The following is a 115,343-nucleotide window of genomic DNA, read 5'->3' on the forward strand; positions in this document are numbered from 1 at the left end:
TTGGGTCAGCATTCGCTGGGATTTCGATTACAACATAGATGTCGTCTGGTAATTCTTTACCTGCTGGTACATTTAATAGTCCCATTTTTGTGTCCTCTATCTTTTATTTGTTAATTGTGTTTAATGATAAATATAAAGCGAACATTATAAAAATTTACTCTGTTTCGCTCAAATCTTTTAGATATTGAAAAATTTGTCTGGCTGTTTTTGGGGTTTTGTTTGCAGAGAGTTCTTTTTTGGCTAAACGCGCTAGTGTGCGTAGTTGCTGTCTATCTGCGGAAGGGTAAAGCCCCATTATTGATTCTGCATCACCCGTTTCTATAAGTTCGTCACGCAATTTTTCTAATCGATGAAATAGGGCGACTTGTTGGTTATGGCGATTTTTAAGTTTATCCAAAGCTAATGTTATAGGTTCAATATCACGACTTCGAAGCAGTTTACCAATGTATTGGATTTGCCTTCGATAGCCTTCTTTTTTTATTTTTTGCGCTAATTCAATCGCATAAAGTAGATCTTCATCAAGGGGAATTTTAGCAATTTCATTTTTGCTTAAGTTGACAAGTTCGACACCTAACTTTTTAAGTGCTTCAGCATCACGTTTGATTTCACTTTTACTGACGTAAATAATGTCATCGTCTTGAGGATCAATGTTGAAGTCAGGTTCTAAATTTGGCTCTTGATTGTTATTCATGCTATTTCTTTTGTTAACTAAAATTGAATTCTGGCATATTATAACGTATCACTAGCAGAATTGTAGAAAATAATAAAATGAGTATTGAACAAATTAAAAAAGACGCGTTAAGCCAAAAGCAACATTTGTCAGCAATTGTTGCCGATGCTATTAACCAGGCAAAAGCTCGAGTTGATGCGGTTGAGGTATCGATTAATCAATCAACAGGTATTAGTGTTAGTACACGAGATGGTGAGGCTGAGAATGTTGAGTTTAATAGTGATGGTGCGTTAGGTATTACTGTTTATCAAAATCAGCGTAAGGGTAGTGCGTCAACCAGTGATTTGTCGCCACAGGCAATCAGTCAAACTGTGGATATGGCTATTAATATTATGCAATATACGTCAGCAGATCCTTGTTCTGGTCTTGGCGATCCCGATTTAATGGCTTTTGATGCGCCAGATTTAGATCTGTTTTATCCAAGTGGTTTGAATGTTGATAATGCAATTGAACAGGCAAAACAGGCTGAACTAAGTGCGTTGGCAAGGTCTTCTTTAATAAGCTGTGACGGTGGTTATTTTAATAGTCGTTATGGTGTTTATGTTTATGGTAATAGTTTAGGGATGTTACAAGGTTACTGTGCAAGTTCGCATTCACTTTCTTGCTCTGTTATTGCTGAACAAAATGGGCAAATGGAGCGTAATTATGAATATACGTCCTCCCGTGTTGCTAACCAATTAAAATCACCTGATTGGGTTGGTAATCATGCTGCTGAAAAGGCGGTTGCTCATTTAGGTGCTAAACAAATAAAGACTATGCAAGTTCCAGTTCTTTTTTGTGCAGAAGTTGCTGTTGGGTTGATTCGCCATTTAGTTGGAGCCATTAGTGGTGGTGCTATTTACCGAAAATCCTCTTTTTTATTAGATAGTGTGGGTAATGCGATTTTTCCTTCTTGGCTGACAATTTTAGAAGATCCTTATATTTTAAAAGGAGTTGGGTCATCACCTTTTGATAGTGAAGGAACCAAAACAGTTAAGCGCAATATCATTGAAGACGGTATTTTACAAACTTATTTGTTAAGTAACTATTCAGCCAGAAAATTAGGGCTAAAATCGACAGGACATGCTGGTGGTATACATAATTGGTTAGTTTCACCAAGTCAAACTGATGCTGATTTTGATACAATGTTAAGAAAATTAGATAAAGGTGTTGTTATTACGTCATTAATGGGACAAGGTGTTAATAATGTTACGGGTGATTATTCGCGTGGCGCCTCTGGTTTTTGGGTGGAAAATGGTAAAATACAGTATCCAATCAATGAAATTACCGTCGCGGGTAACCTTAAGGATATTTACCAAAATATTGTGGCAATAGGCAGTGATATTGAGACAAGAAGTAATATTCAAACTGGATCAATATTAGTAGAAAATATGAGTGTAGCAGGGAAATAATCAAACATGGGAAAGTTTACCAGTAGCGCATTATTCCAAAAAATTATTTTTTGGATGCCAGGCCTGATGAGTTTATTGCGATATAAGCGCGAATATCTTAGTTTTGATATTAAAGCGGGATTATCAGTGGCAGCAGTTTCTTTGCCTGTTTCTATCGCTTATGCAGAGCTTACAGGTGTCGGTGCGATTGCGGGATTATATTCAACTATCTTGCCGCTTATTGTCTATGCGCTTTTTGGTTCATCCAGGCAATTGATTGTCGGTCCCGATACAGCTACCTGTGCTGTGGTTGCTGCTGTGGTATTTCCTTTAGCAGCTAATGATCCTGTTTTACGTTGGCAATTGGTGGTGCTGTTGACCATTATGATCGGTATTTGGTGCTTGATTGCCGGTAAACTCCATTTAGGTGCTTTGGCGGATTTATTAAGTCAGCCAATTTTGATTGGCCTACTTAATGGGATTTCAATTACTATTATGGTCGATCAGTTAGCTAAGATGTTTGGCTTTAAGTATGATTATTCTTATTTGATTGAACGCATTGCTTATCTACCTTTTAAAATATCTGAAATTCATGTGTTAACGGCATTTATATCTTTTTGTACACTTGCGATTCTGGTTGTATTGAAAAAATTCAAGCCACGTTATCCAGCCCCTTTGTTTGCTGTAATTATTATGACGTTTCTCTCTTGGCTGTTTAATTTTGAACATTATAATGTTCGAATCATTGGTGGAGTAACGAGTGATTTTATTCCTGCTGAGTCATGGATTGATTTTGATAAGGGCTTGATGCGTAATTTAGTCGTTCCTTCGCTCAATATCGCCGTTATTTGTTTTGTAAGTATGATGATTACGGTACGAAGCTTTGCCTCTAAAAATAATTATGAGACTAATGCCGATGTTGAATTTAAAGCATTAGGTATGGCTAATATTGTTGCAGGTTTATCGCAAGGCTTTGTAGTCAGCGGTACCTCATCACGTACCGCGGTTAATGATGCCAATGGTGGTAAAACGCAATTAGTATCAATTATTGCGGCTGTTTTGATTGGCTTTGTCGTATTGTTCTTTTTGTCACCACTACAATATATTCCAACTTGTGTGTTGGCGGTGATTTTAATATATTCTTCTTTATCTCTTATCAATTTTCAAACTATTATCCGATTTTTTAAATTCGATCGTGATGCGTTTTATTTAAGCTTAACTACGTTAATTTCGGTATTAGTTATTGGTATTATTCCCGGTATGGCGTTGGCCGTTTTATTAGGGCTGTTTTTATTTTTGCGTCGTGTGTTTAGGCCGAATGATCAATTATTAGGTGTTGATGAAAGTGGACGAATTCATTCAATTGGTTCGGATGTTAGTCCATTAAGTAACACTATGATTTATCGCTTTAATTCTCCATTAACTTATTTCAATATTGCATACTTTAAACGTAGGATTATTAATTATATAGATGAATCTCCTGAGGCAATTAATTATGTGATTGTTGATGCTATTCCTTGCTTTACCTATAAAGATGTTAGTGTTTTGACCGGTATTGACGAGTTGGTTAAATCGTTGAAGGTTAGAAATGTGGTACTGATTTTATCTGGCCGACGTAAAACATTGAAGAATTGGTTTAAGCAGATGAATATTAAATTAGATACTGATTATATTGAGTTTGCTTATGATCTTTATTTTGCTGTTAGGTCAGTTCAGAGTAAAGAACATATGGAAAGCAAAAACGACGAGGATATAAATAATTAAATTTTTAATCATTTTTTAATTAGCTAGGGATAATTATGAATCAGATAAAAGATCCACTCAAAATTGAGATGCTTAGTACTGGTGATGAGGTTTTATATGGTCAAATTGTTGATACTAATGCAGCTTGGTTATCTGATTTTTTATTTGAAGAAGGCATTTCTATCACTTCGCGCCATACAGTAGGGGATGATTTGTTGACATTGGTTGATACTCTGCAAGAGCGTAGCTTGCACAATGATATTTTAATTGTGAATGGAGGGTTAGGACCAACAAGTGATGATCTAAGTGCACAAGCAGCTGCACAGGCTAATAATGAGTCTTTGGTTTTACACGATGAGTGGCTTAAAGTGCTTGAACGCTACTTCCTGAATCGCGGTAGAAAAATGCCATCAAGCAATATCAAACAAGCAATGTTACCTCAAAGTGCAACGTTAATTGATAATCCAATCGGAACGGCATGTGGCTTTAAGATGGTGATAAATAATTGTCTATTATTCTTTACGCCAGGCGTTCCTTCTGAATTTAAAGAAATGATTAGAACTTCAGTTTTTCCTGACATTAAGATGATCTATCCTATAACCGAACGTAAACTCTGTTATCGATTAACCACCATGGGGCGGACAGAAAGTGATTTAGGAATGGAGATCGAGACTTCATTATATATTCCTGATTTTATTACAGTTGGTTATCGTGCAGCAATGCCTATTATTGAATTGAAATTAACTGGGCCAGAAAGTAAAAAAAGTGAAATGGATAGCGCATGGCACAAAATAAAGTCTATTGTTGCAGATAATTTACTTTGTGAAGGTGTTAATCAAGGTGTATCAGGTTTAGCTCAGGTTGTATCAAGATTGTTAAATGAAACGAATCAATCTATTGTGGTCATTGAACAACAATCAGCTGGAGTAATTGGTTATCACCTATTAGAAGCCAATTCCCCCGTGGTGAAATCAGAAGTGGTACCTTTTGTGATGGAAGAACCACTTAATTACTTTTCACAAGTATTGCAAAATCAAAAAGCTGATATTGCGCTAGGGGTAGTCAATTTTCAAGAAAAGAATACGGAATTTACTTTAGTTATTGTCACTAAAAATCAAGAATTGCATTTTAAATTGAAGTATACTGGTAGAGTTCAAAATAATAAGATCCAACAACAAATTTTATCTGCGATTGCTTTAGATGGTTTGCGTCGTTATCTTTTAAATCTGCCTATCATTGGGCCTAACGTCTGGTTAGAGTTATTGGTATAGTTTTATCGTATAGTTTTAACAAATAGTTTTATAATATTGCTTCCGCTTTTAGAACGATTTTACAGGGGTTTTTCATTTGTTAGTAATATTAGTTATGGACAATTCCCTACAAAATTAAGTAGAATAGCGGATCTTTCAATTGAAGCATATAAGTTAATATATTAGAGGTAAAAATGGCTCGTGTAACTGTCCAAGATGCAGTAGAAAAAATTGGTAATCGCTTTGATCTCGTTTTAGTTGCAGCAAGACGTGCTCGTCAATTACAAGTTGAAAACAAAACGCCACTAATTCCAGAAGAAAACGATAAAGAAACTGTAGTTGCTTTACGCGAAATTGAAGATGGGCTTGTAAATAAACAAATTCTTGATACTGCTGAATTCCAAGCTCGTCAAGATGAAGAATCAGAAGTGCGTAATGCTCTTCATGAAACGGTACTTTTAGAAAATACTCCCTCATACGAATAAACATTGCTGAGAATTGTCCATGCAATATTTTGAAAGCTTAAAAGAGGTTGTTGCATTTTATCTTCCAGCTAAACAAGTTGAATTAATTCAAAATGCCTACTTTTTTGCTAAACAAGCGCATGAAGGACAATTCCGTTGTAGCGGTGAGCCCTATATTACTCATCCGGTTGCTGTAGCAACCATTTTAGCCGATATGCGGCTGGATTATGAGACCATCATCGCTGCACTTTTGCATGACACCATCGAAGATACCCAAGTCACCTTTCAAGATATAACACAAAAATTTGGCAAACATGTTGCAGTGTTAGTTGAAGGTGTTTCGAAACTTGATAAGTTAAAATTTAGAAACCGACAAGAAGCTCAAGCTGAAAATTTTCGCAAAATGGTTTTAGCCATGACCGAAGATGTCCGAGTGATTCTAATTAAGTTAGCTGATAGAACGCATAATATGCGTACTCTTGGGGCATTAAGACCGGATAAACGTCGACGTATTGCTAAAGAAACATTAGAGATTTATGCTCCTTTGGCTCATCGTTTAGGTATTCATCATATTAAAACTGAGCTTGAAATACTTGGTTTTACGGCGATGCATCCTAATCGGGCTAAAGTTCTTGAAAAAGTCGTTAAAATTGCTCGTGGCACCAGAAAAGAGCTTATTCAGCAAATTCTATCAGAAATTAAAGGGCGTTTAGCTGAAGCGAATATCAATGCCCAAGTGGAAGCGCTTGAAAAGAACATTTATGCTATTTATCAAAAGATGCAACTTCGTGAACAGCATTTCCACTCAATTATGGATATTTATGTTTTCCGAATTGTAGTTGATGATGTTGATACTTGTTATCGTGCACTTGGTTTAGTCCATAACTTATATAAACCTCGACTTAATCGTTTTAAAGATTATATTGCTATTCCTAAAGCGAATGGTTATCAATCGTTGCATTCATCATTGATTGGCCCACATGGTACGCCTGTGGAAGTGCAAATTCGAACCGAAGATATGGATCAAATGGCAGAAATGGGTGTTGCTGCACATTGGATTTATAATGAAAATGATGAGTTAAATAACACTACTACTCAGATTAAAGCCCAGCGTTGGATGCAGAGCTTGTTGGAACTTCAACAAAGTGTTGGTAATTCATTTGAGTTTATTGAAAATGTTAAATCTGACCTTTTTCCAAAAGAAATTTATGTTTTTACACCCAAAGGTCGAATTGTTCAATTACCTGAAGGTTCAACAGCAGTTGATTTAGCATATGCTGTGCATTCTGATATCGGTTTCCAGTGTATTGGGGCTTTAGTTGATCGTAAACCTTACCCGCTTTCTCAACCTTTAAGCAATGGTCAAACTGTTGAAATTATTACGTCTCCAGAAAGTCGTCCTAATGCAAGCTGGCTTAATTTTGTCGTTAGTGCTAAAGCAAGATCTCGCATTCGACAAGCATTGAAAACCTTGAAGCGCGAAGATGCTATTTTATTAGGTCGTAAATTGCTTAATTTAGCGCTTATTAAATCGGGTGGAATCGACTCGCTAACTGATAAGCAGAAAGATCGTATTGTTAGTTTGACTAAGTTGACTTCGTTTGAGGATGTATTAGCTGAAATAGGGCTAGGCAATATTATGAGCCATTTTATTGTCAAAGGTCTTGAACATAAAGCGCTTTTATTTAATCAATCTGAAGAAAATAAAACATTAGTTATAACAGGAAGTGAAGGGGTATTAGTTACTTTTTCAAAATGTTGTCATCCTATTCCTAATGATCCTATTGTCGGTCATGTTAGCCCTGAAAAAGGTTTAACTGTGCATCATGAATCTTGTCGCAATGTTAGTGGTTATCAGAATAATCCCGATAAATATATTTCGCTTAAATGGGCACCAGATATTGAGCAGTTTTTTGTAGCTGAAATTTGGGTAGATATTATTAATAATCAGGGTTCTTTAGGCCATGTTCTTTCTATCATTAATGATGAGAAAGCACATATTCAATGGTTAAACACGGAAGAAAAAGATAGGCAAATCTATACAATTATTTTGCAAATTGAAGTTAAGAATACTCAACAACTTAATGATTTAATCCGAAAATTATCACTACAACAAGATGTAGTGAGTGTGACACGTAATATTAATTAGTTATTATGGTTGATCGTTTGCTAAACAGAATACCGCTTGCAAAATTAGCTGGTATTGGGCCTAGTTTAGAAAAAAAATTCTTTGCACTTGGTATTAAATCTGTTCAAGATCTCTTATTACATTTTCCTTTACGTTATGAAGATCGTTCGACATCTTCAGCAATTAGTGATGTTGCTATTGGTGAAACGACCACAATTTTAGGTCAAATTATCAAAAGTGAAATAATTACAACTAAACGTAAAATGTTGCTCTGCTATATTCAGGATGACTCTGGTATCGCTATTTTACGTTTTCTCAATTTCAACATGGGTATGAAGACTGCCATGGCATCCGGTAAATGGGTGAGGGCTTACGGAGAAATAAAGAGGGGGAGCCATTATCCAGAAATGATTCACCCACAATTTAATATTCAATCAAAAAAAGAGGAGTCGCCTAGTTTTTCTGAACCAAACGAAGAGCGATTTACGCCGATTTATTCAACCACCTATGGGTTAACTCAGAATGTCATCCGTAAAGCAATACAATCGGCATTAATATTGTTAAAACGAAACCAACCAGCTGAAATCTTACCGGTTTCAATAAGCAATGGTTATTTATCTGTTGTTGAATCATTAGATATTATTCATAATCCATCATTAACAACGAATGTAGATCAGCTTATTGATGGAGAACATCCAGCAATAAAGCGTTTTGTTTTTGAAGAGTTGCTTGCTTATCATTTAAGTATGTTGTTTATTAAGGTTGATAATCAAAAACAACATTCTTATCCAATGCATAGTAATAAGCGTTATTCTCAGCCTTTCCTTGCTTCTTTGCCATTTGAACCGACAAATGCGCAAAAAAGAGTCGTACAGGATATTTATCAAGATATGGCTAAGTCAGTTCCAATGATGCGATTAGTTCAGGGAGATGTGGGCTCAGGTAAAACGTTAGTGGCAGCTTTAGCCGCTCTAAATGCTATTGAAAATAATAAGCAAGTTGTTTTAATGGCGCCGACCGAAATATTAGCCGAACAACATTTTCATAATTTTTGTCGATGGTTTGAGCCACTAGGAATAAAGGTTGAGTTGTTAACTGGGCGATTAACCGCAAAAAATAAAAAACGACGATATGATGATATTGAATTAGGCGAAATTTCAATGTTAATTGGTACACATGCCGTATTTGTTGAGAAAGTTAAGTTTTTTCAATTAGGATTGGTGATTATTGATGAACAACATCGCTTTGGTGTAAACCAGCGATTAAGTCTTTGGGAAAAAGGTATTAAAGATGAGTGTCATCCTCATCAATTAATAATGACAGCAACGCCAATTCCAAGAACCCTAGCGATGACAGTTTATGCAGATTTAGATGTATCAATCATAGATGAATTACCTCCAGGACGAACACCAATATCGACGATAGTGATACCAAATTCTCGTCGTGATGAAATTATTGAACGAGTCAATCAAGCTTGTATTGATAATCGCCAAGTCTATTGGGTTTGTACTTTAGTTGAAGAATCTGAAACGCTTGATGCTCAAGCTGCAGAAATGTTAGTTGCAGAATTACAAGAACGCTTACCGCATCTTATTATTGCTTTAGTGCATGGCAAAATGAAATCAGATCAAAAACAATCTGTCATGCAAGATTTTAAAGACGGTAAAATTCAATTATTAGTTGCCACAACGGTTATTGAAGTCGGTGTCGATGTGCCTAATGCCAGCTTGATGATTATTGAAAATGCTGAACGTTTAGGCTTAGCACAACTGCACCAATTACGTGGGCGAGTAGGTAGAGGTACTGCAATATCTCATTGTGTTCTTATGTATCAAGCACCTTTAAGTAAAATAGCTCAAGCACGTATGAAGGTGATGCGAGAAAGTAATGACGGTTTTGTTATTGCCCAAAAAGATCTAGAGATTCGTGGTAGTGGCGAAATTCTAGGTACAAGGCAAATAGGGGTAGCTAACTTCAAAGTAGTTGATTTAATCCGTGATCAACATCTAATTAATGAAGTGCAAAAAGCCTCTTATTATTTACAGAAGAATTATCCCGAAAGTGCTAATCAGCTAATTGAATGTTGGTTACCTGATCGAGAAAAGTACATTAATGCTTAAATTATGATAGTAGTTGAGAACTATAATAGTTTTTTTTATATAATATTCAATAAAAGCAGATGGTTATTCCTAAAAAGGGACTTATAGCCATATCTATAAGTCCATAAATATTAGCGTTAATTTTATTTATAAGAATGAACGATATGGTAATTCCGGCTCATCGGTAAAGATATCCCTGAATCCTCGATAGTGCTGATAATGCATTTTATTTTTATCAGTAGGATAAGTATATTTACCACCAACTTGCCAAAAAAATGGTCTAAATTGATATTCTAGGCGGTCTTTTTTCATATCCCATAATACTTCTATTTCGCGAGGATCACTTTGGAAATTAGACCAAATATCATGGTGGAATGGAATGACCACTTTAGTGTTGAGAGATTCTGCTGCGCGTAAAATATCTGACGAAGTCATTTTATCGGTTACACCACGTGGATTTTCGCCATAAGATAAAAGAGCAACATCAATTTTATAATCATTACCGTGTTTTGCATAATAGTTTGAATAGTGAGAATCCCCTGAATGGTAGAGTGAACCACCGGTTGTTTCGAATAAATAATTGACTGCACGATCATTCATCCCATCTAAAATGGATTTATCTGTTGATGAAACACCTTTAGGTAAAGTTACAAGTGATGTTCTATCAAATGAATCTAAAACATGAATCGTAATATCACCAACATGTAAGGTTTCACCTACTTTTGCAACAATACAGCGTTCTTCCGGTACACCCCAACTTTTCCATAATTCGACACAAGCTTTAGGACCAATAAATTTTACTTCTGGTGAGCAATTTTGAATAACTGCAGCTGCAACATTGACATCAATATGGTCCGCATGATCATGTGTCGCCATGACGGCATCAATTTGTTTAATAGCAAATGGATCTAAAACAAATGGGCTGGTTCTTAAATTAGGTTGTAATTCACGTACACCTCCCATGCGCATCATCTGGTGTTGTTTGTTCATTAAGGGATTGGCGTGGGTTTTTTTACCTGTACCACACCAGAAATCGACAGAAATATTGGTGTTACCAGCTGATTTCAACCAAATTCCCGTACAAGCAAGCCACCACATGGTAAACGTATTAGGTTTAACATCCGTATTTTCTATCTCTTCATTAAGCCAAGTTCCCCACTCAGGAAAAGTGTTTAAAATCCAAGAGTCACGGGTAATTTCATTCACTTTACTCATACTATGTTCCTTTTCTTCATTTAATAGTTAAACTAATATTACTTCTACGCCTTGCTCTTTTATGCAATCGATTACTTCTTTATTCGCTTGTTTACCTGTAATTAAAATATCGATTTTATTTACAGGACAAAAAAGCATACCGGAGTTGGCTTTAGTATCGATTTTTGAGCTATCTACCACCACAACTAATTTTTCAGCTTTTTCTAAAATTTGTTGTTCTGCAACTGCACCTAAGATCTCATTTTTATAAAGACCAGTTGGTGTTAATGTTTTGCCACTAGTAAACATCCATTTTGCTGCATAAGAATCAGTAAAGCTGGCAATAGGGTTGAGTATGATATTTTGTGTTTTGTTATATAACCCTCCCATAATGATGACGTTTTCATGATCGTGTTCAATTAAATAACAGGCTAATGGAAAATAATTGGTAATAATTGAGACATTTTTACCACACAATTCACGCCCTAATAAAAATGCTGTTGAACCGCAATTAATCACAACGTTTTCATCACTTTCGCATAGTTTAGCTGCACGTATCGCGATGCGTGCTTTTTCATGATAGTGATCGGTATTATTGATATCTATTGGTGCCCATATAGGTTTTTGTTCTTCTAACCGTAAAATACCATTACGTACTTTTCGCACTCGCCCATCTAAAGCAAGTTTAGTTATATCTCTTCTAGCTGTAGCCGGAGAAATGGAGAAAATTTCAATTAATTCTGTGACTTTTAACTCACCTTTTTCATTGACTAAAGCAACAATTTCGTTGTGTCGCACAATTTCATTCATTGATAACCTCTTATAATATTATGAGCTAATTTGATTATTTGTGATAATAATTATCATTGGGTTTATTGTCAATCGTTGATCATGTCTCATTAAAGATAAAATAATTTAATCTATTGATTAATATAACAATAATTTGATTTGCATGGTGTTTTTTTTAGCGATAATGTGATATCCATCACAGTTTTACAGTTGATTGTTATAGAAAAGTGATCTACGTCAAAATAATCATAAATAATCATTGAATGATTAATTGTGATTATGGAAGATAAATATCAGTTAATGAATCACGATTGATTAACTGAGTTAAGTTTTAAGAAAAAAACTAACCTCACACTAAACAACCATATAAGTGGCATCTGGATAGCGTTAATTATCCTGCTTTGAAAAGTTGATAAGGATTTGTAATGCAAACAGTGTCCAATAACCAATGAGAGGGGCATATGGAAGTAATCTATAACATTTTCTACATTTTTTATAGTCAAGTCATGACGAAAGCACCTTTGTTACTAGGCTTGGTGACAATGCTTGGTTATTGTCTTTTACGCAAAGACATAACCACAATTTTAAAAGGAACAATTAAAACCATTGTTGGTTTTATGTTGTTACAAGTGGGTTCAAATGTGTTGGTTTCGACCTTTAAGCCGGTTATTGCCAAATTAGCTGAATATCATGGTATTAAAGGATCTATCATTGACACTTATGCATCAATGGTTGCTGTTGAAAACGGTATGGGTGATCAGTATTCGTGGGTAGGATATGCGGTTTTATTAGCACTAGCAATTAATATTGTTTTAGTCATTTTTCGCCGTATTACCGGTATTCGTACCATAATGTTAACAGGCCATATCATGTTCCAACAAGTAGGGTTGATTACTTTATTCTATTTCCTTTTCGGTTATGGCATGTGGGAAACAATAATCTATTCAGCAATCATTACAGCGTTATATTGGGGAATATTTTCCAATATGATGTTTAAGCCTACCGAAGCGGTGACTGGTGGTGCTGGTTTTTCAATTGGACACCAGCAACAACTTGGTTCTTGGATTGCTGTTAAATTGGCACCAAAATTAGGCGATAAAGCCAATTCTGTTGATAACCTTAAATTACCTAAATGGTTACATATCTTTCATGACAGTATCGCTGCTACAGCAATTGTTATGACATTCTTTTTTGGCATTATTTTGCTTTCTTTTGGTTTGGATAATTTGCAATCTATGGCTGGCTCTACTCATTGGACTATTTATATTCTTGAAACAGGATTGAAATTTGCTGTTGCCATACAAGTTATCGTTGGTGGGGTAAGAATGTTTGTAGCTGAATTATCTGAGGCATTTAAAGGTATTTCGGAAAAATTGATCCCTAATGCAGTATTAGCAATAGATTGTGCTGCGATTTATGCATTCTCACCTAATGCTATGGTATTTGGTTTTATTTGGGGTGCATTAGGACAATTTTTAGCGATTGCTTTATTACTTATTTTCAAATCACCGATTATGATTATTCCTGGTTTTATTCCAATGTTCTTCTCTAATGCGACAATTGGGGTTTTTGCAAACCATTTTGGTGGTTGGAAGGCGGTGATGAAACTCTGTTTTGTTATGGGCATGATTGAAGTATTTGGTTCAGCTTGGGTCATTCACATTTTTGCTCAAAATGGTACTCCTATTGACGCTTGGATGGGTATGGCTGATTGGGCAATTTTATTCCCACCAATTTTACAAGGCTTATCATTCTCTCATTTATTCATCTATTTATTAATTGCATTAGCTTTAGTTTATATGTTTTTTGCTGCAAAACAGCTTAAACAAGAAGAAGCAATGCAAAAAGATCATCCAGAATATAACGATAATCAACAAGATGTTAATGAAGCCGTGGTAGATAAAATGGATGAAGTAGCCGTGGCTGAAGGTCGACCGATACGTATCCTTGCGGTATGTGGAAGTGGGCAAGGTTCTTCAATGATGATGAAAATGAAAATAGCTAATTATCTAGATAAGAAAGGTATTGCAAATGTGATGGATTCATGCGCGGTAACTGATTACAAATCGCGTTTACCCAATGTTGACATTATTGTTGCTTCAAAACATTTGATTCACGAAATCGAAGTTAATGAAGGACAACATGCTTTAGGTGTACAAAATATGCTTAATCCAAACACATTCGGTGATGAGCTTATTGAGATTATTAAAAAAGTACTTGCTCAATAATCGATTAAATATAAAGAGAAGAAAGGAGTACAACGATGGCTTTGAAAGAATCATTAATTGAAAATAATTCAATATTATTAAAAGCAAATGCTGCTAATTGGCAAGAAGCTGTCAAATTAGGTACCGATATGTTAGTCGCTTCAAATGCAATTAAACCGTCTTATTATGACGCAATTATCCACTGCGTTAAAACAATGGGGCCTTATATTATTATTGCACCTAATTTTGCCATGCCTCATGCTAGACCAGAAGATGGAGTCAATCGTACTGCTTTTGCTTTAGTAACCCTTAATCAACCAGTTTATTTCGATGACGAAGAAGAACCTGTTGATGTGCTTGTTACTTTAGCAGGAAGTACATCAGATCAACACATGGAAGGATTAATGGAGGTTACCCAAGTGTTAGATGATGAAACCAGTGAAACCGGAGTCAATCTTGATAAGTTAAGAGCGTGCAAAAACAAAGAAGATGTTTATGCGGTCATCGATAAGGCATTAAATGGAGGCTAATTTATGTATCAAGCATTAAAAGAAAGAGTATTAGCAGCTAATTTAACATTGCCTCAATATCATTTGGTGACATTTACATGGGGCAATGTGTCCGAGATTGATCGTGATAAAGGTGTTATTGCTATTAAGCCATCAGGTGTCGAGTATCACAATATGAAAGTTGATGATATTGTAGTGGTTGCACTAAATGGTGACATTATCGAAGGTCATCTCAATCCATCAAGTGATACCGCTACTCATCTTGAGCTTTATAAAGCATTTAAAGATATTGGTGGTATTGTTCATACGCATTCTCGTTATGCGACTATTTGGGCGCAAGCAGAACTCGATGTACCTGCCTTAGGAACAACCCATGCTGACTATTTTTATGGTGATGTGCCATGTACGCGTCGATTAACCGATAGCGAAATAGCAAATGATTATGAAAAAAATACTGGACTGGTGATTATTGAAGAGTTTAAACGACGCGGGCTCGATCCTAAAGCGATGCCGGGCGCAGTTATTTCTGGTCATGCTCCATTTTGCTGGGGTAAAAATGCTTTAGATGCTGTGCATAATGCAGTCGTATTGGAAGAAGTCGCAATGATGGCTATTTCTACACGTCAACTTAATCAAACAATAAAAATTCAACAAGCTTTATCGGACAAGCACTATTTTCGTAAACATGGTGCGAATGCTTATTATGGTCAAAAATAGAATGCAAGAGGGCAAATAAAATGACAAAACCTAAACTACAAATCGCATTAGATCAAACAGAATTACAACCAGCTTTAGAAGTTGCAAAAAATGTTGCTGGTTTTGTGGATATTATCGAAGTGGGAACAATTCTTGCTTTTGGAGCAGGTATTGGTGGCGTTAAAACGTTAAGAGAAAAATACCCTAACCATATCTTGGTTTGTGATTTAAAAACTACCGACGGTGGCGCGATTTTAGCCAAAATGGCTTTTTCAGCAGGTGCTAATTGGTTAACTGTTTCAGCGGCTGCACATATTGCAACTATTGAAGCCTGCAAAAAAGTTGCTGATGAATTTAATGGCGAAATTCAAATAGAGTTATATGGTCATTGGACTCTAGATGATGCCAAAGCTTGGCGAAAGTTAGGTATAAAGCAGGCCATTTATCATCGTTCTCGTGATGCAGAATTAGCTGGATTAGGATGGGGTGAAGAAGACTTAGTTAAAATGCGTCAACTTTCCGACTTAGGCCTTGAGCTCTCTATCACGGGCGGTATTGTACCTGAAGATATTCATCTTTTTGCAGGAATCAAAACGAAAGCCTTTATTGCTGGTCGTGCTCTTGCTAATCAAAATGGTCAACAAACTGCACAAACTTTAAGAGAGCAGATAGCTAAATATTGGTAATTGGTATATTGCAGTTGTCAATTCAACTGCAATGCATATTGTTCCATTTTTATTAGGTTTAGATTATGACAAAAAGAGCAATAAATATCAAAAAAAACACGCCTCGTATTGGTATTTATGAAAAAGCATTACCAAATGATTTAACGTGGCAACAAAAATTTAATGAAGCAAAAGCATTAGGATTCGATTTTATTGAATTATCCATTGATGAGTCAGACGAACGTCGAGCAAGGCTGGATTGGTCTGATGATCAAATTTATTCATTACGTCATTTGTCAGAACAAATGGGCATAGCTTTGCACTCTATTTGTTTAAGTGCTCATCGAAAATATCCATTCGGTTCCAATGATGAACATATTCGCGCACAAGCAAAAAACATAATGAACAAGGCAATAGTACTTGCTTATAAATTAGGTGTCAGAGTCATTCAGCTTGCAGGATATGATGTCTATTATGAACCAGCAAGTAATCAAACCCATCAACGCTTTATTGAAGGTATGCAGTGGAGTGCCAAACAAGCAGAAAAAGCAGGTATTATGCTTGCGGTAGAAATAATGGATACTGACTATCTTAATTCACTAAGTAAATTCGAGATTCTGAAAAGGGAAATACCGTCTTCATACTTTATGGCTTATCCGGATGTTGGTAATATTTCTGGTTGGAATTATGATGTGTGCACCGAACTATTATTAAGTCGTGATCATATTGTGCAAATTCATCTTAAAGATACCAAAAAAGTTAAATCTAATTATTCTGGGCAATTTCGAGATTTAGTTATTGGTGAAGGCGAAGTTGATTTTCCGGCCATTTTTAATACATTAAAATTAATGGATTATTGTGCTCCTTTTGTGATTGAAATGTGGGCTAAAGATGATAATTGGAAGCAAAATATTATTATTGCTCAACAAAGCCTAAATGCTATGGCATCCCAAGCAGGATATGCACTATTCTCCTAATTTATTTGTAATAAAAATGATATAAAGCTCAATTAATGTCTTATTTGGGCTTTATCTATTCAGTCGAATTAAAAAATAGTCATCAGAACGCATCAGAATGACATGTTATTTTTAAGCTTAAGATCATTATTAAACTCTTTTATAGCAACATATTAATATTAAGAGATTTTTATTTATTCTTTCCACCAATTGGCCTATCGTGTAATATAATGACCATTATAACAAAATGAAAGAATTGCGAATATTATATGAAATCAATGATCAAATTATTCTCCATATTATTAGCCATCTTGACATTAGTTGGTTGTGGTTTAAAAGGCCCATTATATTATCCCAATGAGCAGTCAAGCACATTTGTTCAATCTAATGATGTGAGTAACATAGCTTAAAGGAATAATTCAATGAAATTTTTACATTATTGTAATGGTCAGTTATTGGCAGATGAAGTCGCTATCGCTGATCTAGCAAAGCAATATGGAACTCCGTTATATGTCTATTCTGCTGCTCATATGACAAAACAATTTCTTGCCTATCAGCAAATTCTTCAAGATAAGAAACATCTAATTTGTTACGCAGTTAAGGCTAACAGTAATTTATCGGTTTTAAATTTGTTGGCTAAACTTGGTGCCGGTTTTGATATTGTCTCGCAGGGTGAATTAGAAAGGGTGCTAAAAGCAGGTGCCGAACCTAGAAAGATAGTTTTTTCTGGTGTCGCAAAATCTATTGAAGAAATCAAACGTGCGCTTGAAGTTGGTATTAAATGTTTCAACGTTGAGTCGGAGGCGGAATTATATCGTATCAACGAAATTGCTCAACAATTAGGTAAAATTGCAACAATTTCATTAAGAATTAATCCTGATGTGGATGCCAAAACCCATCCCTATATCTCAACAGGATTGCGTGAAAATAAGTTCGGCATAAGTTATCAATTAGCCCTTGATGTATACCGCAAAGCGGCTAGCTTAAATCATATTAAGATAGTTGGTATTGATTGTCATATTGGTTCTCAATTAACAGAATTATCGCCATTTTTAGATGCTGCTGATAGGATTTTAATATTGGTTGATAAACTCAAAGCAGAAAATATTCACCTTGAACATATTGATTTAGGTGGTGGATTAGGGGTCTGTTATGATAATGAAACACCTATTTCTGCATCTACACTTGTTTCAGAGTTACTTGCGAAATTAACCAATTATGCTGATCTTGAAATTATTTTTGAACCAGGCCGCTCAATTGTGGCTAATGCTGGTTTATTAATTACTAAAGTTGAATACACTAAACATCAAGATGGTAACTATTTTGCTATTGTTGATGCGGGAATGAATGATTTAATTCGACCAGCTCTTTATAAAGCTTGGATGCGAGTTTTACCAGTCAGAGAACCAAAAAGTTCTGATAAAAAAGAATGTTACAATATCGTTGGACCAATCTGCGAATCTAGCGATGTGTTAGCTTATCAACGAGAGTTGTCCGTTGAACAAAGTGATCTATTGGTTATTTGTAGTGCTGGTGCCTATGGTTTTAGTATGGCGTCAAATTATAATAGTCACCCACGTCCAGCTGAAGTTTTGCTTGAAGGAGGAAAACAACATAAGTTAATTCGAAAACGTGAGACGTTTGATGATTTATGGCGTGGTGAATTAGTATTATAATCTTTTAAGAGTGTGTGATGCGATGGACTCATTCGCTTGGCAAATAAAGCGCTTTATTAATTAAACTTAATTAGAGTAATAGGTAATTAAAAAAAGGTAAGCAAAGATGAACTTTTCTAAAATGCATGGATTAGGTAATGATTTTATGGTTATTGATGCACTAACGCAAAATGTTCATCTTTCGAGCGAATTGATTAAACGCATGTCAGATCGCTATACCGGTATTGGCTTTGATCAGTTACTTGTTGTTGAACCACCTTATTCGCCAGAAAGCGATTTCCACTATCGCATATTTAATGCAGATGGTTCAGAGGTGGAACAATGTGGTAATGGTGCACGTTGTTTTGCTCGTTTTGTTCGTTTGAAAGGGTTGACGAAAAAACGTGTTTTAAAAGTAAGTACTATGAAAGGTAATATTGTATTGACGGTTAATGATGATGAAACCGTACGTGTTAATATGGGAACCCCTATTTTTGAGCCGAGTAAAATTCCTTTCAAAGCCATTAAAGAAGAAAAAACTTATATTATTCGTGCACAAGAACAAACAGTTCTGTGTGGCGTTGCTTCAATGGGTAATCCGCATTGTGTTATTCAGGTTGATGATATATTAACAGCTCAAGTATCAACGCTTGGTCCACTGTTAGAGCAACATGAACGTTTTCCTGAAAAAGCAAATATTGGTTTTATGCATATTATCGATCGAAATAATATTAATTTGCGCGTATTTGAACGAGGTGTTGGTGAAACACAGGCTTGTGGTACTGGTGCTTGTGCGGCTGTCGCAGTTGGTATTAATCAAGGACTCTTAAATCCACGAGTAAATGTTAATTTACCTGGTGGCAAATTAATTATCGAATGGAAAGGCAATCAGCAACCCCTTTATATGACTGGACCAGCAACACATGTATATGATGGTTATATTTCAATTTAATAACTGATGTAATTTAGGATTTGATACTGAGTACGATAGAAATAAATTATGGTCATTAAAAAAACACAGACAGTTAAATATAAGCCTCATCGTCGACAAAAAAACTTTGTCAAATTGAATGATGAAATGGTCAGTCAGTATATCATTGATAATCCTGATTTCTTCATTCGTAATGCTGCTCAGATTGAACGAATGCGTGTACCACATCCAGTTCGCGGAATTATTTCGTTACCTGAATGGCACATGGCTAGACAGCGTAATAAAATTAATCAGTTAGAGTCTGAAATTACCATGCTAATGGAGCATGCTAGTGCTAATGAACTGCTTTTTAATCAGTTAATGAAATTGCAATTCGACTTAATTAAAGCAAAAGATGTAGATGAATTAATTGTATCTTTAAAAAATTGGGCTAAAGATTTAGGGCTAAATGGTGCTTATTTATATCTTTTCGATGATAAATGGTTACTTAGTGCGCCATCTAGCTATCATCATTTAGCCTTAAATTCATTACAATTTGATTTTATTCGTGTTCGTCATCTACAGTATAGTCAATTTTATTTGGGTCAATTAAACACAACTGAATTAGATTTTTTATTACCGCAGCATGGTTATGTCGGATCAGTTGCATTATCATTATTTGGTCAATTTGGGGACCTCGGTCTTTTGATGTTTACTAGCCCAGATCCACAACATTATCAAGTTGGGCAAGGAACTTTGTTATTAGAGAAAGTTAGTGAGATATTACCTATTTTGATTGAAAAATGGATAATGCGAAAAAAGTAAGGAACGATGATGGCTAAAACTAATCCAAATTATTCCACTTTATTAGCTGAGCCGGTTGAGCATTTCTTAAACTATCTAAAATCAGAAAAACAACTTAGCCTAAACACACAAGTTAATTATCGCCGTCAACTTTATGCCATTATCGATTTAACCAAGGATCTGGATATTGAAAAATGGCAAACTATTGATTCGTCAGCTGTACGATTATTAATTAGCAGAAGTCGGCAAACCGGTTTACAAGCAAGAAGTCTCTCCTTACGACTGTCTGCTCTGCGAAGTTTTTTCGATTGGATGGTGAAGAATGAAATGATTTCCGTCAATCCTGCTCGAGGTGTAGTTAATCCTAAATTAGGTCAGCATCTTCCTAAAAATATCGATATTGATGAGGTTAATCAATTACTAGATATTGAATATAACGATCCATTATCTGTGCGCGATAGAGCTATGCTAGAAGTTATGTATGGTTCTGGATTACGTCTTTCTGAATTAGTTAACATTAACTGTCGAGAGCTAAATTTAAGGGAAGGGGAAGTCCGGGTAATGGGAAAAGGTAATAAGGAACGGAAATTACCTTTAGGGCGAGAATCTGTAAAATGGATTGAATATTGGTTAACCATGCGAAATGAATTAAAACCGCAGGATGATGCACTATTTATTTCTAAATTGGGGAAACGAATTTCTCCTCGTAATGTGGAGAAACGATTTGCTCAATGGGGTATCAAACAAGGATTAAGTTCACATGTTCACCCACATAAACTACGCCATTCATTTGCAACGCATATGCTTGAATCGAGTGGCGATTTGCGAGCAGTACAAGAATTACTAGGTCATGCTGATTTATCCACTACACAAGTTTATACTCATTTGGATTTTTCACATTTATCGGAAGTTTATGATTCTGCTCATCCACGAGCTAAAAGAGGGAAAAAGTAATGCATTTTTATCGTTCAATTGACTGCATTAAAGCGATCACTTTCGATCTAGATGATACTCTATATGATAATAGTATGATTGTAGATAAAGCTGAAGAGGAAATGATAAAAAAATTACAGAAATATGAACAGTTTCAAAATTTAACATTAGATTTATATTTCCAAGAAAAAAGTTTGGTGCTCTCAATCAATCCGGAAGTTTATCATGATGTGATAGTTTGGCGGATAGACACTATAAAATCTTTATTGAGTAGAACTAATATACCCGTATCTCAACATTCTCAGATAATTGATGATGCGGTAGATTGTTTCAATGTTTGGCGCCATAAGATGGTTGTTCCTCAATCAACACATACTTTATTAACTAAACTAGCAAAAAAATATCCATTAGCTGTAATTACTAATGGTAATGTCGATGTAAATAAAATCGGATTGGGAGACTATTTCCAATTTTCTTTACGCGGTGGACCGGATGGACGTTCAAAACCATTTCCAGAAATTTTTGATTTGGCTGCAAAAAAATTATCCATACCCAATAAATATATATTACATGTCGGTGATAATTTAGAGACTGATGTTAATGGCGCCATTAATAACGGTTATTTATCGTGTTGGATAAATATCTTTGAGCAAGATATTTATCATCTTACTGATGCAAGGTGCTTACCTCATATTGAGATAAGCCGATTGATAGAATTAGATAATCTGTTATAATTATCGCATATGTGTATAAAAAGACAGTACAGTTAGATGTAAATAAGTTTGCATTTACTACCTGTCTTTATTTTTTTAATAGACTCACCAATAAATATTATAAAGAAAATGGCAATTTTAAAAAGATTCAATATATCAATAATTAATAGTGGTTTATGTAATCGGAATGGATTAATACATAATGAACATTAAGCAATCATTATTAGAAGATCTTAACACAGAACAACAAACCGCAGTAGTTACAGATAATCAATATACTATTGTACTTGCTGGTGCCGGAAGTGGTAAGACTCGTGTACTTGTCCATCGAATTGCTTGGCTCTGTGTTGAGAAGAATTATTCGTCCGGTTCGATTTTTGCGGTTACTTTCACCAATAAAGCTGCTGCTGAAATGCAAGAACGAATTGAATCGTTAGTTGGTGAAAGATATTTAAATGGAATGTGGGTAGGTACCTTCCACGGTTTGACTCATCGCTTATTACGCATGTTTCCTCAACAAGCTAACCTTCCAGACAATTTTCAGCTTATTGATTCAGAAGATCAGATTCGACTTATCAAGAGAATTTTCCGAGAACTTCAAGTAGATGAAAAGCAATGGTCAGCAAAAGAGTGTGCTAATTATATTTCTGCGCAAAAAGAGAAAGGATTACGTGCTAAAGACCTGCTGCCAGAAGATCCAAAACAAGTAATGTGGCAAGCGATCTATCGTGATTATCAAGCAATATGCGATAAAGTTGGTTATGTTGATTTTTCTGAGTTAATTCTGAGAGCTTATGAATTACTTTGTAGAGATGAAAATGTTTTAGATTATTGCCGTAATCGTTTCTCAAATATTCTCATTGATGAGTTTCAAGATACTAATAAAATTCAATATCGATTCGTACAAAAATTAGCGGGTAATACAGCTAATATCATGATTGTTGGTGATGATGATCAGTCAATTTATAGTTGGCGTGGTGCTAATGCCGATAATCTTCAATTATTTATTAATGATTACCCCGATACTGAAATTGTTCGCTTAGAGCAAAATTATCGATCCACAGGGTTTATTTTAGATTCTGCAAATAAATTGATTGCTAACAATAAGAATCGGTTAGGTAAAAATTTATGGACCGATAGTGGCGATGGTGAAAAAATCTTGCTTTACAGAAGTTTTAATGATGCTGATGAGGCAAGATTTGTTGTTGGCCAAATAAAAAAATTTCATGAGCAAGGTCAAAATTACTCTAGTTGCGCGATTTTGTATCGTAATAATGTTCAATCTCGGATTTTTGAAGATACATTAATGCAAAATGGCATACCTTTCCAAATTTATGGCTCGATTAGATTCTATGAAAGGCAAGAGGTTAAATTGGCTCTTGCTTATTTACGTCTATTACATGACCATAACAATGATATGGCATTTGAAGCAACTATAAATACTCCAACACGTGGTATAGGCCAAGTTACTTTAGATAAAATTAGACATTTTGCTAAGCATAAAAATATGTCGTTATGGGATGCTTGCTTAACTTTAATTGAAAAGAAGGGACTTTCTGATAGACAACTTACAGACATAAATCGATTTATCCATTTAATGCAATCGATTCACGCTGAAGTTAATGACTTACCTTTTTATAAACAGTTAGAGAAGATTATTACATTATCAGGTGTCTTGCGAATGTATGAACAAGAGCCGGGTATTAAAGGTCAGGCAAGGTTAGAAAATCTTGACGAGCTTGTTTCTGCAGCAGAGCAATTTTACCGTGTTAATCAAAATACCGTGATTGAGGATGCTGAAACAGGTAAACCATTAACAATTTTAGAATCATTCTTATCGGTTACATCGCTTGAAAGCCGTGATGTGGGTACTGACCAAGATTCTGTCCAACTGATGACGCTACATTCAGCAAAGGGATTAGAATTTGACAATGTCTTTATTGTAGGCTGGGAAGAGGGTATCTTCCCTACACAGCGTTCTATTCAAGAAGTCGATAAAATGGAAGAAGAAAGGCGTTTAGCTTATGTTGGTATAACGCGAGCAAGAAAAAACTTAACACTTTCATTGACAGAACAAAGACGACTCTATGGTCGAGAAGAACGAAATTTACCTTCGCGTTTTTTAGATGAGTTGCCAGTTGAAAACTTAAATGAAACTTATTACCAAGGTAGTTTCTCTTCATTTGGAGGGCGATCTGGTTACCAAAATAAAGATGATGAGTTTTATCAAGAACGTAAAAAATCTTATTCTAAAAAGAAAAAGGAAGATGATGGTTATACATTAGGTAGAAAGGTTAAACATAACCGTTTTGGTGAGGGCTCAATTATCAATCTTGATGGTGAAGGTGATCATAAGCGAGTTCAAATCGCTTTCGTTGATGTTGGTATTAAATGGTTAGTAATAAAATTAGCAAATCTGAGATTATTATAAATGCCATCTACCTAAATAAAATAGGCGCTAGATATTAATTTGCCGCCTATTTTTTTATGAAAATTATTCAGATTGTTCTTGTACTGCTTGGGTAAAAATATCTTCAAATGTTTGATCTGAACGATTACAGATCCATTTGTTATTAATAAAGTCAAAATGATAGCCTTGTTTTCTTGTTGCTAACCAAACTTGAAATAAAGGTTCTTGAGTATTGATGATAATTTTACTGTTATTTGGAAAGCTGATATTAATAACATTACCATTAGTTTCGTAATCTAAATCAATATCATGCTCATCAGTATAATCATCAAGGTATGATTCAATTTGATTAAAAAGTTGATCAGTTAGAGTATGAAATTGAGTGACGTTCATATTGGTGTGATTATATTGAGCAATTAATATAGGAATAGTAGCATAAATAGAGAGACTCCGCCACAGCTAGGTGGCGAGAGCAAATTAAGTGTTACTGATTGAGAGGTAATGAACAAACCATTATTAATAATTTATAATTTTCGTCATTTTTTTCGGCTCTCATCCAGCGATTTGGAATATTAATATTATTAATTAATTTACCCTCTGCGAAGTTCTTTTCAACTAGATCAAGTTGTCCTTTAGCAATTTCTTTTTTGTCACAATTAGCATAATAGTTAACGACAATAGTGCGATAGGGGGTTTTCACATTATCAATGTTTTGTACTAATGCAGGAGTATAATTGATCACTTCTTTAAAGACACGAATTCGAGGATTAAACGGGTGTAACTTTATCGATTTTTTATCAAGGAATGAGTAACCAACCTTATTATCTTCATCATTTTTAGAAATAGGCGTAAATTGCTCACCGATTTTAGGATTGCTCAACATTTCCTTAATTTCTTTTGCTTGAGTAGCTTTCTCTTCTTCAGTAAGTGGTAGCTTTTCATCTGTTGCATAGCTTATAGTTGCAAAAGAAAAAAGAATTAAGACTAAGCATAATTTTTTCATTTAAATGTTATCTCCCTCTTTTGAGCTCTTGCCTTCACTTGATTCTTGTGTTGCATTATTTTTTTCTTGTTCTTTTTTTAATTTATAAGCTTCGATCTTTTCTTGCTGTTCTTTTTTTATCTGTTCATCAAATAGCTTTATATCTGGACGATCTTTATAAAGAATATCTTTCTTTAAATCCCCCTGAATAGAGCAAAGAACGCGATTATAGTTGTTGTCTATGTTCTCTAAATATAGAGATTTTTCAATTGTCCCAAGTCTTGGTACTACGCCATCAATTGCATAAAGGTTATCTTCCCATTCAGGGGATTTAGCATTGCGATCATAAATTTTAGCATTAGCAATATAAACATTTGTATTATAATTTGACCATTTTACATTTTTTAATGCATTGATAATTTCTTCTTGGCTATTATCAAAAATAAAACCCCAATAATAATATTTTCCAGATAAATTTGTTGGAATATATATGTCTTGGTATCCAGTAATAGTTAAACCACGATATTTAATTGGTTTTTTAAAAATAACTTTATTTTTATCTTGTTGATAAATGGATTCTACAGGAATAAATGTCACATTATCTTTTGTGGTTAAATCAACATACTCGCTAAATGTTTTTTTATTTTCAGCTAGATTTTGGAAAAATTGATTATCACATGCAAGAAAAGTATCAACTATCTTATCTGTTACACTTGCTTTATTGTCTTGAGCAAAAGCTATGCAAGACATGAGCGAAGAACAAGCAATCACAGTAAGTTTTTTGAATAGCATGGGCTGTTCCTTTAAAAAAAGCGCTAATAAAACGTCACAATATTGTAAAGCAATGTAAGTTGATGTCAATCTAAACAGTTTTAATTTTGAACAAAAATCAATAAATCACCAGCATTAAAAGAAATTTCGATAGTGTCATTAATAGCTTTATTACGTAGACTAGTAAAACTACCTAAAGATAAAGTTTGATTATGTAATGGGTATTCAAAACCGGTTATAGTTAACCCTGTAACTTTGGATAGAGGCATTAATGAAATAATATGGTATTTAACATGACGGATAATTTGATGATTAGTTGCGAAGAAAAAGTGACAATAATCATCATAAAACAGCATTTTTAATTGTTGATGATATTGCATAGCAACCGATAAGTTACCTAGAAAGTGGTCACTGGCTCGTCCTGATGCACCATATATGGTAAATGATGTGACTCCTTTACTATTTAAAAACAACAACGCTTTTTCAAAGTCAGTTTTAGATTGATCTGGTGTATGAATGATTTGGGTTTTATCGGGAATCGTCATATTGGAGTTAATGCTATCTAAATCACCGATTATAAAATCTGGTTTAATTGAAGATTTAGATAGATAACTATGATATGCACCGTCAGTACATGCGATATAATTATAATTACCTAAATGGGAAGGTAGATTTTTAGGTGGTTCGCCATTTACAAATAACAGTGCTGTGAACATTATTACTCCCATTAAAACATTTTATAACGCTAAAGTATAAGCCATAATAATTGCATCTTCTTTATTACCATCGGTGGTTGGGTAATAATTTTTTCTAATAGTTATTTGATTGAACCCTATTGAGTGATATAACTCAAGTGCTGGCGAATTTGATTTTCTTACTTCTAACCAGATTGTCGAAATTTTACTTGGCATTGCCATTAAATCATTAATCAACTGGTTTAATAATGTTTTTGCTAACCCTTGATTCCGGTATTTAGGATGTATGGCAATATTAAATAAACTTGCTTCATCAGCTACTTGTTGGCAAATACAAAAGCCTACAATTTTATTATCAATGGTTATTTTAAGGTTTAAATAACGTTCTCCTTGATTTGAAAAGAAAGTCTCTTTAGACCAAGGAATAGGGTAGCATAATCGCTCTAACTCATAGGCTTCTGCTAGATCATTTTCATTTAGGATGGAAATCGTTTTCATATTCACATAATTGTAGCCAAAGCTGTCGCTTTTGTTGTGGATCTTTGGCTAGCGAAACTAAATCGCTGGTTTTAATCGTTAATTTATTTTGCCATTGTTCATGGCTTTTTATGTCAATAAACCAAGTTATAACTTTTACTTCATCTGCCGGTATTATTAATTGCGAAGGCGTAAGAAATAAAACTTGCTCTTCAGTTAACTCAATGGCTTTTAAAATATCATAATAAATTTTTTGTGTTGGTTGCTTTTTAGCAACGACGATTAAACGAATTTTATCGTCGATATGTGTAGCAACTTCACCTTGAAAAACGGCAGAATTGCGTAAAACATATTGGGTAATATCACATTGCTTTAGATACCAATCAGTTGCTGTCATTGTCGGATTACTGTTTTTATTAGGGATTAAAGAAAGTTAATTGTATAATCTTCGCTTCAATTTATAAAGGTTTTTCATTGAGGCATTATGGCAATATCCACACTTACTCCTGCTAGCCAAGTACTTGAACGTCATCAATCCTTTTTTGATGATAAAAATATTCTTATTGCAGGTGATATCCAAGATAATTACCCAGCTGTTATATCAGCTAATTTGGTTAAGATTCACTGCTCGCAGTATCACACATTTTTAAATTTTAAACACTCGAAACGAGCTGAAAGTACCAATTTTTCGCTCTATCCTGACGAGTCTTTTTATAACAATGTTAACACACTCATATATTATTGGCCTAAAACTAAGAGTGAAGCACAATTTCAGTTATCATTTTTATTAAATAATATGCCTAAAGAGAGTGATATTTTTATTATTGGTGAAAATCGGACTGGTGTAAAAAGTGTTGAAGGATTATTAGCTGATTTTGGCTCTATACAAAAAATAGATAGTGCAAGGCGATGTGGTCTGTATCATTATCGTGCTGATAGCCGTTTAGCTTTTGAATTAAAAGAGTGGTGGCTTAGTTATCATTTAACCATTGAAAACCAAGATATCGAAATTAAAAGCTTACCAGGTGTATTTAGCCAAAAAGGATTAGATGCGGGTAGTGAGCTTCTGTTAAATGCCTTGATGGAACAGAGTGATATTATTAAAGGTAATATCCTAGATGTTGGCTGTGGCTCAGGCATATTATCAACAGTTTTAGGTAAGTTATATCAAGATATAAGTTTAACATTAACCGATGTCAGCAGTATGGCGTTAGAATCAAGCAAAGCTACGTTAGCTTGTAATAATCTTTCTGCAAATGTTATTGCTAGTGATGTATTTTCAGATATCAACGATAAATTTCACTTAATCATCTCTAATCCACCTTTTCATGATGGTAAAGAGACAAGTTATACTGCAGTAAACAAAATGATTAAAGAGGCTAAAAAACACTTAAAATTAAATGGTTATCTTTGTATTGTGGCAAATTCATTTTTGCCTTATCAATCGATTTTGGATGAAACCTTTAAAAGTGTTGAAATTATTGCCCAAACAACAAAATTTAAAGTCTATTTAGCCAGTCATTAATAAGTAATGATAATCAAATATTCATGCGTGAGTAGAGTGAACTAGATCACGCGTGAAAATTGATGTTGTCGAACCAATCGTCGCATATAAATATCAAAACACATACAAATATTTCGAATAAGCAAATGCCCTTTAGGTTGGACTACGATGCTATCTTTACCAATTAAGACTAAACCATCTTGTTCCAATGGTGCTAATAGTTTTAAATCTTCAGTAAAATAGTCATCAAATTTAATCGCATAAAGTTGTTCAATTTGTTTTTTATCAAGGTAAAAATGGCAAATAAGTTGCTTAATGATGTCTCTTCTTATTTTGTCATCTTGATTTAAGGTAAATCCTTTCCATAAACCATTACCTTGTTGTTTAACTAAAGTTTGATAATTTTTTAGATCTTTATGGTTCTGTGCATAACTATCACCCAACATACTAATAGCTGACACACCAAGACCCAATAAATCTGAATCTCCTTTAGTTGTGTATCCTTGAAAGTTACGATGCAATTTATTTTCTTGTTGAGCAATAGCCAACTCATCGGTTGGTTTGGCAAAATGATCCATACCGATAAATTGATAACCGGCTTGAGTTAATTTTTCTATACTAGTTTGTAAGATCTTTAATTTTTGATTAGCGTTAGGTAAATCATAATCTTTGATTTTACGTTGCGCAGCAAAACGACTAGGCAAATGGGCATAATTAAAAACGCTTAATCTATCGGGTGAAATATCAATAACTTTATTTAAAGTTTCGGTAAAACTTTCAACGGTCTGTTTAGGTAATCCATAAATTAAATCGAGGCTAATTGATCGAAAATTATTTTTTCGTGCTTGAGCAATCAACGAGCGGATTAAATTTTCATCTTGTTCTCGGTTAATTAGATTCTGAATTTCATGATTGAAATCTTGAATTCCCATACTTAACCGATTAAAGCCTAGTTCAGAAAGATGATCGATTGTTTGTGTACTGATTTCTCTGGGGTCTATTTCAATTGATAATTCAGCATCTTGAGTAAAGTTAAAGTGTTGTCTGATTGATGTGATTAATCGTGTCATTTCATCATCAGTCAAAAAAGTAGGAGTGCCTCCGCCCCAATGCATTTGGCTTACAATACGATTTTTGAATAATTCTGACCGTTTAGCAATTTCAATATCTAGTATATCGAGATACTGGGTAACTTTATGGGTTTGCCGGGTAATAAGTTTATTACAACCGCAAAAGTAACAAAGTTTATGGCAAAACGGAATGTGGACATATAGTGATAATGAACGTTCAGGATAACGTGTGGCAGCTGAAAGAAAGTTTTGTTCAGTGAACTGCTCATTAAATTCAAGCGCAGTTGGATATGAAGTATATCTTGGGCCGGAATAGTTATACTTTTCTATTAACGCTTGGTCCCATAGCTGAGATTGAATCATATTGTTTTTATTTAATCCTGCTTTTGACATTGTTGTTTCCATCACATTTTGCTTTACTACGCTTTTTAATTTGCGTTTTAATTTTAATACGATTGATTTTTTTCAAATACAATAATGTGCAGATAAATAATCCCAAATATAAACCGAGCATAATAAATATTGGCATTGTTAATGACTCTTTATTGACATTATTTGGAAAATGAAATTATAAATTTCTAGTTCATATTAAATAAATCTAACTTAATTACGTTTAAGTAAGCTGACAATATCTTCTTTAGGCTCTTCTAACTCGTCATCAAAATCATTATCTTCATAACCTAATTGTTTCATCAGTTGATCAATGCGATCTAGTTTATTATCAAGATAAGATTGTTGTTCATTAGTCAATGTTTTGCCTTGCTCAACTAAATCAAGTAAATGGTCAAGTTTAGTATCATTTTCAAGCTGGTCTAATTCTTGTTCTGGTGTTAATTTGACCTTTTTAGGTTGATTAACTTTTATAATTGGATCATCCGTTTGCACTAATGAAATTGGTTTTTTACTACCAATTCGCGGATCTTTAATGATATTTGACGTTTTTTTATTGTTTTGTTTGCCGTTAAAACGAGAACCACTAGGTAAACCTTTATGTTTACGTTTGCGCTTAAGTTCTCGAGACTCTTCATTAATCTCTTGACGGTTTTTTTTCGATTTATTTTTTAACATACAATCTCAATTTAATATCTGGTTATAAATTTACTTAAACATATTTTACCAGCAAGTCATTAATATAGCTATGAGCAGAAGTTAATGCGAATTTATGATTGTAAAAAAATAGATTTAGTATAATCTGAGCCAAATAATTTTTAAATATTGAGCAAATAAAACATGAAAAATCATTTGAGCCCTTATATGCAATTTACCCGACAAGAGTGGGCTGGCTTGCGTAATGCGGTACCGATGACTTTAACTGCTGAAGAATTAACCTCGTTACAAGGAATTAATGAAGATTTGTCTATGGATGAAGTAAGTGAAATTTACTTGCCTTTATCTCGATTACTCAATTACTATATAAGCAATAGTTTTAGCCGTCAGGCAGTCTTATCAAAGTTTCTAGGTAAAAGTCAGAAAATACCTTATGTTATCGGTATTGCTGGTAGTGTTGCTGTTGGTAAAAGCACCACAGCTCGTGTCTTACAAGCATTATTAACTCGTTGGCCGGAACATCGTAAAGTTGCGTTAGTAACGACCGATGGCTTTTTATATCCCAATCGTTATCTTGAAGAACGTGGTATCATGAATAAGAAAGGATTTCCTCAATCTTATGATATCAAAAAGTTAATTAATTTTGTTGCTGATGTAAAGTCAGGTCAGTCAGAAGTTAAAGCACCCGTTTATTCTCATTTGGTTTACGATATTGTTAAAGACGAACAGATTACTATCGACAGTCCAGATATTTTAATTCTTGAAGGATTAAATGTTTTACAAGGCACCATAAATTATACACAGGCTAACAATCGGGTGTTTGTTTCCGATTATGTAGACTTTTCAATATATGTCGATGCACAATTACCCTTATTACACGATTGGTATGTGAATCGATTTTTAAAATTTAGAGCTGGGGCATTTAGTGATCCTAACTCTTACTTTAACCACTATTCTAAGCTTCCCGAGGAAGAGGCTGTGAATATTGCTAACCGCCTTTGGCGAGAAATTAATGAATTGAACTTGATCGAAAATATCCTGCCAACACGGGAACGAGCAAGTTTGATTTTAACCAAAGGTAAAGATCATAAAGTAGATTGTGTTCAATTAAGAAAATAAACTTAGGGGAATCAATATGAAATCAGCAATTAGGTTATTAAGTAAGTTAAGCATTATCACTTTAGTTACTGCATTTTCTGTAAACAGTTATGCAACAAATAATGATGAATACCAAGGGTTAAATTGTGACGGTAAAAAACAAGCAATCCAAACTAAAATAGATCAAGCTAAGAATGCCAATAATGCTAATGAAGTTGCAGGTCTTGAAAAAGCACTTCAAGAAGTTAATACCAATTGTAAAGATGAAACATTAGAAGAAAAATATAAAAGATTAGTGGTTGAAAAAACTAAAGATGTTACTGATAAAACTAAAGAATTAGCAGAAAAGACTAAAGAATATGCAAAAGACAAACTCAATGCAAATCAAGATAAAATTGATGCATTAAAAGCTAAATTAAATGATGCTGAAAAAGAGTTATCTGATGCTAAAGATAAACTTGCTGATTATTACAAACAAATGACTAGCAAATAGAGTAAAGTTAAACGCAAAAAAGTGCCTTCCTCAACTTTTTTGTTAGATAAGCACCATTAATCGAGCGTTAATGGTGCTTTTTTATTGATAAAAGATAATGTGCTTAAACTAGACTTTTCTGCCTAAAAAGAGTAAGGTGTGCGCCTTATTACGTGGTTCGTGAACCTCCCACGCTAAAAAACTAAGGAAAATTTAATGAGCAACATTACACTACTTGGCGACCAATCTGTTCGCTATCCAACTGACTATTGTCCTAATATTTTAGAAACCTTTGATAATAAACACCCCGGTAATGATTATTTTGTTAAATTTAATTGCCCGGAATTTACCAGCCTTTGTCCTATCACTGGTCAACCTGATTTTGCAACGATTTATATTTCGTATGTCCCCAATATAAAGATGGTGGAAAGTAAATCGCTCAAACTCTATTTATTTAGCTTTCGTAATCATGGTGATTATCATGAAGATTGCATTAATATCATTATGAAAGATCTGATTAAATTAATGGATCCTAAATATATTGAGGTTTGGGGGAAATTTACACCACGTGGTGGTATCTCTATCGACCCTTATGCTAATTACGGTAAACCTGGTACTAACTGGGAACAAATTGCGCTAAATCGTTTAGCTAATCACGATCTTTATCCTGAAAAAGTCGATAATCGTTAATTCTTTTCGTACACAAATTAAATCGGAACAGTTAAAAATGCAAAATCGTAAAGCACTAGTGATATTTTCTGGTGGGCAAGATTCTACTACCTGTTTACTGCAAGCCATTGCTGATTATGGGCGTGAAAACGTTGAAACAATCAGCTTTCAATATGGTCAACGACATGCCATTGAGCTTGAAAAAGCCAAATGGATTGCTGACGATCTTGGTGTAAAGCAAACCGTCATTGACACTTCAGTGATCAAACAAACAACTAATAATGCCTTGGTTGATGACTCGCAAGAAATTAAATCAGCTCAAGAAGGGAATTATCCGAATACCTTTGTTGACGGGCGTAATATGCTATTTTTATTGTTAGCCGGGTGTTATGCCAAACAGCACAGTATTAAAGATATCATTATTGGCGTATGTGAAACCGATTTTAGTGGTTATCCGGATTGTCGAGATATCTTTATTAAATCCATGAATGTTTCGATGAATTTAGCATTGGATTACACGTTTAACATCATTACCCCATTAATGTATCTGACTAAAGCGCAAACATGGGAAATGGCTGATAAACTTGGTTATCTTGATTATATTCGGCTACACACTCACACTTGTTATTATGGGGTAGAGGGGGGATGTGGTAAATGTCCTAGTTGCGACTTACGTGAAAAAGGGTTAAATCAGTATCTAACCCATAGCTCTAAATAGTATTATTTAAAGGGGAAATGCATGTCTGACAATCATCAACGATTAGTCTCATTGGATGTATTGAGAGGAATGACCATTGCAGGAATGATTTTAGTGAATAATCCAGGGTCGCCAAATGCTATTTATCCTTTACTTAGGCATGCTAAATGGAACGGGCTGACTTTTGCCGATCTCATCTTTCCTTTATTTATGTTTATTATGGGAGTGTCGACTTATATTTCCCTAAATAAATTAGATTTTAAGCTTAATAAAATTCTGCTAATTAAAATCTTAAAAAGAACACTGATTATTTTTGCTATTGGATTATTGATTGCTTGGTTTTCGGGTTTTCTTGCTTTGTATAAGTATTTTAATTGGCTGCCGTTTCATGAGCGGATGGTTGAATCTTTGTCTTGTATAGATCAAATCCGAATTATGGGCATTTTACAACGTTTAGCGATCTGTTATTTGTTTTCTTCTCTTATTATTTTATGTTTTGATAGAAAATATTTGCCTGTTCTGATCGTTCAAATATTACTGTTTTATTTTTTCATCTTATATTTGGGCGACGGGTTTGAGCAAAAAAATAACAACATTATTGCTAAAGTCGATAGAATGATTTTGGGTGAAGAGCGTATGTATCTGGATAATGGTATGTATTTTGAACCGGAAGGGATATTAAGTACCTTTCCGGCCATTGCTCAAGTCCTTATCGGTTTTTGTATCGCCAAACAATTATTTGCGACTAATGTTAATGTCGACAAAATAAAAATCTTGATTAAATACGGGATAATTTTTTCAATAATAGGGTTTATTTTGAGTTTTATCTGCCCAATTAATAAAAAAATCTGGTCACCGTCATTTGTATTGGTGACTTGTGCTATAGGTTGTGTCTTATTTGCCTTATTAATTTGGTTGATTGATATCAAAAAATACAAAAACGCCGTTCATTGTTTTATCCCCTTTGGCATGAATTCTTTATTCATTTTTGTTATCGCCGGTATTATTTCGATTATAACGCGTAGAATGACGCTGGTTTATCATTCTGATTCATTGAGTTTGCGACAATTTCTGTATTCAAAGGTTTTAGGGCAATATTTTGGAAACTATCCCAGTTCTTTTATCTATGCCTTATTCATTGTCGTGATTTGTTGGTTGATTGCTTTTATTTTATATAAAAAGCATTTTTTTATAACAATTTAAAAATATTAGATATCGATGTAATTAAATTCGGGTTATCCGACATTTTTAACCTTAATTACATCATTTTTACGTTAAAGATTATGGGTTCTCTCACCCCATTTAAAAAAGGAAACGAATATGTATTTGAATATTCACTCTGAAACACTTCAGAACAAATTCAATTCAGCTCAGCAGCGCAAAGCGCTTTGCTGGCTCTCTTTTTTTCATATTTTAGTTATTGCTTCGAGCAATTATCTGGTACAAATCCCATTTGATATATTCGGTTTTCATACCACATGGGGAGCATTTACTTTTCCATTTATCTTTTTAACCACCGATTTAACCATTCGGGTATTTGGTGCTAGTCTTGCCAGAAAAATTATCTTTGTCGTTATGATACCGGCATTACTGTTCTCTTATTCCATTTCGGTTGTGTTTTTTGAAGGGCATTGGCTGGGATTTTCAGCTTTATCTGATTTTAACAGTTTTGTTTTCCGTATTGCTTTAGCCAGTTTTGCCGCTTATTTAGTTGGGCAATTGATGGATATCACTGTGTTTAATTATTTACGTAAGAATAAAGCATGGTGGGTTGCGCCTTCGGCGTCAGCGGTGTTAGGTAATAGTATTGATACTATTGTCTTTTTTGCCATTGCCTTTTATCAAAGTAGCGACGAATTTATGGCCAATCATTGGATCGAGATTGCCGCAATTGACTATAGTTTTAAAATTTTGATTTGTGGATTATTCTTCTTACCGCTTTATGGCATTATTTTGAATTTCATTTTAAAAAAACTGCTTATAAAATCACTATAACAACCTGATTAATTACTTAATTATTCGGAATAATTGTTAATATTTAGAGCTTATCAGCGTTATGATAAGTTCTAAATGCTAAAACCCCTCTCAAAAACCCCGTTCCTCAACTTTTTTTACCAATTTAAAATATTTAATTATCTCAAAAAAAATTAAAAATCTTGATAAAGATTCTTTGCTAAAGTTTTTGTGAAAGTGCATAATATGAACAAAAAAATAAGTAGTATTTTTATCAGGAATAGAAAGGATTAGGTGAAACAATGAGATTGATAAAACACTTAGCTGTGTTGGGTTTGTTTTTGACGTTATGCGCTTGTGATAATCAAAAAGATAAATCGACAGATTCAGTAAGTAATAATAAAACTGAATTAACTACAAATAATACCAGTAATACCAGTAATACAACGCATGATTCGAGTACAAATTCGCAATCTCATAACCCATTTAATCCAACACCTGAACTAATCGAAAAATATAAAGGTAAAAATCTAAAAGTTCTCGATAGTTCAGAATTAATCATTGATGGTTCAAGCACATTAGTCGTGACGTTTTCTGTCCCTCTCAATCCGAAATTGAATTTTTCAAATTTATTAAGATTGGTTGACAAAGAGAGTGGTGTGGTTGATGGCGCTTGGGAGTTGTCTGATAATGGCCTTGAATTAAAACTTCGCTACCTTCAGCCAAATCGTAAATTGGTTTTAACTATCGATAAGATGTTATCAGCGATTAATGATAGCCATTTGTCATCTGTTTATGAAGCTCAAATAACCACCCAAGATCGCCAACCTATGGTTGGTTTTGCTAGTACTGGATTTTTATTACCAAGTAAATCCATGAGTGGATTGCCGATTAATACGCTCAATGTTGATAAAGTTGATATAAACTTTTTCAAAATTAAGCCAGAAAAATTACCTATTTTACTTGATAATTATGGTTTTATTGATATGTTGTCAATTTGGCGTTCGCAAAGTATGAGTGAATATACTGATTTAGTTTATTCTTCAAGATTTGATCTTAATCCTAGACCGAATGCTCAAGAAACCATTATCGTTAACCTTTCTACAGTTTCTGAACTTAATCAAGAAGGTGTTTATATTGCGGTAATGAATGAAGCGGGTACTTATAATGAATCAAATCCTGCAACAATATTTTCAATAAGTAATATCGGGGTTTCATATCATCGTTATGATAATGGTAAATTAGCGGTAACGACTCATGCGTTAGATAACGGTAAGCCACTAGCTAATATTAATTTAACATTATTATGCGAATCTAATAATAAGCAGTGTAAGAATATTAAGGCAACGACAGATAAAGATGGCTATGTTGAAATCGATGGCAACAACAAGGCATATAGCGTATTGACTGCAACCGATGGCGAGCAAACTTCATTTTTGATGGTTAATCGTGTTGCGCTTAATTTAACTGATTTCAATTTATCGGGCAAACCTTTCTACCAAAAACAATTATTTGTTTTTGGCCCTCGTGACCTTTATCGTCCGAACGAAACCGTCTATTTTAATGCACTATTACGTGATGCAGATGGACAGCCATTACCTGATCAACCAATCGTCGCTGAAGTGTTTTCTTCTAATGGTCGAGTTGTCAAAACTTATCAACTAAAAAGCAGTGTGAATACCAATGGTTTATATCAACAACAATTTGTTATCCCCGCTGATGCAGCAACAGGTAATTGGTTAATTCGTTTCAATTTAGGTGATGATAACTATCGCCAGTGGAATTTCAAAGTTGAAGAATTTTTGCCAGAACGTATGGCGATGGAAATACACAGTTCATCTGATGGTCCAATTCTTAAGAGTGAAGATGTTTCTTTTGATATAAAAGGTTGGTATTTATATGGTGCGCCAGCATCTGGTAATCGCTTAGATGCTAATCTTTATTTAAAGAAAGTTGATACCATTGCAGGATTAGATGACTTCAAAATTGGATCAGCTACTGAAGAAAATCCATATCGCGAACTTGATTCTTTAGAGTTAAAGTTAGATAGCGATGGTTTAACTGAAATTAATATTGAGAATAATTATTGGTCAGGAAGCTCATCACCTCTAAAAGTCGTTTTACAAGCTAGTTTGCTAGATTCTGGTGGTAGACCAGTTACGCGTTATGCAACACAAACTATTTGGCCTGCACCTAAATTGCCGGCAATCCGAGCATTATTTGAAAACTCAGAATATTATGATTGGAATAGCGATAATTATTTTGAGCGTCCAACTGTAGACATAAATAGTAATGCTGAATTCGAAATCGCTTATGTTGATTTGGATGGGGAAAAATTAGGTACAAAATCATTAAAAGCTAGACTAGTTCGTGAGCGTAATGATTACTATTGGGTTTGGTCTGAGGAAGATGGTTGGCGTCAAAGTTCCAACTCGAAGGAATTTGTGGTTTCTGAAGATCAGTTATCTATTGAGGCAGGCAGTACCACAAAAATAACCTATCAACCTACTGATTATGGTGCTTACCGAATTGAAGTGGTAGATACAAACAGTAAAGTCGTATCAAGTCTCAGATTCTGGGTTGGTTATGATTGGGAAGATAATACTCATGGTACTAAATCAGTACGTCCAGACCAAGTTAAGTTAAGTATTGATAAACCATCTTATAATCCTGGCGATGTCGCTAAAGTTAATGTTCAAGCACCGGTAGCGGGTTCTGGTTATATTTCTCTCGAAACCAATGATGGGACGATTTGGAAAAAAGCAATTACGGTGGGTGAAGAAGGTTTAGATGTCGAAATTCCTATTGAAAAATGGGGGCGACATGATGTCTATATTAGTGCTATGATTATTCGCCCTTCGACTGATGCTTCCGTGCAAACAGTTAAACGAGCAATTGGTTTACTTTATTTACCAATTGATACGTCTAATCGTCAATTAAATGTGACAATTGATACACCGGTACAAGTAGAACCTGAAACTGTTGTGCCAATTAAAATTAAAATGGATAAGCCATCTGTCCAAAAAGATAAAAAAGTGACTGTATTGGTTTCAGCTGTTGATTCAGGTGTTTTAAATATCACTGATTATGTCACACCAGATCCTTATGCTTGGTTTTTAGGACGTAAACGTTTTAATGTAGATATTAACGATGTCTATGGCAGCTTAATTGAAGCTACTGGTCGTAATGTAAATATGAGCTTTGGTGGTGATGCGATGGGTGCTGGCGGTAAAAAACCGTCAAATGAAGTTCTAATTGTTGCACAACAACTCAAAACCATTCAATTAGATGACAATGGCGAAGGTGTTATTAATTTACCTTTACCTAATTTTAATGGTGAGCTACGTATAATGGCTCAAGCATGGGATGATAATCGTTTTGGTAAAGCTGATAAAAAAATGAAAGTTTCAGCTCCGGTTATAGCTGAATTATCAACTCCTCGATTCTTATCTGGTGGTGATCGCGCTGTATTAGCGTTAGATCTTCATAATTTGACAGATAAAACACAAAATATGAAAGTTGAAGTATCGACTAATGGTTTGATTCATCAAAATGAAGCCAAAACGATATCAGTCAAACTTGATAGTAAACAAAAAGATATCATTCAAATCCCTGTTATTGCAGATTATGGTTATGGTACTGGTTCGGTAACAATAGCGGTCAAAGGTATTTTACTTGAAGATAATTCTGACACTAAAATTGAAAGATCATGGTCAATTGGCGTAAGGCCTGCATATGCCGGAACAACGAGATCTTATGTGTTAGCACTAGATGCCAATGATAATTGGGAATTACCAAACGATGCATTAACAGGATTAATTGATAACACTGTTGAAGGGCAATTGGTCATTTCTAATCAGCCGCCGTTAAATATTGCTCAATATATCAAAGATTTATTTGCATATCCTTACGGTTGCTTGGAACAAACAACGAGTGGTTTATTCCCATCATTATATGCCAATAGTAAACAACTCGCAGAACTAGGTATTAAAACTGATTCAGATGAGATGCGTCGTAAAAAAGTGCAATTAGGTATTTCACGTATCTTATCAATGCAACGAAATAATGGTAGCTTTGGGCTATGGAATAGTCATAGTGAAGAAGAGCATTGGTTGACAGTTTATGCAACAGATTTCTTGTTGCAAGCTAAAGAACGAGGTTATCAAGTTAGTGATAAAGCGCTTGATTCAGCAATGACACGCCTAGGTCAATATATCTATGATACGTCTGCATATAATAATCTTGATTATTATGGAGATTCACGTAGTTTTGAGTTTTCTAAGTTGTCAATTAAAGCCTATGCATTAATGGTTTTAACTAAACAAAATAAAGTTACCTCAGCAATGCGTAACGAGATAAATTATTTATCAGACAAGATAAGTAATGATAAGTCATTTATCTATTCGCCATTACCTATAGCTCAACTAGCGGTTGCTGCTAAATTAAATGGTAATCAAAATGTTTATGAAAAATTATTACCTTTAGTTTTTAGCACTTCGTATCAATACAATAATCACTGGTTTGGTAATTACGGTAGTGAAATACGTGATGAAGCATTAATTCTATCTTTATTAATAGAAAACAAAATAGCTCAGAATAAACAAGGTACTTATCTGTATAATTTATCAGATTTATTAAACAGTAAACGATATTTCTCAACACAAGAATTAAATTCATTGTTTATTGCTGGTTGGTCATTAGAACAGCATAAAAGTGGTAATAAATTTAAGGTATCAGTGAATGGAAAAGTTAATGAAGTTGATTCAGTATTTTCACATTCATATGATTTTGATAAATTAACCCAAGGGTTATCGATTGATAATTCAGAATCAGATGAGCCACTATATGTTAAGTTCTCTGTAACAGGTTATTCTAAAACACCTCCAGCGCCAACCTCAGCTGATGGTTTCTTTAACATCAGTCGTACGTATTATGATTTGCAGGGTAATAAAATATCACCAGCAGATTTAGATGTAGGTTCTATGATGGTTGTGGTTTTAGATGTAATAGCTAAAGAACAAGTTCATGATGCGTTGGTTGTTGATTTCTTACCAGCTGGTCTAGAGCTTGAAAATCAAAACCTTTCTAATAGTAGTGTGAATTTATCATCAATTCCTAGTATAGCTAAATTAATGGGAGATGATGATGCTAGTAATATTAAATATCAAGAATATAGAGATGATAGATATGTTGCCGCTGTTAATATTAATAATTATGTGGGGCGCAATAATAAATATCGAAAACGTTTAGTGTATTTAGTTAGAGCAGTAACTACTGGCGATTACATGATTCCTTATCCTTATGTAGAATCTATGTATCGTCCAGACCGTTTTGCTATAGGACAATCACCTGATTTCATGACTATTTCAAATCCTAAGCAGGAAGAAAATTAATTAGATATTAATATACGTTACTAATTATTCCGCCAATATATTTGGCGGAATTTTTATTTATAAATACATTTGGCTGGGTCACATAATAAAGATAATGAAAAAATGCTTTTATAAAATATTTAAATTTTTTTTGATATTATTAGTTTTATTGAGCAGTAGTTTTTTTATTGCTGACTCTCTTTTTCCTTTATCTATCTCACAAAATAAAACTACCCAAACCGTTGTTGCAGCAGATGAAACTCCATTATGGCGATTTGCTGATCAAAATGGTGTTTGGCGTTATTCGGTCAGTCTTGATGAAGTGCCAGACTATTATCTTGAAGTTTTATTAAATTATGAAGATCGCTATTTTTATGAACATATTGGTATTAATCCGATTTCTTTATTTCGTGCAGCTTGGCAAAATATATCAAATGATAAAATCGTTTCCGGTGGTAGTACTATATCTATGCAAGTGGCAAGATTATTATATCCACACGATCGAACGCTAACGGGTAAGCTAAAACAGATCTTTCGAACCCTCCAGCTTGAATTACATTATAGTAAAGATGAGATCTTAACTTTATATATTAACCACGCACCCTATGGCGGCACAATAGAAGGTATTGGGGCGGCAAGTTGGTCTTATTTTGGTAAACAGCCTAAAGAGTTAACAAGAAGTGAGGCAGTATTATTAGCTGTGTTACCTCAAGCTCCAAGCCGGTTACGACCCGACCGATTTCCTGAAAGAGCCAAACAAGCTCGTGATAAAGTATTAGACCGATTGGCAGAATATAAAGTATGGTCAAATGATTTAATCGAAACCGTTCGACGCGATGAGGTTTGGGTATATCCACGAAAAGCACCACAAGTGGCTCCCTTACTGGCTTATCGTTTAAAAAATAAATACCCTAATGAGGATATTATTCATTCCACTATTGATGTTTCAATTCAATATAATTTAGAAGATTTAGCCATCAATCGTGTGAAACAACTACCGCCTAAAACATCATTGGCTATTTTAGTAGTCGATCATACTGATATGACAGTAAAAGGCTATGTCGGTTCAGCTGATTTTAATGACAATGAACGCTTTGGCCAAGTTGATATGATTAGTGCGTTACGTTCTCCTGGCTCTACACTAAAACCTTTTATTTATGCTCTTGCTCTTGATGAAGGTATGATTCATTCTGAATCGCTATTGCAAGATGTTCCTCGTATTACTACCGATTATCGTCCAACCAATTTCGATGATGGTTTCTATGGGCCGGTTAGTGTATCTGACGCATTAAGTAAATCATTAAATTTACCTGCGGTTCAATTAATTGAGTTATATGGCCCCAAACGATTTGCAGGTAAATTGGCTGGTATTGGGTTACCTTTATCTTCGATAGGCAACGAGCCTAATATCTCCTATATATTAGGTGGCGCTTCATTAAGGATGGATAATCTTGTTAGTGCATATAGTGCATTTGCTAGGCATGGCGAAGTGAGTCCATTGCGCTTTACTCAAAAAGAGCCATTGATTAATAAACCCTTTATTTCAGATGGTAGTGCTTGGATAACAAGACAAATGTTAATTAATAGTAATCTATTAGCTTATAAAACAGGAACCAGTTATGGCTATCGGGATGCTTGGGCAGTTGGTATCAATCCAAGATATTTAATTGGTGTTTGGGTAGGGCGTCCTGATGGCACTCCCGTTGTTGGGCAATATGGTTCAATGTCTGCCATGCCAATTTTACAACATGTTAATTCAATTTTATTAAATAGAGAAAATCGTTTAAATCGTCCACTCACTACTTATGAAAAACCAGCATCAGTATCTTCTATGAAAATTTGTTGGCCATTAGGGCAACCTCTTCCGGAATCTGATGTAAATTGTCACCGTCAAAAGACCGCATGGGTTTTAAATAATATGACACCGCCAACACTAAGTACCTATGGTGAACTAAAAAATAATATCTATCGTTCTGGGTGGATAACGATTTGGGTAAATGAACGAGGTGAACGTGTTGCTGCTGATTGTCCCGGAGCACAAAAAAAACAACTTGCCCTATGGCCAGTATCATTAGAAAACTTTCTGTTAACAAAAGAGAAAAGGCGGACTCTATTACCACCAATTGATAAAAGTTGCCCTGTAATGGGACAAGATGTTTTTGCTTCACTCAATATCGTAGGTTTACGTGATAAACAATTGATTAGAGCATTACCAGGAAGTCATCAAGTCACAGTTGATTTAACTCCAGAGGGTGGATATGGGGAAAAATGGTGGTTTTTAGATGGAAACTTAGTTGCTAATTCTAAAGATAATGAAAAAGTGGCCTTAACTATTGCTAAAAAAGGTGTTCATCGTTTGCTATTATTAGATGAAAGCGGACAAATATTTCGATTAAAGTTTATGTCAGATTAATTAAGTAACAAACTCAGTGGTTGATTTATTGCCCATTAAATTTGTAATGGATCTTTATCTGAGGTTTATTTTAATCGGAATTAACAGAAATATCTAATGTGGCAGAAACAGTTAGCATTTACACTATATGTCAGCGTCAATGTGATTGAAAGATAGGTTTAACAAAAGTATATAATCGTTTCACCGTTTGTTAACTATAATAGTAGAATATTATGCATCTTCTAAATGTATTTTCTGGTATTAATTCAAGTAGATAATTGTTTTTTTCAGTATGCTAGAATAACTAAATAGATAAAAAGCGGGGTTTTACCCCACTTTTTTCAAATCTAGGAAGGATGTTTTAAATACTTAGTTTAAATATAGCCATGGTCAATAATATTAATTTACTTCTAACGGTTTTCCATCGGTTTCAATATTAATAAATTCCATACCTGTAGGGTTTACCGCCATGATAGCTTTGGCTAATGTTTCATGAAAAACGATATGAAGCGATTCTCTTAATAGAAAAACTAATCTTTGTTCCAAAGGAATTTCACTTAAAATTTTTCTGTCCAAAATGAGTTTTTTTATAAAATATGTCATTCTAGGCTTTTCATAATCGGATTTATCTTTATCTAAAGCCTCGATTATATTGTCAGAAAGTAGACAAAAATAGTCTTTAATGATTTTACCTTGTGGGGTTGTTAATTCAGTGTCAATAATTTTAATCCCTTTGGGCTTAAAGCTTTTAATCACATTTGCTATTTTATCGGTAATAAAAATCTCAGGACCAGACAAAAAATCAGACATAACGGGCTGAGAGGGTATAGTTCCATTAAATTCTAAATTTATTAAAGTGGGGTTTAAGCGATCATCACGATCCGTTATACGAATCAATGGATAGGCTTGGTCTGATTTTCTCTGTATAAAATAATAATTTTCCATGTTTTATTTCTCTTCAATAGGTTGTAAGTTTGTTTGGAGATAAAATAGTTTTGCTGATTTTTGGTTAAAATAGTAGCATGATGCATGTTGTGTGAAGAGTTTATTTTTGTAAAAATTTTATATATCTATTATCTTCTTTAATGCGTTAAATAACTAAATAGATAGAAGATTGGACTTACTTTCCTTCTGTATGCTCCCTGTTGCCATATTCATGAACGCTGTTTTTTTCATATAGATATCATTTAAACATATGTCTAATCTTTATTGCTGAAAGAAAATTGCATTAGGAATTATTAATCTGATCAAAACCACCATTTTTCAACTTTGGTAAATGAAACGCCTTGAGGTTTAACTGACATAATGGCATTGACAATTGATTTATGATATAAGTGTATAGTACAAAACTCAAATAATTTAAAAATTAATCTTTTTTCTAAAGGTATTTCAGATAAAATTTCTTTATCTAATTCAAACCGATCGATCCAGCTTAACAAATTAGGATCTGTACGATCTACTTTACATTTAGAATTTTCTCTATCGACAGCTTTTAGATAATTATAGATATGTATATAAAAATAATCTTTTAAAATGTCTCCAGTATTGGTCTCGATTTCGGCAGGTATAAGCTGAATTCCCTCAATATGCATAGCATCTAAGACATTGGCTATCTTTTTTGAAACAATGCTACTTGGTTCTGCAAAATAATCGCCAATTACAGGTTTCCTAGGAATAGGGGCACAAAACCTAAATTGAGTTAATTCGGGATTTTCAATTCTTTCTCTTGTTCTCGGATACATCATGGTATGCCTGGAATCATCTTGTGGACCAATTAAAGGATAGGCTTTATCACCTGCTCGATCAATAATATAATATTCAAACTCGTCATTTGTACTATTCATGTTTCTTATTCATTTTATTTAATGTTATTGGATTTTATTGATTATTGTTGAATTTATTCTAATTTTCAATCAATATCATATTTTTTATAGTTTTAAATTAACTCAATAGTTTCTTTTAAATCTTTTAGTTGGCAGAGAATTTGGATCTCAATAACCCTATTAATTTTTTTGAATATCAAATCCATTAGTGGTGAGTGTAAAGAGAGAGCTTTTATCAATTCAGATGATTTTTAGCTTACTATCTATTTTACACGTATATCCCTTTTATTATTCTTCGACTGGTACCTTTCTACAATCCAGCTGGCACAAAAGTGCAAAGACACTCAGCTTAATTTTATGATGTGTAAAGGTATTAAATGCTAAAACACGTGTTATTTTATTGCTAATATTACAATTCTATACTCTTTATAAATTATAGATTATTTTAAATATAACTTTAAGTTATAAGCACCTAAATAATTGTTATTTATTACTCCGAATATTTTATTGATAGACTTAACCCCTATACAAAGTCCAATGGAGGATAATAACAATGAAATTTTTAACTAAATCACTGACGGTGGTTGCCTTAATCAGCTCAATATTCGTTGCGAGTTCAGCCTACGCCGATCGATTAGATGATATTGAAAAACGCGGACAGATCAAAATAGCGGTATTTGACAGTAATCCTCCGTTTGGATTTATTGATGAAAAAACTAATAAAATTGCTGGGCTTGATGTTGATTATGCTAATGAAATTGCTAAAGCATTGAATGTAAAAGTCGAACTTGTTCCAACTAATCCAGCCAACCGTATTCCTTTGCTAACCTCACAAAAAGCAGATCTGATTGTAGCAAACTTTACGGTGACTGATGAACGAGCTAAAACAGTCGATTTTAGTTTGCCTTATTTTGCTACTGGCCAGAAGTTTGTAGCTAAAAAAGGATTCCTAAAAACAGCAGATGATCTCAAAAATCTTCGTATAGGTGCCGATAAAGGTACAGTGATGGAAATTACTCTACGTGAGAAGTACCCAAATGCTAAAGTAATCTCATATGATGATACACCTTTTGCTTTTGCAGCATTACGCAATGGTGTTGTACAAGCTATTACTCAAGATGACGCAAAGTTAATTGGTTTACTTGCTAATGTTCCAGAAGAACAACGAGCTGTTTTTGAAATATCTCCATTTAGTATAACTCAAGAATATCAAGCTGTAGGTATTCCAAAAGGGGAAACCCGCTTGAAAGAAAAAGTTGACCAAATATTATTAAAGCTTGAAAATGATGGTGAAGCGTTAACTATCTATAACCGTTGGTTTGGACCTGATACAAATTCAGCTATGCCTCGTGGTGATTTCAAAATAGGTAAAGGTCAATAAATAATGTATGAGCAATTACTGGAACCCCGTTATTTATGGTGGTTGTGGGATGGTTTTTTAGTCACTATCGCTATTTCAGTTTTAACAATCATTCTCTCTACAATATTTGGTTTTTTGCTAGTTATTGCTCAACAAAGTCATATCAAAATTATTAAAGGCGTTGTAATTAGTTATAACGCTATTTTTCGTTATTCTCCATTGTTACCTCAGCTTTTTTTCTGGTATTTTGGTATAGGTAATTTGTTACCAGTAGAATTTAAAATGTGGCTATTTGATGAACCGCAAATCCAGCTGTTTTTTTTCTCTTTAAAAATGCCTTCTTTTGAATTTATTATTGGTTTAATTGGATTAACATGTTACTCCAGCGCTTTTATTGCTGAAGAATTTCGAGCAGGAATTTTGGGAATAAGCAATGGTCAAGAACAAGCATCATTAGCTTTAGGTCTTACACGTTGGCAAAGTATGCGGTTTATTATTTTACCTCAAAGCATTCGTATCGCATTTCCTCCGTTAATTGGTCAATATATGAATATCATCAAGAATTCCTCTCTAACGATGGCTATTGGCGTGTTGGAACTATCTTATGTTTCACGTCAAGTTGAAACCGAATCGCTGAAAACATTTCAGGATTTTGCGATAGCAACATTTTTATATATTTTAGCCATTGTCATTGTTGGGACACTAGGCAATATTTATCAATCAAAGCGATTAAACAGGGTCTAATTTTTTATGGATTTTAAAAGTTTTGAAGTAATTTGGAATAATTTAGATTACCTAATGTGGGGTAATTTCCCAGGCGGTATTGTGTTGACTCTTTTGATGAGCTTAGCTGCTATTATCTTTTCGTCTATTTTAGGTATTTTCGCTGGTATTGGTCTAACTGTTTGCAAAGGATTTTTACGTCAACTTTTAGTTGTCGTATTAGGATTTTTAAGAGCGATTCCCGTTATTATGCTGATATTTTGGACTTATTTTTTGTTGCCAGTGCTATTGAATGTTGATGTGCCAGCTATTACAACAGTTATTTTTGCTTTATCTTTAATTGGTGGCGCATATATTGGTCATTCCGTATATGCGGGAATGGTAGCTATTGCTAAAGAACAGTGGCAAGCGGCTTTTTCGTTAGGTTTAAATAAAAGACAAGTCATCATTTTTGTTATTCTTCCTCAAGCATTAAAAATGATGCTGCCTTCATTTGTTAATCAATGGGTATCATTAATTAAAGATACGTCTTTAGCTTATATAGTGGGTGTTGCAGAATTTACATTCATTGCTACCCAAATTAATAATCGTAGTATGATTTATCCTACTGAAATATTTTTATTTGTGATTGTTGTTTATTTTATTATTTGTGCTGCACTTGATTTTACTGTCTCTTTATTGCCGAAATACCATTTGATTACTCGAAAAAATAAACGATAAATATCATTTATTAAATGTTCAAAATCCTTTTTAAGGTTCTTTTAAGCTTTATTGATTAAATTACAACTAAATATTGTTTTTATAGGTCGTTGTATGTTGCTTGATATGAACACTCATCTTTTTTTATTAATTAATGCTCAAGAACAAGCCTCCAAATTATTTATTCTTTTTGCCATATTTTGTGCAAATTATTTAATCTTTGTTCCTATAGTCATATTGGGAATATGTTTTTTATTCAAACCTGTTTATAGACAATTAATCATAAAAATTGCTTTAGGTTTGGCTGTAGCCTTGTTTGTAACCTTTGTTATTCGACATCTATTTTATTCTCCACGTCCATTTGTTCTTAATATTGGTACGAACTATTTGAATCACGATAAAACGAGTTCTCTTCCTAGTCAGCACGCTGTTTTTATTTGGACTATTTGCTTCTCACTTTATCTAAATTATAAAAAACAATTTAAAGCATTAACTTATCTATGTACGATTGTTGCATTACTTGTTTGTTGGAGTCGAATCTACTTAGGTGTTCATTGGCCACTGGATATTCTGGTGGGTATGTTGTTAAGTTTTATCTCTGTTTATTTAGTCAAAAAGATATGGTTTATACGCTCAAAAAGTTTTAAATAATTATTCGCTAAATTATAACTATCAAAATGAACTTAAATTTTTAAAGCATTGGGAAATAAATAGTAAAGCGTATAATAGTTGTAAATGTTACATTTCTTAAATCAAAATTAGGTAACACTATAATGAAAATTCTTATAGTAGAAGATGATAGTTTATTACAAAAAGGTTTATATGACGCGATAACGTCTAATGGCTATGTTTGTGAAGTCGCATCTAATGGCAAGCAAGCTGAGGATCTTATTGAGTTTGCACAGTTTAGTTTAATTATTCTTGATTTAGGTTTGCCTGATTGTGATGGCTTAGAGTTACTCACCCGATGGCGTAAAAAAAATATCGATATTCCTGTACTAATTTTAACCGCTCGCGATACTATCGAAGATAGAGTTGAAGGTTTAGATCTTGGTGCAGATGATTATTTAATAAAACCCTTCGCCTTAACCGAATTGCTAGCCAGAATAAGAGCGTTAATTCGTCGAAATCAAGGAACTGCCGATAATATTGTTAACTATGGTCCAATTTCAATAGATATTAAACTTCAAAAAGCTACTTTAAATAATCAAGAAGTGATATTGACGCCAAAAGAATTTATTTTACTATCTAGATTGATGTTGAAAGCCGGTGAAAAAGTGCATCGAAGTTTATTACAAAATGATCTATATGATTGGCAGAGTGATCCAAGTTCAAATGTGCTTGAAGTTTATATTCACGCCTTAAGGAATAAATTAGGAAAAGATTTAATTAAGACTGTGCGTGGGTATGGCTATCAACTCAATATTAATAATTAGTTATTATTTTAAAATTAATTGAATGGCAAATTTATGATTGAACAGTCTTTGAATAATATTCGACATAGTATCCGTTGGAATCTATTTTTTACTTTGGGTGCAATAATGCTAATTTGCCAAATTATTACAGTATTTTGGTTATGGCATGAGAGTAAAGAGCAAATTGATGTTTTAGTTAACTTAACGTTAAGTCAAAATAAAATAGATGAAGTGGTTGAACATGAAGAATTAGAAGCAATTTTTGCATTATTTTGCTCAGCATTTTCCATGATGGTTGTAACTTTATTTTTGGCCTATAAGGCGATTAAATGGATTACTAAACCCCTTGAGATACTCGAAAAAGATTTAAATAAAAGAACTGAAGATAATCTTAAGCCAATAAAACCAATCAGTAATATGCGTGAAATTAAGTCAATTACTACGGTATTAAATAATTTATTTGAAAGGCTTAATAATACACTATCTCAAGAACGTTTATTTACAGCAGATGTAGCTCACGAGATGAGAACACCTTTAGCAGGTATTCGATTACATCTAGAACTATTAGAAAGTAAAGATAAAATAGATTGCCATGAGCTAATTGAACGAATAGATCGTTTAGTAAATACCGTAGAACAACTATTAATGCTTGCTCGAGCAAGTCAAAAATTTACTCTAGGCCAGTATCAAAAAATTAATTTTCTAGATGATATTCAAATTCCCCTTTTTGATGAATTGACAGAGTTAACAGTACAGAAACAACAAAGTATTGATTGGGAAATTACGGGGAATAATATAATTTTTAATGGTGATGCGACTTTGATTCGTTTACTGATTCGTAATTTGGTTGAAAACAGTTATCGGTATAGTCCAAATGAAAGTAAAATTACTATTAGTTTTTATAAAGATGCTGAAGAAATTGTGATAGCCGTTAAAGATGAAGGGAGCGGTATTGACGAGTCAAAAACAGAAAAGTTAACCCAAGCCTTTTTCAGAATGGATCGTAAACATGATGGAATAGGTCTCGGTTTGAGTATTGTTAATCGTATTACTAAATTACATCATGGCCAATTTACATTAAGAAATCGGCAAGACCAAAAGGGTACGATTGCCGAAGTCAGACTTAATGATTCACATCATCAATTAACTTCGTGATTAATGAATTATGCTTATTTTCTCGAATCAGTGATGATAAAAATCGTTGCCATGTGCGTTCAATTTTGGCTTTTGCAAAAAAGCCTACATAGTTAGCGATAGGAATAAATGTCGAATTACCAATGTTATCAATAATAATTAAGCGATTTTCCTCTGGTGACAAATGCTGAAATAAAATATTTTTACTCTTGATTGTCATAGTAATGATTCTATCTTTCAGCAAGGCTGTTTTTAATGCTTTGAGTGATACAACTAACGCATCATAATTTTGATTAGTTGCTTGTTCGTCGAACAGATATTTTTCTAATGGAATAGAAATTTTTCCATCATAGTCACGAATAAGTTCAAAAACATGACCTTGACCAAAATTAGTCATTACAGGACCATAATATTTTGCTAGCACATCCCATGAGATATTGCGATTTATAAGGTGCTTATAATAGGCAATTTCACGGTTTGTTTCCTCTTCTGCTCCTTCATTATAATTGACTTTGATACATTTATTAGGATCATCGGGATGATGATAGCATTTGCGGTGTAAACCTTTACTTATATAATCTTTTTCAGCAAGTTGAATTAAGTTTTCCATCAATTTTTATCGTGTTATTTAATATTAGTTAAAAGTGTAGCAGTTACTGTTTTTTCTCGCTACGCTTTTTTTATCATAAATCCTAGCGCTTTTTTAATATTTCTGTATAATATTGCCACCCACGTTACAACAGTGTTTTTCCCAACGCTGTTTTCGGTTGTCAGTATTAGTATAACGACTCGAAGGGGTTAGTTAGTTAATAGTTGCAATCAAAAAGTGTAAATAAATCAAATGATTTATTAACGTGAGATTAATTAAAATTTGGATAAATACAAATGAGTACTTTTTCAGCTAAACCAGAAACAGTTAAACGCGACTGGTATGTTGTAGATGCAGCAGGTAAAACGTTAGGTCGTTTAGCTACTGAAATCGCAAGCCGTTTGCGTGGTAAACACAAAGCAGAATATACACCACATGTTGATACAGGTGACTATATTATCGTTATCAATGCAGAAAAAGTTGCTGTAACAGGCAAAAAACGCACTGATAAAATCTATTATCGTCATACTGGTTACATCGGTGGACTTAAAGAAGCGACTTTTAAAGAAATGATTGAACGTCATCCTGAACAAGTCATCGAAATTGCTGTAAAAGGCATGTTACCGAAAGGTCCTCTTGGTCGTGCAATGTACCGTAAACTAAAAGTTTATGCTGGTAGTGAGCACAATCATGCGGCACAACAACCGCAAGTATTAGATATTTAAGGGGATAGAAGATGGCTGATAATCAATATTACGGTACAGGTCGCCGCAAAAGTTCTGCTGCTCGCGTGTTTATTAAACCAGGTAGTGGAAATATCATTATTAACAAACGTTCATTAGAGCAATACTTTGGTCGTGATACTGCTCGTATGGTTGTTATGCAACCTTTAGAGTTAGTTGAAATGACTGACAAACTTGATCTTTACATTACAGTTAAAGGTGGTGGTATTTCAGGTCAAGCGGGTGCGATTCGTCACGGTATTACTCGTGCATTAATGGAATATGATGAAACTTTACGCTCTTCATTACGTCAAGCGGGCTTTGTTACTCGTGATGCACGTCAAGTTGAACGTAAAAAAGTGGGTCTACGCAAAGCACGTCGTCGTCCACAATTCAGCAAACGTTAATTGCAACGTTACAAATTTGTTTCGAAACCCAGCCTATGCTGGGTTTTTTTTATCGCTATATAATTTTAAACAAACTGTAATAATATTTATTCTATTTTTATTAAATTATAATTTATAATTTATTCAAATAGATAATAATAATCTTTGTTATCTTTCTCTTACTTTATTGAAATTAATTTACGTTCAAAAATGATTATTCGCCGAAAAAACAAAAAGAAAATATATTTTTTTAACAAATTTGTTATCCAATTTGCTAGAATAGTAACCATATTTAAACTTAATTAAAATTTCGCATATTTGGAGTGAACATGGTTGTTGCTGTTAATAAACGTTCTGTGATGACATTATTTTGTGATACAACTGACATTTACGGCCATCAGATTCGTTTTGTGCTGGCAGAAAAAGGGGTAACAGCTGAGATCGAGTTTGTTACATCAAATACTTTACCTCAAGAATTATTGGATCTTAATCCGTATGGTTCAATCCCTACCTTAATCGATCGTGATCTAACTCTTTATGAAACACATATTGCATTAGAGTATTTAGATGAACGTTTTCCTCACCCGCCATTAATGCCGGTATACCCAATTGTTAGAGCTAATTCCCGCTTAACAATGTATCGCATTAAAAAAGAATGGTATAGCGCCTACGAAACGATCTTAAAAGATCCTGATAGTAGTAAAGCTAAAGAGGCACGTAAAAACTTACTTGATGACTTAGTTTCTATTTCTGTCATGTTCAAAGAAAAAGATTACTTTATGAGTGATGATTTTACTTTGTGTGATTGCTATTTTGCTCCTTTGCTATGGCGTTTACCATTGATTGGTATTGAATTGCCAAAAGTTGCAGAGAAAAACTATCTTTCTTATATGGCACGTGTATTTGAACGACCTGCTTTTATAAATTCTTTAACTGAAGATGAAAGAAAGATTAGAGCTTAAAATTTATTTTATCTAATGACAGATTAGCAATTAAACAAGGTAGCCGTTATGGAACTTGATGACATGACTCCTCGACGCCCTTATATATTTAGGGCATTTTATGACTGGATTTTAGATAATGATTTAACTCCTTATGTTGTGGTGAATACGTCTATTGATGGTGTATTAGTTCCACAAGAGTTTGTGAAGGATAATCAGATAGTACTCAATATTGCACCCCAATCAGTAGGACAGTATTTGGCCAATAATGATCAAATCGAATTCAATGCTAGATTTTCTGGTGTTCCTCAACATATTGTTGTGCCAATGGCTGCTATTGAAGCTATTTATGCTCGTGAAAACGGAGTAGGGATGGGGTTTGAAGATGAACCACACTACAAAGCCTTAAGACAAAGTGCAACTAAGCAATCCGAAAATGTTAAACCTGCAAATCCTTTTAGGGTTGTTAAATAGCTATCCTTAATTATTTTTTTATTATCCTATTTAAAATTTAACTAATAAATAGGATATTTTCCTACCTATTGGAATACCCATGCTAAAACTAGCTAACCTAAATCACACAATTTAAACAAGATTGTTATCTTGTGATGTTTAAAATTAAGAATAAGTTTTATAAAAAAGTGTTTAGTTAATTAATTTATATAATTCCACTTTTCTACTGCTTTTTCTATACACTTTTACCTATAAAGTATTAATTATTTTATCTTGTTTATTTATCATCCTGAATGTCGCTATAGCTTTAATCATATTATAGTTGATGATAGCCTATATTTGTTAGCCTAATCGGTATATCATATGGCAAAATAAATAATGAAAACAGACAAATGAGTAACGAAATTGAATTAAAGTTTCAAATCAATCAAAGTGATATAGAACACTTACAAAGTTATTTAAATCAATGGGTTTATTGTGATGAAGCAGAATTTTCATCACAAAAAAATTTAACCAATCAACTAAAATTAACTAATACTTATTATGATACCGAAGATCATTTATTGAGACAAAATGGTTGTGGTTTGCGTATTCGAAGTACTGAAGATGGTCAAAATAAGTGTTATGAAATTACCGTGAAATCAAAGGGTAATTCTGTGAGTGGCTTACACGAACGAATTGAAATTAATCGGCCTTTACCTAATGACAAATTAGATTTAAGTGTGCTGCCCAAAGAGGCATTACCTGATGGTTTAATCCAGTTAAATCCACTTTTTACGACTAATTTTAAACGTCAAACTTGGTTGATATCATTTGCCAATAGTGAAATAGAAGTTGCTTTAGATATAGGCAGCATTACCTCAAACGGACAATCTAAACCAATACAAGAAGTTGAGCTCGAGATAAAACAGGGTAATAAACAAGATTTGATCAACTTTGCGATTGAATTAAGTCGCTTTAGCTTACATCTGTTTTCTCAGAGTAAGGCTTCACGAGGATATCGCTTATTTCTCAATGTGCCTATTACTCCTAGCGTTTATTCTCCACAAATTGAACAGGATTTGCCAAGCCTACTAAACTTTTGGCAACAAAATGAAGAATATGCTTTAGAAAATAATGATTTAACTTATTATAAACAGCTACTTATTCAAATAAATGAAATATTAATAAATAAGAATTTTGAAATTAAGCTAGAATTTGAGCAGTGGCAAATGGCAATGCAACGTATTAACTCGATTAAAAATTTTGCTTATAGCGAGGTAAACACAAAATTCAAACTTAGGCTAATTTCAGAAATAAATAAAATATAGGTATAAAAATGAAATTGGAAAGAACTTTTTTTAAATTACCACTATTATTAGTTTTATTTTATTGGTTATTTAATATTTTATATATTGTTGTCTATTTTACTGGATTTGATGATTATTTTTTACTGTCAAATATGACAAGTAATCAACTTATTAAAAATTTAACTAAGCAAGTATTAATCAACTTCTATTACCAAATACCAAACTCAATTATTGTATTTGTATTTTCCATAGTATTATTTTATAAATATTCAATTAATCAGGTCAATTCGAGAAATATTACTAATACGTTACTTGTTGCTATATTAATTACATCAATGGATATTGCAGGGCGATGGTTTCTTTACAACAGTATTAATCCATGGGTTCAATCTAAAATTAGTTACCTTTTCTTTGATAGCAATTATTCTCTATTCAATGAGATTATTAATTTTATTGTGATAATAACTATTTATATTTTTGTAGCATTATGGACTTATTTTAGTATTAAATTGTTAAATAAAAAATTTATTCATGACTGTGACGTACCAACTCAATCAGAGAGTCAACGGTTACACCTTGGTGTATTTATTTTGCTTTATAATTGTTATTTTAGCACCCTATATTTTTCCATTAATTCATTTTATGGTGTACATTTCAGTTTCATAGGTATTATTCTAAATATAATATGTTTAACTATATTTTTATTAATTACTAATTTGATCGGCTATTTTTTGTTAAGAAAATGCTTTACCGGTGTAACAGAAGTTTTAAACTTAAAAAAGCTTATATTATGTTCGATAAGTATATTCATCTTCAACTGTATATTGGTTATAATAATTTTTTGGGTATCAATTTCTCTGTATGAATATTTAAAAGTATATTATAGATTATCCAAAAATTTTTCATTGTGTTATACATGGGCCATAATAGGAATCGTGTTTATTCTAAGCTCTATAATGGTTAAAATCATGACCAAACTGTTATTTGGTTCAAAAAATAATAAAATTAATATCACACAATAATACAAGTTGGTATATATGTATTGGTAAAGTAACTAATAAATAAATTAGCTTCCAATACATAATCATCTTAAAACTTACTTCATATGTATGTTTTTTAAACTCAAATAAAAAAACTTCCCATCTCATGTTAAAAAACAGCTAAATCTTATAGAAATTTATTTTAGGCTCACAATTTTTTATTTTCAGATTATAAAAAAACATTTAGTTAAATCATTAAATAATCAATATAGACATTAACTATTTTTTTTGATACTTTGTCATTTTTGGTGAATTTTATAAATTACAACAATAGGTTAACTTTTGTTTGATTTGTTAAGATTTGAATTAACTAATATAATGGTTGGTAAATGTCAAATAAATGGAGTTTATGTGTTTAAAAGTAATTTAAATAAAATTGATCTCTTGGTCAAATTAATATTAGGTACTTGCTTGGTTACACCTAATCTTGCAAGTGCTTTAACTATTATAGATGCATCTAATATTGGGACTCATACTAATAGTGGTATAGCTGTTTCTTCAACTGAAGATATTATTATTCAAAATATAACAGGTGTTGCTGCGCCTCATATCAACATTACAGGCAATCAAGATTACGGTATTAAATCAGGATATAATGGTAAAACTTTAACCATTGATACCGGAATGGATGAATTTGTAATTCAAACTAATGCAACAGGTAATTATAATAAAATAAGTAATATCCATGTTCTTTCAAATGGGAAAGTCAATGCTTTAAGTGACATTCGCCTAAATGTTAAAGATGGTACCGGTATTTATTTTGCTAATACGGGGAAAGCTGATTTTGATAAAAAGGTAACTATAATAGGGACTGGTACATCAAATGGCAGTTTCATTGGAATTCGAGCTTATAACGGTTCAAATTCATCAAAAACTGAAGGCAACTTCAATGGTGAAGTTAACATACAGTCAGTAGGAAATGGTAGTTATGGTATTTTATCCTTACTGAATAACGCACCAGATTCACTTGGTATAAATCTAAACTTTAACGAAAAAGTAACGATTAATATGAGTGGCAATAATTCGACTGGTGTTGCGTTCCAGGAATATGCTGGTGCTAACCCAAATGCAGACAGTGTTATTAAATTTAATAATGGATTAGATGTAACAACGGCTAATGGAACCTCTGTCTACATGGACCAAAAAGCAGGAAAATTATTCATTAATAGTGGCTCAAATGTTAATAACATTGTTTCAACTAGTTATAACAATTATAACGCAATACAGTCGACTGCTGGTGAAATAACTGTTAATGGTAAATCGAATATTAAGGGTGATATTTATGCAGCCAGTTCAGGACAGATTAATCTTGATTTAACTGATGGCTCGACATTATTAACTTCAATTGATAATACATCTTCATCTGCGAATAAAGGTACTATCAATGTCAAGATAGATGGTAGTCAAAGCCAATGGAATATGACCAATAGCTCATCTGTTGATTCCCTTATGTTAACTAATTATGCCAAAGTAAGTTTTGGTCATGATTATGCAACATCAAATACGATTCTTGATGGTTCAAATAACATGACTTTAACGACAAATTCATTATCTGGAAATGGGCTATTTGAATTGCGCACTTCCATCGGTAGTGGTTTTGCTAATGATTTACTTAAAATTACTGGCTCTTCACAAGCAACTGGTAATCACAATATCTCAATTAGAGATGACAATAATGGTTCAGCAACAGTTACAGGTAATGAAAAATTTACTTTAGTTGAAACTGAAGGTGGTGGTGCTAATTTTAATTTGACTTCACCATCAGTTGATATTGGTGCATACCAATTTAATACTCTAACTAAAGTCACTGATGAACGTAATAGTGGTTCAGAAGATTGGGTATTATCAGCTCAAAAGAAAACAGTAAATCCAACTAAGCCTAATTTAACCAATACAGCTCAAAATGCGGCAAATATTCTAAACTCCAGTTACTTGATTAGTTACATTGAAACACAAACTTTAATGCAAAGAATGGGTAAACTTCGTCAAGGCGAAACATCTGATGGTGATGCTTGGGGTCGTATTTATGGTGGTAAATTAAGTTCATTCAACGATAAACGTTTATCGAATTTTGATATGGATTATTATGGCTTACAACTTGGTGTGGATCGAAAAGTTGAAAATACAAATGGTGATATCTATTATGGTATCATGGGTGGTTTAAGCCGAGGAAATATAGATCATCATGTAGGTGATGGTAACACTAAAGGCTACTATGCAGCACTTTACGGCACATACCTAAACCAATCAGGGTTTTATATCGACGGTTTAATTAAATATATGAGAATGTCGAATAAATTTAATACTCGTACCGGTGGGGGTTATTTCGTAAAAGGTGATGGTAATACTAATGGTTTTTCAATAGGGACTGAACTAGGACAACGATTCTATTTCAATTCATTACCAAATCAAGGTTGGTATTTTGAACCTCAAGCTCAATTAACTTATTCTCATCAAGGAAGTGCAGTCATCAATGCGACCAATGGACTAAGAACTAAATTGGACAGTTATAATTCATTACTTGGTAGAGCAAGTATTGTCCTAGGCAACAGCTTTACCCAAGATGATAATATAGTTGATGTATACCTAAAAACTGGTTATGTGAAAGAGTTTGATGGTGAAACATCTTATGTCTTTAACCATGTTGCAAAAGAAAAATATGATTTCGGTGGCAATTGGTGGGATAACGGTATTGGTGTAGATGTACAGTTTAACAAACAACACCATATCTATACAGATATTGTTTATTCATTCGGTAATAAATTTGACCAAAAACAAGTTAACTTAGGTTACCGTTATAGTTTCTAATAATTAGAGACTATCTATTAATTTAAAAAATAGACATTAACTTAAAGTGACTACCCTGCGTAGTCACTTTATTCAATAAACAAGTCTCAACTCGTCTTTCAAATCGTTTTCATTAATTATCAGCTAATCTACTATTGAAATGATATCAATATTCTTTTTTACAATTTGTTTAATAAAAAGATATGTGAAGTTAAAAAGTCATTTATAATAGTTAATTAGGTGATTTTATCAACAAGTTTAAGTGAGTGCTTATTATGTCTCAGCCTATATCGCTAGTTTCACCATTAATTGCAGAGCAAAAACAGAAAATTACATCGCAATTATCACAATGTGATTCAATTGCGGTACAAAATAATCTTGATATTTTGGTACAAAGTGATTTTATTGTTGATGCTTTTTATCGGTTTCCAGATTGGTTGACAGACATTATTAATAATCCTCCTCAAGCTGATGAAAGAAGTTACTATCAACAATGGTTAAATGAAAAGTTAGCATCGACATTTGATGAATTGGCATTAATGAAAGTTTTGAGATTATTTAGGCGCTACATTTTAGTAAGGCTTGAATGGTCACAATTAACGCAAACAAGTAGCGATGAACAAATTTTATTACAACTTACTGAGCTAGCTGAGGTGATTATTGTCACTGCACGAGATTGGCTTTATGATCTTAGTTGTAAAGAGTGGGGAACCCCTTTTAATATGCAAGGAGAGGCGCAACCTTTACTTATCCTAGGCATGGGGAAACTAGGTGGAGGAGAACTTAACTTTTCATCTGATATTGACCTTATTTTTACTTATCCTGAACATGGGCAAACACAAGGTGGTCGTCGCGAATTAGATAACGCGGTCTTTTTCACACGTTTAGGGCAGCGTTTAATAAAAGCTTTAGATCAAATTACTGAAGATGGTTTTGTCTACCGAGTTGACATGCGTTTACGTCCTCTAGGTGATGGCGGTCCACTTGTTTTAAGTTTTTCAGCGATGGAAGACTACTACCAAGAGCAAGGAAGAGACTGGGAACGTTACGCCATGGTAAAAGCGAAAATACTCGGTGATCAACAAGATCCATACACTAAAGAGCTTTACCAAATGTTAAAACCATTTGTATACCGCCGTTATATTGATTTTAGTGTCTTACAATCTTTGCGAAACATGAAAGGCATGATTGAACGTGAAGTTCGTCGTCGAGGTCTAACCAACAATATTAAACTTGGTGCAGGTGGTATTCGAGAAATAGAATTCATCGTACAAGTATTTCAACTTATACGTGGTGGACGTGTGATTGGCCTACAAACACGTTCCTTATTGACTGCTTTACAAGTGATAGAACAAGAATCCCTACTTAATGCTAATGAAGTAGATGCTCTACGTGAAAATTACTTCTTCCTACGTCGTTGTGAGAACTTATTACAGGCTATACATGATGAACAAACACAAACACTACCAGAAGATGAATTAGACCAAATACGTATAGCAATAGGCATGAATTTTAGAAGCTGGAATGAATTTGTATCTGAACTTACTAAAAGAATGCAATTTACTCGGCAAATATTTAATCAACTTATTGGTGATGAATCAACTGAATCAACACAAAATACGAACAACGATCACTATAATGACCTTTGGGTGCCTGATTTACAATTAAATGATGTTACTTCAGTACTATTGAACTATTCACCTGATGATGCCAAACAGCTTTATCAAATGCTTTGTCAATTTCGTGATGATATCAGTAAACGGACCATTGGTGTTAGAGGGCGTGAAATACTTGATCAGCTAATGCCAAAATTATTAGAATTAATTTGTAATGATAAGCATGCATTAATAATACTATCACGAATTTTACCGTTACTAGTCAATATTGTTAGCCGAACAACTTATTTAGAGTTACTGCTTGAATACCCAACGGCATTAAAACAACTAATTCGATTATGTAGTGCTTCACCAATGATTAGTGAGCAACTTGCACATTATCCAATCTTATTAGATGAGCTTATTGATATTCACTCACTTTATCAAACTGTTGCCCCTAATGAATATAAAAGTGAACTTTATCAATACTTACTTCGAATTCAGGTTGATGATGAAGAACAACAACTTGAGGCATTAAGACAATTTAAACAAATGCAACTCCTACATATAGCCGCTGCTGATGTTGAACATGTATTAAATACTATGAAAGTAAGTGATCATTTAACATATGTTGCAGAATCCCTTCTCGATTTTGTTGTTCAAATGGCGTGGAATCAGATGATTGCTCGTTATGGAAAGCCAGCACATTTAACTGATAATCAAAAAGGGTTAGTTATTATTGCTTATGGAAAATTAGGTGGTTGGGAATTAGGATATGGTTCAGATTTAGATCTCGTATTTCTTCATGACTGCCCTGTTGATAGTATAACGGATGGTGATAAACAAATTGATAGCCGCCAGTTTTATTTACGACTGGTACAACGAATAATTCATTTATTCAATGTACGTACTAGCTTTGGTATTCTTTATGAAGTTGATGTTCGCTTACGTCCGCAAGGGGATGCAGGACTATTAGCTTGTAGTTTAAGTGCATTTTATGACTACCAAATGAATGAGGCATGGACTTGGGAACATCAAGCATTAGTTAGAGCAAGAGCCGTTTATGGTGAGATTGAACTTATTAAACGCTTTAACGAAATTAGGCATACTGTTTTATGTAAAAACCGTGAAGAAAGAGAATTAAAAACCGAAGTTCGAGAGATGCGTGAAAAGATGCGGGCACATTTAGGTACAACAGCGCCACATCAATTTAATTTAAAAATAGATGCAGGTGGTATTGGTGACATTGAATTCTTATCTCAATATCTAGTGCTAAACTATGCACATCAATATCCTAAAATGACCACATGGAGTGACAACGTACGGATCTTAGAGCTTGCAGCTAACTATCAAATTATGGACAACCTGGAAGCCCAGCAACTCACTAAAGCTTATATTGATATGCGAAATGAAATCCATCAATTATCCTTGCAACTCTTACCGAGCATTGTTGATGACTCATGTTTCAAATCAGAAAAAGAGATCGTGAATCAAAGCTGGCTAAAATGGCTTAAAGACTAATTAGTTCAAATATACTTGTGATTGTTTAATAAAGTTGATTTGATTGAAGTAAAAATTTATGGAGTGTAATACCTAATGGCGACGATCAAAGACATAGCAAAACTTGCTGGTGTATCTCATGGTACTGTCTCAAATGTACTCAATGATCGTGGTAATGTCAGTTTAAAAAAAATCAAATTAGTTGAACAAGCGATTCAACAATTAGGTTATCAAATCAATTTATCTGCCAAAATTTTAAAAGAAGGTTCAAATAAGTCTATTTCGGTTATACTACCAAATATCACTTCCGAACAATATACTAATTTATATGATGGCCTGTTTAGTCAAGCCAACCGACTTGGTTATGAGCTTTCGCTTTATTTAACTTATGACTCTAAAGAACTGGAATTACAATTAATCCAAAAGGTAGCTGTAAAACGGGATCATGCAGTTATCGTTGTTAGTTCATTATCAGATGCTAACTCCTATTATCAAAAAATTAAATTACCAAAAGAAAAAATTATCTTTGTCTATCGAAAGCCTATCTCAGCATTGCAATTCATATCTCTTGATTATGAGAAAGCTGGACGGGATATTGCTAATGAATTAATCAAAAAAACGTATCGAAGGATTGGCTTATTTTGTAATTCAGATCATCACACTCATACTAAAAACTTCAAAAAAGGTTTACTAAACACGTTCAAAAAGCATCATTATGATGTGACATTGAATAGTATTGCGTCTAAACCTTCTAATGGTACCTACAATTTAGCTTTTAGTTTTTTTGAAGATGAACAGGTTAATTATGATGCGCTAATTACCATGGATATGGAGCGAGCACATTTTATTCGTAATGCTAATTATTTTGGAAGTTTAAAATCTTGCCCACCCATTTATACATTAACCAATAACAGTTTTTTTTATGAAGATAACATTTATCAATACCATATGAACTATGGCATATTAAGTGAACAAATTATCAAACTTGTAGAAGGCAAAAACACAACCAATCTTGATAATAAAGGTTTTTCATTATTGCCTGATTTGAATTCAGAAAATATAACTAAATCTTCAAAAACTATTAACTTTTTAATCTTACCCAGCCCATCAACGCAGGCGGTAAAAAAACTATTACCACATTTCAAAAAGACGAGCGGCATTGATGTAAATTTAATTATAAAACCTTTCGACGAAATATATTATATTCTTAATCAATTTGAACAACATCAGCAAATTGATATTATACGAATTGATATGGCTGGATTACCTTGGTTTGCACCATCGATATTCAAACCTTTATCAGAATTAGATATTAACTTGAATCAACTGTTTGCGAAATATCCACAAGAAATTGTAGAACGCTTTAGCTATGTAGATAATTCTGCTTATGCTATTCCTTTTGATCCTAGTGTTCAAATGCTTTTTTATCGCAAAGACTTATTTAATGATCCATTAATTAAGCGTGCTTATTTTGAAGCATATCGACAACATCTTAATGTTCCTAAAAACTTCAAAGAGTTCGATCAAATTGCGACCTTTTTTAATCAACAGCAAAATACGGAATCCCCAGTAGAGTTCGGTAGTTGTATTACGCTCGGTAATTATGAACTTATCGCATCTGAATTTTTAGTTCGCTATTATTCTCAAGGAGGAAAACTAATTAATGGCAATAAATTTGGTTTAAATACCACAATTGCTATAACTACTTTAAATCATTTGCAATCATACATTAGCGTTGCCAAAAATATACAATCAGCTTGGTGGCAAGAATCAGTAAATTTATTTGAACAAGGCAAGCTAGCTATGTTAATTGTTTATATGAATTTATTTGGCTATATTAATCATCGTAATATATTGCCTTTGGTTGGATACGCTAAAGTACCGGGAAAAAAATCACTATTTGGTGGAGGTTCCCTTGGTATGTCAAAATATAGTCAAAAAAATGAACAAGTAAAAACCTTTTTTAATTGGCTTTACTCCAACGAAATCAGCGAACAAATAGCATTACTTGGTGGAGCAACCGCACAAAACACTATTTTCCAAAATCATCGAATTATAAATAGTTATCCATGGTTACCAGTGGCGCAACAACAATATGCCAATGGCATTCGAGAAAATAGCATGACAGGTAGTGCTATTAATTTAAGACTGATTGAAAATATTATTGGAAAGTATTTAACACAGTGGATAACTAACCAATATAGTTCAAAACAAGTCATAGAGATGATTAATAGTGAGATAGAAAAAAGTATGGCTAATAAATAATTATTAGCCATACTAAAGTAAGAGGAAGAAATTAATCTGATTCTACTTTTTTAGGTGTCATGATGACATCTTTATCTTTAAAGAAATACCAGAAACCTACAGCAACAATTGCAGCAACTACCGCAGGATAGATCCAGAACTCTTGCCATTGTGGACCAGCATTAGGTAATGTCTTCTCTGTAACAACGCGGTTATTGATAAAGCCACATACTGATGCAGCCATAAATACACCAAAACCATTAGAAACAATAAAACGTAACCCTTGAGCTTGCGCTTTAATTTCTGGACCTGCTTTCTTATCAACATAGATATCACCAGCAGTAAAGAAGAAGTCCCAACAAATACCTTGTAACAATAGCGTACCAATAATATAGAAGAACATATTACCTTCTGATGTTGCGGCCAGTGATAACATCATGCTACGAATTACCCAACAAATTGCGCCGAATAAAATGATTTTTTTGAAACCAAAACGACCTAATAAGAAAGATAGAAGGAACATAAATAACACTTCTGTAGCGATAGCAATTTGCATCATTGAAGCAGGCTCTAAACCTAATACAGGTAAATATACTGGTAAATAAGCACTATATGCAGTTTTAGTTATCATTAGTACAAAAGTAGACAGCATAAAAATAGTGAAATACTTATCTTTGAAAAGTGATAATGCATCTAAACACATTGCATCACGGATTGAGAATTTCTTATTTCGACTTGTAGGTGGTGTGTTAGGTAAAGTAAAACAATAAATCCCATAAACCACAGATGCACCAGAAGCAAGTAAAAATGAGTTAATGGAGCTTGAAAAACCAGTATAACCAAGAATTAATCCTACAATCATAAAACCAATGGTGCCAAATACACGAATAATTGGGAACCAGCGCACACCATCTATATGCCTAAAACTAACGCTATTAGCTAATGCTGTTGTTGGATAAAATAATAAACCAACGATAAAAATCATGATTAAAAAGCCAGCAATATTGCCACTTTCAACATAATTAGGAATGATAAATAAAACAACTGCATTGAGAATATGTAATATGCCCATCACTTTTTGTGATGCAATGAACCTATCAGCGATCATTCCAATGAAAAGTGGAGAGATAATAGTTGCGATTCCTAAAACTGAATAAGTCGAACCAACAATTTCTTTCAATCCATAAGCAGCAAGTACTGCCCCAATAACCATATTCCATGCACCTTGCACAAAATATTGTAAAAACATCATTACCAATAAACGTGGTATTTTAAACATATAAAACTCCGTATTAAATCGTCTTCGTCAAGCCATCATAGGCTACTTCAATATTGTAAGGTTTAAATATTTCAACTAACTCATTATGCATAAAACCACTGCTATGAGAGTGGTGAGACGTGATAAGTTGAGTGTTTGAACTAAAAATACCATCATCCAACATGCGTTTTTGAGTAGCGATAACAGTTTCAATACTCATATGATTATTGGTCTTATCATTTTGTTTATATCCGTAAGTACACTCAAAAATAGCCATATCAATTTTTTTGCCACTATCTTTTAACCATTGCCAAGTGAGTTCAGGAAAATAGCCAGAGTCATGTCCGTGTAGAAACGTTTTTCCATCTTTCTCAATCAAGTAAATAAAGCAAAATTCCCATTTAGCATGATTAGCTAACAAAGCCGTAACGGTATAACCAGCTGAGGTTACAACAGTTTGAAATGGAATTAATAAATTAAATACAAAACGTTCAGGACTATAGCCAGGTACCACATTCAAACAGCCATTTATGGCAATATCGTTTCCATAAACGTAAAGAGGGTGGTCAATATTAAAACAATAATCCACCATACGACTAAATAGATCGCCCACATTGAAATGGTCAGGATGAGTATGAGTAAATAATAAGTCCTTTATTTTAGTAACATCAATGTTTTCTCTCATTGCTTGATAGCTAAATTCTGGAGCAAAATCGATTTGCACAATATCATCAATAAGAATCGAACTTCGAGTTCTTATATTTTTACCTTTTTGAATACGAGATTTTTCACAAATCTGACATTTACAAAAAGGATTTGGGATACCTTCTGATGCAGCAGTACCCAAAAAATGTATTTTCACATTGTTCTCCTGTGTTTATTTATTTTTCATACATCATTATTTTATGAAAATTGGAACGTTTCAATTTTATTTTAATGTCATCGTAACCACAATAAAAATGGAATTTTTTTTGTTAATTCGTGAGCTAGATCAAAGTTTATATACAATCGATTATTGTTTTAATATCAGAAAGGATTACCGACGATATAGATTATCGCCGATAAAAAAAAGAAATTAAATTGAAGGTTTTTTTAGTTGGCTTCTTTCCAAAGAATCAGATTTTTATCATCTAGTTCCGATGTATCAAATCCGACCATAGCTGGTAACTCTTCATGATCAAATGCCAAATCACCACCATTAACATCAATATCACCTTTCTTAATACCTTTGAAATCATATAAATTGGTATCACATAAATGAGAAAGGGTAATATTCTGCGTGGCTCTGAACATGGTTTCTATACGGCCAGGAAATTTCTTATCCCAATCATTTAACATCTCTTTGATCACTTGACGTTGTAAATTAGGTTGTGAACCACAAAGATTACATGGAATGATAGGGAATTGCTTAATTTCAGCATATTTTGCAATATCCTTTTCTTTGCAGTACGCAAGTGGTCGAATAATAATATGTTCACCTGAATCATTCATTAATTTTGGAGGCATCGCTTTAAGTTTTCCGCCATAAAACATATTTAAAAATAATGTTTCTAAAATATCATCACGATGATGGCCAAGCGCAATTTTTGTCGCACCGAGCTCAGTTGCTGTGCGATATAAAATACCTCGTCGAAGCCTAGAACAGAGTGAACACGTGGTCTTGCCTTCAGGGATCTTTTCTTTAACAATACCATAAGTATTTTCTTGAACAATTTTATACTCAATACCTAAAGATTCGAGGTACTCAGGTAAAACATGTTTAGGAAATCCTGGCTGCTTTTGATCTAAATTGACTGCAACTAATTCAAATTGCACTGGTGCACTGATTTTTAAATTAATTAAAATGTCTAGCAATGTATAACTATCTTTACCGCCAGATAGACAGACCATTATACGATCGCCTTCTTCAATCATATTGAAATCAGCGATTGCTTCGCCTGTTAGGCGACGCAATCGTTTATGTAATTTATTTTGATTGTATGTATTCATCACGATTTAATAGATTATTCCGCTCGGCTCATATATCGGCGTTCAGCAATATGAATTTTAACTTTTTCGTGGTTATCAATATATTCAGGTACTTGAATAACAAGGCCAGTAGACAATGTTGCAGGTTTAGTACGTGCGCTTGCCGAAGCACCTTTTATACTTGGCGAGGTTTCAATAATTTCAAGTTCAACTGTTTGTGGTAATTCTAGAGCGACAACTTCATTTTCAGCCATCAAAACTTGAATTCCATCCATACCGCCTTCTGGGATGAAAAGAAGTTCTTCTTCAATTTGATCTTTCTTAAAAATAAACGGAGTATAGTCTTCATTATCCATGAATACATATTCATCCCCATCAATATAAGAAAAGCTTACAGGACGTCGAAATAGTTCGATAGTGTCTAAAACATCATCACCCTTAAAACGTTCTTCAACTTTACCTCCAGATTTAACATCGGTAAAACGCATTTTATAAAGTGTACTTGCGCCACGAGCACTAGGGCTTTGTACATCAATTTCTTTTACAAGTAACAACTTTCCGTTATAGGTGACAGCATCACCACGTTTAATTTCATTAGCTTTAGCCATAATAGATTCTTCATATTAAATAGAGTTAAAAATTAGCTCGCTATTTTACCCTTAACTTGCTATTGTCACCAATAAAATTTATAAAACAATCTCATCTAATCTCATGACTGAATCATTCCAATGTCGAAGAAACTGTGGGGCATGTTGTATTGCACCGTCGATCTCATCTGCTATGCCTGGTATGCCTAAGGGAAAACCAGCAGGTGTTGCATGTATCCATTTGGATGAAAATTTATTATGCAAATTATTTGGCAAATCGACTAGACCAAAAGTTTGTAGTCACCTAAGGCCATGTTATGAAATGTGTGGAATAAATCGTAGCCAGGCATTAGATTATTTAACGCAATTAGAACAGCTTACAAGCAACTAAGTATTGCTAATATTTAACATATCGGCTGTATTATTAGAATTATTTATCTCGCACATAAATTTTTTTGATACACTTCACGCACTTTAATTAGCTAATGATAAATATTTAAATAAATTAGCTTAAATCAGTTACTAAGCTACATCATATTAGGTGTAGTTAAAATAATTAGTAAATTTAATTAACAAGAAGAAAATTGATATGACGAAAAAATTAAAGCGTGATTTGAAAGCTCGCCATTTAGCAATGATTGCTATTGGTGGCTCAATTGGTACAGGGCTATTTGTCGCTTCTGGTGCAACAGTTGCACAAGCAGGTCCAGGAGGCGCATTACTATCTTATGCTATTATCGGCATAATGGTTTATTTTTTAATGACTAGTCTTGGAGAGCTAGCTGCTTATCTTCCCGTTTCGGGAACCTTTGCAACTTATGGAGCACGTTATGTAGATGAAGCATTTGGTTTTGCCATTGGTTGGAACTATTGGTATAACTGGGCAATTACTGTTGCTGTTGACTTAGTTGCAGCACAATTAGTTATTTCCTATTGGTTCGATGCTGGTGCCTATAGTTGGTTATGGAGCTTATTGTTCCTAAGCATTATTTTTTGCTTAAACTATATTTCTGTAAAAGGATTTGGTGAAGCAGAATTTTGGTTTTCATTAATCAAAGTGGTCACCGTTATTTTATTTATTGTTGTTGGCTTATTAATGATAATTGGCATTTTAAAAGGTGCTGAAAATGCTGGTTGGCAAAATTGGGAAATAGAGGGGGCTCCATTTGTCGGTGGATTCTCATCAATGATCGGTGTGGCAATGGTTGTTGGATTCTCATTCCAAGGTACTGAGCTAATTGGTATTGCGGCGGGAGAATCTAAAGATCCAGAAAAAAATATACCAAAAGCAATGAAACAAGTTTTTTGGCGAATACTGCTATTTTATATCTTTGCCATCTTAGTAATTAGTTTAATTATTCCATACACTGATCCTAACTTACTTCGTAATGATGAAACAGATATCAGCGTTAGTCCATTTACCTTAGTTTTCCAACATGCAGGACTTTTATCCGCAGCGGCTATCATGAATGCGGTAATTTTAACATCGGTTCTTTCTGCAGGTAACTCTGGCTTATATGCTTCAACACGTATGTTATATGCATTAGCAAAAGAAGGTAAAGCGCCTAAGATTTTCAGTCGATTATCTTCAACAGGCGTGCCTGATATGGCTTTATTTGCAACTACATTAGTGGCTATGCTCTGTTTCTTAACGTCGTTATACAAAGATCAAGTGGTCTATTTATGGCTACTAAATATGTCAGGTATGACAGGATTTATTGCATGGCTTGGTATTGCAATTAGCCACTATCGTTTTAGAAAAGGCTACGTCTCACAAGGACGAGATCTCAATAAATTACCTTACCGATCAAGTTGTTTCCCATTTGGTCCTATTTTTGCTTTTGTGCTTTGTTTGATTATTACACTCGGTCAAAATTATGAAGCATTTTTACAAGATACCATTGATTGGAATGGCGTTATTGCAACTTATATAGGTATCCCATTATTTCTTTCAATTTATTTTGGTTATAAGATTGTTAAAAAGACAAAATGGATAAAATACGATCAGATGGATTTTTCTCAAATGGACTAAACAAGTCACATCTAGATTAGATTGCACTTCCGTCGACATCTGTCGACGGAATTGTATTAAGAAAGAGAAAATAACCAATAAACTGGTTAATAATACAAAAACAACAAGTGCGATAACGATATTAGCGACTACGGAATATGATACGTGCTTTTGAAAGATCGTAAGGTGTCATTTCAACAGTTACTTTATCGCCAGTAAGAATACGAATATAGTTCTTTCTCATCTTTCCAGAAATATGTGCAGTAACAACATGACCGTTTTCAAGTTCAACTCGGAACATCGTATTCGGAAGAGTATCAAGAATAGTACCTTGCATTTCAATGTTATCTTCTTTTGCCATTGGGGCCTCTTAAAATTAAATACAAATTAAATATACTCAAATCAATATTCCGATTTTCTTTATGTTTAATTAGAAAAGCGAATTTATCAACTGAATCACCAATTTTTGGTGTGTGCAAATTCATTGAATATGAGTATAGACACAGAACAGCTATAATCAGATTATCTAAATATAGCGGCAAAATAATGCCGAAAAAACTCACAGATGTAAAGTCATTTCTAACATTTCTTTGAATTATAAATTCCATGTTCATGTATGTAGTGCCAAACTTTGCTCGGTAACAACTTTTCACAGCATTGTTGATTATCGATATTTAGCCTTATTTCTGTCGCTGAAATCGATTCAAGTGGTGTATTAGCAAAATAGATATAACCATTTGGATAATGATGTAACGCTTGGCTATCTTTTGTTTGATGTTGATTAATCCATGCTTGCAAATCATCGGTAGTTTGGGGATAACCTGGCCTTTTACAAATAAGCAAATGACAATAATCGAGCAACTTTTGCCACTCTTTCCAAGTGGGTAAATTAAGCAAAGAGTCTTGCCCTATAATAAAAGCCAAGCTTGATAGGGTACCATTTTGTTCACGCCATGCCCTAAGCGTATCAACAGTAAAAGAGGGTTGATTGATTAGCTGTGGTTCTAATTCTCGTGTATCGATGGAAAAAAGCGAATAATCAGATATAGCTAATTTTAACATAGCTAAACGTTGTTCTGTTGTGGCTTCTGGCTGTGGTTTATGAGCAGGGATTCGATTTGGCAATAAATTAATATTATTCAATCCAACCTCTTTGGCTAAGGCTAGAGCAGGGCGCAAATGCCCATAATGGATTGGATCAAAGGTGCCACCAAAGAGTGCTGTTAACAATTATCTAATCCCATAAACTGCATAGTTAAATTCAACAGAGCATCCCAAATAGGTAAATCATTATTATGTTTTAAGCTAATCTCGATTTCAGTTAAAGTGGCCAATAGAGCAAATAGATGCCTGATATCGAATCGACTTAAATAATCACTATACATCTTTCTTTTATTTTGCCAAATTCGATATTCGTCAAAAACTTGGCGCGGGGATTTTTCTGCTAAAGCCAATTTTAAATTGATCAACAAAATCAACTCACGTTGAATAATACGCAATAATATCAATGGCTCGAAATCATTCATTTTAAGCTGGTGTAACACATGCATTGCCCGCTTAGATTTATTGTAAACCATTGCATCAACCCAATGATAAGGCGAGAATATTGCTGAATCATTAATATTTGATTCTACTTGCTCATAATTAATAGTCTGATTAGGGTAAAGTAACTTTAATTGCTCAATAATTTGCGTTAAAGCCAACAAATTACCTTCATAATAATAACTAAGCAATTCAATTCCAGGTTGCTCAATTGTCATTTGCATTTGTTGCAAATAGGTTTTTATCCATGATGGTAATTGTGCTACTTCTGGCGTTGAACAATTCACAACTACTAAATTATCAGACAAGGCCTTATACCATGCTGAATTTTCTTGAGTCTTGGTAATCTTAACTAAGCTGATTATCAACCCGATATCAGGGGTTAACATTTCACATAACGTATTTAATTTTGTAGCAACTGAAACATTAAGCACACCTTCACCAATTTCTAAACAGAGCAAGGTTTTATTAGAAAACAAATTCATTGCCTGACAACTATCATACATTGCCGGCCAATCAGTTTGAGCGTTTATCGTGAAAGAAAGTTGCTCGTCATATCCAGCTTGTTTAAAAGCTTTACGTAACTCAGTTTGCGCATAATGTTGCAAGTAAGGATCACTACCTAAAATTAAATAATAGGGTGATCCTAACTGATGGATGATTTTTTCTGCACTAATTTTTTTCATCGTTAATTAGGTGTATCAACCGATTTTAATTTACGGATGATCTGTTTTGCAGCCTGCTTATACATTTCGTCTTCAATTAGATTTTGCTCGACTGTTTTCGCAAGAGCTGCGGCTGGATTATCAAAGAACGTACGGAAAACACGAATATTAATTGGATGAATTTGTTCACCCGCAATTACTACTTGAGCTTGAATCGTTAGTACTAATTGATATTCTGCTGCTTTACCATCTTGATAAATGGATATGGTGCTTTTACTCAATGAATCACCCACTATTCTGAGTGATGGGTAATTGGCCGGATCATTAATATTAGCCAAAGTTACTTTATTATCGCGTAGCAACTCTTTAATATTTCTCGATAAACGACCATAAGGATCACCACTAACATATGAAAGCGTTTTAAATCGAGCAGGGACTTCAGTTTCATACTGCAAATGAAATCCACATCCCGTTAGCGATATCGCCAATAACATCAGTAAAGCTAAATATTTTTTCATTGGTATTACCACCTATATCCAAGTTATCCAACAATATTAACTTACAACCAGATTCAATAATTTACCTGGTACATAAATCACTTTGCGAATTGTGGCATCAGCTAAGTATTTTTCAATATTTGGCTCTTGTTTAGCTTGCTCTACAACATAATCTTGCTGAGCATCAGCAGGTACAGTAAATTTACCACGCACTTTACCATTGATTTGCACAACAATTAATTTTTCGTCTTCAACCATAGCTGACTCATCAGCAACTGGCCATGAAGCATTATCAATTGTTTCACTATGACCTAATGCTTGCCACATAACAAAACAAGCATGTGGCATCATAGGATAAAGTAATCGAACAACTGCATTTAAAGACTCATCCATCAATGCGCGATCTTGATCAGTGTCTTGTGGTGCTTTTTGTAAGCGATTCATAAACTCCATCACCGCAGCAATAGCTGTATTGAAAGTTTGACGACGACCAATATCATCACTCACTTTAGCAATTGTTTTATGTAATTCACGACGTAAAGCTTTCTGATCAGCATTCAATTTAGCGATATCGAGCGCAGCAGTTTTACCAAGTTGAGAATGCTCAAAAACTAAACGCCAAACACGTTTAATAAATCGATTAGCCCCCTCAACACCGGATTCTTGCCATTCAAGCGTCATATCAGCTGGGGATGCAAACATCATAAATAAACGGACAGTATCAGCACCGTATTTTTCTACCATCTCTTGCGGATCGATACCGTTGTTTTTCGATTTTGACATCTTAGTCATACCAGCATGAACAAGTTCATTGCCTTTACTATCTATTGCTTTAGCAATACGGCCTTTATCATCACGTTCAATGGTCACCTCGGTTGGTGAAACCCAAATACGCTCGTTAGTTGGGCTGGTATAATAAAAAGCATCAGCTAAAACCATACCTTGGCAAAGTAAACGTTTAGCAGGCTCATCTGATTTAACTAAACCGAAATCACGCATTAATTTATGGAAGAATCGGAAATAAAGTAAATGCATAATCGCATGTTCGATACCACCAACATACTGATCAACAGGTAACCAATAATTAGCTGCTTTTTCATCTAACATACCTTTGTCATAATGCGGGCAAGTATAGCGAGCATAATACCAAGATGACTCCATAAAGGTATCGAAAGTATCTGTTTCTCGAAGGGCTGGTTGACCATTAACAGTTGTTTTTGCCCACTCGGGATCGGCTTTAATAGGACTGGTTATCCCATTCATTTCAACATTTTCAGGTAAAATGACGGGAAGTTGATCTTCAGGTGTTGGGATCGTTGTACCATCTTCGAGCGTCACCATTGGAATCGGCGCCCCCCAATAACGTTGGCGAGAAACACCCCAATCGCGTAAACGGTAATTCACTTTACGGTTACCAATACCTAAAGCAATAAGTTTATCGGCGATAGCATTGAAAGCTTGATCAAAATCAAGACCATCAAACTCACCTGAATTAAATAATTTACCGTGCTCAGTATAAGCTTGCTCAGAAAGGTCAGGAGCCTCGCCATCTTGATTTAAGATAACGGGTTTAATTGGTAAATTATATTTTGATGCAAATTCATAATCGCGTTCATCGTGACCCGGTACAGCCATCACAGCACCAGTACCATATTCAATTAATACAAAATTAGCGATCCAAACTGGAACCTTATTACCGGTTAATGGATGGATGGCAAAAAATCCAGTCGCCATACCTTTCTTTTCCATTGTAGCCATATCAGCTTCAGCGGTTTTCGTGGTTTTACATTCAGCAATAAACTCAGCAATTTTAGGATTGTTTTGCGCAGCTAATTGAGCAAGAGGATGCTCAGCCGCCACAGATACAAAACTCACACCCATTAACGTATCAGGGCGAGTAGTATAAACGCGTAACTTATCGCTATAATTTTCAACAGCAAAGTCAAATTCCACCCCTTCAGAACGACCAATCCAGTTACGTTGCATGGTCTTAACTTGTTCTGGCCAACTCTCAAGAGTATCTAAATCATTCAATAACTCATCAGCATAATCAGTGATTTTAATAAACCATTGTGGAATCTCTTTACGCTCAACAGGAGTATTACAACGCCAACAACAACCTTCAACTACTTGCTCATTAGCTAGAACAGTTTGATCGTTAGGGCACCAGTTAACAGCTGAAGTCTTTTTATAAACTAAACCTTTCTCAAATAATTTAGTAAAAAACCATTGCTCCCATTTGTAATACTCAGGACGACAAGTCGTAACTTCGCGGTCCCAATCATAACCAAAACCCAGTAATTGCAACTGCTTTTTCATATAAGCAATATTTTCATAAGTCCATTTAGCTGGTGCTGTATTATTTTTAACGGCTGCGCCTTCTGCTGGCAATCCAAATGCATCCCAACCGATTGGCTGTAAAACATTCTTGCCGTTTAAGCGTTGATAACGTGAGATCGTATCACCGATTGTATAATTACGGACATGACCAAGATGCAAACGACCTGAAGGATAAGGAAGCATCGACAAACAGTAATACTTCTCTTTAGATGGATCTTCAGTAACGTGGAAAGTTTTCTCTTCTTGCCAATGTTTTTGTACTTTGGCTTCAATTTCATCTGGGCGATATTGTTCTTGCATGACGAATTAATGTCCTATCTATTATTGCTAATAAAAAATAATCTGCTAATTGTATTGGTTATTGGCACGTTTTACAAACGATATATGAAACAAGGAGGATGATTTGATACCAATATTGATATGAATTAAAATCAATAAAGTTAACAATAAAAATAAAAAAAGAAATAAATCTTTGCTTCCCAGTATATATTAAAAAAACTTAAGATATATTTCTAAAAAATATCAGGAATAGTTTATGGAAAATCGTACATTTGAATTTCGCTGTTTCACTCGGCGCTCATTTATAAGTTTAATGATACTCATTTGTTGCTTTGGTGTTTTAGTCCTTGGTTGTCTCATGTATTTATTTTTCTCTGATGCGATCATGCCGATGATTCCCAACCAATACTTTGAGGTTATTTTTATTGTTGGACTCCTTGTTCCGGAATTATTTTCTGTCTTTCTATTTGCTATATGTATTGCTCGCTTGTTCCGTAAAAAAATGACGATCAATGTCAATTCATATTCGATTAGTATTGATGACCATAAAAAATTGAATCAAACGTTTCAATGGTCAGCATTACAAACAGTAATAATGCTTAAAAGTACCGTAGTGCTATATCACACGATTATTTTGGAGTTTGATAATAAGCTTATTAATATGATGGTGGCAAAAAGTATATATTTATCCAAAAAAGATATTGATCAATTTCTTCAATTTATACAATATGTCGATGAACAAATTATAAAACCAGATTTTACATTATCCTCATCGGATACAACGTTATCAACTAAACTTACCCAAGAACTAACAAAAGCATTAACAAATACAAATTATGATCATGGAGAATACCGTTATTTATATGTTAGAAAGTAACTCATGGGCATATATTGTTTATAAATTACTGATAAAAAAATGGCTATTTAAATATTTAAATAGCCATTATTTTTTAGATCTGAACTAAATTAACCACCATTAAATACACTTAAGAAGCGAGAAAAGTAAGATTTCTTCTCTTCAACAGGCATATTTTCAAGATTAGCTTGTATCAGTTTATCGACTTTTTGGCTTTCGTCAGTCAAACCTAATTCATTATAAGCATTACTCAATAACGATAATGCTGTTTTTGTTGAATCAGTATCAGGAAATAACGCTAACATTTGAATGACTCGATTTACCACGGCAACATAAGCGCCACGGTTAGTATAATATTGAGCCACTTTTAACTCATAGCGAGCGATACGGTTCTTTAAATATACTAAACGTTTTTTTGCATCAGCGGCATAACTACTAGTTGGAAAACTAGAAACCAAATAAGTAAAATCTTTAAATGCTGCCATCGCAAATTCAGGATCACGATCTGAACGATCAACATTAAACCAACCCTGAATAGTATTATCATTTTGCGCCATATTGTTAATACCGCGCATATAAATCACCCAATCGATATTCGGATGGGTTGGATTTAATTTTAAAAAGCGGTCAATTGACGCAATGGCCATAGGATAATCCGCATTTTTATAATAAGCGTAAATCAAATCGAGTTGGACTTGTTGTGAATAAGGTCCAAAAGGATAATTTTTATCAATCGTTTCTAAAACAGTAATACTCGATTTTAAATTCCCACCTTCAAGCTCAGTTTTGGCTTTATTGTGTAACTCAATTTCTGATACATTTTCAACATCAGGCTTTGTACTCGTACAACCAATTAGCGCGCTACTTAAAGCGATGGCTAACAAAGTATTTAAACGAAGTTTCATTCAGTTTTAATCCAAAATATAATTAAACATTAAAGGCAATGATTAGTATATAATACTCTAAATCATAACAGCTTAAAATAGATAAATTACACATGCACAAGTTAAAACTTTCATCAGAAATAGAGCCAACACAACTTGGAATGCGTCTGGATCAAGCTTTATCGGAGCTTTTCCCTGATTACTCAAGATCTAGAATTAAAGAATGGATCGTCAATAATCACGTGTTAGTTAATAATAATATTGTAAATAAACCCAAAGAAAAAGTTCTCGGTGGAGAAAAAATTACTATAGACGTTGAAATCGAAGAAGAAACATATCACCAACCTGAAAATATCGAACTCAATATTGTTTATGAAGATGATGATATTTTGGTTATCAACAAACCTCGAGATCTTGTTGTTCACCCCGGCGCAGGTAATCCAAATGGTACAGTGCTAAACGCATTGCTTTATCACTACCCAGATATTTCAAGAGTACCAAGAGCGGGTATTGTTCATCGCTTAGATAAAGACACAACTGGGCTAATGGTCGTTGCTAAAACCATTGAAGCACAAACCCACCTAGTTGAATCCCTACAACGTCGTGAAATTACTCGTGAATATGAAGCAGTAGCGATGGGAATAATTACAGCAGGTGGCACAATCGACCAGCCAATCACTCGCCATCCTACTAAACGAACGCATATGGCCGTATTTCCTACAGGAAAGCCAGCGGTAACCCATTATCGAGTCATGGAAAAATATCGACTTCATACTCGACTACGGCTAAGGCTAGAAACTGGCCGAACTCACCAAATTCGTGTACATATGGCTCATATCGCGCACCCACTCGTTGGTGATCCACTTTATGGCGGACGACCAAGACCACCAAAAGGCGCGAGTGAATCCTTTATCCAAACGCTACGCGATTTTGATCGTCAAGCTTTACATGCAACAATGCTACGTTTATATCATCCAATTACAGGTGAACTTATGGAATGGCATGCGCCAATACCGGATGATATGTTAACATTAATTCATGCGTTACAAGAAGATACAGAACTTCATAAAGATGAACTTGATTGGTAAATAAAAATGATTAAATCAATATATCCTTATTGGCCTGCACCGAGTAATGTTCGCGCTTTCACCTCCACTCGCATTGGAGGGGTAAGCCTTGCCCCTTTTGACAGCTTAAATTTAGGCAGTCGAACAGGGGATGACTTAAATAATATCGTAGAAAATAGAAATCGCTTAATACAAGCAGAAAAAGTGCCAAGTGAACCTTACTGGTTAAATCAAACGCATAGTACAACTGTCCTGGATATCACAAAAGTAAAACCAGCAATCAATACGGCACGATTTGAAGCTGATGGCTCCTACACTAAGCAAGCTAATCAGGTCAGTGTAGTCTTAACTGCTGATTGTATGCCGGTACTATTTTGCTCAGTTAAAGGCGATCAAGTAGCTGCTGCTCATGCGGGTTGGCGAGGACTATGCCATGGTATATTAGAAGAAACCGCAAAAAAATTTCAATGCAACACCAATGAAATTCTCGTCTGGCTAGGACCAGCAATCAGTGCACAAAAATTTGAAGTAGGTATTGAAGTTAAAGAACAATTTGAAGAGTATGACAAAAATGCTCACCATGCATTCAAATTTATCGAAGGCAAAAAATATCTGGCCGACCTTTACATGATAGCTAAACAGCGATTAAACGCGATCGGAATTACTCAAATTTATGGTGGTAATTATTGCACGTATACCGAGCGTGATCTGTTTTACTCCTATCGAAGAGAAAACAAAACGGGAAGAATGGCGACAATGATATGGTTTGAAGAAAAGTGATAAACCACTAGTTTAATGGCAGTTAATAAAAAACTACTCAATATTAGCAAACTTATGAGTCTGTAAACTTAACAGCCATTTATTATCGATACGATTATGGTTAATCTGACCTAACAACTCAATGGTATCAAACATATTCATCTCACCATTTATCTCGCAAGGAGACAAATAATAACGCTTAGCTTCAATATGCTGTTCAATGAAGTGACAAAAATCGATAAAGCCAGCTTGTTTTTCAGCGACGATTCGAACTTCATTGGCAGTTGATTGCAGAATGTTTTGGTAACGACTTTGATAACAAAATTTAGGACTCAGTGCAACATAATCAATTAATGGATCAACCTTACCCAGTCCATTACTCTCAATAGCAATATAATAACCAGCCTGCTTCAAATGGGACAACAATATAGGTAAATCTCTAACCATAGTAGGCTCACCGCCAGTGATAATAATATTAGAACTCTTATATTGCCCGACCATCGCCAGTAATTGCTCTAACGAAAAGCGCTTAAAATGACGAAAATTAGTATCGCACCAACTACAATTCAAATTACAACCAGCAAAACGAATAAAAATAGTAGGCATACCCGTATTATAACCTTCGCCCTGTAAAGATTCGAAGATTTCAACAATGCGATACTCAATCATTTTTCGCTCCGATGATACTCACAATAAGAAGAGGGGGTTTCCCAAAGCTTAATCATCGACACCGGCAAAAACTGAGACAAACGTTCGAAAATAAATTGGCTCATTCCTTCCGCCGTAGTACGGCAAGGAAAAGCAAAAACTTTACGCTCCATTTGTTCTAAAAGCATAGCTATTTGGCGTTCATTAGCATTATCTTGATGATAAAGATAAGCATGATCCAATTGATCAACAATCTGCTGTTTTACAATCAACTTAAGATCAGCATAATCCATTACCATATCAGCGCTGGATCCACTGGAAAGAAGATCATCGCTGATCTCGACTAACAAACGGTAGGTATGACCATGAAGGTTATGACATTTTCCATTATGCCCATCAAGCATATGACAAGCATCGAATTGAAACTCTTTAGCAATTTTAAACATATAATTTCCTAGTTTTTTTACGTGGGATGGATCACGAACCACGGTGGGCTAACTTAAAAGCGAGGCTAATATAAAGGATAAAAACCCATGTGTCACCCAAATTTTCTCAACCTTATTGATTAATCGATGATTTTTCAAGCTACTTTATCTTTCGCAAAGAAACGAGTAATATATATACAGCTTTGTTTCAAAAAATCGTCAAAAATATTGTTAATCAGCTCTTGAAATTTATTCTTCCACACTTATTTAGTGAATATGCAAATGGATTGAATGTTTTAAACATTTAAACCAAATCTATTGCTTAGGAGATAAATAATATGAGGTTAGATAAACTCACAAACAAGTTTCAACAAGCTTTAGCTGATGCTCAATCAATAGCATTAGGTAAAGACAATCAATACATAGAGCCTATACATGTGCTATCAGCCATGTTAAACCAAGAAGGAAGCAGTATAAATCCATTACTCGCTGCTTCAGGCGCGAATGTTGCGACATTACAACAAGAACTAAATCAAGCAATCGAACGCTTACCACAAGTTCAAGGTATCGGTGGTGAAGTTATACCATCACAAGAATTTATTAAAATCTTAAATTTATGCGATAAATTATCCCAAAAAAATGGCGATAGCTACATCTCGTCTGAACTATTTATATTAGCGGCATTAGATGAAAAAGGAAGCCTAGCAGATATCTTAAAAAAAGCAGGCGTTACTAAAGAAAAATTTAGCCAAGCTGTTAACCAAGTGAGAGGAAGTGATAACGTGAACGATCCTAATGCTGAAGATCAACGTGGTGCATTAAAAAAATACACCATTGACCTAACTGAACGTGCAGAACAAGGAAAACTTGACCCAGTAATCGGTCGTGATGAAGAAATTCGTCGCACAATACAAGTATTACAACGTAGAACTAAAAATAACCCTGTGCTCATTGGTGAACCAGGTGTTGGTAAAACCGCTATTGTTGAAGGACTTGCACAACGAATTGTTAACCGAGAAGTTCCAGAAGGATTACGCAACAAACGCGTATTATCATTAGATATGGGCGCATTAATTGCGGGTGCTAAATATCGTGGTGAATTTGAAGAACGCTTAAAAGCGGTATTAAAAGATATTGCCAAAGCGGAAGGCAGCATAATTTTATTTATTGATGAAATTCACACCATGGTTGGTGCAGGTAAAAGTGACGGGGCGATGGACGCTGGAAACATGTTAAAACCAGCATTAGCTCGAGGTGAACTACACTGCGTAGGAGCAACTACACTTGATGAATATCGTCAATACATAGAAAAAGATCCAGCATTAGAACGTCGATTCCAAAAAGTCTATGTAGCAGAACCAACAGTTGAAGACACGATCGCAATCTTACGTGGCTTAAAAGAGCGCTATGAACTGCATCACCACGTACAAATTACTGATCCAGCCATTGTTGCTGCTGCAACGTTATCGCATCGTTACATCTCTGATCGAATGTTACCCGATAAAGCGATCGACTTAATCGACGAAGCAGCATCAAGCATCCGTATGCAAATGGATTCAAAACCAGAATCATTGGATCGACTTGAAAGACGTATTATCCAACTCAAACTTGAACAACAAGCGCTCAAGAAAGAGTCTGATGATGCAAGTAAAAAACGACTAGAGATGTTAAACGATGAACTTGCTGAAAAAGAAAAGGATTATGCATCACTTGAAGAAGAGTGGAAGTCAGAGAAGGCTGCACTTTCGGGCACTCAAAATATCAAGGCGGAGCTGGAAAAAGCGCGTACCGAGATAGAACAAGCTCGCCGAATGGGTGACTTGAACAAAATGTCCGAATTACAATATGGCAAAATTCCAGAGTTAGAAAAGAAACTGGCTTCTGCAACGCAATTAGAAGGCAAAACCATGAAGTTATTGCGTAACAAAGTCACCGATAACGAAATTGCCGAAGTACTATCTAAAGCAACGGGTATTCCTGTATCAAGAATGCTTGAAAGCGAAAAAGATAAACTACTTCACATGGAAGAAGCCTTACACAAACGTGTAATCGGTCAAGACGAAGCGGTTGTTGCCGTTGCTAATGCGATTCGTCGCAGTCGAGCAGGGCTATCTGACCCTAACAAACCGATTGGATCCTTCCTATTTTTAGGACCAACAGGGGTAGGTAAAACTGAACTTTGTAAAGCATTAGCTAACTTCATGTTTGACAGTGAAGATGCAATGGTTCGAATTGACATGTCCGAATTCATGGAAAAACATTCCGTGGCTCGATTAATCGGTGCGCCTCCTGGATATGTTGGTTATGAAGAAGGTGGCTATTTAACTGAAGCAGTAAGACGTCGACCATACTCCGTCATCCTACTTGATGAAGTTGAAAAAGCGCATCCAGATGTATTTAATATTTTATTACAGGTGCTTGATGATGGCCGATTAACTGATGGACAAGGCAGAACTGTGGATTTTAGAAACACAGTCATTATCATGACATCTAACTTAGGTTCAGACCTAATCCAAGGTCACGTCGAACTAAGTTATGACGAAATGAAAGCTTTAGTTATGACAGTGGTAACCCAACATTTCAGACCGGAATTTATTAACCGAATTGATGAAACAGTGGTATTCCACCCACTAGGCCAAGAAAACATCAAAGCAATTGCAAAAATACAACTCGCTCATGTTGAAAAACGCCTAGAAGAACGTGGATATGAAATGGATATCTCTGATAGTGCACTAGAACAACTTGCCAAAGTTGGCTTCGACCCAATTTATGGTGCAAGACCATTGAAACGTGCAATACAGCAAGAGATTGAAAACCCACTAGCTCAACAAATTTTATCGGGTAAATTAGTGCCTGGTAAAAAGATTCATCTAGACGTAGATGATGGAAATATTGTTGCAAAACAATAAGGTTACTTACTTATTGCGTCGAATAGGCAACAATATAAATAAGCCAAAAAGCCTGAAAAGAAATTTTCAGGCTTTTTTATCACTAAAATTGCGCCATGCACATCTCAATTAAATAAAAAAAAGTTGAGGAGCGGGGTTTTTGAGGTGTTAATTGCAGGAATAATTAGAAAATAAAAATCCTGAAAGCTTCTTATCAGACTTTTTTGTAGAAAATCTTAAAACTTAAAATTGACAGTTCAACTAATCAGAAAAAATGCTTGTCTTAAATTTATAACCTAAATAACCGCCTTATTGACTATAAAAATTGGTAATATTTTGGGTTTAATCCTTTCAATTAATAAAAAAGGTGGAATTAAATGTTCATCTCTATTTCGGCTTTATCATATTGTTTCTCTATAGAGAATTTGGCAAAATGAATAAAAAGCCAGTTAATTCATTCTAAAGGACACAAATATGATCAAGTTAATCATCACTGATTTAGATGGAACATTCTTAAATAGCCAAGGCGACTATGACCGTACATTATTTACCCAAGTCTATGACCTTATGGCAAAACAAAACGTCCAATTTGTTGCATGTACTGGAAAACAGTGTGAACGAGTAGAAGAACTCTTTGCCGATTATCTCGATAAAATTTGGATAGTAGGCGATAGTGCCACCACAATCAAACATAAAGGTGAATTTATCTATCGCTCTTTCATTGAAAATCAACTTGGTCAACGTATCATCAAAACCCTTGAACAAGCCAGTCAAGAGCATGTCATCATTGCATGCACTGCAAAAGGTGCAATAATCAAATCTAATTTGCCTGCACACCTAAAACAAAAAGTCCGAGGATCGTATGCAACAATCATCGAAGTGGATGATTTTAAAACTGTCGCTGACGACTTTATCAAAATTACCGTGTATGACGAAAAAGAACAATGCCCACAAACACGCAAGCATTTAACACCGTATGATAATGACGTTTACATCGTCGTATCAGAAGCCGCTTGGATAGATATTACTGAACACAACGTCCACAAAGGCAACACCATCAAAAAACTACAACAAATCTTAAATATCACCTACCAGGAAACAATGGCATTTGGTGATGGGCTCAACGACATAGAACTACTCGAACAAGCCAATTACAGCTTCGCAATGCGTAATGCTTTCGACGAAACTAAAGCAGTAGCTAAATTTATTACTGGTTCAAATAATGAAAGTGCCGTAATGACAACAATACAACTTATGTTAGCACTTCAATAAAAAATTGAGGAGCGGGGTTTTTAAGACTTCAAAAACCCCGCTCCTCAACTTTATTTATTCTCAATTTGCCACTGATTTATCTCATCTAAAAGCAACCATTAAAATACTACTCAGATTAAATCATAGTCATATAAACCTGATTATTGAGTAAATTCTTCGGATCAAACTGCTGCTTGATAGCGCGCATAAGTTGGCGATTGGCTTTAGGAATAGCATCATTATAATAGCTCACTTTCGCTGTACCAATGCCATGTTCTGCCGAAGGTAATCCACCAAGTTCAAGGCATTTTTGATAAAGAGCTTGATGAACTTGCTGTAGATCGGTATCCCACTGTTTATCATCACGATCATCACGCAAAATGCATAGATGAATATTTCCATCACCAGCGTGACCAAAGGCTAACATGCGTACCTTGGTTTTTGCTTCAAGCTGTTTGGTGAAGTGAATAAAATCGGCAATACGATTTATTGGAACCACAATATCAATTGGATCTTGTTCGGTCACTGCCTCAACCGCTCGCACCAATGAACCGCGAATCGTCCAAATTTGACTAGCTTGATTGCTATCTTCAGCAACAAAATAGTCACAGTCACCTAAATTCGCTAATAATTGCTTACGTTGCTGTTCGACGGATTGTTGATCTGATCCATCAAGCATAATAATCAAATAAGCTTGGCTATTAGGTAGTGGGAATTGAAATCCTGAATACTTTTCGCCCCATTGTGCAACTTTACGTTCCACAAACTCTAGCGCGGTTGGCGTTAGGGTATGTAAAATGGTTGTGATACTGGCAATAGCCTGCTCAATAGTATTAAAACCAACAACAAATGTTTGAGATACTTTCGGCTTGGCGATCAGTTTTAATGTACATTGGGTAATGATGCCTAAAGTACCTTCACTGCCAATAAACAGATGCTTTAAAGCAAGCCCAGTATTGTCCTTAACATTTTTACTGCCAATATTTAACACACTCCCATCTGCCATCACCACCTCAAGTGCTTGCACATAGTCACGAGTTACACCGTATTTTACCGCACGCATCCCTCCTGCATTAGTACTGATATTTCCGCCAATAGTGGAGGTTTTAGCGCCCGGATCAGGTGGATAAAAAAGATCATACTGCTCAACAAACTGTTGTAAATCCTGCAATAAAATGCCGGGCTGTACCGTAATAGTGAAAGTTTCCTTGTCTAACTCAACAATCTCATTCATCAATGATAAATCAAGAATAATGCCACCATTAGGAATGGTTGAACCCACTAAATTCGTCCCAGCACCGCGAGTGGTAATATTCAGATTATTGGCATTGGCAAATTTAACCACATCCGCTACTTCTTCGGTTGTTTTAGGATAAACTAATATATCAGCCTGCCCATATTTAAGCTTTAAACCATCGGTCAAGTAGGATTGTGGGATGGCATCTGCCAAAACAATGCGTTTTGAATCTTTAATGATAAGATTGTTCATACTAAATTACCCACTATTTATAGCTTCTATCAAAGTGATTGGCTAACTTGTCACCGAGGTATTGAATCACCATCACAATAAAAATAAGAATAACAATACACAAAATAAGCACCTCGGTTACATAGCGTTGATAACCATAGCTGATCGCCAAATCACCAATACCACCGCCACCAACAACCCCAGCCATTGAGCTAAAGCTGATAAGTGAAATTGTGGTAACTGTTGCGTGTCGTATTAATTGCGCCATTGCCTCAGGAAACAATATCCCAAAAATAATACGCATATGTGATGCACCACTTGCTACCGCAGCTTCGATCACGCCTTTATCAATTTGGCTAAAAGCGTTTTCTGCTAATCGTGCATAAAATGCAATAGCGGCAAGTGAAAGCGGTAAAATTACCGCTTTAGGGCCAACTGCGGTATCAACCAATAGCGCGCCTAAAGGTAACACCGTAACCATTAGGATTAAAAATGGAATTGAACGGGTTGCATTGACAATAAAATTCGCAATACTGTTAATGATTCTATTTTTAAAGAAGAATTGATTTGACATTAAAAACAGCAATAATCCGATTAATGTGCCGAAGATCAAACCAGCTAATAATGACCAACTTACCATAATGAATGTCTCGTAAGCGGCTTTCCATAACATTTGCGCTATTTCGTTAATGGTGAGTTTAATCATTAGTTTATTTCCTCAATAATAACTTCTTGATCGGCCAATTTGGTGATTAAATTTTGGATATTAGTCGATTCACCAATAAGCTCGATCACCAAATTACCTAAAGCTTGATTGTCGAAATATTCAATAAAACCATGCAAAATATTAAATGACACACCCGTTTCAATCGCTGATTGATACAGAATTGGCTGGGTAGTGTTTTCGTTAATGTAACGCAAACGGACTAATTTTCCTTTCACATTTTGCTTTATAATATCTGGCAAATGAGTATTTTCATCGATATTAAGAAATTCTTGTGTGAATGGCTGTTTAGGGCAGGCAAAAAGGTTGAATGTGGTATTCATTTCGACGATTTCACCTTGTGACATTACCGCAACTCGGTGGCAGATTTTTTTTACCACATCAATTTCATGGGTGATTAAAACAATAGTTAAACCAAATTTTTGATTAAGCTGTTTTAACAAATCAAGAATCGCGCTGGTAGTAGTTGGATCTAAAGCACTGGTGGCTTCATCACACAACAAAATTTTGGCATCATTAGCCAGCGCTCTGGCAATACCGACTCGTTGCTTTTGCCCACCACTGAGTTCAGCAGGGTAGGCATTCGCTTTATCACTTAACCCAACTAAAGCAAGCAATTCGTTGACTCTATTTTTAACCGCATCGCCTTTTTTACCAGCGGCTTTAAGCACAAAAGCAATATTTTCATAAACGGTTTTTGATGATGCTAAATTAAAGTTCTGAAAAATCATCCCAACATGAAAACGAAACGCTTGCAATTCACGCCCACGTAAGGTTTGAATATCAACACCATTAATAATAACTTGCCCGGACGAAGGTTCAGCAAGCCGATTAAGCGTTCTTACTAAAGTACTTTTTCCCGCACCGCTCGAACCAATGATCCCGAAGATCTCGCCTTGATTGACATCAAACGAGACCTTTTTAACCGCTTCAACAACTTGATCTTTGGCTTTAAATCTTACAGAAACATCTTTTACTTGAATTAAAGTCTGCATAATTAAAATAACTGATAATCAGGTTTTTGGAAGGTATAGAAAATACCGTTTTTATCATTAATGACTTGAGCAAACTCAGGTGATTTAAGCACGTCGATAATGTCTTTACCTAATGTATCTTTTGATTCAGTGCGAATCGCAATAACATTTTTATGATCTTTATCTAACACTTCATGATAAAGCGCCTTAGAAAGATCTAAACCCGCACCAATTGCATAATTACCATTAACCACTGATAACGCAACATTGTCAAGCGAACGTGGAGTTTGTGGTGCTTCAATTGGCACAATCTCTAAACCATAACGGTTTTCAATAATGTTTTTAGGGGTTAAATTGTTTTTATCCACATTTGGATCAAGCTTAATCAACCCAGCTGCTTCTAAAATGCGTAACGCGCGAGCTTCGTTAGTCACATCACTTGAAATAGTCACTTGATCGCCTTGTTTTAATTGCGAAAAGTCAGTAATTTTATTTGAATAAATTCCCGCGCCAGCTGTTGGTACAAAACCAATCGCCATAATATCTAAATTACGCGCTTGCTTAAAATTATTAAGATAAGTTAAATGTTGAAATAAATTAACATCAATATCTCTATTTGCTAATGCTAAGTTTGGTTGAACATAATCGCTAAATTCACGAATTTCGATATGGTAACCTTTCTTTTCTAATCCAGGCGCAATAGCTTGTTTAAACATGTCGCCATAAGGACCGGCTGCAACACCAACAGTAATTTGATTCTCTTTTTTAGCATTATCACAACCAGTTAATACTGAAGTTAAAATGACTAAACTTGCCACAATTAATTTTTTAAACATAATAATTTTTCCTTAAGTTTGGATAATCTTTCTAAAGCTGCAATCAGCGTTGGTTCTTGTTTAGCAAAATGGAAACGAATATAACGATATTCAGGATGTTTAAAAAAGGCCGATCCCGGCACAGCTGCTACGCCGACTTCTTTAATTAACCATTCGCAAAATTCAAAATCGGTCTTAAATGGATTAAACGCCGAAATATCCACTAAAACATAATACGCACCTTGAGGCTCATAATAAGCAAGGCCTAACTCATCTAATCCGTTCAAAAATAAACGGCGCTTAGCGGTGTAAGTTTCGGTCAATTGTTGATAATAATCATCCCCTAAAGCTAACCCTGCACAAGCTGCTTTTTGTAGTGGGGCAGCAGCGCCAACGGTAAGAAAATCATGGATCATCTTACAACCATCTATAATTCTTTTATCAGCAATAATATAACCAAGGCGCCAACCGGTTATCGAATAGGTTTTCGACAACGAGCTACAACAAATAGTCCGCTCTTTCATATTTGGAAAACTTGCCAAATAAAGATGCTTATGCGGAGCGTAAACCATATGCTCATATACTTCATCGGTAATAATGTAAGCATCAAACTCAATCGCCAATTGACTGATATAATCAAGCTCATCCTTAGTAAATACCTTGCCACAAGGATTGCTAGGATTACATAAAATCAGCGCCTTAGCGCCTTGCTCAAACGCTTCACGAAGTTGCTGTTTATCAAATTCAAATGTCGGCGGGATCAAAGGCACATAAATTGGGGTGGCATCAGAAAGAATGGCGTCCGCTCCGTAATTCTCATAAAACGGCGAAAAGATAATAACTTTATCTTTTGGATTACAAACCGTCATTACCGCACACATCATCGCCTCGGTGCTACCACAAGTTACCAACACGTTTTCGTCTGGGTTGATATCAATTTGCATTAACTTTTGTTGCTTTTTAGCTAACAGACGCCGAAACTCAGCTGATCCCCAAGTGATCTCATATTGATGAGGACCACAATCGGCAGCTTGTTTTAACGCATCGATTAAAGGTTTCGGCGGATCAAAATCTGGAAAACCCTGTGACAAATTGATAGCTTGATATTGATTAGCGATCCGAGTCATCCGACGGATAACCGAATCGGAAAAGTGATCGAGTCGATAGGCTAGTTTATGCATTGTTTTTTATATATTAAAATTATGAAGTTGGAGATTATAATATAAATCTTTCTATAACGGTTAAATAATATATTTATATATAGTTATATTTTTTTCTTATAACGGAATCGAAAATAGCGACTAGAATTTGAAAAAGTTGAGGAGCGGGGTTTTTGATCTTATAAATTCCACTTCAAAATTATTTAATGATCAACATTATTAATTTCAAACGATAAGATAACATTTTTTAAGATCAATAATTATGATTATTAAAGTTTTGTAAGTGTTATATTTCCAATTAAAACAATTGGTAGTTGTTTTTTCAATCATGCTTTTTTATGATCGTCTTTACGAAAGTTAACAATCTAAGGTAAAAAAAGTATTGCACCTGTTTTTTTCAGTCACTATACTTTTTACATAATTTTAGCGGGATAGCTAAAACAATAAATAGAAAAATAGTAAATAAATCAAAAATATACTTGACAGGATTGTCGCAGATGTTCTATAATTTTCAACAGGCAACAGGCAACAGGCAACTTGGCCAACCTCTAATTTAAATTCGCTAAACTTAAGCGCTCAATCTTCATTTTTCACAAAAGTTCATTTTTTCGCTAAATTCAGCGAAATTTCCAAAATTTTTGCGCGATCTTTTTTACGATCCTTTAAACGATCTCTTTTATCGGAGTTGATCTTTCTCGGCTTGTTTTTTTTGATCCCTTTTTCTAGCCATGCATTAACCTCTAAAACAACCAATATAATTCATGGTAGTGTGCCGTATCTAACTTACGATGGTGGTCATACTCGTATTGTTGATACTGAAGGTTTATTAAGTATTACGCTATCCAATGGAATGCAATACACACCATCAACGAATAATTCATCCAGAACACCAATAGAGTTACCTGAAGTTGGTCAAAGTTTTGCAGATATAGGTATGATGGTGCCAACTAACACTGATTTTGTTGAACTCAATACGCTAGTTGATTCGCCATATAATTATTGGGGAGATGATGATGGAGATGGTGATGTTACTGCAACCGGTACTTTAAGTTTATCTATCGAGGATAAATACGATCAACCTGTATCGCGTGATACTGTACTATCGATTTGTAATGCGCCTTATAGGGTTGAATTAGTTAGTACTGAAGGTAGCTTAACCACACGTTATGGCATACCTAATAGTCGTAGTTTTAGCGCTGGAAATGTGACCTATTATATAAATGCTAAGGTTGCACCAGAGGTTTGTTTTGCCAGACCTAATTTAGCATTAGGCGATCTTAATGAGAACGGTTATGATATAGACTTCCGTGGTCCAGCTTCGATTTGGAACCCAAGTAAAGGGTTTCTTACTCAAACACTTTCCCCGTTATTTTATGGTCAAAATTTTCCGACTACTGGTGCTAACAACTTATACTTTGATTTAGACATTATCGGTAGTGATCAACCATTGTCTTGGTCTCCAGTTTCTCATGGCGGTATCACCGCGACAATGACTAATTCTACCGCTACAAGTGTACGCGTTACCTTAACCGGTCCAGTTGCGAGTTCATCCCAATGGGCATCTAATCCCCCAGATAGTATTGCTATACCTACTTTACCTCAGATATTCGAGTTAGTCGGACGAGATAGTCAAGGTAATAAAGCTGTTAAGTATGGATTTGAGTTAAAACAGTGGTTCGTCAATCGAGGCACTAGCTCTTACCATTATTCGGATACATTATCTTGGTGTAATAGTCTAGGTTATCGGATGGTTAAGATAAAAGATTTAACTAATGCTGTTCGTTCAGCAAAAGGAGAAACTATATCTGGCGCTACGCCTTCATCATCGGGTAATTATTACCAGCGTCAGATTGGTGCAGGCCTTTTTACCGAGTGGGGAAATCTGTCCGACTACACCAACTCAAATTTCAATTTCAGCTTTTACTGGACAAACGACCCTATTGATAGAGACCATTTTGTCGTGTCTGCATCCAACGGTGCTGTGGGTTGGTTTAACTACTACACTCAATACGGGCTTTGCGTTTCGCCTTAGTTACGTTAATGAGTAAGCATAAAAATATATAAATCAGAATATTAATCAGCAAGGATGCCAACTATGCATTATAATTTCAAATATCGACAACACAGGTTAAATTATTATTTAAATTTATTTAATTTAAGCATTCAACGCTTATTTTTCCATTTCAGTTTATTCATCCACGAAAATTTAAGAACGCTTTGCCGCTCATTGCGAAGTGCTTTTCAATGCTTATTTCGTGGTTCCAAATTATCCCGGCAAATCTTTTTAGTGTTAATGGTGGTTACTTTTCATCCTTTTCCTGGCCATGCGTTAACATCTAAAACATCAAATGTTGTTAATGGTAATGTTCCGTATTTAACATTTGATGGCGGTCGCACACGTGCAATTAATACCGACGGTTTGCTAGGGATTACTTTATCAAATGGAATGAGATATACCCCGTCAACGAATAATTCATCAAATTTTCCAATAGTGCTACCGATAGTAGGGCAAAGTTTTGCAGATATCAGTATGTTTGTGCCAACTAATACCAATTCAGTTGCGCTCAGTACCGTTATCGGTTGGCCATATAATTATTGGGGCGATGATGATGGTGATGGTGATATTTCTGCGACAGGCAGTTTAAATTTATCTATTTTTGATAAAAACGACCAACCTGTTTCACGTTATACTGTACTGGATATTTGTAATGCGCCCTACCGAATTGTATTAAGTAATACATTCAGTACATTGAGTTCACGTTATGGTGTTCCGAATAGCCGTTTCTATGGTGCTGGAAATGTAACATATTATGTTAAACCTAATTTACCGCCAGCGATTTGTTTTGTTAAGCCAAATGTTGTTCATGAGAGAAGAGAGTACAATGGTCCAGATTGGTTGTGGGACAGTAATAAAGGTTTTCGGATTCAGTCAACATCCCCATCATCTTATAACTTAAATTTTCCTACAACGGGTGCTCATGGTTTGTACTTTGATTTGGATATTGGTGGTGTGGGTCCGCTGTCATGGGCGCCTGTTTCACGAGAGGGTATAACCGCGAATATGTACTATTTAAACAATACCACTCTACGCGTTACATTAACCGGTCCAGTAATTCCGCCATCTCAATGGCATTCTAAGAATCCTAATCGTATAGCTAAGCCGACTCTACCCCAGACCTTCGAGTTAATTGGTCGTGACAGTCGAGGTAACGAAGTTGTTAAGTATGGTTTTGTGTTAAATAAGTGGTTTGTTAATAACGGTGATGGGGTTAATAAACTGGATGAATTAAGTGCGTTGTGTAAAAAAATAGGAGGTTATAAAGTTGTGACGGTAAGGGATTTAACTAATGCAAATTTTGATGGCTTAGGTGCTACCCCATCATCATCAGGTAATCATTTTCAGCGACGAATTGGTGCAGGGCTCTTGTCAGAGTGGGGCACTGTGTACCTATACTCTGGAGCCAATTTCTACAACGATTGGTATGTGACTCGTAATAAGTTAGGTAGCAATTCGATTGTAGTGCATTTAGGCACAGGTCTTGCAAAAGTGGCGCGATTATATGATACAAAAGCTGGTATGCTTTGTGTTGTACCTTAACTATTTTTTACATCCTAATTTTTAAGGGAGTTGGGATAGAAAAAACGTTATTAATTGATGGCAGACTTGAAGTCACAACCAATGCGATAAAAAAGCGATTTTGCGGCTAAGCGACGCTTCAATTACCCGCCTCGGCGGGTTTATTTTTGAGGTGTTTTATCGCAAAAAAGTTGAGGAGCGGGGTTTTTGAATGATCATTTTTATAAAAAAATCCCCCTCAATCTTAAATATCTAATTTATCTATTAGAGTGAAAGCTGAAATCTATATAACCTAGTTAACTTTCTACGTTAAAATAACTAACTTTATTTTTTATCGCAAATTAAAGGACAAACCTAATGACAACCGAATTGACAACGCTTGATAAGATTAAACGCCAAATTGCCGAAAATCCGATTATTCTTTATATGAAAGGTTCGCCAAAATTGCCAAGTTGTGGTTTTTCAGCTCAAGCTGTGCAGGTGTTATCGCAATGTGGTGTGCCGTTTGCGTATGTTGATATTCTACAAAATCCAGATATTCGTGCTGAATTGCCAAAATTTGCTAACTGGCCAACCTTTCCACAACTTTGGGTTGAAGGGGAGTTGATTGGTGGTTGTGATATTATGTTAGAGATGTTTCAAACAGGTGAACTGCAAACCTTGATCAAAGAGACGGCAGAAAATCATAAAAACGATTAATAATGTTGAGAAAGAGAGCGCTAAGCTCTCTTTTTTTATATTTTGACTATTCTTCTGTTTTCGACTCGACTAAAGGCCAGCCACCTAATCGTTTAAAACGGTTAACGATTTCACAAAATAAAATAGCAGTTTTTTCGGTATCATAAAGAGCTGAATGTGCTTGTTTATGATCGAACGGGATATTTGCCGTTTCGCAGGCTTTAGCCAGAACTGTTTGCCCAAAGACTAAACCACAAAGTGATGCCGTATCAAAAGTCGCAAAAGGGTGGAAAGGGTTGCGTTTAATACCCGCTCTTTCAGCCGCATTCATCAAAAAACTGTGATCAAAATGCGCATTATGTGCCACTATTACAGCACGGGTACAGTCATTGGCTTTGATTCCGGTGCGAACTAATTTAAAGATTGCCTCAATTGCCTCTTTCTCTTCAACCGCGCCTCGTAACGGATTATTGGGATCAATGCCGTTAAAAGCTAACGCTGTTGGCTCTAAAATAGCATCGGCAAAGGGATTGACATTAAATTGCAATGTTTTATCAGGCTCGAGCCAGCCGTCATCTGTCATTTTAAGCGTAATGGCTGCGATTTCTAAAATAGCATTGAGTTTTGGATCAAATCCGGAGGTTTCTATATCGATAACCACGGGATAAAATCCTCGAAAGCGTTCACAAAGTTTTGGCACAATAGTTAGTCTTATCTATCTAAAATGAGAGGTATTATGCCAGTTTTTACTTTTTTCGCCTAGTTTTACCTACTTAAATCAATTAAGTTTTTAACTTAGTATGACGAGGTAATTCTCTTAAGTTTTATTCTCTATAGACGTTATTTGCCTCTTACTTATCCTATTTTGCTTTGCTACAAATTTTACTACTGTGCGTTAAGTATATATCAAGCATGTTGTCCCGAAATCTAAACGAGCCAAGTGAGTGATTAAATTTGAGACTTAATCTTGAATAAGCAGGATGGTAAAAGACTTAAAATAATTGTTTAATTAATCATAATATCGGGTGAGATATTACGAGAAAGCGACTATAATTAGCGCCAAACAAAAGGGCGAAAAGTTTATTTGGTAATCTTAAGCATTTTGTTAAGACTGTTTTAGTTTAATTCTAAGGTTTGCGAGGGCATTGTGCATAATTTCGAACTTCAACACATCATTGATACACATCTGCAAGTGACACGATATCGTGACTATGCGCCAAATGGTTTGCAAGTTCAAGGGCGACCAGAGATTAGCAAAATTGTGACAGGGGTAACGGCTTGTCAGTTATTGTTAGATAAAGCGGTCGAGCTAAATGCTGATGCGATTCTTGTTCATCATGGCTATTTTTGGAAAAATGAGCCAGAGACGATTACTGGCATTAAGTATCATCGAATGAAGACGTTACTTAGCCATGATATCAATTTATATAGTTATCATCTTCCATTAGATGGTCATCCAGTATTGGGTAATAATGTGTTGCTTGGGCAAATGTTTGATATTACGGTTGATGCGCGTGATGATATTACCGATTTGCTTTTTAAAGGCACGTTAGCGAATCCATTAACCGCAATTGAATTTAAACAGCTACTTGAACAGAAGCTACATAATGGTCGCCACTCAGTTTTATTTTGTGGTGATAATGCGCCAGCAGTGATTAAGCGAATTGCATGGTGTAGTGGTGGTGGTCAAGATTTTCTTGAATCAGCCGCTCAGCAAGGGGTTGATGCGTTTTTTACAGGCGAGGTATCGGAACGAACCATTCACATTGCCCGTGAATATGGTGTCAATTTTTATGCTTGCGGACATCATGCCACAGAGCGATATGGTATAAAAACATTAGGAGAATGGTTATCGACTAACCATGGCTTAGAAACTATTTTTATCGATATTGATAATCCTGCATAACAAAAGTTGAATTTAAATAAGAAATATCGCATACTTATTCGCAGTTTTTTTAATCTTTAAGTTGTTTTATAAACACAGAATATGAGAGGTCGCTTTATGTTTACAGGAAGTCTGGTCGCACTTGTTACTCCAATGGATACGAAAGGAAATGTGGACCATGTAAGCCTAAAAAAAATGGTCGAATATCATATTGAAAATGGCACATCTGCTATTGTATCAGTAGGAACTACTGGCGAATCAGCAACGCTTGATCATCATGAGCACATTGATGTTATTAAACGCACTATTGATTATGCAGATGGTCGAATTGATATTATTGCTGGCACAGGTTCAAATGCCACCAAAGAAGCGATCGAATTAACTCGTCAAGTTGAAAATATCGGTGTAGTTGGTTGCTTAACGGTAGCGCCTTACTACAATAAACCAACGCAAGAAGGTTTATACCAACACTTCAAAGCTATTGCAGAAAGTTCTCCATTACCTCAAATTATTTATAATGTTCCTGGTCGTACTTGTAGTGACATTAAACCAGAAACTGTCGGTCGATTAGCTAAAATTAAAAACATTGTTGCGTTAAAAGATGCAACGGGTGATCTGTCTCGCGTTTACAAAACTCGTAAATTAGTTGGCGAAGATTTTAAGCTATTAAGTGGTGATGATGCGACTTTCTTAGACTTTATCATTTTAGGTGGTGATGGTGTTATCTCGGTAACCGCTAACGTAGCAGCGAAACAAGTTGCAACCGTTTGTGAATTGGCATTTAATAACCAAATCCAACAAGCACGCACGTTAAACGATACTTTAATGGGTCTTCATACTCATCTATTTATTGAACCAAACCCAACGCCAGCAAAATGGGCGTGTACTCGTTTAGGTTTAATGGCAAACGGCACTATACGTTTACCATTAGTGCCATTGAGTGATGCTTCTATTCCTGTAGTTGAACAAGCATTAAAAGATGCTAAATTAATTTAAAATTGACTATAACCTTACTTAAAAGCAGAAATCTATGTTGAATAAAACTGAATTGAAAAGCAATGCCTTTAAAAAACTAGCTGTTTTATCGGTTATTACATCGATGTTTATGGTTGGATGTAGTAGCGATCAAAGTTATAAACGAGAGGTTGATGGCAATGAAGATTACCTCAATTCGCCCGCTTTAAAAGCGTTAATTATTCCTGAAGGTGTTTCTGTACCAGTCGAATCTGGTGATTTTTATGTGGACAACAACAAAATTGATGGTGCTGTTGGTAAACAACTTGATATTCGTCCACCAACATTAGCTATTGCAACTATCCCAGAATCTTTTGTACATCATGAACAGAACACTGTTACCTTTAATGTGCCAGTAAGTTATGGTGTATGGAATAGTATTCCAAATACGTTAAATAAACAAAATATACGGGTTAGTTCAAGCGATAGTAAAACCATTAAAACGAATAATGCAATTATTTCTCGCCAAGATGAACAACAACCGGTTGAGGCTTCTTTTGTCTTTACCCGCCATAATTTAGGCGCAACAGAAACTATCACTATCGTATTAAGTTCATTAACGCGTAGTGGTGAAAACCTTATGTCACAACCGATCGAAGTTCAGCGTTATGTAGTTGGATTATTTAATCAAATAATGGATGATGTCGCACCTGAATCGCTACGAACTGTGCCGGTTAAAACAGATGAAAAAGAATCAGATCCTAATAAAGAGCTGAAAGAAGATCTTAAAGACAGTATCAGAGATAGCATCAGAAATGATCGCTAATTTAACGATCAGATAATCTTTCATCTAAACGAGTTAAAACCGCGTAAAGCCGATTTTAACCCAATAGCGGAGTAACTTACCTTTGCTATATAAATGAATGTTTATAAATACAGTTTATGACTACAGTTTATAAATACGGTTTATAGCTAACACTTATAACGGCAAGGTACTTGATTTGAAATTAAGGGGCGAATAGCTCCTTAATTATTTATTGGCAATTTGATATAAGGTTATAAACATGAAAAAGTTGGCTGAGCTTTATCGTGGTAAAGCAAAAACGGTTTACACTACTGACAACCCAGATCTATTAATCCTTGAATTTCGTAACGACACCTCGGCATTTGATGGACTGCGCATTGAGCAGTTAGATCGAAAGGGGATGGTCAATAATAAATTTAATTATTTTATTATGACCAAGTTACGTGAAGCAGGTATTCCAACTCAAGTTGAAGCCCTATTATCAGATAATGAAGTTTTAGTTAAAAAACTTGATATGGTGCCAGTTGAATGTGTCGTTCGTAATCGAGCTGCTGGTTCATTAGTAAAACGTTTAGGTGCTGAAGAAGGCAAAATCCTTAATCCCCCAACATTTGAACTTTTCTTAAAAAATGATGCCCTGCATGACCCTATGGTCAATGAGTCACACTGTAAAGCATTTGGCTGGGCAACGGATGAGCAGTTAGCAACGATGAAGGAACTTAGCTTTAAAATAAATACCGTGCTAACAGAGCTTTTTGATAAAGCCGGACTGATTTTAGTTGATTATAAATTAGAGTTTGGTCTATTTCATGGCGAAATCACATTAGGCGATGAGTTTTCACCAGATGGTTGCCGTTTATGGGAAAAACAGACCTTGAAAAAAATGGATAAAGATCGCTTCCGCCAAGGTTTAGGTGGTGTGATTGAGGCCTACGAAGAGGTAGCCAAACGTATTGGTGTTCCACTTTAATGTTTGCCCAATTTGATATCTCCTTTTTTTTATTATTAGGTTTAGCTGCACTGTGTTATATCACGCATAATAACACAGTGACCTTTGCAGTATTGCTACTGTTGTTATTCAAATTAACACCGCTAGCAACCTATTTTCCGTTCTTAAATCAATATGGATTAACCATTGGCATTGTCATTTTAACGGCGGCTATGATGGTTCCTTTAGCGGATGGCTCGTTAAAAATTACCGATATTGTAAAATCATTCACCACCTGGCAATCGTTACTGGCTATTTTAGTTGGCATATTAGTCTCATGGTTAGGCACGCGTGGTATATCCTTAATTGGTGCTCATCCAACTATAATTAATGGCTTAATTATTGGTACACTTATTGGTGTTGCCTTTTTCAAAGGGATACCGGTTGGTCCATTGATTGCAGCAGGAATTTTATCCTTATTGATTGGAAAAAGTTAATCAATGATTAATAGCACCAGAAAGCTATGGGTATTAAACGGTTCGCATCCTCAATTATTTAATCAAGTCAGCGCTATTATTCAACAGCACCCGGGCGATTGGCTTACAGTTACCATAAAAACAGATTTGCCCGAAGCGATTAGCCATCATATTCATCCCAATCAAACCAAATCATTACTTGGCAAAGAGTTTAAACATGCTATTTTCGATGCCACAGAAGGTTTTAATTTAGATGCTTTTGCGATGCTAGCCGGCACTTTAATCAAAGGTAGTGTGCTAATTTTATTACTGCCCGATGATTTGACCAATTGGGTGGACCAAGATAGTTTGCGTTGGAATGAATCTACAAAGCCGATTCGTGTGCCCAATTTTGTTCAACATTTACAACAAACCTTATCAAAATTTGCCACAGAAAAGCCACCAGAGTTTACGAAGCAAGATGATGGGCAAAAGGATTTAACCGAGCAACAGTTAGTACTAAACCAACTCCTAAAAAGCAATAGTCGTTTAAATATCTTAATAGCTAAACGAGGGCGCGGTAAATCAGCATTAGCTGGGCAATTTACTCATTATCATGAATGCTGGGTAACAGCACCGAATAAAAGTGCGCTAACGACTTTTTTTCAGTTTGCTAAACCAGGAACACCGTTTTATGCGCCAGATCAACTAATTGAAATGGTCGATCATCCATTTCCTGAATGGTTGATCATTGATGAAGCGGCGATGATCCCATTGCCAATGTTGGAGCAACTGCTAAAGCTGTCACCATCGACTAAAATCCTATTGATCACAACGGTAGAAGGTTACGAAGGAACAGGGCAGGGGTTTTTATTAAAATTACTGGACAGGCAAATTTGCCAGCGATTTTATCTTAATTCGCCTATTCGTTGGCAAGATAACGATCAACTCGAACAACTTTGCGATAACTTATTGCTTAATGGCGTGATAAAATCGCAAACCAATGAGCAGGCTACGGTCTATTCGCTTAACGAAAGAACAGATATCGACCTACTTAAGTCTATCTACAATTTATTAAAAACGGCTCATTATCAAACAACCTTAGTTGATTTAAGACGACTATTTGATGCAAAAAACTTAGCTGTTTGGCAGGCCAAAAAAGGTGATCAACTTATTGCTGGCGCAATTACGATTGATGAAGGTAATTTGACTGATGACTTAATCGATGCCGTTTGGAAAGGCACACGCCGACCAAAAGGCAATCTTGTCGCGCAATCATTGGTTGCACATGCTGGTGATAAACTAGCGGCAAAACTAAAATCGGTCAGAATTAACCGTATTGCGGTTATAGAGCCTTATCGACGTCAACATATCGCCCTGAAGTTGGTTGAACATATCTATCAACAAGCAATGAAAAATCACAACGATTTTGTCTCTGTCAGTTTTGCTTACAGTGCCGTTAATTATCAATTTTGGCATAATTGTGGCTTTACCTTAGTCCATATTGCCAGCCATAAACAAGCCAATTCTGGTAGTTATTCAATGATGGCAATCAAACCCATCACTCAGCAAGGTTATGAACTAAGCCAACGTTTAGCGGAAAATTTAAGGCGTAATAGCTATTGGCTAAATGCCATTATCGATTTACCTTTCAGCCAACTCATCACTATTGATGATCAGCAGGCGTTAACTCATCAAGATCTTCAGGATCTGCAAGGATTTTGTAATTATCATCGACCGTTTGAAGCAACTTATCCGGCACTGTGTCGTCTAAAACAGGCAACAAATGGTAAAATACCTTCACTATTATTACAAAGTAGTGAATCGATAAATAAACTACCAAGTCGAAATGAGATGATCCAAGCTATCAAACAAGAAGTAAAAACATGGCTTGAAAAATTATCAAACTGACCAAATAAAGATCAGCTAATTTACGATCAAAAAATGAAAAGTCAGTTGCCGTCAGATGAAAACTACGTTTAAAATGACGCCGATTTTAAATAAAAGGATCCTATTGTGTTAGAAAATAAATCACAACATTCCAATTCTAAATCAGGTATAGAATACTTTTTCCAAGGCTGGTCTTTAGCATTTAGTCCTGGTTTAAAACGCTTTGTATTTTTACCGTTGCTGGCTAATATCGTTATTATGTCAGCGCTATTTTATTGGTTTTTTGTTTCAATCACTGGCATGGTGGATTGGGGCTTATCGTTTATGCCAAGTTGGTTGCACTGGTTGGGCTACATCATTAGTGCTATTGTCATTTTAACTTTAACAATTTTATTTTGTTATTTTTTCAGTACGATAACCAACGTTATAGCTGCGCCTTTCAATGGTCTGCTGGCCGAACAGGTAGAAGCACAGCTCACCGGTGTACCTGCGCCTGATACCTCTTGGTTGAGTTTAATAAAAGACTTACCTCGCATCTTAAAGCGCGAGTTACAAAAATTTGGCTATTATTTATTATGGGCGATTCCGATATTGCTAACCTACTTGATTCCCATCATCGGGCAATCGGTTACTCCGATAGTGTGGTTTTTATTTACTGCTTGGCAGATTAACATCCAATATGCGGATTACGCCTTTGATAACCACAAAATCTCTTTTGAGCGTATGCGCCAATTATTAAGACAAGATCGCGCTGACAATCTGCTATTTGGTATGTTAATCAGCTTCTTTACCATGTTACCATTATTGAATTTAATTATTATGCCAATTGCGGTTTGTGGCGCGACAGCGATGTGGGTTGATCGCTATCGTCACCAAGCTATTTTTGCAAGTAAAAGTCAGGACTTTCGATAATTTATTTTTGCTTAGGACGACTTGGCCAATCGTCGTCCTCATCATCAGAATAAGGGATAGGTTTTATCCCTTTCTTTTTTTCTAAATAGTGCTTATAGCTTAGTTTATTCAGTGCTTTAATTGTATTAATAAAGATCCCCACCAAAATAATAAGAATCACCCACCAATAATCTTTAAGCCACTCCATTTAAATCCCCTTGAGTATTTAGCACAAAGCATGATCTCATATTAAAATCTATAGTAACTTTTCTAAAATATCGATATAGATAGCTTGTAATGTAATGACATCTTGGCAATTTACATTTTCATTCACTTTATGAATAGTTTTATTTAACACACCAAGCTCAATCACCTGACAACCTAACTTAGCAATAAAACGCCCGTCGGATGTTCCGCCACTGGTTGATAATTTGGTATCAATTTGTGTAAAGGCCTTAATCGCGCTTGCTGCTGCATCAGTTAGCTCGCCTTGTGGTGTTAAAAATGGATGGCCGGACAAACGCCAATTTAACGTATAGTTTAAATGATGTTTTTGCAAAATCGCCTCGACTTTTGCTTTAATCATCTCATCGGTTAACTCACTACTATAACGAAAATTAAATTGCACTGACAAATCACCAGGAACCACATTTTCAGCGCCGGTTCCACCATTAATATTGGCTATTTGCATTGTCGTTTGTGGAAAATATTCATTACCATTATCCCAAACCGTCGTTACCAGTTCATTCAAAGCGGGCGCAAATTTATGCACCGGATTATCAGCAAGATGAGGATAAGCAACATGTCCCTGAATACCATGTACCACTAAATTGGCTGTCAAAGAGCCACGACGCCCATTCTTAATCTGATCACCAAGAACACTATCACTTGAAGGCTCACCAACAATACAGTAATCGATCTGTTCTTGACGTTTAATCAGCAAATCAACCACTTTTACTGTGCCATCGGTTGCATCTGCTTCCTCATCGGAAGTCAGTAAAAACGCGATCCGACCAGTATGGTCAGGATATTTTTTAACAAACGTCTCAGCGGCACAAACCATAGCCGCTACGCCACTTTTCATATCGGCTGCGCCACGACCATACAAAACACCGTTTTCATCAATAGTTGGCTCAAAAGGGGGGTAACACCACTTACTCTCATCCCCAGCTGGCACCACATCAGTATGACCGGCAAACATCAAGGTTTTACCACTACCATGGTAGGCCCAAAGGTTTTTCGTCTTACCAATATTTACCTCTTCAATCACAAAGCCTAACGGCTTTAGACGATCGATAATCATCTGCTGGCAGTTCTTATCATCGGGGCTTATTGATCTTTCAGCAATCAATGCTTTGGTTAGTGCAATAACAGGTTCAGTCATGGTGATCTCGATCTTATGATTTAGGTTTAACAAATTGCGAATAGCTCTCGTCAGAAAATCCCAACAAAGCCCGCTTACCATCAACAAGTAGTGGACGCTTTAAAATAGAAGGATTAGCTAACATAATCTTGATAGCGGCATCTTGATTATCAACTTGATTACGTACTGTTTCGTCAAGCTTACGCCAAGTCGTACCACGAGTATTTAACAAACTCTGCCAATCAACAAGTTTTAATAACTGACTTAACAACTCAGCCGACAAGCCATCGGTTTTATAATTATGAAATTGGTAACTAACTTGATGATCATTGAGCCAATTAAACGCTTTTTTCATGGTATCACAATTCTTAATCCCATAAATAATATACATAACTATTTGCCCTAATAAGAAAAGATAAATTGATTATAACAGCTAAAAAACAGCAAACAAAGGGAAAGCGGGTTTTATAAAATGGATGATTTTTTGATAAAAAAGTTGAGGAGCGGGGTTTTTGAGGTTCCAAATTTCGATTAAAAATTATCAAATTATCAAAATTACGCATCACTCAGGTAAATTTTTTCAGAATCTTAATTATAGTTTTTTTAAGGTTTGTAAACGAGATGATTTTAATTAAAACAAGAGTTGGTCGATCCTTTCAAGATCTTTACTTGCGATCTTCTTTACGAATATTAACGATCCAAAACAAAAAAAGAATTGCATCGTATTTTTCCAGTAACTATACTCTTTTACCGTTTTAGCGGGATGGCTAAAATTCAAACAAAACCGTAAATAAATCAAAAATATACTTGACAGGATTGTCGCAGATGTTCTATAATTTTCAACAGGCAACAGGCAACAGGCAACTTGGCCAACCTCTAATTTAAATTCGCCAAAGTTAAGTTCCCAGCGTTTATTCTTCACCAAAGTTTATTTTTTCACGCAATTATGCGGAATTTTGCAAATTTTCTCGCGATCTTTTTTTCGATCCTACTTTAGATCCTTCTTGCGATCCTCTTTTCGATCTAATTTATTCCGGCAGATTTTTTTAGGTATGGCTGTTTTACTTTCTTTTACCAGCCATGCATTAACCTCTAAAACCTCAAATGTGATTCACGGTAATGCGCCGTATTTGACTTTCGATGGTGGTCGCACGCGAGCGGTTGATACTGATAGTCTGCTTAGTATTACTTTATCAAATGGTGTGCAATACACGCCTTCAACTAATACTTCATCTCCTGAAAATCCAATCGTGTTGCCTGTTGCTGGTCAAAGTTTTTCTGATATAGGCATGTTCGTTCCTACTGATACTAATTCAGTCGATTTAAGTGCTCTTATCGCTCCTCCTTATAATTACTGGGGGGATTATGATGGCGATTCAGACGTTACAGCTACAGGTTCTTTACGTGTATCTATCTCCTCTATAAGGCTAAGGACCGGTTCTAGATATTATTCACGTAGTACCGTGCTAGAGATTTGTACAGCACCTTATGAGGTTAGCTTATATAGTACTGGTGGTACTTTATCGACACGTTATGGGGTTCCTAGTAGTAGTACTTTCAATGCAAGTTATGTGACTTATTATGTTACTCCTAATCCTAATAATGAGCCAAAGGTTTGTTTTGCTGATCCAGCGGAGGATGTGTTTACACATGATGGTATTCGTACTTCGATGTGGGACCCTGCGTATGGTTTTCTTCCTCAGTCAACTGACTCATATGATAAGAACTTTCCGACTACAGGTGCCAACAACATGTCCTTTAATTTACGCCTTGCTGGTAATAATCAAGCATTGTCTTGGTCTCCTGTCTCGCGAGGTGGTATCACGGCGACTATGACCAATTCTACAGCGAAAGGCGTACGGGTTACCTTAACTGGCCCTGTTGCAACTGAATCCCAATGGAATTCCAGCAATCCTGGTCCTATTACTAAGCCTACTTTGCCTCAGACATTCGAGTTAGTTGGTCGAGATAGTAGTGGTAAAGCTATCGTTAAATATGGTTTTACATTAAAACAATGGTTTGTCAACCGAGGTAAAGGCTATTACTCCTATCCTAGTATGGAGTCCTGGTGTAATAGTATTGGTTATCGTATGCCTACGATTAAAGATTTAACTAATGCAAAAGGTTATGAAGCGACTGGTGCTGAACCTTCATCATCTTATGGTGTTTATTATCAGCATAGCATTGGTGCTGGCTTTATTGCGGAGTGGGGTAATCTAGGCCTATATAAAGATGCTAACTTTAGTACTAACAACTCTTATCCTAACAAGCTCTGGACCAATGTTATAGCTCCTTACTACGATAATCGGTTTGTTGTTTATCTTGATGATGGCGGTATATATTGGGCTTATATTGGCTCTGATATCACTTTGAAAGGGCTTTGTACTTTACCTTAGTATCATCCATCGTGCGATAAAAAGCGATTTTGTGGTTTAGCCTCCCCCGTACATCATCATCCCTCAACAGGGGGGGGATTTTTTGAGCAATAGTAGTTTCAGCGTTTAAAATTCCACCTTGCAATGTTGCCATATGAATCATTTGGCTCTAAATGATGATGTGTTTTAATTATTTTTATATCAGAAAAGTTGAGGAGCGGGGTTTTTGAGGTTCCAAATTTCGATTAAAAATTATCAAATTATCAAAATTACTCATCACTCAGGTAAATTTTTTCAGGATCTTAATTATAGTTTTTTAAAGGTTTGTAAGGAAGATGATTTTAATTAAAACAATAGATAGTCGATCCTTTCAAGATCTTTACTTGCGATCTTCTTTACGAATATTAACGATCCAAAACAAAAAAAGAATTGCATCGTATTTTTCCAGTAACTATACTCTTTTACCGTTTTAGCGGGATGGCTAAAATTCAAACAAAACCGTAAATAAATCAAAAATATACTTGACAGGATAGTCGAATATGTTCTATAATTTTCAACAGGCAACAGGCAACAGGCAACTTGGCCAACCTCTAATTTAAATTCGCCAAAGTTAAGTTCCCAGCGTTTATTCTTCACCAAAGTTTATTTTTTCACGCAATTATGCGGAATTTTGCAAATTTTCTCGCGATCTTTTTTTCGATCCTACTATAGATCCTTCTTGCGATCCTCTTTTCGATCTAATTTATTCCGGCAGATTTTTTTAGGTGTGGCTATTTTACCTTCTTTTTCCAGCCATGCATTAACCTCTAAAACCTCGAATGTGATTCACGGTAATGCGCCGTATTTAACTTTTGATGGTGGTCGTACTCGCGTTGTTGATACAAATGGGCTGCTTGGTATTACTCTATCTGATGGTACACAATACACGCCTTTAAATAATACCTCATCTACAACGCCAATCGTCTTGCCTGATGAAGAGCAAAGTTTTGCTGATATAGACATGTTTGTTCCAACTGATACTGATTCAGTCGCTTTAAGTTCTCTTATCGGTCCTCCTAATAATTATTGGGGGGATGATGATGGTGATAATGACGTTACTGTTACTGGTTCTTTAAGTTTATCTATCGTCGATAATAACAATCAAGCTGTATCACGTAATTCCGTATTAACGATTTGTAATTCTCCTTATAGGGTTACGTTATCAAGTACTAACGGCACATTATCCACACGTTATGGCGTTCCTAATAGTAGTGATTTCAGTGCCAATGTTGTGACGTATTTCGTTAATCCTAAGGCTACGTCGATGGTTTGTTTCACCAGACCTAATTTAAAAAATGCTAAGCTTGGTGATGATATTTTGTTCCCATATCATGATTATGCTGGTCCGTCTTTTATGTGGGACCCTGCTAATGGTTTTATCCCTCAGTCAACTGACCCTTCACGTTATGGTTCAAACTTTCCTACTACTGGCGCTAATGGACTGTACTTTGACTTAGATATTAAAGGTGTTAGTCAACCTTTGTCTTGGTCTTCATTATCTCAGGGGGGAATCACAGTTACAATGTCTAATTCAACTGCTGCAAGCGTACGTGTTACTTTAACGGGTCCTTTCGCTACCGAATTCCAGCATAATTCAGACAATCCTGGTCTTATTTCCAAACCTATTTTGCCTCAGACCTTTGAGTTGGTCGGTCGTGATGGTCAAGGTAATCCTGTTATTAAATATGGTTTCACATTGAAGCAGTGGTTCGTCAACCGTGGTACTAAGTGGGACGATTATTCTCCTGCCTTATCTTGGTGTAATAGTATTGGTTATCGAATGCCTCTCATAAAGGATTTAACCAATGCAACTTGTCGTGGTAAACATTCAGGCGATTGGTGTGAAGGTTTCGTCGGCGCCACACCTTCCTCACCTGGTAATTATTTCCAACGTAGAATTGGCTCTGGCTTTTTCAATGAGTGGGGTCCTCTTAGCGACTTTGGCGTTGGCTTCACCCATGACTCTTGGTACTGGACTAGTGACGTGAATGGTAGTAGTTTGCGGCATGTCGTGCAAACCTTCCACGGTGGTGTGGATAGGCGCACCGACAGCCCCCATGCCTCGCTCTGCTCATATCCTTAGTATTTATTTCTTCTTCCTTAAGCCTTAAAACTTGGGGGTATAAAGGAGTAGTTAAATTATTAAGAAATATTTGAATTGAAGAGTCAAGGTAGTTTTCAGATAAAAATTGATTTTGTGGTTTAGCCCCTCCGGATATCATCATCCCTCAACCGGGGGGGATTTTTAAAGTGTTTAACTGTCAAAAAGTTGAGGAACGGGGTTTTTGAAATTCAAGATTCCACTTGAAAATTATTAAATTATCAAAATCACTAATTTTGAATACTTAAATATAATTTTTTATGGATTATTAATACTAATTTTTAAATGTTTATAAAGATGATGTTCATTAATGAAAAAAGTAAATAAATTAGAAATATACTTAATAGGATTGTTGTGCATGTTCGATAATTTTCAAAAGACAACTTGGTCAACCTCTAATTTAAATTCGTCAAAGTTAAGTTCCCAGCGTTTATTCTTCACCAAAGTTTATTTTTTCACGCAATTATGCGGAATTTTGCAAATTTTCTCGCGATCTTTTTTTCGATCCTACTTTAGATCCTTCTTGCGATCCTCTTTTCGATCTAATTTATTCCGGCAGATTTTTTTAGGTATGGCTGTTTTACTTTCTTTTACCAGCCATGCATTAACCTCTAAAACCTCGAATTATATTCAGGGTAGTGCACCTTATTTGACTTTCGATGGTGGTCGTACTCGTGTGGTAGATGTTAACGGTCTGCTTGGTATTACACTTTCTGATGGAACTCGGTACACGCCTTCTACCAATTCATCATCTACAACGCCAATCGTCTTGCCGGTTGCGGGTCAGAGTTTTGCTGATATAGGTATGTTCGTTCCTACTAATACTAATTCAGTTGGTTTAGGAGAACTTATTAGTCCCCCTTATAACTATTGGGGGGATGATGATGGAGATACTGATGTTACTGCTATGGGTTATTTACATTTATCTATCGTCGATAACAGCGGTCAAGCTGTTTCACGTAGTACCGTGCCAGAGATTTGTAAGGCACCTTATCTTGTTACCTTATCTAGTACTGACGTTATATTCTATACTCGTTACGGAATTCCTAATCGTAATACCTTCAGTGCAGGTCGTGTGACTTATTATGTTAATCCTAAGGCGGCTGAGGTTTGTTTTGCTAAGCCTAATCTGAATTACTATTCGACTAAGTGGCCTTCGATGTTTGACTCTCGTTATGGTTTTCTTACTCAGTCAACTGACCCATCTCGTTATGGTTCAAACTTTCCTACTACTGGCGCTAATGGACTGTACTTTGACTTAGATATTAGAGGTGTTAGTCAACCTTTGTCTTGGTCTTCATTATCTCAGGGGGGAATCACAGTTACAATGTCTAATTCAACTGCTGCAAGCGTACGTGTTACTTTAACAGGTCCTTTCGCTACCGAATCCCAGCATAATTCAGCCAATCCTGGTCTTATTTCCAAACCTATTTTGCCTCAGACCTTTGAGTTGGTCGGTCGTGATGGTCAAGGTAATCCTGTTATTAAATATGGTTTCACATTGAAGCAGTGGTTCGTCAACCGTGGTACTAAGTGGGACAATTATCCTAATACATTATCCTGGTGTAATCGTACAGGCTATCGCCTTGTTAAGATAAAGGATATAACAAATGCAAAATATGTGGCTCGTTCAGATGTAATCATACCTGGCGCCATGCCTACCTCAGATTTTTTTCTTTACATGCGTTATATTGGTGCTGGTTTTTCCTCGGAGTGGGGGCGTGTGAACAATATTTCAGACATTGGCTTCACCCCTATCAACCATTGGATTTGGACTAGTGACTCGGATGGTAATGGTCCGTTTATCGTAAACATTACCAACGGTGGTGTGGATTGGTACAACAACAACTATACCTACGGGCTTTGCACTTATCCTTAGTATTTATTCCTTCTTCCTTAAGCTTTAAAGTTTGAGGGGGTAAAGATGGCGTTAAATTATCAAGGAATAGTTGACCTTAAGAATCAAGGTAGTTGTCAAATAAAAAAGTGATTTAGTAGTTTAGCCTCCCCCGTACATCATCATCCCTCAACCGGGGGGGGGATTTTTTTAGGGCATGGGTTGAAGTTCTAAATACCGATTAAAAATTATTAAATGATTAATCACTCAGATAAATTTTTTAAGGATCATTAATTAAGGTCTTTAAATGTTTGTAAAGATGAAATTTTTAATCAAAACAGTAGTTAGCTAATTATTGTTTAGATCCTTCTAGGATCTTCTTAACGAATGTTAACGATCCAAAATAAAAAAAGTATTGCATCGTATTTTTCCAGTAACTATACTCTTCGAAAATTTTGGCTGGATGGCTAAAATTCAAGCAAAACATTAAATAAATCAAAAATATACTTGACAGGATTGTCGCATATGTTCTATAATTTCCAACAGGCAACAGGCAACAGGCCAACTTGGTCAACCTCTAATTTAAATTCGTCAAATTCAAACTCCCAGCATCTTTTTTTTCATTCCAGCTTATTAGTCGACGAAAATTTAAGATCGCCTAGTCGATCGTTGTGGCGATCGTCATTTGGATCATCTCGTCGATCATCTCTCGGATCTAAATTACTCCGACAGATCTTTTTACCGCCCGTTCTTTTGCTAATACCTTTTTATTCTAGCCATGCATTAACGGCTAAAACCTCGAATATGATTCGCGGTAATGCGCCTTATTTAACTTTCGATGGTGGTAAGACACGTGTTCTTAATATTGAAGCTTTGCTCGGTATTACGCTATCTAACGGAAAACAGTACACGACTACAACGAATACTTCATCATCTTCAAACCCCATTGAGTTACCGGTTGCAGGTCAAAGTTTTGCTGATATAGATATGATCGTTCCAACGAATGTCGATTTAATCAATTTAAAAACGCTTATTGGTCCTCCCAATAATTATTGGGGGGATGATGATGGTGATGATGAGATTAAGGTTAATGGTTTTTTAGAGTTATCTCTCGTTGATTATAGAAATAGAACAGTATCACGTAATACAGTGTTAAGGCCTTGTAACGCGCCTTATGAGGTTATATTAACTAATACAAATGGTACATTAACAACGCGTTATGGTATTCCAAATAGTAGTGATTTCAATCCTAGTCGGGTCACTTATTTTGTCAAACCTAAGGGGCAGGAAATTTGTTTTGCCACTCCAAGTCTATCTTTCGAAGGCAATGGAGGTGTAAAAGCGGGTCCACCTGAAATTTTTGATCCATCTCTTGGTTTTTTGCCTCAGTCAACTGACTCATATGGTAAGAACTTTCCGACTACAGGTGCTAACAACATGTACTTTGATTTAAGCATTGCTGGTAATAAACAAGCATTGTCTTGGTCTCCTGTCTCGCGAGGTGGTATCACGGCGACTATGACCAATTCTACAGCGACAGGCGTACGGGTTACCTTAACTGGCCCTGTTGCAACTGAATCCCAATGGAATTCCAGCAATCCTGGTCCTATTACTAAGCCTACTTTGCCTCAGACATTCGAGTTAGTTGGTCGAGATAGTAGTGGTAAAGCTATCGTTAAATATGGTTTTACGTTAAAACAATGGTTTGTCAACCGAGGTAAAACTTATTACAGCTATCCTAGCATGGAATCCTGGTGTAATAGTATTGGTTATCGCCTGCCTAAAGTTAAGGATTTAACTAATGCAAAACGTTATGAAATTATTGGTGGTACACCTTCATCATCAGGTGATTATTATATGCGTACAATTGGTGCAGGCTTGCTTGCGGAGTGGGGTAATATAGGCAAATATGATCGAACCAACTTTGACGCCGTCCAATGGTACTGGACCAGTGATGTAAAAGGTTTGAGCCGGTTCGTCGTTTTTCCTAAAGATGGTCATGTACATTGGGCTGAACCCTCGTATGATAAATCGGTAGGGCTTTGCACTTTGCCTTAGCATGGTCGTACAATAAAAGCAATTTTGTGGGCATAGCTCACATAAACCCCACCTTGGTGGGGTTATTTTTGCGTTTTTTATTGCAATAAAGTTGAGGAGCGGGGTTTTTGGCATTTAAAACCCTACCTTAAAATCAATAAATGAACAAAATTTAAATAAAATTAAATTTTCTCGGGATTAAAAACCATAATTTTAAAGATTTGTAAAGTTCGCTTTTATCAATTAAAACATAACCTAGATAGTAATTATTTAGATCTTTTTCTGATCATATTTACAAAAGTTAACGATCTAGAGTGAAATAATTATTGCGTCATATTCTTCCAATCACTATACTTCTAGATCACTTTAGCTGAATAGCTAAAGTTTAATCAATAAACAAAAAATAGTAAATAAATCATAAAATTACTTGACAGGATAGTCGAATATGTTCTATAATTTTCAACAGGCAACAGGCAACAGGCAACTTGGCCAACCTATAATTTAAATTCGCCAAATTTAAACTCTCAGCCTCTTTTTTTACACTTCAGTTTATTAATTGACAAAAATTTAAGATCACGCAGTCGATCGTCGTTCCGATCGTCATTTGGATCATTTTGTCGATCTAAATTATTTCGAGAGATCTTTTTACCGCTAGGCCTTTTACTCATACCTTTTTATTCCAGCTATGCATTAACTTCACAGACAACAAGAAATCATATTCAGGGTAGTGCGCCTTATTTTGTTTATAAAAATGTCGGCGCTAGCATACTTGCGGTTGATACTGATGGTTTACTCAGTATTGCTTTTAACAATGGTGTGCAATACACGCCTTCAACTAATACTTCATCTCCTGAAAATCCAATCGTCTTGCCTATTGCTAACCAACCTGTTAGTGGCATTCACATGTTTATTCCAGTTGACAAAGATTCAGTGGAATTCAGTATGCTTGGTTGGAAGGATGATGATGGCGATACAGACGTTACAGCTACAGGTACTTTAAGTTTATCTGTCACCGATAAATACAACCGAGCTGTACCACGTGATCGAACATTAGGGCCTTGTGGTGCCCCTTATCGTCTTAAATTAACCAGTACGAATGGTTCTCTATCCACACGTTATGGGGTTCCACGTAGTCGTAGTTTCAATGCAAGTAGTGTGACTTATTATGTTACTCCTAACCCTAAGACTGAACCAGAGGTTTGTTTTGCCAAACCCGTTTCGGTTGCAGATGAACCTAATAACGATGGTCCATCTTCTATTTGGAACCGTTATAAGGGTTTTTTCACTCAGGATACTAGGCCTGATTATTATGGTAAAAACTTTCCGACTACGGGTGCTAATAACATGTACTTTGATTTAGAAATTGCTGGTAATAGTCAGCTATTGGCTTGGTCTTCTGTCACTCGGGGAGGTATTACTGCTACTGTGGGCAATTTTACACCGACAAGCGTACGGGTTACCTTAACCGGTCCAGTTGCGAAGGCATCCCAATGGAATTCTAACAATCCTGGTCTTATTGCTAAGCCTACTTTGCCGCAGACTTTCGAGTTAATAGGTCATTATGTCCATAATGGTAAGAAAGCTGTCAAGTATGGATTTGAGATAAAACAATGGTTTGTCTACCGAGGTAAAGGTTTTTATACCTATTCTAATATGGAGTCTTGGTGTAATAAAATTGGTTATCGTATGCCTACGGTTAAAGATTTAACTAATGCAAAACGTTATGAAGTGACTGGTGCTACACCTTCCTCATCAGGTGATTATTATCAGCGTAGAATTGGTGCTAGCTTTATTGCGGAGTGGGGTAATCTAAGCAAATATGAAAAAGCCGACTTTGGTGTTACCAGGTTCTGGACCAATGTTATAGGTCCTGGCAGCAATAATCGGTATGTTGTTTACCCTGAGGATGGTCATATACATTGGTTTTATACTGGCTATGAAAGCATTTTGGAAGGGATTTGTACTTTACCTTAGCATCATTACTTGGGTGAAAAAATAATTATATTCACTAAAGAATCGAAAATTCAACGTAATCGAGCGATAACAAGCAATTTTATAGTGTCTAACTCTTAAACCATCCGCCCCAACTAGGGCGGATTTTTTTAGGCATAGGGATTCTTTTGCCTTGCTATATCGCAGCTTTAGAATTTCATACTGGCGCTAATGATAGCGTGGAATTTAGCTGCTGGTATTGATTCGTAAGCTGTGGTGTAGTTTCTGTTTAAGATATTGTTGAGGTCTAACCCAATATGGTACTGGCGATTAGCGCCAAATGAGGTTGTGGTTGATAAGTTTAATGTTGACCATCCGCTGTAGTGATAAACAGATGAATCACCGCGTTTTGTTGCGTTGGTGGCAAATCGCATAAATAGGTCTGAATCAATATCAAATTTATCAAAATAAGCTGTATGTTTTATCCCTGCACTCCCTGTAAAGCGTGGGTTGCCGGTGTCACGAGTGCTGTAGGTATCTGTCTCGATTTTACGGCTTAGGTAATTCCCTTTTAGATAAGGATTCACCGGAAGGTCTAGGTATTCAACACTTAATTCTAAGCCATGGGTTTTGGCTTTGTTGGCATTGCCATAATAAGTAATAGAACGTCCGGATGCGCCACTACAAATCGATGAGCCATTACAGTTCATTTGAGTGATATAGTCTTTTGCATCCGAGAAGTAGATCGCCCCATCAACTAATAATTTGTTATTGTTATAACGTAAACCAATTTCGTAGTTGTTGGATTTTTCAGCTTTTAGATGCGAGTTTCCATAAATCGTTTGCGAAGCAGCCGAGGTGACGGCATAAAGATGTGCAAGGGTTGGGTAAACATAACCTTGTGCAAACGAGGCTCTTAGTTGGGTGTTTTTAAAACCTGAGTAGGTTAATCCTGACGATACAACAAAGTTGTTATCATGAGTTTTCTTTTTTCGATCGATACTGTGGCTGGTTGTTGCCGATCCCATAACCGGGATTTTATTTATGGTGGTATTGCCGTTTTTTAGTTTTGATTCGACCCAATATTTACGAGCACCAAGATTCCAAGAGATATCATCGGTTATTGCCCAATCATTTTGCCCAAATAGTGCGATACTCGATTGTTGCCATTTGTTAGTTAGGTATTTATGTTGGGTATAACTAGCTGGTGGTGCAGGCATTTTTGATATCACGACATTATGTGAGTCTTGGTCAACATTATCTTGTTGATACTGTACACCAGCAATTAATGTCATATCTTTATGTGGTTGCATGTCTGATTGGAATGTCATGCCATAGGTTTTTTGTTCGTCATTGGTGGCCGTGTTGGTCGTTACTTTCATTATCGGTCTAGGTGATACTACGACATGGTTTCTAAATTGACGATTTAGTTTTTGGGCGTAAGCATCATAATGCAGTTTTTTTAAGAAACCTGCTTCAACGTCATAATCATAAAAGAATCCCACTTTTTCACGTTTTAGTAGTGGAATGTTTACCCAAAACTCTTTTATTTCTGGTGAGTTATCATCGGTGTAGGTTTTGGTATTCAGTTTATAACGATCTAATGATATACCAAATTTGTGTTTATCCAGATTGAGTCCTAACCATGAGCTTATGCTGTTATTATCAAAGTCGGTATCATGCAGTTTGCCTTGATACGCTTTGCGATCATTGTTTTCAGAGTAGGTTCCACTAATTCGGTAATCAAATATTTCATCAATCGTGCCGTTTACCGTGCCCATTTCGGTAAAGCCATTGGTTGATTGGTTATAGATTAATTTGGCATCTCCAGTTAGTGGTTTTCCATCTTTACTTCCTTTACGGGTTATAAAGTTAACCACGCCACCAATCGCTTGCGAGCCATATAATACTGAGTGAGGCCCTTTAATCACTTCGATGCGTTCAACTGATTCCATGTCGATTAATACACCAGCACTTGAACCGTGTCCGGAACGATGATAAGTCACTTCTTGACCATCAATTAACATTAATATACGCGAAGGCGCTTCACCACGAATCATGATTTGTTTGCGTCCTGCTAGTGCGTTATCGGTAATTTCAACGCCTGGAATATCACGCAGTGCTTCAACCACAGAATCGCCATTGAGTTTTTCAATCTCGTCACGGTTGACTGCATTAACAGATACTGAGCTATCCCATACTGTCTTTTCATTCCGATCAGCGGTAACGATAATGGTATCTTGTGGATTGCCTTTTTTTTCTTCTGCATAACTATCTGCACAAAAACAGATGGTTAATATTGCAACATAATGTAATTTTGGGGTCATAAAACTTCTCTTTGTCTCTTTTGTATAACGTTGTATTGATATAAAACGCAAATGATAATCATTATTATTATTGATGTAA

100 protein-coding genes, 1 pseudogene and 2 riboswitches (1 of these 103 only partly in view) are annotated in these 115,343 nt (G+C 35.1%); of the genes and pseudogenes, 63 read left to right on the forward strand and 38 right to left on the reverse strand.

Going from position 1 to position 115,343, the window contains the following annotated elements:
• Together ppa and yjgA are read right to left on the reverse strand one after the other, a co-directional pair.
• Positions 1 to 85, reverse strand: partial view of an inorganic diphosphatase gene (gene ppa, locus GYM76_RS02885; protein ID WP_065563147.1) — the 5' end (the start) only. The gene continues 440 nt to the left of window position 1, outside the view; 85 of the gene's 525 nt are visible here — the first part of the coding sequence; the start codon lies at positions 83 to 85; the stop codon falls past the left edge of the window.
• Positions 86 to 154: 69 nt separating this feature from the next.
• Positions 155 to 691, reverse strand: coding sequence for a ribosome biogenesis factor YjgA (yjgA, locus tag GYM76_RS02890; RefSeq protein WP_220225823.1), 537 nt, complete (start codon positions 689 to 691; stop codon positions 155 to 157).
• Positions 692 to 768: 77 nt separating this feature from the next.
• Here yjgA and pmbA point away from each other — a divergent pair, with 77 nt between their 5' ends.
• From pmbA to recG, 6 genes are all read left to right on the forward strand, one after another.
• On the forward strand, positions 769 to 2,121 hold the full coding sequence (gene pmbA, locus GYM76_RS02895) for a metalloprotease PmbA (RefSeq protein WP_220225824.1): 1,353 nt from the start codon (positions 769 to 771) through the stop codon (positions 2,119 to 2,121).
• A 6-nt stretch (positions 2,122 to 2,127) separates the two neighbouring features.
• Entirely contained in the window at positions 2,128 to 3,864 is a 1,737-nt protein-coding gene (locus GYM76_RS02900; RefSeq protein WP_218059979.1) for a SulP family inorganic anion transporter, read from the forward strand.
• A 35-nt stretch (positions 3,865 to 3,899) separates the two neighbouring features.
• Positions 3,900 to 5,114: a CinA family nicotinamide mononucleotide deamidase-related protein gene (locus GYM76_RS02905; protein WP_220225825.1), complete on the forward strand. Its 1,215-nt coding sequence runs from the start codon at positions 3,900 to 3,902 to the stop codon at positions 5,112 to 5,114.
• Between the two features lie 173 nt (positions 5,115 to 5,287).
• Complete coding sequence (gene rpoZ, locus GYM76_RS02910; protein WP_065563143.1) at positions 5,288 to 5,578, forward strand: DNA-directed RNA polymerase subunit omega; 291 nt, start codon at positions 5,288 to 5,290, stop codon at positions 5,576 to 5,578.
• Positions 5,579 to 5,597: 19 nt separating this feature from the next.
• Positions 5,598 to 7,706 carry a bifunctional GTP diphosphokinase/guanosine-3',5'-bis pyrophosphate 3'-pyrophosphohydrolase gene (gene spoT, locus GYM76_RS02915; RefSeq protein ID WP_220225826.1) on the forward strand — a complete coding sequence of 703 codons (2,109 nt, stop codon included), beginning with the start codon at positions 5,598 to 5,600 and terminating at the stop codon, positions 7,704 to 7,706.
• Between the two features lie 5 nt (positions 7,707 to 7,711).
• On the forward strand, positions 7,712 to 9,805 hold the full coding sequence (gene recG, locus GYM76_RS02920) for an ATP-dependent DNA helicase RecG (RefSeq protein ID WP_370632587.1): 2,094 nt from the start codon (positions 7,712 to 7,714) through the stop codon (positions 9,803 to 9,805).
• A 126-nt stretch (positions 9,806 to 9,931) separates the two neighbouring features.
• Here the strand turns inward: recG and ulaG are convergent, their stop codons facing one another.
• Positions 9,932 to 10,999 carry an L-ascorbate 6-phosphate lactonase gene (gene ulaG, locus GYM76_RS02925; protein WP_065563140.1) on the reverse strand — a complete coding sequence of 356 codons (1,068 nt, stop codon included), beginning with the start codon at positions 10,997 to 10,999 and terminating at the stop codon, positions 9,932 to 9,934.
• 27 nt (positions 11,000 to 11,026) lie between these two features.
• On the reverse strand, positions 11,027 to 11,788 hold the full coding sequence (ulaR, locus tag GYM76_RS02930; protein WP_065563139.1) for an HTH-type transcriptional regulator UlaR: 762 nt from the start codon (positions 11,786 to 11,788) through the stop codon (positions 11,027 to 11,029).
• A gap of 440 nt (positions 11,789 to 12,228) precedes the next feature.
• On the opposite strand from ulaR, the gene GYM76_RS02935 reads away from it, so the two are divergent.
• The 12 genes from GYM76_RS02935 (at position 12,229) to uvrD (ending at position 24,246) form a co-directional block, all read left to right on the forward strand.
• On the forward strand, positions 12,229 to 13,995 hold the full coding sequence (locus GYM76_RS02935) for a PTS ascorbate-specific subunit IIBC (RefSeq protein WP_220225828.1): 1,767 nt from the start codon (positions 12,229 to 12,231) through the stop codon (positions 13,993 to 13,995).
• Positions 13,996 to 14,030: 35 nt separating this feature from the next.
• Positions 14,031 to 14,504, forward strand: coding sequence for a PTS sugar transporter subunit IIA (locus GYM76_RS02940; protein WP_220225829.1), 474 nt, complete (start codon positions 14,031 to 14,033; stop codon positions 14,502 to 14,504).
• Positions 14,505 to 14,507: 3 nt separating this feature from the next.
• The gene (locus GYM76_RS02945; protein WP_065733833.1) at positions 14,508 to 15,200 is read left to right on the forward strand and encodes an L-ribulose-5-phosphate 4-epimerase; all 693 of its coding nucleotides are present in this window, start codon (positions 14,508 to 14,510) and stop codon (positions 15,198 to 15,200) included.
• A 20-nt stretch (positions 15,201 to 15,220) separates the two neighbouring features.
• Positions 15,221 to 15,865, forward strand: coding sequence for a 3-keto-L-gulonate-6-phosphate decarboxylase UlaD (locus GYM76_RS02950; protein ID WP_220225830.1), 645 nt, complete (start codon positions 15,221 to 15,223; stop codon positions 15,863 to 15,865).
• Between the two features lie 65 nt (positions 15,866 to 15,930).
• Complete coding sequence (locus tag GYM76_RS02955; protein ID WP_220225831.1) at positions 15,931 to 16,821, forward strand: L-ribulose-5-phosphate 3-epimerase; 891 nt, start codon at positions 15,931 to 15,933, stop codon at positions 16,819 to 16,821.
• Between the two features lie 257 nt (positions 16,822 to 17,078).
• The gene (locus GYM76_RS11070; RefSeq protein WP_370632603.1) at positions 17,079 to 17,210 is read left to right on the forward strand and encodes a lipoprotein; all 132 of its coding nucleotides are present in this window, start codon (positions 17,079 to 17,081) and stop codon (positions 17,208 to 17,210) included.
• A gap of 12 nt (positions 17,211 to 17,222) precedes the next feature.
• Positions 17,223 to 18,476 (forward strand): diaminopimelate decarboxylase, encoded by a 1,254-nt coding sequence (lysA, locus tag GYM76_RS02965; protein ID WP_220225832.1) that lies wholly within the window; start codon positions 17,223 to 17,225, stop codon positions 18,474 to 18,476.
• Positions 18,477 to 18,582: 106 nt separating this feature from the next.
• Positions 18,583 to 19,407: a diaminopimelate epimerase gene (dapF, locus tag GYM76_RS02970; protein ID WP_065563132.1), complete on the forward strand. Its 825-nt coding sequence runs from the start codon at positions 18,583 to 18,585 to the stop codon at positions 19,405 to 19,407.
• 48 nt (positions 19,408 to 19,455) lie between these two features.
• A complete protein-coding gene (locus tag GYM76_RS02975) occupies positions 19,456 to 20,190 on the forward strand; it encodes a DUF484 family protein (protein ID WP_220225833.1) in 735 nt (244 codons plus the stop codon).
• Between the two features lie 9 nt (positions 20,191 to 20,199).
• The gene (gene xerC, locus GYM76_RS02980; protein ID WP_220225834.1) at positions 20,200 to 21,123 is read left to right on the forward strand and encodes a tyrosine recombinase XerC; all 924 of its coding nucleotides are present in this window, start codon (positions 20,200 to 20,202) and stop codon (positions 21,121 to 21,123) included.
• Positions 21,123 to 21,836 (forward strand): 5-amino-6-(5-phospho-D-ribitylamino)uracil phosphatase YigB, encoded by a 714-nt coding sequence (gene yigB / locus GYM76_RS02985; protein ID WP_220225835.1) that lies wholly within the window; start codon positions 21,123 to 21,125, stop codon positions 21,834 to 21,836. The genes xerC and yigB overlap by 1 nt, the downstream gene beginning before the upstream one ends.
• Before the next feature lie 181 nt (positions 21,837 to 22,017).
• Positions 22,018 to 24,246 (forward strand): DNA helicase II, encoded by a 2,229-nt coding sequence (uvrD, locus tag GYM76_RS02990; RefSeq protein WP_220225836.1) that lies wholly within the window; start codon positions 22,018 to 22,020, stop codon positions 24,244 to 24,246.
• A 63-nt stretch (positions 24,247 to 24,309) separates the two neighbouring features.
• Here the strand turns inward: uvrD and cyaY are convergent, their stop codons facing one another.
• The 6 genes from cyaY to GYM76_RS03020 all read right to left on the reverse strand — a co-directional run bounded on the left by cyaY (position 24,310) and on the right by GYM76_RS03020 (position 27,547).
• Positions 24,310 to 24,618 carry an iron donor protein CyaY gene (cyaY, locus tag GYM76_RS02995; protein ID WP_220225837.1) on the reverse strand — a complete coding sequence of 103 codons (309 nt, stop codon included), beginning with the start codon at positions 24,616 to 24,618 and terminating at the stop codon, positions 24,310 to 24,312.
• 91 nt (positions 24,619 to 24,709) lie between these two features.
• Positions 24,710 to 25,228: a surface-adhesin E family protein gene (locus tag GYM76_RS03000; RefSeq protein ID WP_220225838.1), complete on the reverse strand. Its 519-nt coding sequence runs from the start codon at positions 25,226 to 25,228 to the stop codon at positions 24,710 to 24,712.
• Entirely contained in the window at positions 25,229 to 25,999 is a 771-nt protein-coding gene (locus GYM76_RS03005; RefSeq protein WP_220225839.1) for a hypothetical protein, read from the reverse strand.
• 80 nt (positions 26,000 to 26,079) lie between these two features.
• Positions 26,080 to 26,694, reverse strand: coding sequence for a thiamine diphosphokinase (locus GYM76_RS03010; RefSeq protein ID WP_220225840.1), 615 nt, complete (start codon positions 26,692 to 26,694; stop codon positions 26,080 to 26,082).
• Positions 26,695 to 26,715: 21 nt separating this feature from the next.
• Positions 26,716 to 27,171 carry a ribosomal protein S18-alanine N-acetyltransferase gene (gene rimI / locus GYM76_RS03015; protein WP_220225841.1) on the reverse strand — a complete coding sequence of 152 codons (456 nt, stop codon included), beginning with the start codon at positions 27,169 to 27,171 and terminating at the stop codon, positions 26,716 to 26,718.
• The gene (locus GYM76_RS03020; protein ID WP_220225842.1) at positions 27,146 to 27,547 is read right to left on the reverse strand and encodes a DNA polymerase III subunit psi; all 402 of its coding nucleotides are present in this window, start codon (positions 27,545 to 27,547) and stop codon (positions 27,146 to 27,148) included. Before GYM76_RS03020 ends, rimI begins: the two co-directional genes overlap by 26 nt.
• 93 nt (positions 27,548 to 27,640) lie before the next feature.
• Between GYM76_RS03020 and rsmC the strand changes: the two genes are divergently transcribed.
• Entirely contained in the window at positions 27,641 to 28,675 is a 1,035-nt protein-coding gene (gene rsmC / locus GYM76_RS03025; protein WP_370632604.1) for a 16S rRNA (guanine(1207)-N(2))-methyltransferase RsmC, read from the forward strand.
• A gap of 41 nt (positions 28,676 to 28,716) precedes the next feature.
• Here rsmC and hemN read toward each other — a convergent pair whose 3' ends face one another.
• The gene (gene hemN / locus GYM76_RS03030) at positions 28,717 to 30,087 is read right to left on the reverse strand and encodes an oxygen-independent coproporphyrinogen III oxidase (RefSeq protein ID WP_370632605.1); all 1,371 of its coding nucleotides are present in this window, start codon (positions 30,085 to 30,087) and stop codon (positions 28,717 to 28,719) included.
• A 240-nt stretch (positions 30,088 to 30,327) separates the two neighbouring features.
• On the reverse strand, positions 30,328 to 30,792 hold the full coding sequence (gene yihI, locus GYM76_RS03035) for a Der GTPase-activating protein YihI (RefSeq protein WP_220225845.1): 465 nt from the start codon (positions 30,790 to 30,792) through the stop codon (positions 30,328 to 30,330).
• Between the two features lie 162 nt (positions 30,793 to 30,954).
• On the opposite strand from yihI, the gene coaA reads away from it, so the two are divergent.
• The 8 genes from coaA to pbpC all read left to right on the forward strand — a co-directional run bounded on the left by coaA (position 30,955) and on the right by pbpC (position 43,445).
• Positions 30,955 to 31,890, forward strand: coding sequence for a type I pantothenate kinase (coaA, locus tag GYM76_RS03040; protein ID WP_220225846.1), 936 nt, complete (start codon positions 30,955 to 30,957; stop codon positions 31,888 to 31,890).
• A 16-nt stretch (positions 31,891 to 31,906) separates the two neighbouring features.
• Positions 31,907 to 32,362, forward strand: coding sequence for a DUF1090 family protein (locus tag GYM76_RS03045; RefSeq protein ID WP_065563119.1), 456 nt, complete (start codon positions 31,907 to 31,909; stop codon positions 32,360 to 32,362).
• Positions 32,363 to 32,508: 146 nt separating this feature from the next.
• A riboswitch (PreQ1 riboswitch) is annotated at positions 32,509 to 32,553 on the forward strand.
• 4 nt (positions 32,554 to 32,557) lie between these two features.
• A complete protein-coding gene (queF, locus tag GYM76_RS03050) occupies positions 32,558 to 33,031 on the forward strand; it encodes a preQ(1) synthase (RefSeq protein WP_065563118.1) in 474 nt (157 codons plus the stop codon).
• A 16-nt stretch (positions 33,032 to 33,047) separates the two neighbouring features.
• Positions 33,048 to 33,728 carry a 7-cyano-7-deazaguanine synthase QueC gene (queC, locus tag GYM76_RS03055; RefSeq protein ID WP_255561403.1) on the forward strand — a complete coding sequence of 227 codons (681 nt, stop codon included), beginning with the start codon at positions 33,048 to 33,050 and terminating at the stop codon, positions 33,726 to 33,728.
• A 21-nt stretch (positions 33,729 to 33,749) separates the two neighbouring features.
• Positions 33,750 to 34,910, forward strand: a complete 1,161-nt coding sequence (locus GYM76_RS03060) for an acyltransferase family protein (protein ID WP_220225848.1) — start codon at positions 33,750 to 33,752, stop codon at positions 34,908 to 34,910.
• 117 nt (positions 34,911 to 35,027) lie between these two features.
• Positions 35,028 to 35,702, forward strand: coding sequence for a 7-cyano-7-deazaguanine/7-aminomethyl-7-deazaguanine transporter (locus GYM76_RS03065; RefSeq protein WP_220225849.1), 675 nt, complete (start codon positions 35,028 to 35,030; stop codon positions 35,700 to 35,702).
• A 260-nt stretch (positions 35,703 to 35,962) separates the two neighbouring features.
• Complete coding sequence (locus GYM76_RS03070; RefSeq protein ID WP_220225850.1) at positions 35,963 to 41,053, forward strand: alpha-2-macroglobulin; 5,091 nt, start codon at positions 35,963 to 35,965, stop codon at positions 41,051 to 41,053.
• A gap of 94 nt (positions 41,054 to 41,147) precedes the next feature.
• Positions 41,148 to 43,445 (forward strand): penicillin-binding protein 1C, encoded by a 2,298-nt coding sequence (pbpC, locus tag GYM76_RS03075; protein ID WP_370632588.1) that lies wholly within the window; start codon positions 41,148 to 41,150, stop codon positions 43,443 to 43,445.
• Between the two features lie 378 nt (positions 43,446 to 43,823).
• Here pbpC and GYM76_RS03080 read toward each other — a convergent pair whose 3' ends face one another.
• Complete coding sequence (locus tag GYM76_RS03080; RefSeq protein ID WP_220216831.1) at positions 43,824 to 44,369, reverse strand: imm11 family protein; 546 nt, start codon at positions 44,367 to 44,369, stop codon at positions 43,824 to 43,826.
• Between the two features lie 302 nt (positions 44,370 to 44,671).
• Complete coding sequence (locus GYM76_RS03085; protein WP_220225852.1) at positions 44,672 to 45,268, reverse strand: imm11 family protein; 597 nt, start codon at positions 45,266 to 45,268, stop codon at positions 44,672 to 44,674.
• A gap of 532 nt (positions 45,269 to 45,800) precedes the next feature.
• On the opposite strand from GYM76_RS03085, the gene GYM76_RS03090 reads away from it, so the two are divergent.
• The 6 genes from GYM76_RS03090 (at position 45,801) to pmrB (ending at position 50,599) form a co-directional block, all read left to right on the forward strand.
• Complete coding sequence (locus GYM76_RS03090) at positions 45,801 to 46,628, forward strand: ABC transporter substrate-binding protein (protein ID WP_220225853.1); 828 nt, start codon at positions 45,801 to 45,803, stop codon at positions 46,626 to 46,628.
• Positions 46,629 to 46,631: 3 nt separating this feature from the next.
• A complete protein-coding gene (locus GYM76_RS03095) occupies positions 46,632 to 47,351 on the forward strand; it encodes an amino acid ABC transporter permease (RefSeq protein ID WP_065733860.1) in 720 nt (239 codons plus the stop codon).
• Between the two features lie 6 nt (positions 47,352 to 47,357).
• Positions 47,358 to 48,050 (forward strand): amino acid ABC transporter permease, encoded by a 693-nt coding sequence (locus GYM76_RS03100; protein WP_220225854.1) that lies wholly within the window; start codon positions 47,358 to 47,360, stop codon positions 48,048 to 48,050.
• A 105-nt stretch (positions 48,051 to 48,155) separates the two neighbouring features.
• A complete protein-coding gene (locus GYM76_RS03105; protein WP_176701500.1) occupies positions 48,156 to 48,680 on the forward strand; it encodes a phosphatase PAP2 family protein in 525 nt (174 codons plus the stop codon).
• A 122-nt stretch (positions 48,681 to 48,802) separates the two neighbouring features.
• The gene (pmrA, locus tag GYM76_RS03110) at positions 48,803 to 49,465 is read left to right on the forward strand and encodes a two-component system response regulator PmrA (RefSeq protein ID WP_220225855.1); all 663 of its coding nucleotides are present in this window, start codon (positions 48,803 to 48,805) and stop codon (positions 49,463 to 49,465) included.
• A gap of 33 nt (positions 49,466 to 49,498) precedes the next feature.
• Positions 49,499 to 50,599 carry a two-component system sensor histidine kinase PmrB gene (gene pmrB, locus GYM76_RS03115; protein ID WP_220225856.1) on the forward strand — a complete coding sequence of 367 codons (1,101 nt, stop codon included), beginning with the start codon at positions 49,499 to 49,501 and terminating at the stop codon, positions 50,597 to 50,599.
• Here the strand turns inward: pmrB and GYM76_RS03120 are convergent.
• Positions 50,568 to 51,188, reverse strand: a complete 621-nt coding sequence (locus GYM76_RS03120) for a YrbL family protein (RefSeq protein WP_065733865.1) — start codon at positions 51,186 to 51,188, stop codon at positions 50,568 to 50,570. The two genes, pmrB and GYM76_RS03120, sit on opposite strands and share 32 nt — an antisense overlap.
• Before the next feature lie 275 nt (positions 51,189 to 51,463).
• Between GYM76_RS03120 and rplM the strand changes: the two genes are divergently transcribed.
• The 8 genes from rplM (at position 51,464) to GYM76_RS03160 (ending at position 64,145) form a co-directional block, all read left to right on the forward strand.
• A complete protein-coding gene (gene rplM / locus GYM76_RS03125) occupies positions 51,464 to 51,892 on the forward strand; it encodes a 50S ribosomal protein L13 (protein ID WP_034901369.1) in 429 nt (142 codons plus the stop codon).
• An 11-nt stretch (positions 51,893 to 51,903) separates the two neighbouring features.
• Positions 51,904 to 52,296 carry a 30S ribosomal protein S9 gene (gene rpsI, locus GYM76_RS03130; RefSeq protein WP_065561853.1) on the forward strand — a complete coding sequence of 131 codons (393 nt, stop codon included), beginning with the start codon at positions 51,904 to 51,906 and terminating at the stop codon, positions 52,294 to 52,296.
• 308 nt (positions 52,297 to 52,604) lie between these two features.
• Complete coding sequence (locus GYM76_RS03135) at positions 52,605 to 53,237, forward strand: glutathione S-transferase N-terminal domain-containing protein (protein ID WP_065562614.1); 633 nt, start codon at positions 52,605 to 52,607, stop codon at positions 53,235 to 53,237.
• A gap of 48 nt (positions 53,238 to 53,285) precedes the next feature.
• Positions 53,286 to 53,690 (forward strand): ClpXP protease specificity-enhancing factor, encoded by a 405-nt coding sequence (locus tag GYM76_RS03140; RefSeq protein ID WP_081299489.1) that lies wholly within the window; start codon positions 53,286 to 53,288, stop codon positions 53,688 to 53,690.
• A 371-nt stretch (positions 53,691 to 54,061) separates the two neighbouring features.
• Entirely contained in the window at positions 54,062 to 54,979 is a 918-nt protein-coding gene (locus GYM76_RS03145; RefSeq protein ID WP_220225857.1) for an inorganic triphosphatase, read from the forward strand.
• 1,370 nt (positions 54,980 to 56,349) lie between these two features.
• Positions 56,350 to 58,806 carry an autotransporter outer membrane beta-barrel domain-containing protein gene (locus GYM76_RS03150; protein WP_220225858.1) on the forward strand — a complete coding sequence of 819 codons (2,457 nt, stop codon included), beginning with the start codon at positions 56,350 to 56,352 and terminating at the stop codon, positions 58,804 to 58,806.
• A gap of 254 nt (positions 58,807 to 59,060) precedes the next feature.
• Positions 59,061 to 61,901, forward strand: coding sequence for a bifunctional [glutamate--ammonia ligase]-adenylyl-L-tyrosine phosphorylase/[glutamate--ammonia-ligase] adenylyltransferase (glnE, locus tag GYM76_RS03155; RefSeq protein WP_220225859.1), 2,841 nt, complete (start codon positions 59,061 to 59,063; stop codon positions 61,899 to 61,901).
• A gap of 75 nt (positions 61,902 to 61,976) precedes the next feature.
• A complete protein-coding gene (locus tag GYM76_RS03160; RefSeq protein WP_220225860.1) occupies positions 61,977 to 64,145 on the forward strand; it encodes an extracellular solute-binding protein in 2,169 nt (722 codons plus the stop codon).
• A gap of 31 nt (positions 64,146 to 64,176) precedes the next feature.
• Here GYM76_RS03160 and GYM76_RS03165 read toward each other — a convergent pair whose 3' ends face one another.
• From GYM76_RS03165 to yeiP, 4 genes are all read right to left on the reverse strand, one after another.
• Positions 64,177 to 65,403 (reverse strand): MFS transporter, encoded by a 1,227-nt coding sequence (locus tag GYM76_RS03165; protein ID WP_220225861.1) that lies wholly within the window; start codon positions 65,401 to 65,403, stop codon positions 64,177 to 64,179.
• A 13-nt stretch (positions 65,404 to 65,416) separates the two neighbouring features.
• Entirely contained in the window at positions 65,417 to 66,244 is an 828-nt protein-coding gene (locus tag GYM76_RS03170; RefSeq protein ID WP_220225862.1) for an MBL fold metallo-hydrolase, read from the reverse strand.
• Between the two features lie 230 nt (positions 66,245 to 66,474).
• Entirely contained in the window at positions 66,475 to 67,371 is an 897-nt protein-coding gene (gene ttcA / locus GYM76_RS03175) for a tRNA 2-thiocytidine(32) synthetase TtcA (protein WP_220225863.1), read from the reverse strand.
• A 14-nt stretch (positions 67,372 to 67,385) separates the two neighbouring features.
• Positions 67,386 to 67,958: an elongation factor P-like protein YeiP gene (gene yeiP / locus GYM76_RS03180; RefSeq protein ID WP_065562605.1), complete on the reverse strand. Its 573-nt coding sequence runs from the start codon at positions 67,956 to 67,958 to the stop codon at positions 67,386 to 67,388.
• A gap of 103 nt (positions 67,959 to 68,061) precedes the next feature.
• On the opposite strand from yeiP, the gene GYM76_RS03185 reads away from it, so the two are divergent.
• Both GYM76_RS03185 and GYM76_RS03190 read left to right on the forward strand, forming a co-directional pair.
• Positions 68,062 to 68,328 carry a YkgJ family cysteine cluster protein gene (locus GYM76_RS03185; protein WP_220225864.1) on the forward strand — a complete coding sequence of 89 codons (267 nt, stop codon included), beginning with the start codon at positions 68,062 to 68,064 and terminating at the stop codon, positions 68,326 to 68,328.
• Between the two features lie 177 nt (positions 68,329 to 68,505).
• Complete coding sequence (locus GYM76_RS03190) at positions 68,506 to 69,969, forward strand: amino acid permease (RefSeq protein WP_255561404.1); 1,464 nt, start codon at positions 68,506 to 68,508, stop codon at positions 69,967 to 69,969.
• 121 nt (positions 69,970 to 70,090) lie between these two features.
• Here GYM76_RS03190 and infA read toward each other — a convergent pair whose 3' ends face one another.
• The 5 genes from infA to leuS all read right to left on the reverse strand — a co-directional run bounded on the left by infA (position 70,091) and on the right by leuS (position 75,292).
• Positions 70,091 to 70,309 (reverse strand): translation initiation factor IF-1, encoded by a 219-nt coding sequence (infA, locus tag GYM76_RS03195; protein WP_025315083.1) that lies wholly within the window; start codon positions 70,307 to 70,309, stop codon positions 70,091 to 70,093.
• 218 nt (positions 70,310 to 70,527) lie between these two features.
• Positions 70,528 to 71,178, reverse strand: a complete 651-nt coding sequence (nadD, locus tag GYM76_RS03200; protein WP_220225866.1) for a nicotinate-nucleotide adenylyltransferase — start codon at positions 71,176 to 71,178, stop codon at positions 70,528 to 70,530.
• Positions 71,172 to 72,176, reverse strand: a complete 1,005-nt coding sequence (holA, locus tag GYM76_RS03205; protein ID WP_220225867.1) for a DNA polymerase III subunit delta — start codon at positions 72,174 to 72,176, stop codon at positions 71,172 to 71,174. The genes nadD and holA overlap by 7 nt, the downstream gene beginning before the upstream one ends.
• Positions 72,177 to 72,178: 2 nt before the next feature.
• The gene (lptE, locus tag GYM76_RS03210; protein WP_220225868.1) at positions 72,179 to 72,673 is read right to left on the reverse strand and encodes an LPS assembly lipoprotein LptE; all 495 of its coding nucleotides are present in this window, start codon (positions 72,671 to 72,673) and stop codon (positions 72,179 to 72,181) included.
• 36 nt (positions 72,674 to 72,709) lie between these two features.
• Positions 72,710 to 75,292 carry a leucine--tRNA ligase gene (leuS, locus tag GYM76_RS03215; RefSeq protein ID WP_220225869.1) on the reverse strand — a complete coding sequence of 861 codons (2,583 nt, stop codon included), beginning with the start codon at positions 75,290 to 75,292 and terminating at the stop codon, positions 72,710 to 72,712.
• Positions 75,293 to 75,527: 235 nt separating this feature from the next.
• Between leuS and GYM76_RS03220 the strand changes: the two genes are divergently transcribed.
• A complete protein-coding gene (locus tag GYM76_RS03220) occupies positions 75,528 to 76,148 on the forward strand; it encodes a hypothetical protein (protein ID WP_220225870.1) in 621 nt (206 codons plus the stop codon).
• Between the two features lie 161 nt (positions 76,149 to 76,309).
• Here GYM76_RS03220 and bamD read toward each other — a convergent pair.
• Positions 76,310 to 77,032: pseudogene (bamD, locus tag GYM76_RS03225) on the reverse strand (outer membrane protein assembly factor BamD); the annotation flags it as partial.
• A gap of 92 nt (positions 77,033 to 77,124) precedes the next feature.
• On the opposite strand from bamD, the gene rluD reads away from it, so the two are divergent.
• Positions 77,125 to 78,099: a 23S rRNA pseudouridine(1911/1915/1917) synthase RluD gene (rluD, locus tag GYM76_RS03230; RefSeq protein WP_220225872.1), complete on the forward strand. Its 975-nt coding sequence runs from the start codon at positions 77,125 to 77,127 to the stop codon at positions 78,097 to 78,099.
• A gap of 9 nt (positions 78,100 to 78,108) precedes the next feature.
• The gene (gene pgeF / locus GYM76_RS03235; RefSeq protein ID WP_370632606.1) at positions 78,109 to 78,858 is read left to right on the forward strand and encodes a peptidoglycan editing factor PgeF; all 750 of its coding nucleotides are present in this window, start codon (positions 78,109 to 78,111) and stop codon (positions 78,856 to 78,858) included.
• Between the two features lie 33 nt (positions 78,859 to 78,891).
• Here pgeF and GYM76_RS03240 read toward each other — a convergent pair whose 3' ends face one another.
• Both GYM76_RS03240 and queD read right to left on the reverse strand, forming a co-directional pair.
• Positions 78,892 to 79,506 (reverse strand): 7-carboxy-7-deazaguanine synthase QueE, encoded by a 615-nt coding sequence (locus GYM76_RS03240; RefSeq protein WP_220225874.1) that lies wholly within the window; start codon positions 79,504 to 79,506, stop codon positions 78,892 to 78,894.
• A complete protein-coding gene (gene queD / locus GYM76_RS03245) occupies positions 79,503 to 79,931 on the reverse strand; it encodes a 6-carboxytetrahydropterin synthase QueD (protein ID WP_220225875.1) in 429 nt (142 codons plus the stop codon). Before queD ends, GYM76_RS03240 begins: the two co-directional genes overlap by 4 nt.
• A 2-nt stretch (positions 79,932 to 79,933) precedes the next feature.
• A riboswitch (PreQ1 riboswitch) is annotated at positions 79,934 to 79,979 on the reverse strand.
• Between the two features lie 269 nt (positions 79,980 to 80,248).
• Here queD and clpB point away from each other — a divergent pair.
• The gene (gene clpB / locus GYM76_RS03250; RefSeq protein ID WP_065733886.1) at positions 80,249 to 82,819 is read left to right on the forward strand and encodes an ATP-dependent chaperone ClpB; all 2,571 of its coding nucleotides are present in this window, start codon (positions 80,249 to 80,251) and stop codon (positions 82,817 to 82,819) included.
• A gap of 453 nt (positions 82,820 to 83,272) precedes the next feature.
• Positions 83,273 to 84,070 (forward strand): Cof-type HAD-IIB family hydrolase, encoded by a 798-nt coding sequence (locus GYM76_RS03255; protein ID WP_220225876.1) that lies wholly within the window; start codon positions 83,273 to 83,275, stop codon positions 84,068 to 84,070.
• 115 nt (positions 84,071 to 84,185) lie between these two features.
• Here GYM76_RS03255 and GYM76_RS03260 read toward each other — a convergent pair whose 3' ends face one another.
• From GYM76_RS03260 to GYM76_RS03280, 5 genes are read right to left on the reverse strand one after another with little or no spacing between them, the layout of a single operon-like run.
• A complete protein-coding gene (locus tag GYM76_RS03260) occupies positions 84,186 to 85,538 on the reverse strand; it encodes an FAD-binding oxidoreductase (RefSeq protein ID WP_220225877.1) in 1,353 nt (450 codons plus the stop codon).
• Between the two features lie 13 nt (positions 85,539 to 85,551).
• Complete coding sequence (locus tag GYM76_RS03265) at positions 85,552 to 86,223, reverse strand: methionine ABC transporter permease (RefSeq protein ID WP_065562588.1); 672 nt, start codon at positions 86,221 to 86,223, stop codon at positions 85,552 to 85,554.
• Positions 86,223 to 87,236, reverse strand: coding sequence for a methionine ABC transporter ATP-binding protein (locus tag GYM76_RS03270; RefSeq protein WP_220225878.1), 1,014 nt, complete (start codon positions 87,234 to 87,236; stop codon positions 86,223 to 86,225). The genes GYM76_RS03265 and GYM76_RS03270 overlap by 1 nt, the downstream gene beginning before the upstream one ends.
• A 2-nt stretch (positions 87,237 to 87,238) precedes the next feature.
• The gene (locus GYM76_RS03275; RefSeq protein WP_065733890.1) at positions 87,239 to 88,051 is read right to left on the reverse strand and encodes a MetQ/NlpA family ABC transporter substrate-binding protein; all 813 of its coding nucleotides are present in this window, start codon (positions 88,049 to 88,051) and stop codon (positions 87,239 to 87,241) included.
• A complete protein-coding gene (locus tag GYM76_RS03280) occupies positions 88,036 to 89,211 on the reverse strand; it encodes a pyridoxal phosphate-dependent aminotransferase (protein WP_220225879.1) in 1,176 nt (391 codons plus the stop codon). The genes GYM76_RS03275 and GYM76_RS03280 overlap by 16 nt, the downstream gene beginning before the upstream one ends.
• A gap of 688 nt (positions 89,212 to 89,899) precedes the next feature.
• Between GYM76_RS03280 and GYM76_RS03285 the strand changes: the two genes are divergently transcribed.
• From GYM76_RS03285 to GYM76_RS03295, 3 genes are all read left to right on the forward strand, one after another.
• Positions 89,900 to 91,222 carry a hypothetical protein gene (locus GYM76_RS03285; RefSeq protein ID WP_220225880.1) on the forward strand — a complete coding sequence of 441 codons (1,323 nt, stop codon included), beginning with the start codon at positions 89,900 to 89,902 and terminating at the stop codon, positions 91,220 to 91,222.
• A 63-nt stretch (positions 91,223 to 91,285) separates the two neighbouring features.
• Complete coding sequence (locus GYM76_RS03290) at positions 91,286 to 92,788, forward strand: hypothetical protein (RefSeq protein WP_220225881.1); 1,503 nt, start codon at positions 91,286 to 91,288, stop codon at positions 92,786 to 92,788.
• Between the two features lie 348 nt (positions 92,789 to 93,136).
• Complete coding sequence (locus GYM76_RS03295) at positions 93,137 to 93,466, forward strand: Grx4 family monothiol glutaredoxin (protein WP_065563338.1); 330 nt, start codon at positions 93,137 to 93,139, stop codon at positions 93,464 to 93,466.
• 46 nt (positions 93,467 to 93,512) lie between these two features.
• Here GYM76_RS03295 and rnt read toward each other — a convergent pair whose 3' ends face one another.
• Positions 93,513 to 94,160, reverse strand: coding sequence for a ribonuclease T (gene rnt / locus GYM76_RS03300; RefSeq protein ID WP_370632607.1), 648 nt, complete (start codon positions 94,158 to 94,160; stop codon positions 93,513 to 93,515).
• Positions 94,161 to 94,592: 432 nt separating this feature from the next.
• On the opposite strand from rnt, the gene GYM76_RS03305 reads away from it, so the two are divergent.
• From GYM76_RS03305 to cysZ, 7 genes are all read left to right on the forward strand, one after another.
• Entirely contained in the window at positions 94,593 to 95,351 is a 759-nt protein-coding gene (locus tag GYM76_RS03305) for a Nif3-like dinuclear metal center hexameric protein (RefSeq protein ID WP_220225883.1), read from the forward strand.
• Positions 95,352 to 95,447: 96 nt separating this feature from the next.
• The gene (dapA, locus tag GYM76_RS03310) at positions 95,448 to 96,326 is read left to right on the forward strand and encodes a 4-hydroxy-tetrahydrodipicolinate synthase (protein WP_065563334.1); all 879 of its coding nucleotides are present in this window, start codon (positions 95,448 to 95,450) and stop codon (positions 96,324 to 96,326) included.
• Between the two features lie 34 nt (positions 96,327 to 96,360).
• Complete coding sequence (gene bamC / locus GYM76_RS03315) at positions 96,361 to 97,110, forward strand: outer membrane protein assembly factor BamC (protein WP_220225884.1); 750 nt, start codon at positions 96,361 to 96,363, stop codon at positions 97,108 to 97,110.
• Positions 97,111 to 97,348: 238 nt separating this feature from the next.
• On the forward strand, positions 97,349 to 98,059 hold the full coding sequence (gene purC, locus GYM76_RS03320; protein ID WP_220225885.1) for a phosphoribosylaminoimidazolesuccinocarboxamide synthase: 711 nt from the start codon (positions 97,349 to 97,351) through the stop codon (positions 98,057 to 98,059).
• Positions 98,059 to 98,514 (forward strand): DUF441 domain-containing protein, encoded by a 456-nt coding sequence (locus GYM76_RS03325; protein WP_065563331.1) that lies wholly within the window; start codon positions 98,059 to 98,061, stop codon positions 98,512 to 98,514. Before purC ends, GYM76_RS03325 begins: the two co-directional genes overlap by 1 nt.
• Before the next feature lie 3 nt (positions 98,515 to 98,517).
• Positions 98,518 to 100,383, forward strand: coding sequence for a tRNA(Met) cytidine acetyltransferase TmcA domain-containing protein (locus GYM76_RS03330; RefSeq protein WP_220225886.1), 1,866 nt, complete (start codon positions 98,518 to 98,520; stop codon positions 100,381 to 100,383).
• Positions 100,384 to 100,488: 105 nt separating this feature from the next.
• Positions 100,489 to 101,274 carry a sulfate transporter CysZ gene (cysZ, locus tag GYM76_RS03335; protein ID WP_220225887.1) on the forward strand — a complete coding sequence of 262 codons (786 nt, stop codon included), beginning with the start codon at positions 100,489 to 100,491 and terminating at the stop codon, positions 101,272 to 101,274.
• 1 nt (position 101,275) lies between these two features.
• Here cysZ and GYM76_RS03340 read toward each other — a convergent pair whose 3' ends face one another.
• From GYM76_RS03340 to GYM76_RS03350, 3 genes are read right to left on the reverse strand one after another with little or no spacing between them, the layout of a single operon-like run.
• The gene (locus GYM76_RS03340; protein ID WP_065563328.1) at positions 101,276 to 101,461 is read right to left on the reverse strand and encodes a YpfN family protein; all 186 of its coding nucleotides are present in this window, start codon (positions 101,459 to 101,461) and stop codon (positions 101,276 to 101,278) included.
• 48 nt (positions 101,462 to 101,509) lie between these two features.
• A complete protein-coding gene (dapE, locus tag GYM76_RS03345; RefSeq protein ID WP_220225888.1) occupies positions 101,510 to 102,637 on the reverse strand; it encodes a succinyl-diaminopimelate desuccinylase in 1,128 nt (375 codons plus the stop codon).
• 13 nt (positions 102,638 to 102,650) lie between these two features.
• Positions 102,651 to 103,007, reverse strand: coding sequence for an ArsC family reductase (locus GYM76_RS03350; RefSeq protein ID WP_220225889.1), 357 nt, complete (start codon positions 103,005 to 103,007; stop codon positions 102,651 to 102,653).
• 661 nt (positions 103,008 to 103,668) lie between these two features.
• Here GYM76_RS03350 and GYM76_RS03355 point away from each other — a divergent pair.
• The 4 genes from GYM76_RS03355 to GYM76_RS03370 all read left to right on the forward strand — a co-directional run bounded on the left by GYM76_RS03355 (position 103,669) and on the right by GYM76_RS03370 (position 111,026).
• Complete coding sequence (locus GYM76_RS03355) at positions 103,669 to 105,012, forward strand: hypothetical protein (RefSeq protein ID WP_220225890.1); 1,344 nt, start codon at positions 103,669 to 103,671, stop codon at positions 105,010 to 105,012.
• Positions 105,013 to 105,757: 745 nt separating this feature from the next.
• Positions 105,758 to 107,113, forward strand: a complete 1,356-nt coding sequence (locus tag GYM76_RS03360; protein WP_220225891.1) for a hypothetical protein — start codon at positions 105,758 to 105,760, stop codon at positions 107,111 to 107,113.
• Positions 107,114 to 107,702: 589 nt separating this feature from the next.
• Positions 107,703 to 109,010, forward strand: a complete 1,308-nt coding sequence (locus GYM76_RS03365) for a hypothetical protein (protein WP_220225892.1) — start codon at positions 107,703 to 107,705, stop codon at positions 109,008 to 109,010.
• Positions 109,011 to 109,493: 483 nt separating this feature from the next.
• On the forward strand, positions 109,494 to 111,026 hold the full coding sequence (locus GYM76_RS03370) for a hypothetical protein (RefSeq protein WP_220225893.1): 1,533 nt from the start codon (positions 109,494 to 109,496) through the stop codon (positions 111,024 to 111,026).
• A gap of 722 nt (positions 111,027 to 111,748) precedes the next feature.
• Here the strand turns inward: GYM76_RS03370 and GYM76_RS03375 are convergent.
• Positions 111,749 to 111,904, reverse strand: a complete 156-nt coding sequence (locus tag GYM76_RS03375) for a hypothetical protein (RefSeq protein WP_220225894.1) — start codon at positions 111,902 to 111,904, stop codon at positions 111,749 to 111,751.
• A 4-nt stretch (positions 111,905 to 111,908) separates the two neighbouring features.
• Here GYM76_RS03375 and GYM76_RS03380 point away from each other — a divergent pair, with 4 nt between their 5' ends.
• On the forward strand, positions 111,909 to 112,979 hold the full coding sequence (locus tag GYM76_RS03380; protein WP_220225895.1) for a hypothetical protein: 1,071 nt from the start codon (positions 111,909 to 111,911) through the stop codon (positions 112,977 to 112,979).
• Between the two features lie 167 nt (positions 112,980 to 113,146).
• Here the strand turns inward: GYM76_RS03380 and GYM76_RS03385 are convergent, their stop codons facing one another.
• Positions 113,147 to 115,264: a TonB-dependent siderophore receptor gene (locus GYM76_RS03385; RefSeq protein ID WP_220225896.1), complete on the reverse strand. Its 2,118-nt coding sequence runs from the start codon at positions 115,262 to 115,264 to the stop codon at positions 113,147 to 113,149.
• Positions 115,265 to 115,343 lie beyond the last annotated feature (79 nt).

The organism is Gilliamella sp. ESL0443 (genome assembly GCF_019469165.1).
Classification (GTDB): Bacteria; Pseudomonadota; Gammaproteobacteria; order Enterobacterales; family Orbaceae; genus Gilliamella; species Gilliamella apicola_E.

What these genes read in the sequence shown, in the direction of transcription:
- GYM76_RS03090 (WP_220225853.1), top strand. Translation starts at nt 45,801, where the DNA reads ATGAAATTTTTAACTAAATCACTGACGGTGGTTGCCTTAATCAGCTCA.
- ulaR (WP_065563139.1), bottom strand. Translation starts at nt 11,788, where the DNA reads ATGAATGAAATTGTGCGACACAACGAAATTGTTGCTTTAGTCAATGAA.
- GYM76_RS03135 (WP_065562614.1), top strand. Translation starts at nt 52,605, where the DNA reads ATGGTTGTTGCTGTTAATAAACGTTCTGTGATGACATTATTTTGTGAT.
- yihI (WP_220225845.1), bottom strand. Translation starts at nt 30,792, where the DNA reads ATGTTAAAAAATAAATCGAAAAAAAACCGTCAAGAGATTAATGAAGAG.
- GYM76_RS03370 (WP_220225893.1), top strand. Translation starts at nt 109,494, where the DNA reads ATGTTCTATAATTTCCAACAGGCAACAGGCAACAGGCCAACTTGGTCA.
- GYM76_RS03240 (WP_220225874.1), bottom strand. Translation starts at nt 79,506, where the DNA reads ATGATTGAGTATCGCATTGTTGAAATCTTCGAATCTTTACAGGGCGAA.
- GYM76_RS03380 (WP_220225895.1), top strand. Translation starts at nt 111,909, where the DNA reads ATGTTTATTCCAGTTGACAAAGATTCAGTGGAATTCAGTATGCTTGGT.
- GYM76_RS03280 (WP_220225879.1), bottom strand. Translation starts at nt 89,211, where the DNA reads ATGCATAAACTAGCCTATCGACTCGATCACTTTTCCGATTCGGTTATC.
- dapF (WP_065563132.1), top strand. Translation starts at nt 18,583, where the DNA reads ATGAACTTTTCTAAAATGCATGGATTAGGTAATGATTTTATGGTTATT.
- rluD (WP_220225872.1), top strand. Translation starts at nt 77,125, where the DNA reads ATGCACAAGTTAAAACTTTCATCAGAAATAGAGCCAACACAACTTGGA.
- GYM76_RS03265 (WP_065562588.1), bottom strand. Translation starts at nt 86,223, where the DNA reads ATGATTAAACTCACCATTAACGAAATAGCGCAAATGTTATGGAAAGCC.
- rpoZ (WP_065563143.1), top strand. Translation starts at nt 5,288, where the DNA reads ATGGCTCGTGTAACTGTCCAAGATGCAGTAGAAAAAATTGGTAATCGC.
- hemN (WP_370632605.1), bottom strand. Translation starts at nt 30,087, where the DNA reads ATGATTCAATCTCAGCTATGGGACCAAGCGTTAATAGAAAAGTATAAC.
- dapE (WP_220225888.1), bottom strand. Translation starts at nt 102,637, where the DNA reads ATGACTGAACCTGTTATTGCACTAACCAAAGCATTGATTGCTGAAAGA.
- GYM76_RS03270 (WP_220225878.1), bottom strand. Translation starts at nt 87,236, where the DNA reads ATGCAGACTTTAATTCAAGTAAAAGATGTTTCTGTAAGATTTAAAGCC.
- GYM76_RS02950 (WP_220225830.1), top strand. Translation starts at nt 15,221, where the DNA reads ATGACAAAACCTAAACTACAAATCGCATTAGATCAAACAGAATTACAA.
- clpB (WP_065733886.1), top strand. Translation starts at nt 80,249, where the DNA reads ATGAGGTTAGATAAACTCACAAACAAGTTTCAACAAGCTTTAGCTGAT.
- GYM76_RS03105 (WP_176701500.1), top strand. Translation starts at nt 48,156, where the DNA reads ATGAACACTCATCTTTTTTTATTAATTAATGCTCAAGAACAAGCCTCC.
- bamC (WP_220225884.1), top strand. Translation starts at nt 96,361, where the DNA reads ATGTTGAATAAAACTGAATTGAAAAGCAATGCCTTTAAAAAACTAGCT.
- GYM76_RS03290 (WP_220225881.1), top strand. Translation starts at nt 91,286, where the DNA reads ATGCATTATAATTTCAAATATCGACAACACAGGTTAAATTATTATTTA.
- leuS (WP_220225869.1), bottom strand. Translation starts at nt 75,292, where the DNA reads ATGCAAGAACAATATCGCCCAGATGAAATTGAAGCCAAAGTACAAAAA.
- GYM76_RS02935 (WP_220225828.1), top strand. Translation starts at nt 12,229, where the DNA reads ATGGAAGTAATCTATAACATTTTCTACATTTTTTATAGTCAAGTCATG.
- GYM76_RS03120 (WP_065733865.1), bottom strand. Translation starts at nt 51,188, where the DNA reads ATGGAAAACTTAATTCAACTTGCTGAAAAAGATTATATAAGTAAAGGT.
- GYM76_RS03365 (WP_220225892.1), top strand. Translation starts at nt 107,703, where the DNA reads ATGGCTGTTTTACTTTCTTTTACCAGCCATGCATTAACCTCTAAAACC.
- GYM76_RS02900 (WP_218059979.1), top strand. Translation starts at nt 2,128, where the DNA reads ATGGGAAAGTTTACCAGTAGCGCATTATTCCAAAAAATTATTTTTTGG.
- GYM76_RS03020 (WP_220225842.1), bottom strand. Translation starts at nt 27,547, where the DNA reads ATGACAGCAACTGATTGGTATCTAAAGCAATGTGATATTACCCAATAT.
- GYM76_RS03185 (WP_220225864.1), top strand. Translation starts at nt 68,062, where the DNA reads ATGACTGAATCATTCCAATGTCGAAGAAACTGTGGGGCATGTTGTATT.
- rplM (WP_034901369.1), top strand. Translation starts at nt 51,464, where the DNA reads ATGAGTACTTTTTCAGCTAAACCAGAAACAGTTAAACGCGACTGGTAT.
- GYM76_RS03340 (WP_065563328.1), bottom strand. Translation starts at nt 101,461, where the DNA reads ATGGAGTGGCTTAAAGATTATTGGTGGGTGATTCTTATTATTTTGGTG.
- GYM76_RS03080 (WP_220216831.1), bottom strand. Translation starts at nt 44,369, where the DNA reads ATGGAAAATTATTATTTTATACAGAGAAAATCAGACCAAGCCTATCCA.
- GYM76_RS03350 (WP_220225889.1), bottom strand. Translation starts at nt 103,007, where the DNA reads ATGTATATTATTTATGGGATTAAGAATTGTGATACCATGAAAAAAGCG.
- GYM76_RS03065 (WP_220225849.1), top strand. Translation starts at nt 35,028, where the DNA reads ATGTATTTGAATATTCACTCTGAAACACTTCAGAACAAATTCAATTCA.
- GYM76_RS02975 (WP_220225833.1), top strand. Translation starts at nt 19,456, where the DNA reads ATGGTCATTAAAAAAACACAGACAGTTAAATATAAGCCTCATCGTCGA.
- GYM76_RS03375 (WP_220225894.1), bottom strand. Translation starts at nt 111,904, where the DNA reads ATGCCACTAACAGGTTGGTTAGCAATAGGCAAGACGATTGGATTTTCA.
- ulaG (WP_065563140.1), bottom strand. Translation starts at nt 10,999, where the DNA reads ATGAGTAAAGTGAATGAAATTACCCGTGACTCTTGGATTTTAAACACT.
- GYM76_RS03160 (WP_220225860.1), top strand. Translation starts at nt 61,977, where the DNA reads ATGGCGACGATCAAAGACATAGCAAAACTTGCTGGTGTATCTCATGGT.
- GYM76_RS03010 (WP_220225840.1), bottom strand. Translation starts at nt 26,694, where the DNA reads ATGTTCACAGCACTGTTATTTGTAAATGGCGAACCACCTAAAAATCTA.
- yeiP (WP_065562605.1), bottom strand. Translation starts at nt 67,958, where the DNA reads ATGGCTAAAGCTAATGAAATTAAACGTGGTGATGCTGTCACCTATAAC.
- rimI (WP_220225841.1), bottom strand. Translation starts at nt 27,171, where the DNA reads ATGAAAACGATTTCCATCCTAAATGAAAATGATCTAGCAGAAGCCTAT.
- GYM76_RS03325 (WP_065563331.1), top strand. Translation starts at nt 98,059, where the DNA reads ATGTTTGCCCAATTTGATATCTCCTTTTTTTTATTATTAGGTTTAGCT.
- dapA (WP_065563334.1), top strand. Translation starts at nt 95,448, where the DNA reads ATGTTTACAGGAAGTCTGGTCGCACTTGTTACTCCAATGGATACGAAA.
- rpsI (WP_065561853.1), top strand. Translation starts at nt 51,904, where the DNA reads ATGGCTGATAATCAATATTACGGTACAGGTCGCCGCAAAAGTTCTGCT.
- GYM76_RS03095 (WP_065733860.1), top strand. Translation starts at nt 46,632, where the DNA reads ATGTATGAGCAATTACTGGAACCCCGTTATTTATGGTGGTTGTGGGAT.
- yigB (WP_220225835.1), top strand. Translation starts at nt 21,123, where the DNA reads ATGCATTTTTATCGTTCAATTGACTGCATTAAAGCGATCACTTTCGAT.
- GYM76_RS03000 (WP_220225838.1), bottom strand. Translation starts at nt 25,228, where the DNA reads ATGAAAAAATTATGCTTAGTCTTAATTCTTTTTTCTTTTGCAACTATA.
- GYM76_RS03220 (WP_220225870.1), top strand. Translation starts at nt 75,528, where the DNA reads ATGGAAAATCGTACATTTGAATTTCGCTGTTTCACTCGGCGCTCATTT.
- GYM76_RS02905 (WP_220225825.1), top strand. Translation starts at nt 3,900, where the DNA reads ATGAATCAGATAAAAGATCCACTCAAAATTGAGATGCTTAGTACTGGT.
- yjgA (WP_220225823.1), bottom strand. Translation starts at nt 691, where the DNA reads ATGAATAACAATCAAGAGCCAAATTTAGAACCTGACTTCAACATTGAT.
- lptE (WP_220225868.1), bottom strand. Translation starts at nt 72,673, where the DNA reads ATGAAAAAATATTTAGCTTTACTGATGTTATTGGCGATATCGCTAACG.
- GYM76_RS03140 (WP_081299489.1), top strand. Translation starts at nt 53,286, where the DNA reads ATGGAACTTGATGACATGACTCCTCGACGCCCTTATATATTTAGGGCA.
- cyaY (WP_220225837.1), bottom strand. Translation starts at nt 24,618, where the DNA reads ATGAACGTCACTCAATTTCATACTCTAACTGATCAACTTTTTAATCAA.
- GYM76_RS02940 (WP_220225829.1), top strand. Translation starts at nt 14,031, where the DNA reads ATGGCTTTGAAAGAATCATTAATTGAAAATAATTCAATATTATTAAAA.
- GYM76_RS03060 (WP_220225848.1), top strand. Translation starts at nt 33,750, where the DNA reads ATGTCTGACAATCATCAACGATTAGTCTCATTGGATGTATTGAGAGGA.
- GYM76_RS03070 (WP_220225850.1), top strand. Translation starts at nt 35,963, where the DNA reads ATGAGATTGATAAAACACTTAGCTGTGTTGGGTTTGTTTTTGACGTTA.
- holA (WP_220225867.1), bottom strand. Translation starts at nt 72,176, where the DNA reads ATGAAAAAAATTAGTGCAGAAAAAATCATCCATCAGTTAGGATCACCC.
- coaA (WP_220225846.1), top strand. Translation starts at nt 30,955, where the DNA reads ATGAAAAATCATTTGAGCCCTTATATGCAATTTACCCGACAAGAGTGG.
- GYM76_RS03275 (WP_065733890.1), bottom strand. Translation starts at nt 88,051, where the DNA reads ATGTTTAAAAAATTAATTGTGGCAAGTTTAGTCATTTTAACTTCAGTA.
- GYM76_RS03165 (WP_220225861.1), bottom strand. Translation starts at nt 65,403, where the DNA reads ATGTTTAAAATACCACGTTTATTGGTAATGATGTTTTTACAATATTTT.
- purC (WP_220225885.1), top strand. Translation starts at nt 97,349, where the DNA reads ATGAAAAAGTTGGCTGAGCTTTATCGTGGTAAAGCAAAAACGGTTTAC.
- pmrB (WP_220225856.1), top strand. Translation starts at nt 49,499, where the DNA reads ATGATTGAACAGTCTTTGAATAATATTCGACATAGTATCCGTTGGAAT.
- ttcA (WP_220225863.1), bottom strand. Translation starts at nt 67,371, where the DNA reads ATGAATACATACAATCAAAATAAATTACATAAACGATTGCGTCGCCTA.
- xerC (WP_220225834.1), top strand. Translation starts at nt 20,200, where the DNA reads ATGGCTAAAACTAATCCAAATTATTCCACTTTATTAGCTGAGCCGGTT.
- pbpC (WP_370632588.1), top strand. Translation starts at nt 41,148, where the DNA reads ATGAAAAAATGCTTTTATAAAATATTTAAATTTTTTTTGATATTATTA.
- infA (WP_025315083.1), bottom strand. Translation starts at nt 70,309, where the DNA reads ATGGCAAAAGAAGATAACATTGAAATGCAAGGTACTATTCTTGATACT.
- GYM76_RS03045 (WP_065563119.1), top strand. Translation starts at nt 31,907, where the DNA reads ATGAAATCAGCAATTAGGTTATTAAGTAAGTTAAGCATTATCACTTTA.
- spoT (WP_220225826.1), top strand. Translation starts at nt 5,598, where the DNA reads ATGCAATATTTTGAAAGCTTAAAAGAGGTTGTTGCATTTTATCTTCCA.
- glnE (WP_220225859.1), top strand. Translation starts at nt 59,061, where the DNA reads ATGTCTCAGCCTATATCGCTAGTTTCACCATTAATTGCAGAGCAAAAA.
- queF (WP_065563118.1), top strand. Translation starts at nt 32,558, where the DNA reads ATGAGCAACATTACACTACTTGGCGACCAATCTGTTCGCTATCCAACT.
- pmbA (WP_220225824.1), top strand. Translation starts at nt 769, where the DNA reads ATGAGTATTGAACAAATTAAAAAAGACGCGTTAAGCCAAAAGCAACAT.
- GYM76_RS03005 (WP_220225839.1), bottom strand. Translation starts at nt 25,999, where the DNA reads ATGCTATTCAAAAAACTTACTGTGATTGCTTGTTCTTCGCTCATGTCT.
- GYM76_RS03145 (WP_220225857.1), top strand. Translation starts at nt 54,062, where the DNA reads ATGAGTAACGAAATTGAATTAAAGTTTCAAATCAATCAAAGTGATATA.
- GYM76_RS02945 (WP_065733833.1), top strand. Translation starts at nt 14,508, where the DNA reads ATGTATCAAGCATTAAAAGAAAGAGTATTAGCAGCTAATTTAACATTG.
- GYM76_RS03385 (WP_220225896.1), bottom strand. Translation starts at nt 115,264, where the DNA reads ATGACCCCAAAATTACATTATGTTGCAATATTAACCATCTGTTTTTGT.
- pmrA (WP_220225855.1), top strand. Translation starts at nt 48,803, where the DNA reads ATGAAAATTCTTATAGTAGAAGATGATAGTTTATTACAAAAAGGTTTA.
- uvrD (WP_220225836.1), top strand. Translation starts at nt 22,018, where the DNA reads ATGAACATTAAGCAATCATTATTAGAAGATCTTAACACAGAACAACAA.
- recG (WP_370632587.1), top strand. Translation starts at nt 7,712, where the DNA reads ATGGTTGATCGTTTGCTAAACAGAATACCGCTTGCAAAATTAGCTGGT.
- GYM76_RS03085 (WP_220225852.1), bottom strand. Translation starts at nt 45,268, where the DNA reads ATGAATAGTACAAATGACGAGTTTGAATATTATATTATTGATCGAGCA.
- GYM76_RS11070 (WP_370632603.1), top strand. Translation starts at nt 17,079, where the DNA reads ATGATCAAATTATTCTCCATATTATTAGCCATCTTGACATTAGTTGGT.
- GYM76_RS03260 (WP_220225877.1), bottom strand. Translation starts at nt 85,538, where the DNA reads ATGAACAATCTTATCATTAAAGATTCAAAACGCATTGTTTTGGCAGAT.
- GYM76_RS03330 (WP_220225886.1), top strand. Translation starts at nt 98,518, where the DNA reads ATGATTAATAGCACCAGAAAGCTATGGGTATTAAACGGTTCGCATCCT.
- lysA (WP_220225832.1), top strand. Translation starts at nt 17,223, where the DNA reads ATGAAATTTTTACATTATTGTAATGGTCAGTTATTGGCAGATGAAGTC.
- GYM76_RS02955 (WP_220225831.1), top strand. Translation starts at nt 15,931, where the DNA reads ATGACAAAAAGAGCAATAAATATCAAAAAAAACACGCCTCGTATTGGT.
- GYM76_RS03255 (WP_220225876.1), top strand. Translation starts at nt 83,273, where the DNA reads ATGATCAAGTTAATCATCACTGATTTAGATGGAACATTCTTAAATAGC.
- GYM76_RS03355 (WP_220225890.1), top strand. Translation starts at nt 103,669, where the DNA reads ATGGCTGTTTTACTTTCTTTTACCAGCCATGCATTAACCTCTAAAACC.
- GYM76_RS03100 (WP_220225854.1), top strand. Translation starts at nt 47,358, where the DNA reads ATGGATTTTAAAAGTTTTGAAGTAATTTGGAATAATTTAGATTACCTA.
- queD (WP_220225875.1), bottom strand. Translation starts at nt 79,931, where the DNA reads ATGTTTAAAATTGCTAAAGAGTTTCAATTCGATGCTTGTCATATGCTT.